We start from the raw sequence: 115,343 nt of genomic DNA, 5'->3' as shown, positions 1-115,343 counted from the left end.
CACCCTGATCTCATGTCAATATCAGAAACAGTACGCAGTCTAAAAATTAGCTATGCCGGACTTGCAAGTGTCGATCGCTGAACACTATCACGAACGCACCAAATACGACCCGCAAACGATTCACACCAACAGTCAAGCGCTGAACTGGGAAGAGCAGCCAATCCCGTTCAAGTCCTACAAGTTTGGAGCCTCGATCGACCTGAAGCCTTATCTCAGTGAAGAATCGAAAGACGATTGGTGGCAGCGACTTTCTAAACTGCTTGTCTGTAGCTACGGTTTGACGGGCGCGATTCCCACCAATGGAGAGCCGCATTATCTGCGATCGTCTCCTTCTGCGGGGGGACTGTATCCGGCTGAAGTCTACCTAATTTCTCGCGGAACCCCGGACTTACCTGCTGGACTTTACAACTATCAAGCAAAAACCCATACCTTACTGCATTTTTGGGAGGCGGAGGTCTGGAACTCGCTTCAGTCGGCGTGTTTTTGGAATCCGGCTTTAGAGCAGACCCAATTTGCGATCGTGTTGTCTGCGGTGTTTTTTCGCTCAGCTTGGCGCTATCAAGATCGGGCGTATCGGCGAATTTTTCTCGACACTGGACACTTAATTGGGAACATTGAGCTTGCTTGCGCCATGACGGATTTTCGTCCGCATTTGATTGGCGGATTTGCGGATGAAGCGATCAATCAATTGTTATACTTCGATGAAGAACAAGAAGGTGCGATCGCAGTGTTACCGATCGCTGACTTATCCAAAGTTCGAGAACACTTGCCGCTGGCTCGAACCGCACTTCCGACTGCACCGCAGCTAGACTATCCCAAGATTCCCGATGGTGGATTGCTGAGCTATTTTCACCAAGCGACTCAAATTCCCTACAATGCCCATGCAAAAGTAAACTGGACTGTTCCCGAATCTGAGGAACATTCGGATAAATACAATTTTCCGTTTTGTTTGAAAGTTTCGACCGTTTGCCATCCAATTCACTGGGATACAAACTTACGCGGACTTGAGCAAACCATGATTCACCGTCGATCAACCCGTGCGTTTAGCGGTGAACCTCTGCTGCTTGAAGAACTCAACGCGATTCTAGATTTTGCTTATCAACCCCAGCATTACATTGATCAACACCTCGATCGTTCTCCCGATTATTTCGATTTGAACTTAGTTGAAACCTTTGTTGCCGTTTCGGGTGTCACTAACCTCGAAGATGGTTGTTATTACTATGCTCCTAGAGCGCAAGAGCTTCGTCAGATTCGATTTAAGAACTTCCGACGTGAACTGCATTTTCTGTGTTTAGGTCAAGATTTGGGGCGGGATGCAAGCGCGATCGTGTTTCACACCGCAGATTTAAAGAAAGCGATCGAGCAGTATGGCGATCGGGTGTACCGTTATTTGCACATGGATGCGGGACATTTAGGACAGCGCATGAACTTAGCTGCGATTCATTTAGGACTCGGTGCAAGTGGAATTGGTGGATTCTTTGATGATCAAGTGAATGAAGTCTTGGGAATTCCGCCAGATGAAGCAGTTTTGTACATTACGGCGTTGGGTCGTTGCTTGCAGCGCGCTTCGCTTTCGGGGCAGCGATAGACATACCAAACAAAAATTTGGTTCTTTATTGGAGAATAATGCTAGATTTAGCAATCTAAGCAATTGCTTTGTGCATTACTGCTCAGACTGCATAATAAATTTTTGCCGCACTGCATCCTGAATCAAATTTTCCACAAATTCGCCCAACACCGGAGAACCGATCGCAACTGGAGCCATGCGCTTCCTGACCTTCTCCACCGTTACGCCTGCCTTTCTCCAAGTGCCGCCCTCAGTGTAGTAATTGTGCAATAGCGGCTGGAGTCGATCGAGCGCCGCCGCAAATTGAGCATCTAAAGTTTCTCTTGCCTCAAACTCTTCCCAGAGCGATCGCAGTTCCTCACCTAAATTCTCTGGCAACATTCCAAACAAGCGATCGGCGGCTTTCTCTTCGCGTTCGGCTTGGTCTTGCAGCGCGATCGTGTCATAGCAAAACGTATCTCCGGCATCGATTTCAACTAAATCGTGAATCAGCACCATTTTGAGAACGCGCAGTAAATCGACTTGCGGATCAGCATATTCGGCAAGCACGATCGCCATCATCGCCAGGTGCCAGGAATGCTCTGCATCATTCTCGCGCCTCGATTTGTCCATTAAGAGCGTCTGCCGTAAAACATGCTTGAGCTTGTCAATTTCAACGATGAATTGGATTTGCGCTTGCAGTCTTGTAGTAGTCAGTTGCATGAAAAATTTCTCAGTGCTAAACTTGCGGTCAAACGCTACGGGTAGCGTAGAATAAACAAATCAAATCCTACTCACGGCGTATCTGGAAATTAATTCTGTCGCTAGAATAGGTGTATCAGTAGAGAGTGATCATGAACGTTCCTCGCCTGCATCCAGACACGATCGAACAAGTCAAACAACGCGCTGATATTGTCGATGTCGTTTCGGAACACGTTGTCCTGAAGAAGCAGGGCAAGGATTTTGTCGGCTTGTGTCCGTTTCATGATGACAAATCTCCGAGCTTTACGGTGAGTCCGAGCAAACAGTTTTATTACTGCTTTAGCTGTGGAGCGGGGGGCAATACGATCAAGTTTCTCATGGAGTTGGGCAAACGCAATTTTAGCGAAGTTGTCTTAGAACTGGCGAATAAGTACCAAGTTCCAGTACAAACGCTGCAAGCTGAGGATCGTCAGGAGTTCCAGCGTCAACAGTCGGTGAGAGAACAGCTATACGAGATTTTGGCGATCGCAGCTAAATTCTACGAACACGCCTTACAACAGTCCCACGGCGCAGAAGCGCTCTCCTATCTGAAGCGCGATCGCAAACTTTCCCCGGAAACAATCCAGCAATTCCAACTCGGTTTTGCTCCTGCTGGATGGGAAACGTTGTCTAAGTATTTAGTCGAGCAAAAGCGCTATCCGGTTGTGATGGTGGAAAAAGCCGGATTGTTGATTCCGCGCAAAAATGGTGAGGGATATTACGATCGCTTCCGTAACCGTTTAATGGTTCCAATTCATGATTCTCAAGGTCGCGTGATTGGATTCGGTGGACGAACTTTAAGCGACGAACAGCCGAAGTATCTGAACTCTCCTGAAACGGATCTATTTGATAAAGGGAAGACGCTTTTTGGATTGGATAAAGCGAAGAGCGCGATCGCGAAACAAGACCAAGCCGTTGTGGTTGAAGGCTATTTCGATGTGATTGCGCTTCATACGGCTGGAATTACGAATGCAGTGGCTTCACTTGGAACAGCCTTAAGTGTGGCTCAAGTGAAACAACTTTTGCGCTTTACTGAATCCAAGCGAATTGTGTTTAACTTTGATGCCGATCGTGCAGGAGTCCAAGCAGCAGAACGAGCGATCGGAGAAATTGCAAATCTCGCCTATCAAGGAGAAGTTCAGCTTCGGATCTTGAACACTCCCGATGGTAAAGATCCGGATGACTATCTCAAGCATCATTCAGCACAAGACTATCAAGCCTTGCTCGATCGCGCCCCACTTTGGCTAGATTGGCAGATTGAACAAGAAATACTGCATCAAGACCTGAAACAATCCGATCAGTTCCAGAAGGCAGTGATGGCGATCGTGTCTCTGCTTGGAAATCTTCCCAATCCCTCGCTGCGAACACACTACATTCATTACTGTGCAGAACTCTTGAGTCAGGGCAACAGTCGGTTAGCTCGGCAAATTGAAGAAAACTTACGGCTGCAAGTGCGGGGGCAACGGTGGCATGGTCGATCTCAAAAATGGCAAACTCCGGGCGATCGCAACCTACTCGAAGAATGTGAATCTCAGCTATTGCGCCTCTACCTTCATGCACCGGAATGTCGCGTTCAAATTAGAGCCGCGATCGATGCCCAAGATCTCGAATTTAGCCTGTCACACCATCGCTTTCTCTGGCGGCAAATTTGCGAGATCGAGCAAGACAATCTCGATTGTGATTTGTTTGAGCAACTGCGCGATCGCACTCACGACTTCCCGCGCGAAATGTCTCAGGTCTATTCGCTGTTTGAACTCGACGAGAAGACCAAGCGCGACATTCTCAGAGCGCCACTTGTGATTCGTTCTGCTACGGCTGGAATTGAGCGCGTCATGTGCGAAAAACGCTATCGGCACTTCCTTGATCTTTGGGAAAAAACAGATCTCAGCACCACACCCGATCTGGGACAGTTCTATCAGCAAAAAGCCTATGTTGAGAAACAGCGAATTACAGAACTCGATCGTCTGCGTCAAGTCAGTTTTGTTGACCTAGTACAAGCACCGATCGCGGTCGATTAAGCTTGATCGAGTCGAATTGCTTGTTCTAACGCAGCCTTCTCTCTGGCTCGATCGACAAACGGCTGTAACTCGGATAGCTCTCGTCGCGTCAGGACTTGTAAGTTTGCGATCGACATTCCTCGCATGAGTAGCTCAACACACCAAGTTTGAAACGCTTGCTCGATCGTGGGTGGTTTCAAAATGCCCTCTGTGAGACTACTCCAGCGCTGCAACAAATCTGCTTCGGTGATCGGCTGACCGCTTGAATTGAGAAACATCGCTGGCGAAACATCTTTGCGGCTTTTAAGCCATTGAGTCAGCGGATTTTTTGTATATGAACCGTAACGCTTTCCTAAAATCCACTGATTGAGCGGACGAACAAACTCTTGAGCAAGCTGTAACTGTTGTTGGTGTCGAGTCGAGGAATAGTCCGATCGTCTTAGTTGCACCAATTCACCCGCACTTAGTCCCGCCCCAAATAAAACATACGCGATCGCATAGTCTTGCAATCCTCGCTTTTTAGCACGTTGAAAAATCGAATGCACCATATCAGCGCTCAAATCCCGAACTCCTGAAGGAATCGACTGGGAAGGCTGAAGCGCCCCTTGTAAAAACAACGTGACAAGGTTCGACACGAATTCTTCTCGGCTCTGCCAAAGTTCGTGAAATTCGCTAGTGAACTCAATCACGGCATACCCTAGCAGCATTCCATTCAGCAAGCTTGCAAGCGTCTCCGCAGGCAGATTTGGCTGCATTTGACGACGCTGAATCATCTGATCAAAATACTCCGCCACATAGCGATTCGCCTGAGTCAGACCCCGCCCCAACGCTTTGCGATTCTCAGCTGGATATTGCCCTGCTTCTCCGACCACCGATCGCACCATTTCGGGAACTCGCTCCAAGGCTTCTAGACAAGTTGTGGCATATTCTTTCAGCGCTTGATCAATGTAATCTGCTTGATCGGCTTGTTGTACCAGCGTTTGACCCAGTTCTGTAAACACCGCCGCTTCCTCGATCGCGGCTAACAGCAATCCATGTTTATTACCAAAATGCCGAAACAGCGTGACTTCGTTGACCTCTGCTAATTCAGCGATCTGTTTGGTCGTCGTCTCGGTGACACCGTGAGCCGTAAATAGCTCCAGTGCCGCTTGAATCAGCCTTTGGCGAGTGGTCATTCGAGGAGTAGGCATAAATAATGCAAGTGCTACTTGCAGAAAAGCTCATCCGTTGTTAGGCTACAGATGCAAGCGGCACTTGCAAATGCGTTTCTCAACTGTAACGGATTTCGTCAAAAGTTGAAAATGCAACTTGAGATCGGACTGAATCAAGACCGATCGTTGTCAACTTAGTAAAGGATTTTCATGACTTCTAATTCTATTCAAGCCGACTCCGAACAAGCTCTCAAACTGGAGTGGACGAACGTTGCGTTTTTCGGAGCCTTTCACGCTCTGGCACTCACTGCCCCCTGGTTTTTCTCCTGGAAAGCCCTCGGCGTGATGATTTTTTTACATTGGCTATTTGGTAGTATTGGCATCTGTTTAGGTTTTCACCGCCTGCTGACACATCGAAGCTTACAGGTTCCCAAACCTTTGGAATATGCGTTGGCGGTGATTGGAACACTGGCGCTACAGGGTGGTGTAATTTTCTGGGTGGCGGGCCATCGGATGCACCACTTGCATACAGAAGATGTAGACAATGATCCCTATTCAGCCAGTCGCGGCTTCTGGTGGAGCCATATGGGATGGGTGCTGTATCCCCGCGATAAGTTTTTTAACTATGAGTCTTATCGACAATTTGCGCCGGATCTGGCTCGTGATCCGTTCTATCGTTGGCTCGATCGCACTGAAGTTTATCTTGCGCTGCAAATTCCGATGGCGATCGTGCTTTATCTATTAGGCGGTTGGTCATTTATTATTTATGGCTTAGTGTTGCGGGCGGTGTTGTTGTGGCATAGCACCTGGTTTATTAACTCGGTCACGCATCTGTTTGGCTATACAAACTATGAAGCAGAGGATAATTCACGCAATCTTTGGTGGGCAGCGTTGATTACCTACGGTGAAGGTTGGCACAACAATCACCATGCTCAGCCGAATGTGGCAAAAGCGGGTCGGAAATGGTGGGAAATTGATGTGACGTGGTGGGCAATTCAGGTGTTGCGATCGCTTGGTTTAGCTCGTCGTGTGGTGATGCCGCCGAATTGAGTTAATTTAATCAGCAGAAGGCCAAAACGCGATCGAGTGCGATCGCGTTTTGATGTTTTTATAGCGGTCGCCAATAGTGTTGCGGTATCGAACGAGACTTAGTGGGCACTCTAACCTTGTTGAGTCGTTGGGTCGAGATCGAGCCAAAAGCATACAGTCAGGATTGACGAGAAAAAGCCATTGCAGCCCTAGACCGAGGTGTGCCAAAGAGCGAAGTGATTCAGATGTTCAACATCAGTCGGGATAGTCTTGAGCGTTGGTTGAAACGGCGCTCAGAGACAGGAAGCTTCCAGGCGACTCAAGGCTATCCGCAGGGCTCCAGCCATCGAATTGTCGATCGGGAAGCATTTCGCGCTTTTGTGAAACGGCAGGGTGACAAGACTCAGGTAGAACTCGCCGAACTGTGGCACGACCGCGTGAGTTCGCGCACCATCTCACGGGCTTTAGCGAAGATTAGATTCACTCGTAAAAAAGACCTGCGGCTATCGCGAACGGGATGAAGTGAAACGAGCGAAATTTCTGCAACAGCTTGCTTTGATTGAACCGTCCCGTCAAGTTTACGTCGATGAAGCAGGTCAAGTCACAAAGCCGTCTATATCAACGTTTTCAGAGTATGGAGCTAAGGGGAGTCGAACTCCTGACCTTCTCAATGCCATTGAGAAAAGTTATTCTCTATACCTTCTGTAAACAGGAAGTTTCGGAGTTTGCAATAACAGCCATACCAGTATCGAACCAATGAAATCTAAGCCCAATAAAATTTTGATTTATAAAAAGATGTGGTAACGGTGGTAACAGAAGGCCAAAAGCCAATAGAAGCAACGTTACCACCTGCTACCACCTCTAAAATCATGGTGGTAGCAGGTGGTAACAGATACAATCTTGATTAGCAGAGCGCAATTAGTGGAAGCCAGTAAGTACAAGGCTTTAGTAGCGTTACCACCTCTCATCCTAAGTGTTACCACCTCGATTTTCTACGTTCCCGATCGCACCGCGGCGGGGAACTCCAAACCCGTCCCTATCCGTAGCGGAAATGGAAGAGAGTGCGAGCGATTAATGAACTCTGATCCCATGCTCTCACCATGGCGATCGAGGCATGGCTGATTCTGGCCGTAATGCTTGATCTAGTCCCTTGGGAATTTCTGATAGAGCATCGCATTGGTCATCCGTATCTTATAGGATGGACTCGACTTTTTAAGCCAAGATCAAAGCGTGAAGAACATTGTTCAAGGAGCAGTTCTCGTTCTTGCGGTTACAGCAGATGCTCTAGTCCGACGAACCAATCCGGTACGCAGGAAATAAAAAGTAACAGACCTTGATTCATCTCCAATCAAGGTCTTCCCATCGATGCCAAATCAAACTAATTCAAAGTATCGACAAGTTGTTTGATTTTTTCTTCCTGTCGCTGCATCATTTGATTTGGAAAGCGCAACTCGATCACAGTGCGATCATCAATTACCTCAATCTGTTCTACCTTCGCTAACAATCGGTTCGGCAAACATTCATCTGCCGTTTGACTCAAGAGCAGGCCAACGAGCGGTTGGTAATAGCTCAGCAGCTTCACATCTTCGATCTCGCCGGATTGAATCTCTAATTGCAAGCTACGGTTACTAATCCGAGTCGCCACTCCTGAATAGAATTGCCCTCTCCAATACAACTGAGCATGAGCGCGAATTTCCTTACGAACTCTCGTCACATTGCTCGGTTCAGGATTGCGCTGTCTAAACGAGCGCGTCAAACTACCCAGAATAAATTTGAACGATTCCAGCGGATCATCCACGTTTTCCCGTTGCTGCGAATACCACTCACGCACATCAGAATAAATCACAACGCTAAGGGCATCCAGTTGAGCGCGGGTGAGATCGATAAACTCGATCGATAAACTCGCCTGAGTTTCATTCACAGGAACGACACGAATAATCTGTCCTTTGACAAACGCTCTCCCTCCGTAATCCCCAATTAATTCAATTTCCGCATCTTCGAGAAAATCTGCCCAATGATCCACCATTAATTGGCAACCCGTTTCACTCACATTCAGGGTGCGTCCTTGAATCACTGCACCATTGGTGTAAAGCACTGCGGATAATTTGCGATCGAGCCGATGTGCCCGTCTTAATTGCGGTTGTTCCAATGCTACTAATAACGCTGACACAATCAGAGCCAGATTAAAGAAGCTCCAAACCATATTGACTAACACAGCCTCAGAGTCTTGAGGGCGCAGAATCAACCAAAACGGAACTGCGGCAACTCCAGCCGTCACCAATAATGCCACAATCAGCAATGCTTTCGCTGATCCCCAGTCAAAGCTCCGCTTAGTGACAGACAATCCTTTATCAGTCACGTTAAAGCTTCCCAACCTCGGATTCAACACCGCCAGCATCGTCACAACTCCAGCATGGTATGACATCGCAAACTCATAAATTTCATTCCAGAAGGAGAAGCGAACATTCTTGTAAGTGATGTAGTTAGCGTAGATTGACACGAAGAAGTGAGGAAGTGCATACGCTAAAGTTTCAATCCCCAATCCTCGAATTGGATTAATACCGAATACGAGAAACATCGCGGGAGCCAGCGCATACATCAATCGAGGAAACCCATAGAAGAAGTGTGAGGTGGCACTGAAATAACAGATTCGTTGCCCGATCGATAATTTCAGTTTCGGGTTGAACAATGGGTTCTCAAGCCGAAGAATTTGTGCCATTCCCCGTGCCCATCGAATCTGTTGACCGACATAAGCTGAAAATTTCTCTGGAGCGAGTCCCGCCACCATAATTCTGTCGTAGTAAACCGATTCATACCCTAGAGAATGTAAACGCAGTGAGGTATGACAGTCTTCTGTCACAGTTTCAACTGCAATCCCACCCACTTCCAACAGGTGTGATTTTCTGACAACCGCAGCAGACCCACAGAAGAAAGCCGCGTTCCAAAAGTCATTTCCTTTCTGTAGCACTTTGTAAAATAGTTCGTTACCCACTGGAATTTTACCGCCCGTCTGCAAGTTCCGCTCGAACGGATCAGGGTTATAAAACCAGTGCGGTGTCTGAACGAGTGAGACTTTGGGATTGTAGAAAAATCCAACAGTATCCTTGAGAAAATGACGGACTGGAATATGGTCACAGTCTAGAATCAGAACCAGATCGCCACCTGTTCGACGCAGGGCTGTATTAATGTTTCCAGCTTTTGCGTGATCATTATTGTCGCGGGTTAGAAGAGTGCAACCAAGTTCTTTACACATCTGCCGCAGTTGTTCCCGCCTTTCTCGAAATTTCTCAGCGCGACCATCATCGAGAATGTATACCTTCTTTTTATCGGCGGGATAGTCGATCGCTAAGGCTCCCAGCGCCGTCTTGCGAACAATTTCAACATCTTCGCTGTAAGTGGGAATGTAGATATCAACTTTGAACCACTGTTTCTCAGGAAGAGTGGATAAATCAACAGGCTTCCGCTCTTTTAGCTTCAAGGTTTGAAAGAATGCTAGAGCTAATGTCAAAATTGCATAGAGTTCTGCCAGAAACAACAGCACGCTACAAGTTGTATCAAGCCATCCAGTCGTAAGATTCAGTGTGTAGTTCGTGCGATAGTACAGATACCGGAAGGTCGTAATCAAGCTTAGCCAAACCATGAACAAGTGCAGATACTCGCTGGCTTGACCTTTTGCGTGCTTGTGTTCGATATCGGTCACTGCCCATCCCAAACCAACCATGATCACTGCTACGACTCCTTGCTGCCAGATTTCGAGTGGAGTCACAATCAGAGGAACAGACAGAACGAGCAGCACGCTCATTAATAGAACAAGCTGAGAGGCGCTATTTTTCTGGAGAAGTCGATCGAAGAACGTGGGAATCAGATCGACAAACCAACCTAATACCCGCTGTCCTTTACTCCGATACCGTTTTGAAGGAGTTGAATTTGTCATGATGATTTACCCCGCAACGCGCTTGAGGAAAAGCTGAGCAATTCCGTACAACAAGAGGGAACTGGTGATAATGCCGATTGGCACGAGATACCACTGTTCTTGAAGTAGCTGTCTAGCTTTGCTCAAAGCATTAGTATCTTCAATTCGTCGCCGCTCTGACTGGTTCAGGAACTGCATCTGATAGGCATTGGAATCATACGGCGATGGGTTCACTTGATTGGTGCTGATCAAGACGGTATCTTCTTTCAGCTGATAGAACCAAAGGTCATTGCTCAAGACATCCTGGATTTGTTTCAAGCCTGAATCTGTTTGGGCAGTTAGCGCAATCATCACACGATCGAGATTCCAAGGCGACAACATACTTTTAATCATGCCGCCTTGATCCGGTAGAGCATGAATTTGATCTTTACCCGATTCTCGTGCAAAAGCATCCATGATACGGAATCCAGATTTTGATTCGAGCATTTCTTTGACAGGGAAGCGATCTCGCACTCCAATCGCCACTAAATGTCGATCGGCTTTTACAGATTCAGGCAAATTCGCTGTCGTGAATACATCAAGTTGTACAGAATTTGCTTGACTGAGTCGTCCCATCCGTTCGCTGAATTTTAGGAGCGTCATCACATCTGCTTCCGTTGGAGAATCAGGAACGACGATCGCCGTTTTCGACAAGTCTTGAGGTGCAGTCAATGGATAACCCGTGGTCAACAGTTTAAGATCCGGAAGCTCAACAGAGTATTCACGTTTCAGATTGAAATCAGTTGTGCTATGAACTGTTCCCCAAAGCTGTTGATCGCTGACTTGACCGCACTTCGCTGTTTCTTTAGGGTACAAATCAAAGGCAACATCAATTACCGAGTCTGACTTGATTAAGTTCGGTGGCAAATCAACATTGAGTAATTCGTTAGTTGCCCCATCATCTGAAGTTAGCCTCTTGCTCCCGATTGTGACTCCATCAATTCTCACGGAGATCGATGATTTACGCGGATTGACTTGAGCACTGTAGCTATATCTCAGATTCATCGAGCTACCCCGCAACATTCGAGTGTCGGGTAATGCTCGGAACTGAAACTGTACAGGAGGCGCAGAAGTTCCACGCACGGTGACATCTTTGAACGGTTTATTGTCCAATCCCTCCAAAGCACTGAGTTGAAAGGAATCCTGAAGTGGAAGATAGCGATCCCAACTTCGAGGATTCGGGGATGCAACCTCAGCGACATCGCGAACCAGAACAACCTGCCCAGAGCCAATCTGACTGCTGCTCGGTTGTACCAGGAATTGAACCGCTTTCGCAACACCTTCTGCTCCATTTCCAGATGCGATGATTACTGGGACACTTCCATCCTTCAGCGTTGTCAGCATCAAAACTCCCACATTTTCAGGCAGTGCCGCTTTACTACCATCTAGGATCTGATTGTTCGCAATGTTCAGAGGGAGTTTCAACGATTTGAGCGTAGGCTGATCTTGAGGAGTTCCGATGATCACTAAGCGATCGTCCCACTCGATTTTTTGGGTGTCTTTGACCAAGTTGGTTTCGAGCGAACGAAAATCTGACAATCGCCCAAAATGTGTGTGAAAACGGCTCGTTGCAGTTAACCAAGCCTCATTGATCTGAGCAGGCAATAGATAGTTCAAACGGGGTGTATCTAAGCCAAGATTGTCAAAGAACGGGAACGGATAGCGGCTAAAATCTAGTGCAAGTGGCTGAGGTTGATAGTCCAGAATCACTTTCGAGTCAGGCAGCACTTCTGACCATAACGCTTTATCGTCGGGATTCGCGCAGGTTGCGGAATTTGTCTGTTGAGCCACTAGCGTAATCTCATTGTAGTCCTGAACGAGATTGGTTGGAATGTTGATGATCGCTTCTCCAATCTGAGTATTTTTTAAGTTCATCGGAACACTGCCAATGCTTGTATCATTCACGCGCACAATCAGATTCGATTTGTCAGAAACGATCGCGGGAGAGTGCTGGAAGCGAATAACAGCTTTAGCAGATTTCACGTTCCAATTTTTCGGACGAGTGAAGCCGACTCGTGCCTCTGCGTAGGTTCCTTGTAAACGGAAACGGTTGCCGATTGCCGGACTCCGACTAAAATCCAGAATATACTGGCTCATCGGTGCTGCATTTGGAGTTTTGAGAATCTCCGCTTTCTTCCCAAACTGAGGTGCAGGTGCTGAAGATTCCCCAGCTATAGGTTCAGAAGGCGCGACATAGGGTTCGCTCACTGCTTCGACAGGTGCGGGGTCAGGAGCTGGGGCAGGTTCTGGCTGATACGCTGGCGCTTGTGGGCGGTAGATGGGTGCTTCAGCAGGCGTACTTGGTAGCTTGAAGTCTCGAATGAGTTGCTCTTCTTGTTTTTGAATACCTTGTGCAGAACCCGCGATCGAGTATTGAGCATGAAGCAGAACGATCGCGAGTCCGGTAACTAACCCGGCACAGCATAAGATTAGCGTGCGTGTCAGCATAGTTTTAGAGCCTCGGCGCGAGGATTGATCTGATAACCGTTTATTCATGGAAGGGATACGTTTTCAGCTTGAGTAGATTTAGTGAGGTAAGTTGCCAGGGTGTTGGGTGGGAACAGACCAAACCAGGCGAGATTCTGAGAGTAGTAAGCGGAATCGTTATCCCAGAATCCATTTCGATAAGAGGGCAATAGCTTTTGAGTAAAAATTTCCTGTGCGATCGCAGGATCGATCACGCGGAAAGCAGCATACAACATGCCGTATTGGGAGGTGGCTTCATAGTCCACAAGCGGACGACCTTGCAAATCGAGCTTGGCTGGAATTTTGCGCTCTCGTTGCCACATCTGTTTGAGATAGCCAAGATGTGCCTTGAGATAGGCTTTTGCTCTCGGTTCTCCAAACCAAGTGGCATCCAGCGCCACGCGCCACCAAACTCGAATGGCATCGAAGCTATATTGGGTAATCAGTGAACTGCTGGGATCAATCGCGGTATAGAATCCGGTTTTTGGATCAACAGCAATCCAATCACTCGGTAAGCCCACAGGCGAAATGTCCGAGGATTGCTCTAACATCTGATAGCTACTATCTACAAGACTGAGCCAATCGCGCTCTGAATCAACTTGGGAAAAGAGGCGAAAGGCATAAGGGGCAAGGTAGGACGGATTAGCTTTGAGCTTTTCGTTGCGTTGAAAGAGCGCGATCGCTCCTGGGAGTAGATATCGCTTTCCATCTATGGGAAATGGGATCGTTGCGTGTGCCCAAAGGTCTTTTAACTTGATACGCGCCAGCTTGAGGTAATCGGGACGCTGCCATCGCCTAGATGCCAAGATTAAGGCAGTGATTGCATCAATATCCGCATCACTAGCAACATTAGCATCGAGAATGCCCCAGTAACCCTTTGGATTATGTCCCCATTTCCATGCCCAAAGAGAATCGATCGATTTGTTATTTTTGTCCCGTCGCTGGAGGTTCGTCTCTGCCCATTGAAGTGCGATCGCAAATGTTTCAGGATCGTTCATCATAACCGCTCGTAGCAGGGCGTAAGCTTGACCTTCCGAGGTCGACCGTCCATTGGCTTCCCAATCGATGACTCGTCCATCCACTTGAATAAACCGCTTGCGATAAGCCGTCCAACTTTCAGTCAGCAATGAACGATAATTAGCTACCTCAACACTTGATACAGAAGTAGAGCGTTGAGGTGATGCTATAGAAGTAGAGTGTTGAGGTGAAGCCGCACAGGAAACTAGACCTCCGAGCCCAATCAATCCAGCCATAGTCAATCGTACAAGCAAGCGCAACATATTGATTACCACCAAATTTAATAGCGCTCCCACGGGGTTTGAAATCCGCGTTGTTGTAGCATTCCTTCTTGAACTCTCTGGATACGTTGTTCCAGTTCAGGATCTGATGTTCCTTGCTCTGCCTGTTGGATCTTGAGAGATTCAAATTGATCCAATGCCGTGAGCGGTTGACCTTGAGCAGCCGTTAGTTCTGCCAGCGATCGCTGGGCAGCCCGATTATCTGGGTCAAGCTCTAAGATTTGAGAGTACAAGCTGGAAGCTGAGGCAAACTGTTGCTGCTGGAATCGCACACCGCCCAGACCAGACAAGGCATCGAGGTTTCCCGGTTGTACTTTTAAGATGGCTTGATAAGCATCTTCGGCTCGATTAGGGTTGCCCAGCGACTGTTCAAGTTGAGCTTTGAGAAAAAGAAGCGAGATGTTTGAGCGATCGTCAGAAGAGGTTTGACGAACTTTTACCATCAGTCGATTTGCTTGCGCTCTTGCCTGTCTCGGATCGCGGCTGGCTAGCAATTGAATCAACCGCACCTGAACAGGCGCATTCGTGGGATCAGCTTCAATCAAAGCCTTATATAACGACTCACGGCTCCGATCGCTGGGCAAGACACCAACCAGTGTATAGAGTTCTGAGGGAGTCTCTGAGGGTCGGGATTGCAAGAATTGAGCGAGTACCGTTTCAGCTTCGCTTTCCGAGATTGTTTTGGCTTGGTAAGCAACTGCTGCCCGACCCAGTTGAAGTTGTGTATCTTCTGGATTCTCTGCAATTAAGCGATCGTACAATTTCAGCGCTTCATCAAATCGATTCTGAGCAAGTCGTAGTCCTGCTAAAGAACGAATTGCGCCAGATTTGAGATCGGCACTGGTTGCATTATCTGAAATTAAAGCTTCATATCGTTTTGCGGCAGATTCAAGATTGCCTTGCTTGCGATCAAGTTCTGCGAGTAACAATTCAGGAGCTTGATCGCGTGAACCAACCGAAGTCGATTGATATCGGGCTAGAGCCTCTTTTGCGCCCTCGAATTCATTTTGCTCAATCAGGATTTGAGCAAGACGGAAGTTTAAGAATGGCTCATTGATCCCGTTGCGAATCAATCGCTCGTAGATCGGTAAAAATTCAGGATCGGGTTCTAGGCGAACTAACGCCTGAGCGATTGCGAATTGTTGGGCAGGCTCATTCGGAATCGATTTCAGAATTGGTCTTAATTGCTGGCGGATTGCACTATCGGTAAGCGTTCCAAGTTGAGCTTCTAGCGCCAATTTTTGAATGATTAACGTCTGATTAGCCGGTTGCTGCTGAGCGAGTTGACGGTAGAGTTGCAGTGCCGTTTTACGCTCTTTGGGAATGCTGCTGAACACATCTGCAATTTCTCGCAGCAGAACTGGAGAAGGATTGGCTGCCTCATTCAGGACTTGACGGTAGAGCGCTCCAGCTTGTGCGACCAGTTCAGGCTGATTCTCTTGTCTGCCCAATTCGTTCAGGGCACGCGCCAAAGGTAAACGAGCATCGGATCGATCGCGTAATGGATCAAGAATTGCTAATGCTTGGGTGGCTTGACGGTTTGCAAGATAGGCTTGGGACAATTCCGATCGCACTTGAATACTAAAAGCGTTGGTTTGTCTCGGAAGCTGTCCCTCTAAGATGGCGATCGCTTGAGCAGGATTACCCGAGCCGCGTAAAGCACGAGCGTAAGCGATCGCAGCATTGCCAGTAATGGGGGTGTTCGTGCGCGATCGGTAGCGTTCAAACAGCTCCAGACCTTTCTGTGTATCACCTGCGTAAGTGTAAATTTGCGCGGCTCCTAACAAAACTTCGGGCGTTGGACTAGCTTGCAGAACCATGTCATAATCTGCCAAAGCTTCAGAAAAGCGTCCTTGATAGCCGTACAACAATGCTCGTTGAGCACGAGCTTCTAAGTCTGTGCTATTGAGTCTCAGCAAAGCCGTTAGTGCTTCAATCCCTTGTTTTTGCCACTCTGGTCTAAAGCTAGCTAGAATTCCAACCGTTTTCAGCGCTAACGGATTGTTTGGATCTTGCTGTAATACCCGCTGATAAGCTTGCCAAGCATCAGAATCACGTCCAGCCCGACGGAAAGAAATTGCCAGTCCCAATTTTGCCTCGATCAAGTTGGGATAGCGTTGAATTGATCGCTTGAATGCTGCAATCGCATCGTCTACCCAACCTTTGCCGAGGAGCGTATAGGCTTCACGCACATCGGCAGGAATGGTTTGAGTTTGAGCGATCACCTGTTGAGTTTCTGCAAGGGTGAGCAGAGGAGTCCCGACCAGGAGCCAACCGAGACACAGGGATAGGGTGAACCGTTGCTTGATGCGAACCATGTTAGCGGGGTGTTTGCGAGTGTTCATGGGATCCAGGGGAATCACTGAGTTTGTCTGCCTCTGGGAGTAACATCGAAGTCTGTTCTCAAGCGAATGCCAGCGATCGTTTCAGAGAAGTTGTTGCGCCCTTGGATCGAGAACCCAAGACGCAGATTGGACAGTAACCGGAAGTCATAGTACAACTCCAAGACATCAGGTTGGTTTGCACCACTTTGTCGCCGCAGTCGGTCATTTGATAAAGTACGACCGTAGGCAAGCCCTAGGCGATCGTCCGGTGCGAATAGATCTAAAAAGCTGATGCCGCCGCTGAATGTATCAGCACCTTCGTCTAAATCGAGATTGTTATAGCGTCCGTAGCGCCCGAAAATTCCCATTTTTAAGCTGGGAATGAACAATTCAGCATTCACGCCATATGCTTGTTCTCGATCGCCTTTGAGGACTCCAATTTGTCCTCCACCTCGGCTAATTTGAAAGATCTCTTGGAAGCTACTATTCGAGCCGGAATCGCGATCGCTGGCATAGGTTCCACGTACAATCAAATTGCCATAACGGACACCCAACTCACCCGCAAAGCCATCTAGCGCAAAATCGCCGAGATTTCTAGAGGAAGAAAAAATTGCGGCTTTCGCTTCAATGTTGTCGGTGAGACTAAAATTCACCAGTGCGCCTGGGCGTGAAGCAATTCCAGTTGCGCTCAGAGCAGGATTGGTTTGGAAAACCGGATTAAAGAACTGAGAGGCTCCGTCTTTGGCGAAACTGTTGCGATCGAAATACGAAGTTAAGTCAATCTGACCCACCACAAATCGCAAGTTCGGAATGTCACGCGGTGAAGTTGCAAAGTAAAGTTCCGTGAGATTGAAGCCATTGTCTGGAGTATCCGTGAAGGCGTTACCTGTTGTTAGATCGAGCGTCGCACCGACCAATGCATTTGGAGTCAGCGGATACACTCCAAACAGTCTTGCACGCGCTGAAGTTTGATCGCCCTGATACAAGTAAACACCTTGCAACGTAAGATTTGGCGGAGTAATCGCGGTACTGCGGAGAAATGGGCGACTGCGAGTGAGGGAATCTGCATTGCGACCGGATTGAGCCATCAGATCTGATTTACTGTGAGAGGGATTGAGCGCGATTTCGGTTGGTGCGGATTCAAGATCGATCAATTCTTTCATCACAGTTGGCCGAATGCCCCTCACGACAGAAACCGGAGTTGCAGATCGCGGCTGAGCCGGGAGCAGTCCAGCTTTAACATCTGTTGCAGAGAGGGTAGATGCAACTAATGGAGACCCAGATTCCTCAGCAGGAGGAGGAGGGGGAAGTACGATCGATGAGCCTTTGCTCGGCGGTGCAAAGCTTGGAGTTTGAGCAGCAGCGGACTTTACGGAGGTTGCCTGCCCGGACAGCTGCTGAATCAGATCAGCTTCCGATTGAATCATCGACTGCGGTTCCACGGTCGGCAAAGTGGGTTGTGAGATCGCAGCGATTTGAGCCGCAGAACTTTGAGTTTGCGCGGAAGGATTAGCTTGGGCAGGTTTTCCTGTGTTGATTTCCGCGAATAGGACTGCGATCGCGGAAATCACAATGCAGGACAGGAGAGAACTGAATTTAGCGAACCGGGCTATATCTGACATACCACTCCGTTATGGCTCGATAGACACTCCGTAAAGTGCCGAGAACAAGATTGACGAAGCCCGAATTCCAGAAATATCACTTTGATTTAAGTGATAAATTTTACATAGATTTTGGGCTTATCAAAAATTGACCCCGGGCACTGCGACCGAAATTAATCATCGTGCTTAGGATTCCCGCAGAAATCCGAATCGAACCTCGAATTTTCAATTACTAATATTTTTAGCCTGATTAGTAAAAAACGATACATGTGTTTATGTCAGCCGTAAAACTGGCTCTCGGCATTCAGATGTGAACCGCTCTCGCTGGTGGGGGAATGAATAAAGTGAGCGTCCAATTTTGCGAGCGCTCACCATATCCCCTACGAGAATTCCCTATGAAAGGCTTCCGCAAACTTCTTAGGCTCTGTGCAAGTAGCACATTGATTTCACTGCTGATGCTCTGTACAAGCTGTACTGCCATTCCCTTCTTTGGAAGTGGTCAAACGACTAAAACAGAACTGTCGATGCAAGTTGAGCCAACTCGTGATCCCGGTATTTACAAGGTCACGGGTCAGGCTAACTTGCCAGATCAGACTCGATTGATCGTTCAAGCAATCCGAAATTTACAACCGAGTTCTCAAGTGGAATCAGGACAGTCGTATTCGATCCTGGCACGGACTGAAGTCAAGGTTGAGAAAGGAAAATGGCAAACCTCGCTAAACCTTCTTCAGCAAGACCGATTAGAAGCTTGGCAAAAAACTGCTCGATCTCTGAATCTCAAATCTCAGCCTGAGAAACAAGTCCGATTCTTAGCGGTGACAGAGCCAACAGAGAACTCGATCGAGCTGCAATCTACTGCCATGAGCAATCAGGGAACAAGCGTGCAGTTCACAGCAGATGGAAAAATCTACTTACAGACCGAGCAATTTTTGACGATCGAGCCACCGAGCAGAACCGTAGATGCTGCTGAAAAGCCTACTCAAACGGTTGTGAAAGTGGCAGTTCAACCGATAAACACGACAGCGAAAATGAAACCGCAAACAGATGCCGAATTGTCCACAAAAGCGTGGATGCGATAGATCGAAAGGACGCAACTCAGAACAATCGCCGAGTTGCGTCTTCAGATTATCTGTGTACTGTCCAGGTAGACTCAAGGACTTGAAAGCGTTGTGCTGAGTGATTGAGCGAGGTTGGCTGAGGTGAATTCGAGGAAGGAGCCTTTACGTGGAGGGTAGATTGAATCGTTTCAATTTCAGACATAATGTGCTGAAGCTGGGTTTGGAGATCCTGCATTTTGGCGACCGTCTCTGCTTCAACAGGAGAATGGCTGATCGGGGCAGCTTGAGTGACGGGACGTGAAAATAGAAAGGCTTGAGCAGGATGAAGCAGCGTAGTCGTCAGGAGTTGAGTTGAAACTGGAGTAGGTTTAGCAACGATCTCAGGCTGAGTCGGTGCGGTCACGTTTGCGTGTGCTGGAGGTGTCGCAGGCGGAGCATTGAGAGGGATATCCTCATCAAGGAAAGGTTTCAGTGCCGAATCAGCGAGATAGGCATCAGACATCAATGCCTCTTGTAGCTGAGCTTCTTTTTGTTTAAGTTGCTGCTCGACTTTAGAAAGCTGATCTTCGGCTTCTTTGACTTGACGAGCAGAAGATTTCCACGCGATCGCGGCACAGGTCGTAAAACTCGCACCCAAGCTGAGTAGTCCAGCGAAGGCGAGATAAGAGTTTGCAATCTCCCTGAAGGGTCCCTCAAACACCCGCTCTTCTTTAATTTGAATAGCTAAAGGCTGAGATCCATAGAGCGCGAGAGGAACAGCGAATGCTGAGAAGATTGTGCCAGCAGCAAGTGCAGCAGGGATAAATAACTTTCCGAGTGAAGACATAGGTGAAGTTCTAAGTATCTTGGTTGCCAAAACCGGGTTCTGATAGATGAATCGTGTGTCTTTCGAAACTCCTAACCTAGACCACGGCTTTATGGATTTGAGTATTATCTATTACTATCAACCTTAATCGCTCTGCAAGAAAAAACGGTTATAAATCTGATGAAGAATCGCCAGCTACTGAAAAGTTTCTGTAAAAATTCGGTTGTGGTTCATTACTAAGCTACGGGTTTTTGCTGAGTCCCAAAGCGTTTATTTCCCTTTCATTACTTTGGTTACGCCAAAATACCGCAATCCTAAGTGAGTTATGAAACGCGAAACATTGGGGACACTATGTATGACCTATCGTGCCGTGCTTGGTCTGAAGCAAAGCTATTACGAGTTGTTTCATGCCGCCGGGATTCGCTAGAAAAAGACGCAACCGAGCAATCCGAAGCGCGACCCTGACCTGGTGGAGAAAAAAACTGAGATCGCGACATGGCTCGAAACGCAGCGGGGCGAAATTGAGTGCGGTTGATGGTGCTGTTTGAGAATGAGTGTCATCTGTTGTGGGCCGACTTATGCGGTTATCGGTGGGGCAAAACTAGTGAGCGCCTTGATGCGCCCATCTCGAACACTCGCACCAAACAGACCTACTATGGCGCAATCGACCTCGCGACGAGGCAGTGTTGCATCCAAACCTATGACAAATGCAACTCCGATTCGACGATTGCGTTGTTGCCATTGCTGATGCAACAGTATCCGGGAAATCAATTGGCATGACTATGGGACGGAGCAACGCATCATCGCTCTGCACAAATTCAGACCTTCCTCGAAGCAGTCAATCACGGCCTGCCACAGGAACAGTGGCGCATCACTTGCTTTCGATTTGTATTGAACGACCTGCGATAAAGCCCGATTGAGGATGTGTGGTTACACGACAAACGCTGGATTCGGGAGTGCTATCCGCTGTGCAAATTGTTTGCTATCGTGAAGTGGTTGTTTGATTTTGTGCTTCATCTTCAAGTGTTTGATTTCGCCAAGCTTGAGCTGTATGGTTCTTTTTCACGCCTCACTTAGGATGGCTATAGACTTAGCAACATAAATTTTCGAAGATTGACAGAAGCCTGCAAGTTAGTCTAAAAACGACGCTAATTTGCGAATTGCGACACTTAATGTGCGAGCGTACATTTCCAGGTAGTGGAGCTAAGGGGAGTCGAACCCCTGACCTTCTCAATGCCATTGAGACGCGCTACCAACTGCGCTATAGCCCCGGTCTTTAACTTATTCTACCTTAGTCTAGACAAACAGCAACAATGCGGTTTTTTCGACTTTGTTAGAAGGCGCAAGGGTATGCATTAGAGACTGTTTTAATAGCGATCTCCAACTGCAAGACCCAAAGCCAAAAGATACGATCGTACCTAAGCAACTCGCAACTTGGCCTGAAGTTGATCCGGTGCAAATGCGCCGAATTCCGTAACGATAGCAGTAATGAACTCAGCCGGAGTCACATCAAACGCAGGATTGTAAAACTCAATGCCAGGCGGACAGATAACCGTTTCACCGATTTGGTAAATCTCAGACGAATCGCGCTCTTCAATGGGAATTTGAGTACCATCCGCAATGCTGAAATCGATCGTTGAAACCGGAGCCGCAACGAAGAACGGAATGTTGTGTGCTTTTGCAATCAGCGCCACGCTGTAAGTCCCAATCTTATTGGCTGCATCTCCATTTGCCGCAATGCGATCGGCTCCCACAACAACCGCATCAATCATGCCGCGCTGCATACAGTGAGCCGCCATATTATCGGTAATTAGCGTCACCGGAATTCCTTCGTGAGCGCATTCCCAAGCTGTAAGTTTGGCTCCTTGCAAGCGAGGGCGCGTCTCATCGGCATACACTCGTGCTAAACGGTTCGCTGTCCATGCCGATCGCACCACACCTAAAGCCGTTCCATACCCTGCGGTTGCCAATGCGCCTGCATTGCAGTGTGTGAGAAGCCGCAGTCTTTCAGGGGTTGCGGGCAAAGCCGCTAGACCGTGATCGCCAATCGATCGACAAGTGGCTAAATCGTCTTCCTGAATCTGCTTGGCTGCGTACAATAGCGCCTCTTTCAAAGACTCAATCGATCCGAGTGTTTGCCGCGCCGTTTTCAGCATCTGATCGATCGCCCAGAATAAATTCACCGCCGTTGGACGAGTCGCACGGAGTTGGGCAGCGATAGTTTCGAGTTGGGCTAAAAATTGTTCTCGATTCGGGGTTTCGATGTCTCGCGCACCCAGATACATTCCATAAGCGGCAGCAACCCCAATCGCAGGCGCACCCCGCACAATCATCGTTTTGATCGCTTGAGCCATTTCGTCACAGCGACAAATTTCTACTGTGGTGTATTCACTGGGCAAACGAGTTTGATCGATCAGCAAGACGCGATCGTGGTTCCAAACTACGGGATAAACCTGGGGATAAACCTGACTCGGAGACATATTTAGCTTTACGGTTGAGTATTGTTGATCTTAGCGGAAACGGGATTTGGAATTGAATTTATGCTGTCAGTTGTAGAAGCAGAAACGCTGATTTTAGAGTCAGTTCAGGCGATCGGAGAAATCGAAAGGGTTGGGTTAGCAGCGTGTCGTAATCGCATTCTCGCGGCTCCGATCGCGAGTAACCTCGACTTTCCCCACTGGGATAATTCTGCGATGGATGGCTATGCAGTGCGATTTGAGGATGTGAAACAGCCCGCTATTCTAGAGATCGTTGAAGAGATCCCGGCAGGCTATCTACCTCAGAAATCGATACAGCCTGGACAAGCGGCAAGAATTCTCACGGGATCGATGATGCCTGCGGGCGCAGATACCGTTGTGATGCAGGAGAACACTCAGCGGCAGGGCGATCGCGTTTCGATTCTCACGCCTCCTCCCACTCAGGGATCGTTCGTCCGATATCGCGGTTCATATTATCAGGCTGGAAATCCTCTACTCTCTCCGGGTGCTGTTCTGAAAGCGCCTGAAATCGCGATTTTGGCAGCAGCGCAATGTGTAGAAGTTCCAGTTTTTCGCCGTTTGCGGGTGGCGATTCTTTCAACGGGGAGCGAATTAGTTACTCCCGATCGACCACTCCAACCCGGACAAATTGTCGATTCTAATCAATATGCGCTCGAAGCTCTCGTTGCAGAAATGGGAGCAGAGGTGATTTCGCTGGGAATTATTTGTGATGAGCCAGCGGAATTGAAGAACGCGATCGCTACGGCGGTTGAGTCTGCGGATGTCGTCATTTCTTCGGGTGGGGTTTCTGTGGGCGATTACGATTACGTCGATCGCATTTTAGAAGAATTAGGTGCAGCGATTCAGATTCGCTCCGTCGCTGTTAAGCCCGGTAAACCTCTGACCTTTGCAACATTTCCGAATTCGACGCTGTATTTTGGACTCCCCGGAAATCCGGCTTCAGTGTTAGTGACGTTTTGGCGGTTTGCTCAGCCTGCAATTCGGAAATTATCAGGACTGGGGCAGGGCTGGAAGCCCGAATTCTTGAGCGCGATCGCCACTCAAGAACTCAAATCCGACGGCAAACGGGAGTTTTACCTATGGGGATCGGTGTCGATCTCAGACGGTGTATTGCATTTCACTCCTGCGGGTGGCAGTCGCTTATCGGGAAACTTGATCAATCTTGCAGGAACGAATGCACTGGGGAAAATGTCGATCGGACAAACTCACATTTCCCCAGGCGAAACTATCCAAATTCTCAAAGTGAGCTAAAAACTACTGTGAATTCGATGGACTCCTTCGCTCCGGTTCGACCGCGCCCGGAATAGAATTTGGGGCGGGTAAAAAACAGAGCGAAGAAGTTCATCGAACTTACTTGAACAACTAGAAGCCTCCCACTGTGCCAGAGCTGAGATTGCGATCGCTATTCCAGTGATCCGGAGAGCTGTTTTAGTCCTCGAGATCGCTATTCCAGTGATCCGGAGAGCTATCTTAGTGATCTGGAGGGCTATTTCAGTGGTCGCGATCGCTGTTTTAGTTCTCGCGATCGCTGATTTTCAATAAAAGCTCCTTGCCACTCGCGGGGGATTTAGCCACGCCGAACGCAGCCAACTTCCACCTACTTCTGCGGTTTGCGTCTCGTCCGCAGAAACTCAGGAATATCCAGACCTCCTGGTTTTTGCTGTGTCGGCTCCGGTGCAGGCGGTTGACCCATCGGTGGAGGCGTAATTGGTCGAGGTTTCGGTTGCGGCACAGAAACGCTCTTCGTCGTCGTCGCTTGCGGCTGCACGTCTTGCGTAAACCCAGTCGCAATCACCGTAATCCGAATTTCACCCTGCAAGGCTTCATCAATCACTGCACCGAAAATAATATTGGCATTCGGATCAACCGCTTCGTAGATCGTATCGGCAGCTTGGCTCACTTCATGCAGTGTGAGATCAGAACCGCCCGTAATGTTAAACACCACGCCCCGCGCTCCATCGATCGAAGCTTCCAACAATGGCGAAGAAATCGCTGCGACTGCCGCTTCTCGCGCTCTCGACTTACCAGAACCGATGCCGATTCCCATCAGCGCCGATCCCGCATCTGCCATCACCGCCCGGACATCCGCAAAGTCCACGTTCACTAACCCCGGAATCGTGATGATATCCGAAATGCCTTGCACCCCTTGACGCAAGATATCATCCGCCGTCCGGAACGCTTCCTGCACCGGAGTTTGCTCGGAAATCACCGACAGCAGCTTATCGTTGGGAATAATAATAAGCGTATCCACTCGGCTTTGCAGCGCTGCCACGCCTTCTTCGGCTTGTCCCGTCCGCCGCCGACCCTCAAACGTAAACGGACGCGTCACCACGCCAACCGTCAGCGCCCCTAATTCTTTCGCAACCTCCGCCACGATCGGCGCGGCTCCGGTGCCTGTACCGCCTCCCATGCCTGCGGTAATAAACACCAAATCCGCGCCTTCGAGCGCTGCCGCAATCTCATCTCGTGATTCTTCCGCCGCCTTTTGCCCGATCGCTGGGTTGCCGCCTGCACCCAGTCCGCGCGTTAACTTCTGACCCACCTGCAACCGCTTCGAGCCAGACGATTGAGTCAGCGCCTGAGCATCGGTATTGATCGACCAGAACTCGACTCCCCGAACATCACTGGCGATCATGCGGTTGACTGCATTACTGCCACCGCCACCCACGCCAATTACTTTAATTTTGGCAATGCTCCCAGGCACAATATCACCACTCCTTGCATCAGGGACTGTCTTTAGCCCAGCGTTCTGTCCCATCGTTTGACTATGATACAAACCAGAATTAAATGGATTTGAGTTATCTGAGGTCGAAAAATTATTCATTTGCCCTTCCGCGTTCGAGCTTAGGTAGCCTGATTCTGGCTGATGATTCAGCGTTGTTGGGTTGGCATTCGACTCATTATGATTAAGCGTCATTGGGATTTCAAGCGGTGGAGATGAACAGCAGAGCAGTCGAAAAGGGCGACTGAACTCGATTAGCACATTAGCTTATCAGGACTCGCGACAGTTCGCTGGAGATTTTCTCACAACTTTTATTCTATGGAGTACCTAATTTTACAGGAGTTTGGGGTGCATTCATTTGCAGAACCGGAGAATTTGGATTTCTTAAGTCGATCGACAGAATTTGACCCGCATTCACCCGACTCGGCAACCGGCGCATCTCGTCTAATACTTTGAGCTGCGCCGGAAAATTCGAGCCGTAGCCCCCAAACTGTACCGCACCTAGTTCGGTTTTGAGAATTAAGTTTGTCGGATCTTCCCAATTCGCTTCCAAAACCCGAACGGGACTCTGGCGAATGGTGCGGTAGAACGTTGCCCAGTGAGAACGATATTGCTCCGGGTTGCCGATAATTTTGAGGTCGGGTGGTCTGAAGTTAGGGTTCAATTTCGTGTAGCCTTCTTGCGGCATCCAGGTTCCGGTTTCGTCGAGCAGTCCGGGCGGAGCCGCTTTTGAAGTAGTCTGCGCGATCGGAACGCGCTCTTGAATCCGCACGGTTAAGCCCGGTGGAAACAATTGGCGATCGACGGTTGCGTTGGCGATCGGCGCTTTGGCTATGAGCGCATCGGCAATCCAGTGCGGCTGCACTTTCAGCAGCGACTGGGGATAATCGATCGGCAACAGCGTGCGAATCGTTTGTTCTGAAAGCAAGCGATTGCCTTTGATGGTGATTTGATCGGGCTTGCGAATCACCCAAGCGGGGAGCGTGGCGACCCAGACCGTGCCCACGGCTAAACTTGCGATCGCAGCGCTGCGCCAACTGGTCTGAAACAACCGGGTTCGACGCTGGCGACGGAGTTGTTGGCGGCGCTGGGAGAGTTCGTTGCGGGACACGGGGGCGATGCTTGTCATTAGAAAGGCGCGATTCGGGTCAATAGAGAAGCGATTGAGATTGAAGCCCTTCTGCCAGGAGCTTTAACTGATCTCAACCGACTGCATGAGTCTTGAAATTAGTTAAACCTCAGTTAGCAGGGTTCAGACGTTAACTCTAATCGATCTGCTTCAGGTTGGAAGCTTTTTTCGGCAATCTTTTTCAGGCTCTATGGCGATCTTAAATCGGGGGGAGTGGGGAGTGGGGCACAACTTAAGCACGATCGCTCTAAGCCCTGTTCAGAGACTATCGAAACCTCCCCTAGCTGGGTGTTTCTTGTAGCAGCGTCGCCACCCGTTCACCAAACTCCGGATCGACATTTGCAAGGCTCAAAAGCTGTAAATATTCTTGGCGCGTTAGCCCATTTCTTTCGATGATCGCGATCGCTTCAGCTTCAATATCTCGCTGAATTCGTGCCGATTCAGACTCTGTTTCTGCAGCTTGTAGTTCCCCTTCTCGCCGCTCAATTAGCGTCACCACTTCTAAGCAGGACTGCACAAATTGATTCAGCTTCTCGGATGGGATCGTGTTGGCATCAATGCTTGAGCTTACGGGGGGCGGAATTGGGCTTTCTGCGATCGCCCAACTTGCGCTAGGGTGAGCTAGAACGCAAATCAACAGAAGTGCGATCATTAAAATAAGCTTAGAAATTCGAGTCATGTCAGATTTAAAAGCAGAACTGAGAGAATCCTTAGACGAAGCAGAGTGGGAATGGTTGATTCCTCACGCCGATCGCGATGCCGTAATTATGGTCGCTGATTCCCTTGATCTTGTAGAGGTTGGATACGCGATCGCCAACGATCAAATTAGTTCAGTGCAGCAGTGGATTCAAGATTGCTTGATCTACAAGCCGTCGATCGAGCAGAAAACCGTTTGGAACGAAGACCAAACCAAGCGCTTTCAGGCGTTGATTCTCCAGCCTTATGTGTTGATTCAAGAATTAGCTGCCGCTTAATTCCCTTTGCTAGCGGGTGCAAGACTCGCGCCCGTCCGTCCCGTTGTCACCCAAAGCAAAGCTCGTCCCCCATCTCGGACTGCCTTAGAGAGCGATTCTTCCGACTGATTCGACGGGATTGCAATCGGTCGAATATTGATCCCACGACTCCCTAAGACGATTTCGCCGATAATCTGAGCGCGGCGCATATGATAGTCCGAGGTAATGAGATAAACGCTGCGAATATTTTGCTGACGCAAGCGATCGGCGATCGAGGTGAAGTTCGTCACCGTATCGACCGCTTCATAATCTAAGTGCAGCCGTTGCAGGCTCACACCTGTTTTAGTAAAGACGCGCTCTGCATACTCACGTGGCGCACCCGATGAAATCCAGACCGGAAGATTCGGATGCTGTTTGGCAAATTTGGCGCTGAAAATCTCGCGCTCTTCTGCTCCACCGAGTACCAAGATGGCATCCGGTTGCTCAAAATATAGCCTTGCCGATCGTACTCCCATCCACAGCACGATCGGCGTGAGTAGAAGCAGCCAGGGAAACGATCGTCTGCGGCTTTTACGGTGATATTGATTTGGCGAAACGGCTCTTAAGCGCACGATGCCACCCCTGCGAAAACAGATAAATTCACGCCCAACTCTTGAGATACTACTGATTGCGGCGTTCTTGTTCAGATTGCGCCTGAGCAATAACCGCTTGAATCCGCGGTAAGGCAAAAAATCTTTGAGTATCTGCCATGAGTTTATCGCCCCAAAGATTCTCTTTGAGGAATTTCGGCTCGCTATAGCGGACATCTTGCTTCAATGCACTTTCTCCGAGCGTGAGCGCTTCGGTTTGGTTCCCCTTCCGAAAGAGCGCAACCGCGATCGCCAACTGCGGTTCTGCGGTTTGCTTTGGATCGACCGCCACCGATCGCCGCCAGAGCCTGATTGCTTCGTCGATCTTGCCTTCTTCGTAGCGGATTAGTCCGATGTTATTAATGGCAGGCCAAAACTTTTGGTCAAGTGAGGTCGCTTTTTCATAGCTGCCGATCGCGTCTCGATTCTTTTTCAACATTAGATAAGCATTACCCATGTCGAAATAAGCCCCCGCGACGTCGGGCTTGATCTTTAGTCCTGCCTGAATTTGTTTGATCGACTCTTCGTACTGTGCCTTCTGGAAGTGTGCGGTTCCCAAGGCAAAGAGGATGGCAGAATTTTTGGGATCAAGTGAATTCGCTTTTCTGAGCGCGGGGATCGCATCGTCAGTTCGATTCGTCTCAAGATACAAGCCGCCTAAAATTGCCCAAGTTTCGGGACGCTTAGGTGCAAGTTGAACTGCTAGTCTCGCTCGCGCTAACGCTAACTGATTCTGGTTGAACTGCGCGAGCTGGGACGCTTCTTGCACTAGCCCCAACCCTTGCTGCTCTAGTTTGTCAAAATCAACTTGGGGTGCGTGGGGGATCAGTGCTTGAGCGGACGCAGGTCGAGTTGTCAGGAGTCCGAGTATCAGGCACATTGAGAAGAGAGAGAGACGTTTGGGCACGACAAAGCCTTTAAAAAACGACGGCAAGATATGCAGTAAGCTTAATCGATCTTGTTAATTTTGGGGATATCGATGGAGAATCGCAAAGCATTCAGGCTGCAGAATTATGATTAGATAGACATTTTGCAAAAGCTAAAGTCAGCCCTATATCTTGAATTTTTCTCAAACTAGCGGTACAGTAAACGCTACCAATAGCGTTTTGCTCAAGTCCACCGTTTGAGGAATCGTCCATGATTTCATCTATTGCTGTTCCCAATTTCACAAATATGTCTGACTTGCCCGACCCTACAGCACAATCGCCCTGGATCGATCCGCTCAACGATGGCAAAAGTCGAATCGCGCTGCTGTCGCATATGGGCAGTGATTTAGACATTGTGAATGATGCCAGGGCTAGCTTTGATAAGGTGTCGATCGATCTCGATGACAAAGACATCAAGCTGATTCGCTATCTAATTCAGCATCACCACACCTCACCGTTTCGAGGTGTGGTGTTTAAATTCAAAGTGAAAGCGCCGCTCTTTGTCGCACGCCAATGGTGGAAGCACGTTATCGCCTCAAGCCACAACGATGAGCAAGTCGGTTGGAACGAAAAGAGTTTTCGCTATGTGGCGATCGAAGATTCCGAAGACTTTTACATTCCTGCTTCATTCCGTCAGCAGTCCAAGAGTAATCGACAAGCAACATTCGGCGAGATTCCCGAAGCGCAAAACCAAAAAGCGCTCGAAATCTACCGCGCTCAATGTGAAGCCAGCTACAAGGCTTATAAAGACTTGCTTGAACTTGGAGTCGGTCGAGAGCAAGCGCGAGGCGTTTTGGTTCCAAGCGTCTACACTTCTTGGGTTTGGACAGTTTCATTGCAAGCGGTACTCCACTTCATCGGACTGCGAAAAGGCGAAGGCGCGCAGCAAGAAATTCACTTCTACGCCGATGCCATTTCTCAATTGATTCAGCCGATCGTGCCGCAAACGATCGGCGCTTGGGAAGAATTGAACCGATCGTTCTAGTTTCTTCTCAAAGCATCGAGAGAACTTTGCGCCAAATTAGGTGGCAGAGTTCTCTTTTCTTTTAGAGATTCCACAGAAATGAATCGCTCACGCAGTAAGATTTTATGGAATCTTCAAACAGCCGATTCACTCATTGGGATGCGACAAGGGACACGTAGAAAGGAAGAGCAATCATGAATATCATCGAACTATTTGAAAAAGGCGGCATAACGATGCTGCCGTTGTTTGTTCTCTCAATCTTGTCGCTTGGAGCCATTATTGAGCGATCGTGGTTTTGGTTCAACGTCCTCAATAAAGAGAAAGAAGTCGCCGGACGAATTCTCGAAACTTCGCGGCGCGATTGGGATGGGGCAGTTGAAATTGCGCGGCAGTCCTATGATCAACCGATCGGACGCTTCCTTTATGCTCCGATGCGCTTGCAAAATCCCGATCCGGAGCTGTTTCGTCTGGCGCTGGAATCTTCTGCCGATGAGGAGATCGCTTCAATGCGGCGCGGCGACAAAATTCTCGAAGCTGTGATCGCGCTGGCTCCACTGCTCGGACTGTTGGGAACTGTGATCGGTCTAATTCTGTCGTTGCGATCGATCCGAATCGGCGACATTGGAACCGCTTCCACCGCCGGGGTAACAACCGGGATCGGGGAAGCGTTGATTAGTACCGCAGCGGGGCTAGTTGTAGCAATCTTCAGCCTTGTGTTTTACCGCGTCTTTCAAGGATTGATTTTCAATCAGGCAAAGATCTTTCGTCGCACAGGCAACGATCTAGAATTGCTGTACCGCCAGAAATGGCAACTGACTCACAATAAGTTTGATCGCAAAGATGGTTAGCCCCTCACTCGGTTCAGCGTTATGAAAATTAATCTCGACTCTCCCGCCGATGAAGCTCAGATCCAAATCGTTCCGCTAATCGATGTGATCTTTTGTATTCTGACCTTCTTTATCCTAGCTGCGCTTCAACTAACTCGTCAGCAGGGTATCGGATTAGACCTGCCGCAGTCTCAAACCAGTAGCGTTCTGATGAGTGAAATGCTTGTCATTGGGCTAGATTCAAATGGACAAACGTATTTATCGAATCAGGGACAGCGGCAACTCATCGATCGCTCTCAACTCCTACAACTTGTTCAGGCATATCATCAGCAGCAGCCCGAAGGCTTATTAGTGCTCGAAGCGGCTCAAACTGCCTTTTATAACGATGTGATTCAAGTGCTGGATGTGATGCGATCGGTTGCCGCTGATAAAGTTGCGCTTTCGACTGCACCTGGCAATCAACCGGGACAGCCACAACCCGGACAAACACAAGCGCCCGGAACCATCCCGCAAATTACTCCGGCTCCAAACCTCATTCCCAGTCCGACTGCTCCAACCAACATTACGCCGATTAATCCGAATCTCACGCCGACCGCTCCGGCTCAGCCTACTGCTCCACAGGCTCCGGCTCCTTCAAATACCGTTCCAACCGCTCCCGGTGAAGCAGTTCCTCAATCTCCGTAGTGAACTCACTTTGTCCAAACATCTGAATATCGCCAAAAGAGATGTCTTCTGATTTGCACGTTTTTCAAGAATCGGGAGTACATCTTTTTTGCTTGAGAGATTGTCAAATCTTCATCAGTCCGAAGATGTTCGCGCATTGCTGCGATCGCTTCTATCGACGGCTGTTTTCCCCACTGCTCAAGAAGGGCAAGGCGATCGAAATCATTCCGAATCTTCAATTGCTTGTCCACGCTCAAGCTGGGACTGATTTTGCGATCTTAGCCAGCAGTCTCAATGCCTCATTAACTGAAGCTGAATCTCGAAAAACCTCTGCCACATCTGGATCGAGAACAACGACATTGCTAGATTTCTTGAACGCTTCGTAATACTTCCCTCTCACTCCACCTGAAAAATCATATTCAGGAAGCATTTCATCGTCTTCGTGTAAATTATTCTCCTGATTCATAAACCCTCCTTTCTTTTTGAGTGGCTAGACGAGCGCTAATCAGCCGAATTTCACCGTCTCTTTCAGTATGCGACACAATCAACAATCGAAATCGCGTCGAGTTGCCGATCGTGACCAGTCGAATTTCTCCGATGGAATGTCTCGGATCATCGATCGTAATCGCTAACGGATCAGCAAAAACAGTCACTGCTTCTTCAAACGTTACTTCATGTTTTTGTTCATTAGAGCTTGCCTTGTGTCGATCCCATTGAAACTTCATTTCAGGTTTTTGACTTCCAAACGCCTACTTGCGAGTAGCTCGGCTCCATTCGACATATAAGTTTCAGGCTAAACAACCTGTGAAATATTTTACGCGTAGGCAATCCACCTACCCACCTGAATAAGTTTCGGAAGTAAAACTACCGACTCCGGATCGGAGTACCGCAAGGATAAGTTGCAACAGATTGACGTTCCGCACCTGAGATTGACTCCGTAGCCAGATGAGCAGGCTGGAGTTTTGCCGCTTGATAATCTGCTTTCAGCTTCGCCAGCATTGCTTCACGCTGATCGTACAATCGCTTCAACGGACGTGGGGCACATTGATTGATCACATACGCCGTCATGATTGGAAGCGCGATCGTGCTGTCGGTATAGCAGACGATCGTATTTGGCAACTCATCGGGATCAACTTTGCCCCAGCTTACCGCTTCATTCGGCGTTGCCCCCGACAATCCACCGGTATCCGGTCGAGCATCGGTAATCTGCACAAAGAAATCATGTCCGCGCTCTTCCAAACCCAACACCTCATGCAATTGAGGCTGAGTTTGCAGCAGGAAATTCTTCGGACTGCCGCCCCCAATAATCAGTGCAGCACTCTTGCCCTCAATGTTGGAATTACCAGACTCACGCGCAGAATATGCGATCGCCGCTGTCTCATTCACATCCAGTAGCGGATCAATTTGCAGCTTCGAGCCTTCCAGCGCCATCGCCGCCAAATTCATCCCGATCGAACTATCTCCCGGCGACGAAGTGTAGACCGGAACACCGCACTCGTAAGCCGTTGCCAGCAAAGAAGGATGTTTTACCCCCAGCTTGCGTTCCACCTCATGCACATATTTACCCAGGAGGTAATGAAACTCAGCCGTTCCCATCCGTTTCTGAAACGGTTCCGCCTGAATAATTTGGCGGATAAACGCATCCGTTCCGAGCAGCACATCATAATCAAAAATGATGTCGTAAATGCGAATGCGCCCCTCGTCACGCAGTTTCACATCATCGACAAACGGATTGCTGGCGTAGAGATCTAGCCCCAAACCGTAATGCAGATCGTGATACAGATTTGCACCCGTGCTGATGATCCAATCAATAAAGCCATTCTGCATCAAGGGCGCTAACACCGAAGTTCCAAAACCCGCCGGAGTCATCGCTCCTGACAAACTCACACCAACCGTCACCCCTGCTTGCATCACTTCGCGGCTCAGCAGATGGCACACCTCGCGCAATCGCGCAGAATTGTAAGCGGTAAAATATCCGTCGATTAAATCCACCACGCTAATATCATTTGGAATGGGGGCGGGTGTAATCTTGCGGCTAAGAAGCTTGGACATTGTGATACTCCAGAAAAGGCCGAACGCATAGAGTGAAGACAGACAAAATGAACCCAGGCTGAAATTTGCAACGCAGCTATGACCACTGAAAACTTCAGAAGTTATCCAGCACAAACTAGACCGCTTTGAGCCGATCGCACTATTTAAGTTTAAGAATTCCCGTTCATAGAGAATCCGACCGATCCAGTCCGTGCGGTAATTAACTTCTCAAGAGAGAAGAACGATCGACGAACCTAAAGTTACAGATCGGTCAGTTCATACTGGGAGCTTCGCAGCGATCAACCCAAGATAGCGTCGGATCGCACTGCCCTATGCGCTTCAATTTCAGCTCCAGATACCACAGCGGTCGCCAAGGATATCCAGTTAAAGAAAAACGTTTCAATTCTGTTCTCTTAACCTGCAACTGCTACAGATAGCCTCATCCTAGCACTGTTAAAAAAAATGGCACGTTTTTATTAATAGCTTCCGCTACAGAGTGAACACAAATACGCTACAATCTATCGCCCTATCATTCTACTGAAATCATGTCTGACGCTTTAAACGCGGAACAGCACCGCCTGAAAATGCAGCGCCGCAAACAAGTCCAGGATCAACGCATTGCCGATCGCACCCGTGAAAAAGGCTTGATTATCGTGAACACCGGAAACGGAAAAGGAAAAACTACTGCAGCTTTAGGAATGGTGTTACGCTCCTTGGGTCACGGCTACAAAGTCGCGATCGTGCAATTCATCAAAGGCGCATGGGAACCTGCGGAGAAAGCTGCATTCGAGCACTGGGGCGATCAGCTTGAGTTTCATGCAATGGGAGAAGGCTTTACCTGGGAAACCCAAGATCGCGATCGCGATATTCTCAAAGCCACAGAAGCCTGGGAAAGAGCACTCTCTTATATTCAGAATCCCAACTTTCGATTAGTCTTGCTCGATGAAGTCAATGTCGCTCTGAAGCTGGGCTATCTCGAAGTAGAAACCGTTTTAGCAGGACTCGACCAAAAACCAGAAGACTCTCATGTCATTCTCACCGGAAGAGGGGCACCCGCTGCTCTCGTTGATCGAGCAGATCTCGTCACCGAAATGACGATCGTGAAGCATCCCTTCCGCGAACAAGGGATCAAAGCTCAGCCGGGAATTGAGTTTTAATTGCATCTTCCAGGTGAAACAATGCAATCCGGAGCTTCACGGAGGGGCGATCTGTCAGTCTCTCAAAGGGAATTATTTTCAGTATTCACTCTGAAGCAATATCGGATAAGTCTGTATAAATTTTTCTAAGTGTTGCTTGCTCTGTTGGTTCGGCTGAATTGAGAATTTCCTAGAAAAGCGCTTTTTGACCTCCTACATCAGGGAATACTACGTCAAAAGTCGGTAGCAATTCAGCCTAAATCAGCACACTATGACTTCACCCACCCTTATTCAAAATCCACTGATTCCATCGACCCAGAGCGGCTCCCTCAATACCAACACTCCTACCACTAGCTTTCAAATCGATCTCAGAAATTTTCGGAGCAGTGCAGGAAATTTTTCATTGACGGATCTGTCTGGTGATGCAGATCTCCGAGTGTTCCGAGAACCGGCGATGACTGACGGTACCAGAGTCTTAGTCGGAGAATCTAGAAATCAAGGCAAGCTTTCTGAGTCGCTTTTACTGGGGACAGGCGCTCTGACTCCCGGAGTTTACACCATAGAGGTGTCGCTTGCCCAAGACGCTCCAACTGCAAATTACAAGCTGAATGTTGCAGTTAACACTGACGCTAGCCTGAGCAATATCTTTTGGCGTAATGCTCCTGGCGCTCAATCTGCTGTCTGGAGAATGGATGGCACAACTGTTGCAGGGGCAACATCGCAGGAAGATGTCGCCTCAGATTGGCAAGTTCAGGGCATTGCAGACTTAGACGGGGACGGAGAAGAAGATCTCCTCTGGCGCAATGGTCAGGGGCAGGTTGCTTTCTGGACGTTTAAAGGAGGAGAGGTTGCGAATGCAGGATTTTCGGCAAATCTCTCAATTGGTCCAGAATGGCAGATTACCGCTGTAAAGGATCTCAGTGGCGATGGGCAAGCAGACCTTGTTTGGCAAAATACTAGTCAAGGACAAGTTGCGGTTTGGCAACTTAAGGGTGGAGTATCGGTCAACGGAAACTTAGTTAATGTTGGTCCGGGTTGGAGAACTGTTGCAGCCGTTGATCTTGACGCAGATACTAGATCAGATATCATCCTCCAGAACCTGTCAACTGGCGACTTCGCATTCTGGCTGATGAACGGTGCTGAGATCAGACGTGGAGCTTTAATTAAAATTGCACCTTCATGGCAACCGCAGCTCTACGGTGATTTCAATAGCGACGGCAAGACAGACATTGTACTGCGCGATCGCTCCACAGGTACTGCGGCAATTTGGTTGATGGATGGAACCAGTATCAGTCATGGTTGGATGACGGCGGCAATTTCACTAGACTGGCAAATTGAGGCGTTAGGCAACTTTGACGGCAGAACAAACAGTGGCAACGGCAACAAAGACTTGCTGTGGCGCAACCGCAGAACAGGTGAAATGGCAATTTGGCTGATGAATCCGGATGGCAAGAGCTTCTCAAGCCAGCAATTTGTCCAATTCAACGGCAGCAACTACAACAACGGCGCAGGCTGGACGATCGCCGGAATTGGCGATTTTAACTATGACAGCAAGGAAGATATCATCTACCGCAACGACCAGCAGGGGGGAATTGAAATCTTGCTGATGAACGGAACGAATATTAGCACCAGGAATGCCCCGGCAAGTACGATCGGCAGCCCCTGGAGAGTTCAAGGCATCATGCAGCGCAAAATTCAAGCCCAGCCGTTTGAAATTAGCGGACGTTCCCAATCGGGGGGCTATGTGGCAGCGACGGCTTTCAACCTGGGCTTGTTAGATGGAAGCGCAACTTACCGGGATAGAGTACAGTTCAATGCGGCTGACTACTTCAGATTCAACGTTTCTACTCAGTCGAATGTGACGCTCAATGCGACAGGCACTGGAGTGACCCTGGAACTCTTCCCGATTCTGCAAAATGGCACCCTTGGAAGCGCGATCGCGGCTACGCCTGATATGCTGCTGAATGGGGGGGCTTACGCTGTGAAAGTGTCCACAACCCGGACAGACTTAGCCCCCGACTACACGCTAAGCGTAACGGGCAAACCCAAGACCACTGATGTTGCGGGAGTCTCCTTCTCGTTGCTGGACGCTGCACTTGCGCTCAATCCCACACCTGAGCCAGGCAGCGGTCAAGTCTTCGAGAAGAACCGCCTCACCGCGAGATTCAAAGTTAGAAACAACAGTTCGCTTGCGATCAATAATCTTGAAGTTGGTTTCCGAATTTCGCGTGATGGTCGGATTGACACGACGACAACAGCAGATGCACAACTTGAGATCGGAGGGACTACAGGCTCAACGCTGCCCGTTTACACCATCGCATCTCTGGCAGCGGGTGCAACAAGTGCTGAGATTGAAGTTCAACTGGTCTTACCCGATACCGCCGCAGACTTCTGGTTTGTGGATGGGCAGTACACGATCGGGATGGTCGTCGATCCCAACAACAAGTTGACTGAAGACAACGAGAGCAACAACTTCAACGTAGCGCTCAACACCGACAAGGGACAGCTTGCTGTAACTCGGACAGAAACGATCGAGCTGGTTGGCTCGGATATGCGGGTAACGAGCGGAACCTTTGCGCCGGATCAGACGCTTGGATTGTCATTCACGCTGCAAAACCTTGGAAATCGAGCGTTCCCTAGCGACACTGCTCTTCCACTCCAGTTCTATCTCTCTTTAGATACAACTCTAGATCAAACCACAGACATCCCCTTAGAGGTTTGGGCAGCAGGCACTACCTCTGGCAATTTTAACCAGTTCTTCGTCAATGCTCCAACAAGTGGCACGATTCTGGGGGCAAAAGGTAGCGGATCGGATACGAGGATGCTAGATCTTAACCTCAAGCTTCCTCCCGCAGCTTCGCTGGTGCGCGGACAAACCTATTACCTCTCAGTCTGGATTGATCCGGCAGAAAATACTGCTAAGGAAGCGGACTTCGCAAACAACAGGATCGACCCATTAAATGCTGACTTGAATCCGGTGGCTCCCGAAGACACGATCGGCAAGAACTACATCAAGTTCACTTACAACTAACTCAATTGTGTCTGATAGACAGGGACGCTTCACCAGCGTCCCTGTTTTTTATTCTTCTTGAGCGATCGCAGGCAATGTGCACTGCATTGAAATGTCGCTCGTCTTCGGGAAAGCATCCAGAAGTTGGGCGAAGAGCTGGGTATTGAAGCTGCGGGGATCACGTCGCGACCTTGATCGATCAACAAGCTGATGGGTACTAATGCGATCGTTGGAAATGCCTGTTTTGGCGACTAGCCAAGCCAAGGACTGATATTGAGCGCGAGTGTAGCCGCTATGTCTAGCTCCATCGTCTCGTCCATCAGGCGGTGTCACTAGCGAGATATGGTAAGCAAAATTGTTGACAGAAGGCGGAAAGGTGGGATTTGTTTTGACCGCTTCTTCCCCTTTATTGCCATTAAACACAGAGTTTCCGGCTCCAAAAGCACGACGATCGGGCGGAACAAGATAAACCACATTACCGTTTTCCCGAATGAGAGCGTGATAGCTCACTTGATCATTATCATTCGGGTGGGGCGTTCTAAAGTAGTTAATCGCAGAGCTGCCCGACCCCACGGTTTCATGCAGAACGACGATCGGCTCATTGCTGACCGGACGACCGTACAGATCTTGAGCAAATCGTCGTCCGAAGTTTGAAGGATGTGCTAGAGCAACTTCTTCTCTCGGTTGATAAGTCGAGCTAGGGGGCGAGTCTTGGCGGAATCGACTCAGAGAAGGAGTGCCTTGAATGGCGGGAAGATTTCGGGGTCTACCGCCTCTTGAGACGGGTTTAATGGCACAAGCGCTCGATAGCAGATCGCTTGCCTCGGCAATATTTTGCTGAAAACTAATCAACCGGGGTTGGGAGGTCTTGATCCGAAGCCCATCGAGCCATTCGGCTTGTCCCGATTGAACAGCAATCAAAAATGTAGCAAACCCGACTAGGACGATCGCAAGAACCTGAAAAAGCCTCTTCATGTGTTGTGGAAGTTATCCTGCTAGAGATCAAAGATCAACTTGTGCTAATCGTGGAACAAGATAGAGTTTTCTCGAGTTTAGTTCCAGAGCGGAGTCAATTCAGAGAAGCGTGATTTATTACACGCAGCATAAAAATGGGATACGTAGGCTCTTACCGCCCCTGCAATTTAGCGACTTTTTCTTCTAAAGTTTTGATTCGTTCACGTAATTCAATCACCAGGGTTGCGAGTCGATCGAACTGGGCATCCGTGAACTTTGTTGATCGTGGAAGCGTTGGAGAGCTTGAAGGAGAGGGAACTGAGACTCCAGCGCGGGGACGGCTTGCAGACAGTTGATTTAACTCCGAGCGAATCCCCACAAGTTCAGTTTCGATCCGCGAAAGCCGCGATTCTACTAATCCGATCTGTGCGTCGGCAGGTGAAAATAGCTGAGTTACAAGCGAGATCAAAACGCTGAGACTGAAGAAAACAAGAACATTTTTCATCATTAGATTTCTGGTGCTTGTTTGATCAAAATGGTTCATTACAAGATTATTTCTGTACCCGGATAGACTAGACATAAGCCAACTTCAGCGAAAAAGCTTGAAGTGTTGAATGATTCCCAGCGATTTCTTCGCTTTTGGCTTAGGGTCGATCGTGCATCCAGGAAACAACTTTTGCGGGACTGCTTATGTCTGTCATAGCACCTGCAAATCTGATTCAACTCGCGATTCGTGCTTTGATTAAGCATAATGGCTCTAAGAAGCCAGCGTTATGGCTCAAGCAAACGATTCAAGTTTCTGAAGCTTTGCATTACCTCCGTTGATATCCCATTTGTTGCCAGTCTTAACATTCTGTTACATAATGAATGGAGCAAGGTTCTAAAAATGCTTATGTTTGGCGGATTTACTGGCTTCAAGCCCCCCACCAATAACACGGACTTCGGCGAACAGATGCTGAACTCTGTGTTGAGTCAATCGATTCGCCATCTGTTTACGCAGAGTGAGTCTGTGGATGTTTCACTCAAATGTTTTCCATCAAGCAAGCTGTTGCAGGGCAGCATTGACAGCTTCAAAATGAGCGGACGTGGGTTGCTGATCCGCCGTGAATTCTGGGTTGAGGAGATGTGGTTTGAAACCGATGCGGTGTCGATCGATTTCGGCTCTGTCCTATCGGGTAAGATTCGCCTCAAGCAAGCGGCTCAAGCTGTTGCAAAGGTCATCCTTACAGAAGCGGGTCTGAATAAGGCATTTCAGTCTGAACTAGTTAAGCCTCGAATGGAAAACATTACGGAAGCGTCATTGATGAATCTCTCCGGGGGTGAACCTGTTGCCTTCTCGGAAGTTGTTCTGAAGCTTCTGCCCGAAAATCAAATCCAGATTTCTGCAAAAGCAGCATTACCGAATGGACTCATTCCAATTTGCTTAACTGCAACGATCGCGATCGAACGTCGTCGTCGCATTCTGTTTCAAAATCCACAATTTATTGTTGATGACATTCCTGAAGCTCAACGTGGAGTGTCAGAGCTTTTGAGCAATACCTTTGCTGAGATTTTAAATAATATGGTGGATCTCGATCGATTTAATCTTGATGGTGTGACGATGCGCCTAAATCGCTTAGAAACTGAAGACGATAAGCTGATTTTTAGCGGTTATGCAGAAGTCACGCATTTTCCGAAACAGGGTTAATTATCTTAGCCTGACTTGTTCCAACTATTCTGCAAAGTTATGGAACAAGAAATTTACGAGTCTTGGAATCAGAAGGCTCAAGATTGGAATATTCAGGTTGGTGAGCCGGGAGATCGCAATCGCATTCTCAATTCTGATCCGGTAGTGTGGCAGTTTTTGGGAGCGGTAGACGGGCGCGCTGTTTTAGATGCAGGTTGTGGAACCGGATATTTATCACATCAACTTTGTCGAAAGGGTGCAATCGTCACCGGAGTTGATCTTGCGCCAGGGATGTTGGTGATCGCGCAACAAAAAGCACGATAAGGATTATCGATCGACTTTCACGAAGATTCCTGCTCAGAACTCAAAACGCTTCCAGATGAACACTTTGATTTGCTTGTGTCCAATTATGTTTTGATGGATTTACCTGATTTAGAAGAGACAATTCTCGCTTTCCAACGAGTGTTAAAGCTGGGTGGGATTGCGGTTTTGGTGTTTTCACATCCTTGTTTTGATCAAGGAGCCGCCGTTGTGAATGATGCCTCTGTTGCGTATCACTGGAAAGAATCATACTTTGGACGGCAAAAGCGCCAAGATCCGCCTTGGAAACACTTTACGGCTTCGTTTATCTGGTTCCACCGACCTCTATCAGACTATTGGAAAGCGTTTAAGTTGGCTGGTTTTGATGTAGTTGATTTTGAGGAACCGAGATTAGGAAGCGATCGGGCGCATCTCGCCAAAAATGAGCAAGAATTCTTCAAATATCAAAATCTTCCTTATTCTGTTGCCTTCAAGTTGTCAAAACCAATCGATCAAGCGTGATGCAAGCCATTAACAGAGTTTTCGCCGCATTCAATTCAAGATAAAGCGCTGTTACGAGCGACGCAAGAGCAAATTAATCAAGTCCTGAGCCGTCCCTCAAATGACGATGTTCACGGTTATTTGAGGGTTTTGGTGATGTTGATTTATGAGTATGAAGAACAAACAGAAGCTTTTCCTGGATTAACAGACGAAGAACGGATTCAGGCGCTTGAGGAAGATTCAGCTAATTAAATCGCCACGATCGTTCCCCGCTTCATTCATAATGGGTGGTTGTTCTAAAGTCGCGATTTCTCATGCCTAACTGGTTCATTGCTGGCGGAGTTGTGATGATTCCGTTGCTGCTGTTTTCAATTTTGGCAGTGGCACTGATTCTAGAACGATCGCTGTTTTGGGTAAAAATTTCTCAGCGTCAGCAGCGAGTCGCTAGAGAAGTGATGAATGTTTACAAGCGCAATCCGATCGCTGCCTTTCAGATGTTAGAGAAAAATTCAGATTTACCGATCGCTCGAATCTTTCTTGCAGCTTTAGAGCTGGAGCAAGCCACGCCTGAAGAATTCCGGCTGGCACTCGAAAGTGCGGGTATGGCAGAGATTCCACTGTTAAAACGGTTTAACACGGTGTTTGATACGATCGTCGGTCTCGCCCCGCTCCTTGGCTTACTGGGAACCGTAACCGGACTAATTACTTCATTTGCTTCATTGCGCTTGGGGGATGTGGGAGGAGCCAATACACTAGGGGTAACGGGTGGAATTAGTGAAGCGTTGATTTCAACCGCAGCAGGCTTGGTCGTTGCCATTTTTACGCTATTTTTTGCGAATCTCTTTCGCGGTTTGTACACCAAACAACTCGCACTGATTCAAGAATACGGTGGACAATTAGAATTGCTTTACCGTCGTCGCCACGCTATCTGAAAAACTGTCGAGGAGTTCCCGATGCGTCTTCCTGAAGAGCCAGACCTACCCCCGCAAATTTATCTTGCGCCTCTGATCGATGTGGTGTTTGCGCTATTGACATTCTTTATTATGTCTACGCTGTTTTTAACGCGATCGCAAGGTCTCCCCGTTTCGCTTCCGAAAGCTGTCACGGCTGAAGCCCAAAAAACAGCTCAGATTGTGGTGACGATTAATCCAAAGGGAGAAATCGCAGTTGATAAAAAGCCGATTGTGATTGATACGCTTCCAGCGACAGTGCGTGAAATCTTGAGCCGCAATCGCCAAGCGGTTGTCGTAATCAATGCCGACGAAAGAGTTTCGCATGGTCAAGTGATTACCGTAATGGATCGATTGCGATCGATTCCTGGGATTCGGCTAGGAATCGCAACTCGTCAGTCGTAACGAAAGTTAAAGAAAGTAAAAAATTTGCTGCAGCGATCCCCTTGACTTCGAGCGCGCTTGATGCAGAAATGGGCGTTTTAACTGTTTCTTAAGTTTTCATATGCCAAACGTTACATCTAGGTAAATCTCATAACATTTTTTTATTAATCAACACAGATTCTCTAAACTAAGGCTTATTGAAATCCTGATATGATTCAGATCAGTTCGCGCCTATGCACGGGAGAGCAGCGAGATTCACAAACTGTCTCCAAACATGGGATCATGTATGGCAAGCTGATCCCCAGTGTCAAGGTGTAATGCCAGCCACATCGGTCAGGAATTTCCTGGTCACTGTTGGTGATGTCTGAATCAAGGTTTTCAATCGTTTTCATTACAGGAAGGGAGATATGTCCTACGCTCAAACCAAAACCCAGTCCAAAGCTGGGTATAAGGCTGGGGTACAAGATTACCGTTTAACGTACTACACCCCAGACTACACGCCTAAAGACACTGATATTTTGGCAGCGTTCCGGGTGACTCCTCAACCTGGCGTTCCTCCGGAAGAAGCTGCTGCTGCGGTTGCTGCTGAGTCTTCCACGGGTACCTGGACGACTGTGTGGACGGACTTGTTGACCGACCTCGATCGCTACAAAGGACGCTGCTACGATATCGAGCCTGTCCGGGGTGAAGATAGCCAATTCATCGCTTATATTGCATATCCTCTCGACCTGTTTGAAGAAGGATCTGTAACCAACCTGCTGACCTCGTTGGTGGGTAACGTCTTCGGGTTCAAAGCGTTGAAAGCGCTGCGTCTCGAAGACCTCCGCATCCCGGTTGCTTACTTGAAGACCTTCCAAGGACCGCCTCACGGCATTCAGGTTGAGCGCGACAAAATCAACAAGTACGGTCGTCCGCTACTTGGATGTACGATTAAGCCGAAACTCGGTCTGTCTGCGAAGAACTACGGTCGTGCAGTGTACGAATGTCTGCGCGGCGGTTTGGACTTCACCAAAGACGACGAAAACATCAACTCGCAGCCGTTCCAACGCTGGCGCGATCGCTTCTTGTTCGTTGCTGATGCAATTCACAAGTCGCAAGCTGAAACGGGCGAAATCAAAGGTCACTACCTCAACGTGACCGCTGCAACTTGCGAAGATATGTTAGAGCGTGCGGCATTCGCGAAAGAACTCGAAATGCCGATCATCATGCACGACTTCTTGACCGCAGGTTTCACAGCAAACACGACTCTGGCGAAATACTGCCGTGCGAATGGTCTGCTGTTGCACATTCACCGTGCAATGCACGCGGTGATCGATCGTCAGAAGAACCACGGTATCCACTTCCGCGTGTTGTCGAAGTGCTTACGGATGTCTGGTGGTGACCACATTCACACCGGAACCGTCGTCGGTAAGCTCGAAGGTGACAAGGCGATTACGCTTGGTTTCATCGACTTGCTGCGTGAAAACTACATCGAGCGCGATCCGTCTCGTGGTGTTTACTTCACCCAAGACTGGGCTTCGATGCCGGGTGTGATGGCGGTTGCTTCGGGTGGTATCCACGTATGGCACATGCCTGCACTGGTTGAAATCTTCGGTGATGACTCGGTGCTTCAGTTCGGTGGTGGAACCTTGGGTCACCCCTGGGGTAACGCGCCGGGTGCAACGGCAAACCGTGTTGCATTGGAAGCTTGTGTGCAAGCTCGGAACGAAGGTCGTGATCTCATGCGTGAAGGCGGCGACATCATTCGTGAAGCTTGCCGCTGGTCGCCAGAATTGGCTGCGGCTTGTGAACTGTGGAAAGAAATCAAGTTCGAGTTTGAAGCTGTTGATACCGTCTGATGACCGTTTGATCGAAGATTTTAGATTTTGGATGGGGCGATCTCTGTCCAGAATCTAAAATCCAAAACTCACAATCCAACGTATGGATCTGAAGCGAATTGCGAAAGATACGACAAAGACACTGATTAGTTATTTGACGTATCAAGCTGTCCGGGTTGTTTATGCTCAGCTAGACGAAACTGATCCAAAAAAGGCTTACTGGCTGCACAAGTTTTCTTCACAGGAAAGCATTACAGATGGTGAAGCGTTTATGGAAGCGATGTTTCGAGAACGGCAAGATTTGGCGTTTCGGATTTTAACGGTGAGAGAACATCTTGCCGAGGAAATCGCTGATGTGCTGCCGGAAATGTTGCGATCGTCGATGCAACAAGCGAATATGGAACAACGCCGCAAACAGCTAGAGCGCATGACGCAACTCGACTTAACGACCGAATCGCAAGATTCTGACTCTGAAAGTAATTGACGACCTAATCATTGAGGATTTCATGAAAACTCTACCCAAAGAGCAGCGTTTTGAGACGTTTTCTTATCTGCCTGCGCTGACCGATGCTCAAATTGCGCGTCAGATTCAGTACACGCTTGATCAAGGGTATTTCCCTTGTATCGAGTTCAACGAGTCGTCTGACCCGACCGTTTACTACTGGACGATGTGGAAGTTGCCTTTGTTTAACGCAACTTCTCCCCAAGAAGTGCTGAACGAAGTGCAACAGTGCCGTTCTGAGTATGGCAATTGCTACATCCGCGTGGTGGCGTTTGACAACATCAAACAGTGCCAGGTGATGAGCTTTATCGTTCACAAACCGGGTTCAAACAATAGCGGCTACCGCTACTAATTTTGATTCGCAGTTGGTTCTGCGATCGTTTTTAAAGGAGATGGATTGTCCATCTCCTTTTTTATTGTTCAGATTGTCCAGGGTAAATGGGGTACTGCCATGCGTAACAGGGAAACCTAACAGCAAAGTTACGTAGGTAAAAGAATCAATGGACTTACAACGCCTTTATTGGACGAAAAACGTAAAAAGCGTAGAGCCTAACAAAGAATGGGCTTATCCCAACCCTCAAACTCCGTTTAAGTTGGAATGGAAGAACTGCGAGAACAACGCCAACAAACCGCAACGTAATGACCTAATTCTCCTGCGACAGCGTGGCTACGTTACGCACCTAGTCAAAGTTCTCGATGACAAGTCTGACCGTAAAGACTTGAAAGTGGAAGGCGACTTTAACTTTTATCGCGAAGTTAAAGTGATATGGACAATTAATAATCCACCTGATGAATTCAGGGCAGAGGTAATTTTTGAATACCCAGCCGTTCTTAGTTATCAAGGCGGCAATGTGATGAGGCTAGAAGAACTACCAACCTTTAGAGAAGCTTGGGACTCTAAAGGCGGGATTTCTGCTTTCCAGAAATCTGTCCAGGCAAAACTTGACGATGTAAAAGCTGGTTAATTGTTGAGCGTATCTGGACGATAATTCAGCTTCTCTGTCTCTATTGCGCTCTACCTTGAATTCAATTTATAGAGGTTAGAGCGCTTTAATCTGCGATTCTCCCAGCAATAATTGAAGGAATGATGCAAGGGAAAACACTATGCCAGCGATCGTCAAACTCACCGTCGAAGCACTCGCAGAAGCGATCGCTTTACGTGACCCTCATCTAATCTGGAAATCAACTCATTTGATCCAAATCTCGCGCTACAGTAAACGGAGATTTGCAAGGAAAGATCAATGCGTCGCTGGATTTCTTGGATTGCGCTCGTTCTCTGTGTGATCGGCTTGACTGGATGCAGTTTGCCGCGTGTGAATGCAGAAGATCGGCTATTTTTGCCTCTGTCGATCGAGTTTCTCGGTAGCTACACTTTGACCGATAAAGCGTTCAAAGAAACGACGATCGGTGGACTGTCAGGGATTGCCTATGATCGTAAACGAGATCTCTATTACGCCATTTCGGACGATCGCAGCGATCGCAATCCCGCCCGTTTTTACACGCTGAAATTGCAGATTGCTCAGAACACACTCAAATCGGTCGAAGTTCAGAACGTCACGACTTTAACTGATGAGACAGGGCAACCGTTTGCGAAAGGAACTATCGACCCGGAAGGCATTGCATTATCGCCGCTCAACTCTGTGTTTGTTTCCAGCGAGGGAGTGACGAAAGACGGGATTGCACCCTTTATTGGGGAGTTCGATTTGCAAACCGGGAAACTGAAGCGGAAGTTGCAGATGCCGGAGTCGTATTTGCCGGATGCAAAAGGAATGACGCAAACTCGCGGAGTTCGGGATAATCTCGGATTTGAAGCGTTGACGCTGAATGCAGGCGCTTCCACGGCTCCCTCTGCTGAACCGTTCCGATTGTTTGCCGCGATCGAGTCCCCGTTAGCCCAAGATCTTGAACTGCCAACGACAAAAGAAAGTCTGTTGAATCGATTGCTGCATTATCAACTGATTCCCACGCGATCGACATTGATTTCAGAACACGCTTATCCGTTAGATCCGAAACCCGCAGGCGCATCTGATTCTGGACTGACTGAACTATTGTCGATCGATCAAGGTGGGCATTTCTTGAGCTTAGAGCGATCGTTCGGAGTGGGTGGATTTCAGGTCAAACTGTTTCAAGTTGCAACTGGAACGGCAAGTGATACGTCTTCGATCGAATCCCTGCGTGGAGCGAAGGTGAGACCCGTAAGAAAGGAGCTATTGCAAGATCTCAATCAGTTAGGTGTTCGGATTGATAACTTGGAAGCAATGACGATCGGCGCAAGATTACCAGATGGATCGCATAGCTTAGTGCTGGTCAGCGATGACAATTTCAGCTTAGGGCAAGTGACACAATTCTTGCTGTTTCGGCTCAAGGGACTAAAAGGATGATTTGTCGGCTGCAACCCCTTACAATAAAATCCAAGTCTCGATGAAATGGCTATGACACACTCTACTGATATTGCAACTTTGGCACGTTGGATGGCTGCGGATTTCAGCAATCAGTTACAAGCTTTTGAAAATCCGCCGATGTATGCTCACATTCGCGTGTGTATGCGTCCGTTGCCGTTGGATGTGCTTGGTGGAGTCGGATTTTTTGTTGAGCAAGCCTACGACTATATGCTGAATGATCCGTATCGGTTGCGAGTATTGAAATTGATCGATCGCAACGGTTACATCGAAATCGAAAATTACCAAGTGCGCGATGAACAAAAGCTGTATGGAGCATCCCGCGATTTGAACCGCCTGAAGGAATTGAAAGCAGATCAGCTAGAAAAGCTTCCAGGCTGCAACATGATTGTGGAATGGACGGGCAGCAGCTTCAAAGGACGAGTCGAGCCTGGAAAAGCCTGTATGGTGACTCGCAAAGGCAAAGAGACTTACTTAGATAGTGAATTTGAGATTGATGGAGAGCGATTTACCAGTCTCGATCGTGGACGCGACCCGGAAACCGATGAGCACGTTTGGGGATCGGTTGCAGGTGCATTTGAATTTGTGCGATGGGCAAGCTTTGCCGATGAGGTACAGATTTAGTAATTTTGAATACACCGTAGGACAATCACACTTCCGCCATTAGATAGATATTGGGGTGAATCGGAAGATTACAGTTAAGAATTCAGGCGAACTCGCTGCGAATTGCGATCTTCTGAGTGCCGAAACCTGGTAGATTTGGCAAAGTATCCGCAGGAAAGATTGAGCAAGCATGAAAGTCCTAGTTATTGGTGGTGATGGATATTGTGGTTGGGCAACTGCGCTCTACTTGTCGAATCGAGGGCATGAGGTTGGTATTTTAGATAGCTTAGTGCGGCGGCATTGGGATAATGAATTGTGTATTGATACGCTGACCCCGATCGCGCCGATTAAGCAGCGTCTGCAACGCTGGAAAGACCTCACAGGCAAAACGATCGATCTTTTTATCGGCGATATCACGAACTACGAGTTTCTCAACAAATCAATGGAGCAGTTCCAACCCGATGCGATCGTGCATTTTGGGGAACAGCGATCAGCTCCGTTTTCGATGATCGATCGCGAACACGCCGTTCTCACTCAGGTCAATAATGTCGTCGGAACGCTCAATCTGCTCTACATCATGAAAGAGAAGTTCCCCGATTGTCATTTGGTCAAACTTGGAACGATGGGCGAATATGGAACGCCAAACATCGATATCGAAGAAGGCTACATTACGATCGAACACAACGGACGCAAAGATACGCTTCCGTACCCGAAACAGCCGGGGAGTATGTATCACCTCAGCAAAGTTCACGACTCGCACAATATTCACTTTGCCTGTCGGATTTGGGGTTTACGCGCAACGGATCTGAATCAAGGCATTGTGTACGGCGTTCTGACCGAAGAAACCGGAATGGACGAACTGCTGATCAACCGCCTTGATTATGATGGTGTGTTTGGAACGGCGTTGAATCGATTCTGCATTCAAGCAGCGATCGGGCATCCGCTCACGGTCTACGGAAAAGGTGGACAAACGCGGGGATTTCTCGATATTCGGGATACGGTGCGCTGTGTGGAATTGGCGCTGGAAACGCCTGCGGCTCCGGGTGAGTTTCGCGTGTTTAACCAATTTACTGAACTGTTCGGGGTGGCAGAAATCGCCAACTTGGTTCAGAAAGCGGGAAGCGCAATGGGCTTGAAAATTGAGGTGCAGAACTTCGATAATCCCCGCATCGAGAAAGAAGAACATTATTTCAATGCGAAAAACACCAATCTCTTGGATTTGGGACTGCAACCGCACTATCTTTCGGATTCATTGCTCGATTCGTTGCTGAATTTTGCTGTGAAGTACAAGCATCGCGTGGATAACAGCGAGATCCTACCAAAAGTAACTTGGAAGCGATAATTCAATTCAAAAAGCGATGGTTTTCGGATCATCGCTTTTTTACGATCGACCCTTCTCATAACGGTTATGCGTATTGCTTTATTTACAGAAACGTTTCTGCCAAAAGTTGATGGAATTGTTACTCGGTTAAAACACACCGTTGACCACCTGCAAAGACAGGGCAACGAAGTGTTGATCTTCTCGCCCGATGGGGGTTTAACCGAGTACAAAGGCGCAAAAATTTATGGTGTTTCAGGATTTCCGTTACCGTTGTATCCAGAGTTGAAGTTAGCATTGCCGCGACCTGCGATCGGTGATCAACTTTCACACTTCAAACCCGATCTGATTCATATTGTGAATCCTGCGGTTTTAGGATTGGCAGGACTGTTTTACAGCAAGGTTCTCAGCATTCCATTGATCGCGTCTTATCACACGCACTTACCGGAATATCTTCATCACTACGGTTTGGGGGCGTTAGAGGGTGTTCTGTGGGAATTGCTCAAAGCTGGACATAATCAAGCTGAAATCAATCTCTGCACTTCAACCGCAATGATGCAGGCATTGACAGATCACGGAATTGAACGAGTCAATCTTTGGCAGCGTGGCGTGGATACGGAGACGTTTCAGCCGCATTTTTCGAACCTGGAAATGCGATCGCGCCTCTCGCAAGGTCATCCTGAAGCGCCATTGTTGCTCTATGTCGGGCGCTTATCTGCGGAGAAAGAGGTCGATCGCATCAAAGCCGTTCTCGAATCGATTCCGAATGCACGATTAGCCTTAGTCGGTGATGGCCCAAATCGCCAAGCGTTAGAGCAACACTTTGCAGGCACCAATACAAATTTTGTCGGGTATCTTGCAGGTCAAGAACTGGCATCTGCATTTGCCTCTGCAGATGCGTTTGTGTTTCCGTCCCGAACTGAAACGCTTGGACTTGTGTTACTTGAAGCAATGGCGGCAGGCTGTCCAGTGGTGGCAGCCCGATCGGGCGGCATTCCCGATATTGTCGAAGATGGCGTGAATGGCTATCTCTTCGATCCGACCGATGAGAAGGGCGCGATCGTCGCCACGCAGCATCTGTTATCGCGCACCGAAGAACGCGAGAAGCTGAGACAGAATGCTCGCGCTGAAGCAGAGCGCTGGAGTTGGTCAGCCGCAACGAAACAATTGCAGAACTACTATGAAGATGTGTTATCAAAAGCTGCGATCGCGGCTGTGCGATAATCGACTTTGCCAAAAAACGTCACAATGGAACAGACCTTATTGGTAAATTGTTGTGCCCTCAGAGTTAGAAACCGCCCCGATTGATAGCCCTTGGAAACAAGGTGATCTGATCGAAGTGACGATCACAGATTTAAGCGATCGGGGTGATGGCGTTGGACGATCCGGATCGCGGGTGGTATTTGTGCCGGATACGGTGACGGGCGATCGGGCGATCGTCCGATTGATGCACGTCAAGCCGAATTACGCTCATGCAAAGATACATGAACTGCTCGAAGAGTCTCCGTATGGAGTGCGTCCGAGTTGCATTGTGGCGGATAAGTGTGGCGGATGTCAGTGGCAGCACGTCGAGTATGAATATCAGCGCACGGCGAAACGCAATCAGGTTGTGCAAGCGTTAGAGCGGATCGGGGGATTCGAGGGAGTTGCAATTGATGAAGTTCTTAACGTCAGCGAGCCTCTGCACTATCGCAATAAAGCAACTTATCCGCTAGGGATATCGCAGCATCGACAAGTACAAGCCGGGTATTACCAGAAAGGAACGCATCAAATTGTGAATCTGAATCAATGCCCGATTCAGGATGAACGATTGAATCCGTTCTTGGCTGAGGTGAAACACGATATTCAGCAGCAAGGTTGGCGGGTTTATGATGAGAAGTATCATCGGGGACAAGTGCGGCATTTAGCTTTGAGAATCGGACAGCGTACAGGTGAAGTGCTGTTAACGTTGGTGACGGCTGATCCAGAATTACCAAATCTAGAAGCTCAAGCGCAGGAATGGCTACAACGGTACCCAGCTCTTGTAGGAGTGTCGATCAATGTGCAGCCCGATCGCACAAACGCCATCTTTGGGGCAGAAACCCATTGCATTGCGGGGCAACCGTTTCTCAGTGAGCAATTTGCTGGATTAACCTTTCACATTCGACCGGATACATTTTTCCAAGTTCATACCGAGCAAGCAGAAGCATTGTTAACGACAATCTTGGATGAGTTGAACTTACAAGGGGATGAAACCTTTATTGATCTGTACTGCGGAATTGGCACGATGACTTTACCGATCGCACAGCGCGTCAAAACTGCGATCGGAATCGAAATTCAGCCCGAAGCGATCGAGCAAGCGCAGCAGAACGCAGCATTAAATGGAATTGGAAATGTCAGCTTTGAGGTCGGCTCGGTTGAAAAAGCTTTGCGCACCCTCTCCCTTCACCCTGATTTAGTCATGCTCGATCCGCCCCGAAAAGGCTGTGATGCTAGCGTTTTAGAAACGTTACGCCTTCAGAAACCAAAGCAAATCGTTTACGTCAGTTGTAACCCTGCAACTCTTGCACGCGATCTAAAGGTGCTGTGTGCAGGTAATATGTATCAACTGAAGCGGGTGCAGCCTGCGGACTTTTTTCCGCAGACCGCTCACGTCGAATGTGCAGCTTTCTTGAAACGGGTGGATGAGTAAATGCAATTCAAGGATCTAGTCGAAAAGTTAGGTAAATCGGTCATCAGCTACAGTGCCACACCAAGTTTAGACATTACAGGTGTAAGCCCGATCGCCGATGCCACTCCCAACACTTTGACTTATGCAGAAAGCACAAAATATACGGCGCAGCTTCAATCGACAAAAGCGACTGCCGTAATTTTGCCTGCTAACGAAACCTTACAGGCGATCGCCACCGAGCGCGATTTAGCCTGGATTGTTGTCTCTCAGCCGCGTTTTGCGTTTGCCCAAGCGATCGCGCTGTTTTACCAACCCTTCAAACCTTCGCCTAAGATTCATCCAACTGCTGTGATCGATCCATCGGCTCAGATTGGCGAAGGTGTTGCGATCGGTGCTCATGTGGTGATTGAATCCGGCGTTAAAGTTGGTAATCATGCCTGCATTCACCCCAATGTTGTCATTTATCCGGGGGCAAGTATTGGCGATCGTACGGTACTTCATGCCAACTGCACGATTCACGAACGGAGTCAAATCGGTGCAGATTGCGTGATTCATGCTGGGGCAGTGATTGGATCAGAAGGGTTTGGGTTTGTGCCGACTCGTGAAGGCTGGCTGAAAATGGAGCAATCCGGCTACACGGTGCTAGAAGATGGAGTCGAGGTTGGGTGTAATTCCGCGATCGATCGTCCTGCCGTCGGTGTAACCCGGATTGGGCGCAACACCAAGCTTGACAACTTTGTTCAAGTTGGGCATGGTGTGAAAGTCGGTGAAGCTTGTGCGTTTGCGGCTCAAGTTGGCATTGCCGGCGGATCGACGATCGGTAATCGGGTGATTCTGGGTGGACAGTCTGGAGTTGCGAACGAAGCCAAGATGGGCGACGGCTCGATCGCGTCGGCAAAAGCAGGCGTTCATGCGAACGTGAAACCTGGTGCAATCATGTCAGGCTATCCTGCGGTGGAGCATAAAATCTATCTCAAATCTTCAGCGATTTACAGCCGTTTATATGAGATGTATCAAGCCATCAAACAGATTCAGAAACGCTTAGATGATCAGTAGTGTGAACAGCTAAGATAATACATTTTGCAATTCTGCAAGTCGCTCTTGCACAATGCGGTAGTAATCAGGAATGAAACGGAATGACGAATAGCGGCAATAATACGATCAACAACCCAATCCAAACCGCATAACTCTTTTCTGGTAAAGGTTCCGATTCATCTAATAACGCATCAATTCGCTCATTCAGTCGAGTTTGAGGCATCGAATCGTTTAGCGCCGCCATCCAGGGTTCGGATTCAGCTTGCGAGGCAGAAACGATCGATAACAACGCTTCTGCAAGCAGCAATCCATCGGTTTGCTGTGCTGCCCAGCGATCGGCGCGGAGTTCCCTCAGCAAAATTAACTCTTGCCAAAGGGCTTCGGTGTTTGGCAACCAGGCAGTTAAACGGCGCAACCCACCTAGCCAGAAAAACCAGAACGTATCGCGATAATGACGATGTGCTTCTTCATGCGTTAGCGCCACTTGTAAATGCGCTTCGTCTAGCGTGTCTAGAAGTCCATCACTGATCACTAACTCAGGATTCCAGAAACCGATTTGAGCAATGAACGGAGTTGAGCTTTTTAGTAATCGCGCGGGTGTTGACAAGATAATTTCTTGCGACAACTGGTCGATTTCTTTCAGCGATCGCCCTGCCTGCCTTGCCAACTGCATCATCAAAACAACGCCAAGACCCAAAAATCCGATCGCAATTCCATAACTCCCCCAGCCTTCCCAAGTTTGTACCATTTGACCGCGAGGCCCCATGCACAAAATCGCGATCGCGCTTGTGATTAACAGAAGCGGCGAAAATAAAAATACGCCTAACGCCATTTGCCAACGGGTATTCCAGTCTGAAGCACTCGTTTTCCAGGCAAGCCGAAACGCGATCGCCACGCTAACGGAAATGAGCAATAAAGTGAAGTGCATAATTATTTCTCCCGTGCTTGACGAACTGCCTTGAGGCGTTGTGCGATCGCGTCAAGCTGATCACAACTCGCTTGATCCAAACTATCTGCAAATGCCGCAACCACATCCGGATTAGTCACTGCTAAAAATTGATTCAGTTGCTCCATTGCCTGAATTGCTCTTGCCTCAGATTGCGAAACGATCGCCGACCAAGTAAACGATCGATTCTGCTTGTTACAGGTTAACCACCCTTTTTTCACCAATCGATTCAGAACCGTCGTGACTGAAGTGTAAGCCAGTTCTCGATCGGGGTCAGCCAGAATGCGATCGTGAACGTCCTTTACCGTGACCATTTCGAGTTCCCAAACGATGCGAAGAATCTCAGCTTCTAAGGGGCCTAGCGAGAGTTGTTTTGGGCGGTATTCTGGAAGCGGAGCCATGTGTTAAGCAGGTGTGGATCGCATTTGATTGTACTGTCTGCGATCGCTCAGATTCAACTATCCTAAAAGTCGCAGTGATTTCTTCAAAGTTATGGCAATTCGCATCGGCAACGGTTACGACATTCATCGCCTTGTCAGTGGACGAGATTTGATCCTTGGCGGCATCAAGATCGAACATGAAACCGGGTTGCTGGGTCACAGTGATGCGGACGTTTTGACTCACGCGATCATGGATGCAATGCTTGGGGCACTGAGTCTAGGCGACATCGGGCATTATTTCCCACCAACTGACCCAAAATGGGCAGGAGCTGACAGCATTGTTTTACTTGAACAAGTGCATCAATTAATTCAAGACAAAGGCTGGAAAATCGGCAACATCGATTCAGTGATTGTGGCAGAACGCCCGAAACTGAAGCCGTACATTGAAGCAATGCGATCGCGTCTCGCCACCGCTCTGAGTCTCCCTCCAGATTGCGTCGGAGTCAAAGCCACCACGAACGAAAAAATGGATGCCGTCGGGCAGGAAGATGCGATCGTCGCTCACGCTGTAGTGCTGCTGGAACAAGCCTGAGTTAAGAAACGAAACGTGAACCTGCGATCGACCCCATCCACCCTTTACAATGGCTGAGGGAATTACTTTGATTCTCATAAACAAAAGTTCTACTACGGTCTAGGTCATTTTCGACCCTAGCTTCTCGACCCACTGGGAATTCAACAGTTGGCGGGTTACTTACTATAACAATGATCATTCCTGACTCAGTCCTGGAGACGCTGCTGAAGGCGCTTCCCCAGGTGCGACCTCAAATCTACTTCAAGTCTTCCCTCACTGCCTTGTCGCACGCGATGGAAGACCAGGTTTTAGCAGGCAATGATCATCCGCTTGTAATCGCGAGTTTTCAGCGGGAGCGTTTTTATCGGCAAGAAGCCCATCGGTATCTGAGAATCTCTGATCGTACCGATCAAGTCTATGTGCTTGCGGCTCCAGAAACCGATTTTGCCAATCGCTCCGAGCATTACGAAACGATCGCCTTTGAGCCGGAAGATGCGCTGAGTCAGGAGTGGCATCTCATTGTTGTCAGCGAACAGTACGCCGCTTGTTTGATTTGCCGAGAGCGCGATCTCAGTGCAGAAAATCAGTCCATTGCGCCACTGCACGTCGATCAAGCCCGACGATTTGAAGGAATTTGGACATTCGATCGCGCTGTGGTTCACAAATCGGCTGAGATTCTGCTGAATCGAATTCTGCAATATCGCCCAGAGCTACAAAGCAAAATTGCTCCAGTGCTGGTGCGAATTGCCGCGAGTTCAACCTCCAATATTAACCAAGTTGATCCGGCTCCGTTTGCCGATCGCTTAGTCACCTACTTGCAAGCAGGACAGTATAAACTCGCAAAAGCTTACCGCTCGATTGCAGAAAAAGAGCGCAAAGAACGCTTGGTGAATTCAATTACGGCAGCAGTGCGACGATCGCTTGATCCGCATGAAATTCTCAATGTTGCAGCAGAAGAACTCGGAAAAGTGTTAGGTGCCGGACGCTGTTTAATTTATCGCTGCAAATCAACCGATGCTTCTGCGATTTTGCAGCACGAATATTTACTCGATTCGGTTCCTTCGCTTGCAGGTCGGACTTGGACACTGCATGGCAATCCGTTGTTTGAAGAAGTTGTGCAGCGCCAAGAAGCAGTCTTTATCGAAGACACTCAAACCGATGCAAGATTGGCGATGATCAAAGATGGCGATCGCACGCTGCAAGCCTTAACTCAGGAATGGGATGTTCGATCGTGGCTGATGGTTCCGGTGCTGCATCAGAATCAGCTTTTGGGCATGGTCGAACTGCACTATTGCGGCACGACTCCGCACGTTCTAGAGCGCGATGAAGTCGCCATGATCGAAGCGATCGCCACTCAAGTCGGAGTGGCTTTGATTCAAGCCGAATCGTTTGCCAATCTAGAAGATCTCAATCAGCAGCTAGAAGCGCTCGATCGCACCCGCAGCAATTTGATTGCCATTACCGGGCACGAACTTCGCACCCCGCTTTCGACCATTCAAGTGTGTCTCGAAAGCCTTGCCAGCGAACCCGATATGTCTCCCGACCTGCGGCAAGTGATGCTCAATTCCGCCCTAGCCGACGGAGAACGAATGCGGAAGCTGATTCAAGACTTTCTCACGTTGTCGCGGCTTGAAAGCGGACGAGTGGAGTGGAGAATGGAACCGTTGCCGCTTTGGGAATGTGTTGATCTCGCTCTCAGCAGTCTGCAAGCCCGCAGAATGGCAACTCCACTGCCGCAAATTGTTACCCAGATTTCCACCGAACTGCCGCTGGTTCAAGTCGATGGTGAATGGCTAGTCGAAGTTCTCACCAAACTACTCGATAATGCCTGCAAGTTTACGGATGCTGGGGGCAGAGTCACCATTCGAGCGAAGCGTAGCAGCGACACCATGCTTGAAGTGATGGTCGCAGATACTGGACGCGGCATCGAAGAAAATCGGCTAGAAACGGTGTTCGATCGCTTCTACCAAGAAGAAGGCGCACTGAGGCGTACCACAGGCGGAACCGGTCTCGGACTTGCCATCTGTCGCCAAATTATCGCCAACTGGGGCGGACGCATCTGGGCAGAATCGAGCGGCAAAGATCGCGGCAGTGAGTTTCACTTTACGATTCCGATCGTGCCCGTGGGAGAGTCTAAGCGATCCGCTCAGAGAAAAAGAACGCGATCGAGAGATTAAATGCCCGAAATGCAAAATGCCGCATGATAATTGGCACGGTTTTGCTGTGCCTCCTACCCAAAAGTTTAGAATTTTCTACGCTTAAACCTGGAAAAATTCGTACCTATTAACAACTGTTACGGAATCGTTAAAGCTGTAAACGTGCGGTGATACGATGCCTAAAACGTTTAGAGCGAGACCCTATGTCAGAAACTCTTACTGGACAAGCACCTTTGTTCGGTGGCAGTACAGGTGGACTGCTAACCAAAGCCCTAATAGAAGAGAAATACGCCATCACCTGGAGCAGTCCCAAAGAGCAAGTCTTTGAAATGCCCATGAGTGGTGCAGCAACGATGCGTCAAGGCGACAATCTACTGTATTTAGCCCGCAAGGAACACTGCCTAGCTTTGGGTGGACAACTTCGCACGAAGTTCAAGATCACCAACTACAAGGTCTATCGCATTTTCCCGAACGGCGAAATTCAGTACCTGCACCCGAATGATGGCGTTTTCCCTGAAAGGGTAAATCCTGGTCGTGTTGCAGTCAATAGCGTTCCGCGCAACATCGGAGCGAACTATGAGCCTGCCAAGTTGAAGTTTAGCGGTCGTAAACCCTACGATCCTTAAGCCTCGATCGTCTCGAATTGTGCTTTTAGGAGCCGAATTTTAGCCTTCTTGGTTAAAGTTTGGCTCCTCTTGTTTCGAGTAAGAAATTCAGTCTGTATAGTCATCAGTAAAAGAAAGCTTGTATCCTAACTGTACGATCGTTCTAAGTTGCTATGATTTCTCCCGATTTTTCTCAATTCAAGGAACTCGCACAGCAAGGTAATTTTGTCCCCGTTTATCAAGAATGGGTCGCTGATTTGGATACGCCCGTTTCTGCATGGTATCGCGTGTGCGATGGGCAGCCTTATAGCTTTTTGCTGGAGTCGGTCGAAGGCGGAGAAACGATCGGGCGCTACAGTTTCTTAGGGTGTGATCCGCTGTGGGTTTTGGAAGCGAGGGGTGATCGCACCACCCAAACTCACCGAGACGGAACTCAGAGAGTGTTTGAAGGCGATCCGTTTGCGACACTATCTGAATGTTTAGCGCCTTATCAGCCGGTAAAACTACCTGAATTGCCGTCAGGAATTGGCGGACTGTTCGGATTTTGGGGATATGAACTGATCAATTGGATTGAACCGCGTGTTCCAATCTATCAGGCAACCGAAGAGGATTTGCCCGATGGATTGTGGATGCAGATTGATCAGGTGTTGATTTTTGATCAGGTGAAGCGGAAGATTTGGGCGATCGCGTATGCAGATTTGCGCGATCCAAACACTGATTTAGAAGCAGCGTATCAGCAAGCCTGCGATCGCGTCACGCAATTAGTCAATAAGCTCAAATCGCCGCTTCCTGAGAAAACTCGATTGCTTTCCTGGAAGCCACCTGCAAATAATGATTCATCAATCACGTGGACAAGCAACACCACAAAAGAACAATTCTGCGCCAACGTCGAAACTGCCAAAGCGCACATCAAAGCGGGTGATATTTTTCAGGTTGTGATTTCACAACGGCTGAATTCGGAATTTGTCGGAGAGCCGTTTGCACTGTATCGATCGCTGCGATTAATCAATCCCTCGCCCTATATGGCGTATTTCCACTTCAACAATTGGCAGATTATTGGATCGAGTCCAGAAGTCTTGGTTAAAGCCGAGCGATCGAGCGATCCGACTCAGCCGAAAATTGCCACAGTGCGACCGATCGCGGGAACTCGTAAACGCGGCAAAACTCACGCAGAAGATCTCGCTCTAGAACAAGATTTACTGGCTGATCCCAAAGAAGTGGCAGAGCATGTGATGTTAGTCGATTTAGGACGCAATGATTTAGGGCGCGTCTGCATGAACGGAACGGTGAAAGTCGATGAATTGATGGTGATCGAGCGTTATTCTCATGTGATGCACATTGTCAGTAACGTCGTCGGAGAGTTATCACCCGATAAAACCGCGTGGGATTTGCTCAAAGCAGGATTTCCAGCCGGAACAGTGAGCGGTGCGCCGAAGATTCGAGCAATGGAGATTATTCACAATTTAGAACCTTGTCGGCGCGGGGTGTATTCGGGCGCGTATGGGTACTACGACTTTGAGGGGCAACTGAATAGCGCGATCGCTATTCGGACGATGGTGGTGCGCGATCGAGGTGATGGTAAACACACAGTTCAGGTACAAGCAGGAGCCGGACTGGTGGCGGATTCTGTACCCGAAAGTGAGTATCAAGAAACGCTAAATAAAGCGCGGGGGCTTTTAGAGGCAATTCGCTGCTTACAAGAGTGAGTCCCTTAGATGCAGTAAATGCAATTTATATTCTATGCTGAGGCGTTTCGGCGAAACGCCCTAATCGAGTCATGGAAAGGCACCATTTGCAACATTCATTGCTTGAGTTGCTATAACGAAGCAAAGAGTTGATGCCATTTCAGCCCTAGAGACGAGGATGAAGAAGATCCTACGTAAGGTTTATGCCACAGGTAGTACAACAGGGAGGAGGATTTACGACTATTTTTAAAGCACAATAAAATTGACTATCTCTATGTGGATTTGTAATTAAGCACCGCTCCAACACTGGTGCGGCGCATTGATGTATTTCTATGCAATTTTGATATTCTCTAAATACTGTGGGGTTTTTTCATATGAATGACATTCGGATTACGCTGATTGAGGATCATGACTTAACCAGGGTGGGAATGAAGACCGCGTTACAGCAACGCCCAGGGTTTGAAGTCGTGGGAGAAGCAGCGAATGGAACCGATGGATTGAAAATGCTGACGAATTTGAAGCCGGATGTTGCGATCGTAGATATTGGCTTGCCCGATATCGATGGCGTAGAACTGACGCGCCGTTTCCGTCAAGCGCAAGCTGAGATGGAAGATCACCCCAATACAAAAGTTCTTATTTTAACGCTACAAGATCACGAAGATACAGTTCTAGCAGCGTTTGCGGCGGGTGCAGACTCGTACTGCATGAAAGATGTCAGTTTAGATCAGTTGGTCGAGGCGTTGCGCGTCACCCAAGAAGGAAACTCCTGGATCGATCCGGCGATCGCTCGTGTGGTGCTGCGTCAAACTCAGTCAACCGCGCCTCAAACTGCGGCTCAATCTGAAGCTCAACAGGTCGCCATTACCGCAACCGAGCCAGAATATAACCAAATTATTGAGGCGTATCCATTAACAGAGCGGGAATTAGAAGTATTGCAGTTGATTGTGGATGGTTGTAGCAATGCTGCGATCGCTGAAAAGCTTTATATCACGGTGGGAACAGTGAAGACGCACGTTCGGAACATTCTGAATAAGCTGTGTGCGGATGATCGAACCCAGGCGGCGGTGAGGGCGTTGCGATCGGGATTAGTCGGCTAGACGATCGCGCAACTGCTGCACAAATGTTTGATGTTCTTGAGAATTCAATCCCTGCTGCAAAACTGCCATGACTTGCAGCATTTCACCGTTGAGCAGGGAGTTGATCGCCAGCCACAATCCCGGAAACGTTTGACTCCGAATGATTCCGGTTTCGTCTGGTAATAGCGGAACATATTCATCGTCTTGCAGCGCAAACCAATCGAGCTTGTTTTCAAACATTTGCCAGACGAGATATTCTCGGACTCCGTTGCGCCGATACGCCTTTTTCTTATCGCCTAAATCGTAAGCGGCACTACTGGCGGCGATTTCTGCGATCAGTTCGGGTGCGCCTTCGAGATAGTCATCGCTTGAAATTCGCACTTGTCCACCGAATTCAGGTTCGATAAATAAGGCGATATCAGGTTGCGGCTCATTGTCTAAATCGAGCCGGACAGTGGTGTTATCCGCCAAAGCAGTCCCGATCGTGGCAATCTGATAGTTGCCCAGCCAGACCATTAACCGGGCATGGGGTTGACCATGACTTCTAAAGCGGAGCGCGGCTGGCATATAGACAATTCCTTCGATCAGTTCGGCTTTTTTGATGTGGGGTGCAGCCGTATAACGCCGCTCAAATTCGGCGCGAGACAAACGATCGCCATTCTCCAAGGGCGGGACAGAGCGGTTTGATTTCGAGGATTGAATCACCATAGTTTGAGATTAATCGATCGCAGTTAAGGCGCGATCGCCGATCGGGAGAATCTTGCGCTTCATTCCGGTCAAGTTATCGAATCGAATCGCCAAAGTCGCTTTATTACCACTACCGAAGATATTAGTAATTTCTCCGATTCCGAATTGACTGTGCATGACGCGATCACCGACGCTCCAATCGGTTTCGGTACTCTGAATCACAGGGGCGGGTTTGGCGGCAGGCTTGGTGGTGTATTTGGCTGGGATCGCGGCTTTGGTGTTGCTATCCATCAATTCGCGAGGCATTTCTCCCAGGAATAGCGAGGGGCTGGCGGGTTCGCGATTTCCGTATAGCCGACGTTCGCGGGCGTGAGAAAGGAATAGGCGTTCTTGAGCGCGGGTGATGCCGACGTAACAGAGGCGGCGTTCTTCTTCGATCGCGGCGGGATCATCGAGTGATCGATAACTCGGAAATAAGCCTTGTTCTAAACCGACTAGAAAGACGATCGGAAATTCTAACCCTTTCGAGGAGTGCAGCGTCATCAAAGAAACTTTGGTTGTTTCTTCTTGTACGTCGTCTAAATCCGAAGCGAGAGACGCGCTGGCGAGGAAACCGATCAGGCTCTTATCGTCTTCGTTTTCTTCCTCAAATTGCAGCACAGCGTTATACAACTCTTGAACGTTCTGCAAGCGGTCTTCGGCTTCGTCTGTGCCTTGAGATTTTAGATCGGCGATGTACCCAGAGTCTTCGAGCACACCTTGTACCAGTTCTGAAGCGCTCACTGCGTCGAGCTGCGATCGCCATTTCTGAATGATCTGAGCAAACTGAATCACGCCTCTCGAAGACCGACCCGCTAGAGTTTTGATCGAGTTTTCATCGCTGAGAATTTCCCACAAAGGAACACCGAGTTCGATCGAAGCTTTTTGTAGAGATTCGATCGTGGTTTTTCCGACTCCGCGACGAGGTGTATTAATCACGCGCAAGAGGCTAACGGTATCAGAAGGATTGGCGATCGCTCTCAAATACGCAAGCACATCCTTGATTTCTTTCCGGTCATAGAATCGCAGACCACCCACGACCTTATAAGGTACACCCCAACGCACCAAAATTTCTTCAAACGCCCGTGATTGAGCATTGGTTCGATAGAGAATCGCAAATTTACCCCAATGCAAATCGGAGTTCATCGCTTCGAGTCGCCGCATTTGTTGAACGACAAATTCTGCTTCGTCGATTTCATCCTGAGCGCGGTAGCAGAAATTCGGTTCACCTTGTCCGCGAGTCGGTTTAAGGATTTTATCAATGCGTTCGGTGTTGTTTTCGATCAGTTCGTTCGCGAGTTGCAGGATATTTTCGGTCGATCGATAGTTCTCTTCGAGCTTCACCATTGTCCGGGTGTCATCATCGGGCAAGCTATCCCCAAAGTCTTGCTGAAAGCCCATCAGAATTGTGAAGTCTGCCATGCGGAACGAGTAGATCGACTGATCGGCATCGCCCACCACAAAGACCGATCGATGTTCCCACTCGTTAAATCGATTCGGGGGTTCTCCATTCGTCACTAATAACTGAATCAGATCGTACTGAGTGCGATTGGTATCTTGATATTCATCTACCAAGATATGTCTGAAGCGTTTATGCCAGTATGCGCGGATCTGTTCATTCTGACGAAAGAGTTGTACTGGAATCCAGATTAAATCATCGAAATCAACAGCATTGTTTTCAGCGAGTTTATCCTGATAAACGCTATAGACGTTTGCAATCACTTTGCTTTTGAAGTTCGATTGCTCTTTTTCATAATCTCGCGGCGATAAACCTTTATTTTTGGCGTTGCTGATTGCATATCGAACCGATCGCGGATCGAATTTCTTTTCATCAATATTCAATTGATTAATGATGATATCTTTCACCAAGCTTTGAGCATCGGACTCATCAAAAATCGAAAACGATCGCGTCCACTTCCGTCCTTTTTCATCCTGGAACTTTTCGATATCAAAGCGAAGAATTCGACAGCAAAGCGCGTGAAATGTGCCAATCCAGAGATCTTTGGTGATGGTTTTGTAGACGTGCGATCGCAATTTCGTCTGAACATGACCGGGCAGCGATTCGAGCGGCTTGCCATGTTCGCTTAATGCCTCCTGCTCGGCAAACAACCGTTCGATCCGGTCTTTCATTTCCCGCGCCGCTTTATTCGTAAATGTCACCGCCAGAATATTTTCTGGATCGACGCGATGTTTCAGCACCAGATTGGCGATGCGATACGTCAATGCTCTTGTCTTGCCTGAACCCGCGCCAGCAATCACCAGCAAAGGGCCACAAAAATGCTGAACGGCTTGCCTTTGGGACGGATTAAGATGGCTGAGAAAATCAACAGTCATAGGTTAGACGATCGCACAAATCTACTCCATAGATAGGGTATCGTATCTCAGCTTGGAACGTGGCAAAAGAAATAGTACGTATCACCGCCCAAGTCCGAATTGTGTATCCATCATAGAAAAAATTGGACAACGCACTGCACACACTGTAGTAGTGAAGATGTAAGTAGTGCTCAAGATGTAATGATGGAGAAGTAAAGTTTCTGGCTATTGCCAAGACTGTGAACGACAGTTTGCGGAACAGCCATTTCAATCACTGCCTCGATCGGGAAGTCGATCGCTGCCGCATAAGCACGTAGCCCTAACTGGACTTTTCTGGCAAAGTGTTCAAGATAATTTCTGTCGCTTCCGGTGTTAGATGTTCTACTTGCATTGGCTTCTAAACAGGGTTTCTAATGCGATCGCTTGAGCCGCTTGCATTTGCCCGTAGCTGAATACATAAGGGACATCCGGCGGCAAACTGGGAAGAAAGCGATCGAGAACATAAGGACTGCCGTAAACTGCGATCGCACAAAGTTGATTTGTATTTAATAGAAACGTAAACCAATCTTCTGCCGCTTGAGTTAATCCAGCGATTCCACGAAAGGGATTACCCCGGATAAATAATTGCAATACAGTTGGAACTTGAGCGCGATTATTTGGAGCAATGTAAGGGGTATGCCGATCGATAATCTGAGTCTCTGTCAATCCAAATTGAGCGGGAAATGCGATCGCAGGAGCGGTTCGACCCAGGAAATCACAATCCAGAATGCTATCGACAATGACTAGATTGCGACCCCCACCGGAAAGCGAATCTAAGCGAGAAGAATTTGGATGATGCGATGCCTTTGGCACAGGCGAACGTGACCGCATCGAGTGACGCAGCAATTCAGCATTGATTGAAAGTGCATCTGGCTGAGCAATTTTCGAGGTTAATTCAATTGTTTCTAAAATGGGTTCGGGCGGATTTTCCCAAGCGTGACCTTCTTCAGATGGAATTGTGACTGCACAAGCTTTTTGTTTAGCTCTCCAGAGTCTTTCAACCGAAGATTGGATGCGATCGTGACTAATCCGCCCGCTTTCTACGGCTTCACAAACGGCTGTAATTGCCTTTTCTGGCTCTAATGGCATCAATAAAATATCTGCGCCTGCTTCGACTGCCAGAACACAAGCTTCCTCGGTTCCATATCGATTGGCGATCGCGCCCATCACTAAAGCATCCGTGACAATCAAGCCTTCAAATTCAAGATTCCGTCTCAACTCATTTGTAAGAACCTTTGGAGAAAGCGTTGCAGGATAGTTCGAATCAAGCGCGGGAATTTGAAGGTGAGCGCTCATTACAACATCGACACCTGCTGAGATTGCGGCTCTAAAAGGCGGAAGTTCAATTTGTTCTAGGCGATCGCGATTATGCGGAATTACAGGTAATTCGAGGTGAGAATCGGTCTCCGTATCACCATGCCCCGGAAAATGTTTTGCAGTGGTTAAAATCGGGTGCTGGTGTGCGCCTCGGATAAAAGCTTTTGCCAGTTCGCCAACAATCTCTGGAGTTTCGCCAAAAGCCCGGACATTGATCACAGGATTGTCAGGATTGTTGTTGACATCCACCGTGGGAGAAAGCAGCCAATTCAAGCCGATCGCTAAACTTTCTGCTGCCGTAATTCGCCCCATTTGCTCAGCATAGTGACACGCAAGAGTGAGATCCCGTTTGGCAATTTCTGCGATCGCCATTGGCGGTGGAAACCAAGTTGCCCCCGAAAACCGCTGCCCAACTCCTTCCTCAACATCCGCACAAATCAAGAGCGGAATCGATGCCCAAGCTTGCAACTGCTGCGTTCTGAGCGCAATTTCTCCCGCACTCGCACCCAGGAGAATCACACCCCCCACGCCCCACTCCCTAATCCAACCCTCTAACGTCGCCGCAGGTGGCTCCCAGACGGGATACTGAATCTCATGGTCAAACAGAAAGCCCGAAGCCCTCACGACCACCATTTGAGCCACTTGCTGACGCAGCGTTAACTCATCAAGATTCGGGAGAAACGTCTTCATCGGGGAACTCTTTGCGCTCTTGGCTGAGGCGATTGATTAACCCTAGAACTTTATCACCCCGCTCTAGCGATCGATCCTCAATAAAGATAACTTCAGGCGTTCTCCGTAAGCGGATTCGCTGTCCTAATTCGCTGCGAACATAGCCTGTCGCGGACTTTAAGCCTGCCATCGTTTCGGCTTTGGCTTCTTCGTCACCGTAGATGCTGACAAAGATTTTGGCGTGCTGCAAATCCCCGGATACATCCACATCGGTGACGCTCACCATTCCGGTTCCTACGCGATCGTCTTTGATGCCATTCAACAGCATTTGACTCACTTCGCGCCGGATAGATTCTGCGACACGAGCCATTCTTCGATCTGTCGCCATACAATTCCTTCCTACCTACAAAATTCCATTCTATTAAAGCGGATCTAAACCGAGCATTGCTTTGAGGGTGAAAGAAACAAAGGCAAGTCCACCGACAAGAACACCAACCAGCGCGATCGCGGTTACAGGGCGTTTGAACAGCGGCACGAGCGGCGCAGCAGCATTCAGGAATATGCCAAGAATGACACCGATTACAAACTTGGGGTATTTAGAAACGGTGTTCCAAAGGTCTTGAATCATAAGGGTTATTTTCTAAACTCCATTCCATCATATCGAGATCAGAGATCAATTACGAAACCTGATCAGAGTGTCATTTTTATAATACGAATACTGATCAGATCAAATGTATTTTAGGTGTTAAATAAAAACATGATTACTCAAGTACAGTCCCCAGGGTTACCACGCCCATTTATTAAGTGGGCAGGCGGAAAAAACCAGCTAATTTCGCAGTACGTTTCCTATTTCCCGAAACGTTACCAGAATTACTATGAGCCGTTTGTCGGAGGTGGAGCAATTTTCTTTCATCTCCAGCCCGCAACATCATTATTGATTGATATTAATCTTGAGCTAGTCAATGTCTATCGGTGTGTGCGCGATCAGGTGGAAGAGTTGATCGATCGCTTAGAGCAACATCATCAGCAACATTGCCCAGAGCATTACTACCAAGTCCGCGCTCAAATCACCGCCTCAGACGATTGGTTTTATGCCGGTAATAATGTCGATCGCGCTGCAAGACTGATTTATCTGAATAAAACTTGCTTTAACGGACTGTACCGTGAGAACTCCAAAGGGCATTTTAATGTGCCGATCGGCAGTTACAAAAAGCCTGGGATTTATGATCCAGAGGTGCTTCGAGCGGACTCGATCGCGCTATCGAACGCGCAAATTGAACCTGGATCATTTGATCAAGTGCTGCAATATGCTTGTAGTTCAGAAGACTTTGTTTACTTTGATCCACCTTACTATCCGATTAGCCCAACCAGTAACTTCACTGCTTACAATCGCTATTCGTTCAGCGAAGATCAGCAGGTGCAATTGCGCGATGTGATGACAGAGTTAAGCGATCGAGGCGTAAAGGTGATGCTCTCAAACTCCGATTGTCCGTTTATTCGTGAGGTGTACAAAGAATTCAACATTCACACCATTTATGCAACCCGCAATATTAACTGCAATGCAGAAAAACGCGGCAAGATCACAGAAGTCTTGGTGACAAATTACTGATCTCCCATTGGAAAGACGGAATTCGATCGCAATCTCTCTAGCATTCACGTAGTTGATCGCACCAGAGAACCGCTATGCGAATTCATCATCTAAACTGTGGCTGTATGTGTCCGGTGGGTGGAGCCTTGTTCGATGGCTTCAGTCGAGGCTTGACTTCCCATCTTGTCTGTCACTGTTTGCTGATTGAAACAAATCAAGGACTTGTTCTAATCGATACGGGCTTTGGGTTGCGCGATATTCAAGCTCCCTCACATCGGCTGAGTCCGTTTTTTATTGCATTTAATAACATTCAATTCGATCGTAAATACAGTGCGATCGACCAAATCGAAAAGCTGGGATTCTCGCCTCAAGATGTCCGTCATATTGTTCTGACTCATCTCGACTTTGATCATGCAGGAGGTCTAGAAGACTTTCCTAACGCAACAGTTCATGTCATGCAGAGTGAGATTGAGGCGGTACGGAATCGGGAAGGCTTTATTGCGCGTCGCCGCTATCGTCCGGAACAATGGGATGAGGTTAAGTCCTGGAAATTCTACACAGCAAATGGTGAACCTTGGTTCGGATTTGAAGCCGTGCGAGAGCTAGAGGGATTACCGCCGGAAATTTTGTTTATTCCGCTCGTTGGACATACACCTGGTCACGCAGGGGTCGCGATCGAAACCTCCGACGGTTGGCTCCTACATGCGGGAGATGCTTACTTCTATCGCGACGAGATGAAACCGAATCCGAAATGCACACCGGGATTAAAAGCATATCAATGGATGATGGAAGTCGATCGCAATGCCAGATTGCTCAATCAAGATCGTCTCCGCAAACTATCCCTGAATCATGGCGACGAGGTTCGCCTATTTTGCAGCCATGATGCGATCGAGTACAAGACCTTTGCAGAACAACGATCGCTAAACCTGAGTGCAAGTTAAGCCCAAGTGAACAAAGCAATGCTACTGCGATTCCTCGCTTGCAAAATTTATTTGCCTTAGATACTGCGATCGACAAGGAGATCCCCAGCAAACGGATTGAGTCGGCATCGACTTCAGCACGGTACTCCGCGCTCCGATCACTGCGTTTGAACCAATCTGCACCCCAGGCGCGATAAAGCAATCTGTCGCAATCCAAACCCCGTGACCGATCTCGATCGGACGGGTCTCTAACTTAAACGCTGAATCGCTGACATTATGACTTCCTGTACATAGATAGCTTTTTTGGGAAATAACACAGTGATTTCCAATTGAGATACGATCGAGACTGTAAAGTACAACATCATCACCAATCCAACTGTAATCGCCGATTTCGACTTTCCAGGGATAAGTGAATCGCGCAGTTGGGCGAATTAAAACGCCTTGACCGATCTTGGCTCCAAACCATCGCAGCACCAAACATCGAAGCGAATTGAGCGGATGGGGAGTTATGGGAAAGACGATCGCTTGCACCAGCCACCAGAACAAAACATACCAACCTGGACGACCTCGATCAAACCAGGACTGATCATAATCGCGTAGATCAACCAGTGAGGGAGCGTGAATGTCGATCGGAGACTCTCGAATCGGCATCATGATTCTGGCTGTACGATCGAAGGTTTAACTGGCTGTGGGGTGTTCAGCGTCCCGCCAAACTGCTGCAACTCAAACAACTTCACGCCAATTTGAAACTCATACTGGCTGAGTAACCGTGCATAGATATACCCCGCTTTTCCATCTAGAAATCCCAGCCGAAACACATAAGCCAACAAAAACCGCAATGTCGGCTTAAACGGTAATCTCACCCAAATTCGCTTCAAAAAGCGCTTGCGCTGCACCGAATCTCCAAGCAAATTTGCCCCGATCGTGCCATCTTCCCCCTGACCTGTGAGCAAGTTGAGATACACTTTCGCTTCCCAGTTCGAGTAGCGATTATGCCGTTCTAGCCAGTGATACAGATCTTTGAAGTCGATGTGCAGCATATCGTTTTTCAGATACCCGACTTTGCCGGATAGCACAACGTGTTCATGAACTTCGTTATCTCCGGTGTTCCGAATGGCTTCGGTACTGAGATTTTCATAACGTCCTTTTTTATGTTGAAACAATCTCAGGTTCCAGTCTGGATACTTGCCACCATGCCGAATCCATTGCCCCAAAAAGAACACTTTGCGATTGAGATAATATCCCTCAAACTCCGGGTTCTGAATTGCTGCTGCGATCTCATCCCACAATTCCGGCGTAATTCGCTCATCACAATCAACAATTAACACCCATTCGTTGCGAAACGGTAAGTTGTCCAGTGACCAATTCTTCTTCTTGGGCCAGCGTCCATTAAAGTGAAACTGAACAACTGTTGCCCCATAGCTTTCTGCAATTGCAACGGAGCGATCGCTACTTTGTGAATCAACAACGAAGACTTCATCTGCTCTGGCGACACTTTCGAGACAAGCAGGCAAATTTGCTTCTTCATTACGAGCAGGAATCAGAACTGAAACGGGAAGTTTTGAAAGGGTCATAATCGGCATCTAGGGAAGAAATGCTATAGCTACAATTTGCTATGACTGCTTCAGTATTCCCATTCTGTTGAAGACCATACCGAAGGATTTAGCTTCTAGTAGACGATCGCACCGATCAAACAACACAAAAGATCGGAGTCAGCTAAACCCCGATCTTTCATCAAAAAATAGATAGAGTGAGATAAAACTCTAGCTGCTCGACTTATCCACACTCAAACGGTAATCAGTCTTGGGGAAGGGCAACTTCACAACCTGCTCAAACAAAGCTTCATACTGAGTTAAAGCTTGCTCGAATGAATAGCGCTCGATCGCGTGCTGTCGCCCTTGTCTTCCCAGCCGCGCCGCAAGCTCCGGATCGTGATACAGCGCTAAAATTTGCTCTGCTAAAGCTTCTGGATTTTCTGGCTCTACAACAACTCCACCGCGGCTTTTCTCGATTGCGCTTGCCGCACTCCCTGTACTGGGAACTGCAGCAACGATCGCCCGTCCACTGGCAAGAAGTACCTGAGTTTTCGAGGGCATATTAAACGAAACTACATTGCGCTTCTGCACAATCAACCCCACATCTGCAGCTGCCAGCATTTCAGGCAGTTTCTCTCGCGGTTGAAACGGCAAGAGCTTCACATTATCGACACCCTGTAGCTCACAATGCTGCTTGAGTTGTTCGATCGCTTTTGGCTCTCCCACAATTGCAAAAGCAATGTCTGAAACATGGCGCAATTGGGCAGCGGCATCAATCACAGTCTCTAAACCCTGTGTCAATGCAATATTTCCGGCATACAAAACTACAAACTTTCCATCCAGTCCATGTTCGCTCCGAAAGGCATTATTGCTCTTAGGCAGGGGACGAATAAAGCTAGTATCAACCCAATTTGGAATGCAGGTAAGCTTACTGGATGGGACTCCTTTGTTTTCTAGATTTTCAACAAATCCATCCGCAATCACACTGATGGTGTGGGCGGTGCGATAAGCAAACTTCTCTAAAGCTTCAAATACCCGAATCATCGTTTTATTTTTCAACAGCCCGACCTGTACCGCCGCTTCTGGCAGAATATCCTGCACATTGAGAACGATCGGGCAGTTGTGAAGCCAGCTCAAAAGCGCTGCCGGAACACAGACCGGAAGTGGCGGAACCGTGAGAAGAATCACATCCGGTCGCCAGCCTCGCAGCGCTTGCAGGAAGCTAGTCAAGACAAAGCTACTATCAAGCAGCAGTCGATCGAGCAGGTTTGGCTTGGGTTTAACCCACATATAGCTGCGCTGAATGACCACTCCGTTGCATTCTTCTGTCATGTAGAGCTTGCCTCGATAGCCCTCATAAATCTGGCGTTGCGGATAGTTCGGCATCCCAGTGATCACTCGGACTTGATGCCCCCGTCTGACCAATCCCTCAGCCAGTTCGGTCATCAGAGGTGCAATTCCAATCGGTTCAGGATGATAGTTATAGGAATAGATCAAAACACGCATAGCTTAGTGAACCCAAACGGCAATGGTCGCGATGAAGAACTCAGCCGTCAAGCGTTCAGAAGCCACAGATGACTTGAACCTGTTCGATATTTAGAATGTGCTAGGGGTCACATGCAGAAAATCCTGCGATCGAGGTCAGGAAACGGAGTCCTGTGAGTTCTGGGCTGAACGTTTGTAGCAAATCAGGGACGCTAGGTCTAGGTTGCCCAGAAAACACTCGTCTTTACATTGCTTTGCTGGAAAATGCTAAATTTCGTTTTTCTGCTCGATGTGATTGAAATAACAAGCTTTTATCCCAGATCTTCCACAGACTGATCATTCTGGGGCTCTGGTGGACAAACAATCGAAAATAAAGCAGCATAATCGAGATCAGATAAATTTTGAGCGATCGCACTTTGCAAAATCTCTCGAACTCCCTCAACAGAAGCAACATTCAGGTTCGCCGATTGTGCCGCTTCAACAAACAGATTGATGTCTTTTTGCAAATGCTTTGTCGGGAAATTGGGGTTTTCAAAGTCTCGATCGAGCATTCGTTGTAATTTCTTATCAAAAGTCGGCGCGTACAAAGCACTCTGCCGCAGAATTTGCATAAACGCTTCGACCTCGACATTCTGCCGCAAGACTAAACCTAAACTCACGGCAAAAGCACTGGTTAATGATCCAATGAGTTGATTTAAGGCAAGCTTCACCGTCGAAGCCGAACCCACTGTCCCTAGTAAAACCGGATTTTCACCAAGCGTTTGCAGCAGCGATCGCCATTGTTCAAACTGCTCGACTTCCGCACCCACCATCACGATCAATTTGCCGGATCGCGCCTCTGGAATACTTCCAAGCACCGGCGCCTCTAGGTAACTTCCACCCGCAACGACAACTCGATCGCGAATGGATTGACTCTCATCGGGCGCGATCGTACTCATTTGAATCACGGTGCGCCCTTGCAGAACCGCTTGATCCGATAGCAAGGTTTGTTCGATCGCTTCAGCATTCGTGAGCATCAAAATTACACAGTCAGAAGCCGCGATTGCCTGCGAGCTAGAAGTGGCGATCGTCGCTCCCACCAAGGATTCTAACTTTGCAGCAGTGCGATTGTAGGCAGTGACAGAATGACCGGCGGTTATTAGCCGCTGTGCCATCGGTAAACCCATTAACCCTGTGCCAATAAATCCGATCTTCGCCATTGCTCCGCTCCAGACAATTCTTTTCACAGTCTAGAGGGAAACGATCTATTGGATTGTTTTCATGATGAACTCAGCGATTTCAAGCAGTTCTGCTTTGTTGAACGACTCTACTAACGATCGGGCAGCGGCTCTCGGCTCTAATGAAATTGTGATTTGGGGCTTTGCCGCGGGCGTAACCGACGCGGGAGGCTTTGCAGGTTGAGTAGGCGGACTGACTAAATTCTTCAGGTTCGGACTGATTGCAATGCGGTTAGCGCCGCCTGTGAGCAGAAAATCACTCGCTTGCTTTAGATCCTTAATCACCACTGGGGCAAGCGTGGCATAGCTATTTTTGGAATTTGCGATCGCCCGTTGCGCCGTCTGCAACAACAGTACCCAGGCTGGAGTCGTGCTGCTCACTTGGATTAGGCGATTGCATAAAGCGATCAACTGCTGCCGACTCTTCTGAGAATCGCCCTGCTTAAACAGTTGCAGCATCGCCTTAAGGACTGCGGTAATCTGGGCTGCAACGCCTTGCGGTAAAGTTGAGGCTTTCGGCGCAGCGCTTCTCCCGGCAATTAGAGTGCTGAGATAGGCTTGGAGTTCTCGAAACGTGGGTTCTGCGGCGGAAACGGCTTGCTGTGCCTCTTCTTCTCGCAGTCCAAACGGGCTTTGAAGCGCTTCGATCAGTTCTTTGAGCGTGTCAAATCCTTTGAGAAACAAATCTTCAAGGCGCTGATCGATTCTAACGGGATGCTCTTTGAGAATTTTGAAGCAATCCTCGAAATGGTGAGCGGTTCTCTGGATACCATCAAAGCCCAGCATTGCAGCCCCGCCTTTCACCGAGTGAGCTGCCCGAAATAGCTCATTCACTCGCTCTGAATCTGCCATCGTTGCAGCAAGATCGACCAAGCCCTGTTCGATCGTGTCTAAATGTTCTTTTGCTTCTTCAATGAAATAGCCAAGAATCTGCTGTTGCTTAACCGTTTGCACCGCCCTGCTCCTGAAGTGACAAATTCACAAGACCGGGAAAGTTTGCCCTGTGTTCTGAGTGTTCCCAAAAGCGGTAAGAATTCACGGCAAAAATAGGCTAAATTGCTTTTAACGCAAATCTTTGCTGCAATTTCGTCAAAAGCTGTTTTAATATCAACTTTCCGCTTGCAGTATTGAAATGTTTTAACCGACGTGACTTTAATCCGGCACAACGCTGAGAATAACCTGAGAGTTGAGGGGACAGTTAGACAAAACTGAGTTTTCGACGGTAAAGTAAAGCAACTTCAGCGGTCTAGAATTGAGAGTCAAGCAAGTGTTTCTATGCAACAGCCGAATCTATTAGAACTCGCAAAGCAAGGTGAACCGGCTGCGATCGCAGCGTTGATGAATGCGGTATTGTCCCCAAAAGGCATCACAGCGCAGGCGGGTTTGGATGAGGACTGTTTGTGGGTGTGTTTGGAGTCGCAGAAGCCACTCAATCAAGAAACACTCGTCACCTTTATTCAAAAGGGGCTATTAGAGTTAGGGAATGATTCAATCCGATCGGTACGGGCACAAGCGAAAAAGATCGGAGAAGATCACTTCGCTTGGACACGGGAGTTTTCGCTGCGATCGCCTGAATTATCTGCTCCGGTCGTAACGGCTCCGGTTGCAATCTCAACTCTGCCGGATGCTGAACTAGAGGCTTCTGTTGCGACGCTGGATGCTCCAACTGAATCGCAACCTCTAGTTGAAGAAGCAACTCCTGAAGTCGAATCTCCGGTTGCAGCGGCGATCGCTGAAGTCCAACCTCCGGTTGTAGAGGCTACCCCTGAAGCTCAACCGATAATTGCAGAAGCGATCGGAGAAGAGGAAGAACTCGAAGAGCCGCTCTCGTTGCGGGGCTGGCTAAAAACGCGGTGGCGAGTGTACGCGATTCCGGTTGCGCTCGTCGTGGTTGCGGGATTTGTCGCAGGCGGGACGACAGCATTTTGGTCAACCGCAAAAAGTCAGTCTCAAGGATCACAGGGAACCGCCAGCAAGCCGCCTAACGATGCTGCGCTGGAGCGGCAAAAGGAAGCGGAAAGCTATCTCAAAGCGATGATCGCTGCACAGGAGAAATTTTATCAGCGGAATAACCGATTCGCTCGCAGCTTAGAGGAGCTAGAGCGATCGGCAAATGTGATTTCTCAGAGCTACAGCTACGCGTATCGCCTGCGCGTCGGCACTGATTCTGTGATTACGGCTGTACCCCGTGAGGCTGGTTTACATAGCTATATTGGAGTTGTCAGGGTAGCTGCATCGGGAGCTGAGAGTTTAATCTGTCAATCACTCAAGCCGTCGGTGCAAGCTCCTGAAAAGCCAGCCGCGACCAAAGGCAAAAAAACCGCCTGTGCTGCACGATCGCAGAAACTCTAATTCATCAGCGCTTGGGCTTGCGGAAACGTGGTGAAAATAAACACTGCAACGGTTAATACTGCCAAAACGCCTTGAGCTAAGTTACCCACCACAGAACCTACGACAATGCCGAGTCCCGCTTTGATTGCGATCATGGCATCTTTGCAGTAGAGAAATTCACCGACGATCGCCCCGACAAGCGGGCCAAAAAACAGACCCACAATTAATCCCGGAAGTCCACCGATCGGCAAAGCGGGCAGAAATCCAAGAATTCCGAGAATAAATCCGACGACTGAGCCGATTTGCCCCCAGTTGCTAGCTCCCGCTTTCTTGGCTCCCCAGTACGTCGCCAGAAAATCAATTCCAAAGCTCAGTAAAAAGACGACACTCCCAATAATGAGAGCGACTGTCACATCTGAAAATCCTCGAACTGCGCCCCAAATCACGATCGCGACGAGAATTAAGCTGGTTCCCGGAATACCCGGCACGACTGCGCCAACGATTCCAACCAGCATGGCGATCACCAAGACACAATACAGAGCAAACATGTACAGAGCAGGCATTCCAGCGTCCTTTAAGTTAAGTGAAGGGTTGTCATTAACGTAGCGTATCGTGAGGGCTGAATTATCGCCAATAGGGTTTTCCTTTCCAAAATAGACCGATGATCATCCCCATTGCCGAATTAAAGTTCACACCAGGCGTAAGCAGTTGCGGGAAAACCGCATCGGGTAACAACGATCGCAGCCACAACCCGAACAGCAAACAAGGAACCAATGCCCACAAAATCGCATTGGTAATCACAATTCGGCGGAACCACCGTTCTGTAATCGCGACTGCCAGCGCTCCGACTCCCACAGCCGCCCCTAAAAAGACGATCACGGCAAACGGGGACTCTAGCAGTTGAACAATCATTGAGCGCAGCGCTGGAATTGCAGCCACTTGGAACAATAACCAATCCAATAGAATCGTAAAGCCGATCGTAATCAGCGCCACTTGCATCAATTCAGTCCAGGGTAAGTATTTCAGGGGACGCAAAGGATTGAACATCGGGGTTTAATTTAGAGAGTTAAACTACAACAGCCAGTAGGCACTTTTGACTCAAGTTAGCGTCATTCGATTAGAGTTGCTCGAACCCACTATGCCATATCCCTTTGTGATTCCAAACTCGGTTCTATCTGTGATAAGTCATGTCGTTCGGGCAAGCGTTATTGTCGGGGTGATTACTCAGAGCGCCTTGGCAAAACCAGAGCTTGCACCTTCGACGACTCCGTTTAAGCCAGAAATGATTCAACAGGGAATGTGTACCCCAGAGATCGCGGGCATCACCGATACAACGATTCAACAGTCTGGTTTGACCAAGCCAAGTTTGTGGTGGATTCGCGATCAGATTGCGGCACAGAATAAGTACGGGCGGCGATTGATTGATAGTTGGTTGGCGTGTGAGGGAACGGGTGAAACCAATCGAGTCGATGTGATGGTGAATGCTCAGATTTGGAGTTTGTTAGATTTGCTTGATCGCTATGAGTTCATCAAACGGTTTGGCACCGCATCGAGTGACTACGGCTACAATTTGCGAGTGTTTGATCCGCAAGGGGAGATCTTAGGTGCTTATACGTGTAACTTTAATTCAGAGGTCGCAGCCCAAATAAAGCAGAACTCGACCGTGGATGAAGCGATCGAGTGTTCGACGTTTGATAGGTTAGCGCGAACGAATTTCTGGTCGCCGTCTAGACAGCCCTTCGGACTTTAGCCCAAAGGGTGCGATATTGCTCGATCGTGGCATCGCTAAGGGGTGCGAGGAATTCGCTGCGATCGAGCGATTCCGGGGGTGGCACTAACAGGGAGTTTTGCCGTAGTGCTGCGGGAAACTCAGCAGGATTTAAGGTCGATAAGATCGGAGATGCGGCTTGACTCAGAAGGGAGAGTTGCGGCGCGATCGTCGGTTGCCAACAAAAGCTAATCCACTGCGCGAGTAAAGATTGCACAGCTTTATCTGAGTTGGGAACGGTCGCCGGACGCACCCAAAGATCGCTAAAGAGTGCAGTACCCGAACTGGGGAAAACAGCGGCGATCGTCGGATTACGTTTCATCGCTTGCAAGATATCAGTAGACCAAGCAACCGCCATCCAGACATCATCGATTAACAGCGATTGCAGCACGGAATCAGAGCTATAGAACCGAGTTTGGCGATTGAGCGCCGCGAGTTCTGCTTCGAGCGTTGGGACTTTGGTGAGGTCGGGTGTGTTGTAGGATTGACCGAGCTTTTTCAACGTAAGACCGATCGTTTCACGGGATTGATCCAGTAGCGCAATGCGTCCGCGTAAGTCTTCACGCCAAAGATCTGCCCAGTCTTGCGGCGGTTTGAGATTGCGATCGCGAAAGATATCGGTGCGATAGACGATCGCGGTTGCACCCCAGCGATAGGGTGCGCCCCAGACTTGAGCCGAATTGCGCGTTAGATTGCCTTGATTGTCGCGCGTGACAATTTGCTTGAAGCGATCGGGGAGTTGCTGCCAAAGTTGCCAGGTGTTCGGGTCGAGCGGTTGGATTAGTTGTTGGCGAATGGCAGCAGAAAGCCAATAATCGCCTATTGTGATCAGATCCGGAATTGCGTCTTGCTTCGGCAGAAACGGCAGACCGAGAGAGCGCTCCGGTGCTTTACCCGTTTGTTGTTTCCAGGCTTGCAGAGCGGTAAATAGCGTTTGTAGCTGATTTTCCGGTTTGAAATCGGTCGGCGTATCTTTGAACTCGGTTAGCTGTCTACGAAATTGGCTCGGCAGTTGAACCGGGATCGAGTTTTTTAGCAAGCGAATTCGGAACGCTGCCTGATTGGGACTACTACATCCGCTAAGCGTTGTGCTGAGTGCTGCGATTCCGAGTAAGAAACTGCGTCGATCCATGTTGATATCCTGTTACCTCTTTCGTTCTACCCCAAAACGGATCAAAGTGGTGACGATCGAGACAAGAGCATCTCAGCGAAACGCCTTTACATTATGCGCGCAATGGCTGATGTTTTCTGAGATTCAAAATTTAGGATGAAACTAACTAGATCCCAAAGCGATCGTGCCATTCCAAAGTGAATGAATCTTCTAGTTTTGTTGCAAAAAAATTGACGCATTTCTGCTTTAGATTCGAGTTGATCTTTTTCCTTATTTTAGATTTTGTTTACCTTTCGAGACTTAAATTGAGCTAATGCTCATTCGTTTATTTCAGAAAATTTTGATTCACCATAGAACGTTAAATGATTCAGGAATAAGCCACGAAATACACTTTCGTGAACTACCATAAGACCTTAGAAAAGTAGGGGTAAAGGTTAACTAATGGATACCATCCAGACCCAGATCAACGCTCTCAACAGCAAGGTAGATTCGCTGCACCAGACCATTGAACATTTAGGAGCAAATCTGGTGCAAGCCTTGACCGAAATTCAGACTGGCTCTCAGTCTGGAATTAGTCGATCGACCTTCGGAACTACGAACGGACGCTATGCCTATTCGCGATCGTTCGATACTTCGATGGAACACAAAGACGTTTTATCGGATAGCCATACAGTTGATTCGTCTGCTCACAGTGGCGAAAAAACGCTGTCTCCAGAAATCCAAATTCAACGCCTCACCGCCCAATTGACGGCTGCTTACAATCGAATTGCAGCGCTAGAAGAACAACTTTTGGCGCAGCGCGTTCACTAATTAAATAAATCGGGATGAGCGATCAAGTAACTGTTCGATCGCGCCTAATAATTCAATCTGCCCCCAGTTCTGAAAGACCGAAGCCGCGATCGCGCATCCTCCCGCTCCTACGCCTTCTTTGACGAATCCTTGTTCATAGGCTCGAAGCTGATTCCAGCGCGAGTCAGCAAAGCTCAATCGAGTTGCCATTAGGGTTGCATCACTCAACATTGTCGCAAGTCCAACTGTGTCTCCGGTCGAATCTTCTGCCACCCAGCGCGTTGTACCAATGATGATTTGATCAGAGTTCCAGACCAAAGTTTGCACACGCGCAATCGCTCGAATCAGTGCGTATACCGCCAGCATTTGTGTTCCACCTGCCAGTAAAACGCCGCTTGAGCGACTTGCCGCGATCGCCATTCCCGCTACGGTAATTTGCATCGGATCGCCAACAGCAGCAACGATCGAGAACGGATCTTCAGGATGATTGGCTAATCCTTGCTGCACAAGCTCCCATTTCTGAGCGTGATTGCAGATTGCATGGCTACTATTCACTTTTCCAGCAGCATCGATTCCAAGCCCAGTCAGAACCGAGAGCGCGGTTGTTGTTCCGCCAACCACACATTCTCCCAAAATCAGATAATCTGCGTCTTGAGCGAGCTTTTCACCCCATTTCAAGCCTTGATTAAACAGGTGATGCACGATCGCCCAATCTAACGCTGCGCCTGTACTCACACATCGAGCCGGACTGCCGTGTAAATCAATTGCGCTAATTGCAGGCGATCGAGGTAATCCCGCATTAAAAACTGTTACCGGAATTTGCAGCGCTTCAGTCACGGCGCGAGAAATGTAAACCGGAGACGCACCGACATGAAGTGGCGGTAGCGGAAATCTTGGATTGGGTTGAACCCCGTTGACGAGAAATTCTGCATCGGCGATCGCGGTAAATTGTCGATCGTTGGGTGTGGCTCCTGCCGCAGAAATTTCTGGAATTAATCCGGTTTCTGTAAATCCTAAAACACAAGCAAAATGAGGCTTTTTTCCTCGGTATTGATCGAGCCAGAGACGCGCTTGTTTTTCCCTGGTGTAGATGGCGATCGCGCTACTCATTGTCAAAGATTACTTGCACCCATTGCGGCGGACGGGGAATCGGATTGTTTAAGCGATCGAACAGAAACCAAGCCACTAAATGCACCACAAACAGATACATTGTATTTGCCGCAATAATAGATAAAAATATAAACAATTGCACCAATGCAAGCGAGGGCTGAATTAATAATCCTAACAGCGAGAAAATCCAATCCAGAAAGTTTGTCACCTGAACGGTGCCATACTGCCACAAATCATCACCGAGTAAGAGCGAAACTAACCACACTCGGAAGAACGCCCCCAACACACCAAGGAGCGTACCGATCGGAATGGAGACAAACCATTTCACGCGTCGATACCACAATGCTCCTAGCAATACGCCCATCAACCCGTAAGGAATGACATATTGAATGCTACGAACTGGAGCCATCAACACCGAAAGCAGCAATCCCGCGATCGCACATCCCATCCACGCCGCTCGACTTCCCCAACGCAGATAAATTAATGCGATCGGAATCGGAAAAAAGATTTGCAGAAACGGTCCCATTGGGAAATAAGTATTCACCAGCCAAACTAAGCTGGCAGCACTCGCTAAAAATGCCGTTTCCACCATGACGATCGGGCTATCTGGATCAACGCGACGACGAACGGGCGGCTGATCCGCAAAATTCGGCTCCGGATCGACATCGGGAATCCACTCTTCGTCGAGGTCGATCGAATTTGCAGATTGATTGGAGCGATCGTCATTCGGCAATTCAGTCATTGAAGTTGGTTCTGATTAGCACATCTACTCTAGTGCAAATTCTCCTCAAACGTTGCACCAAAAAGCTGTACGAGTGCGCGTAACAGTCCTCTGATTTGTTCTGGTCGGAAAAATGCAACTAGGTTTGTCGCTAAACACAAACTGCCCAAACCCAGCAAAATAAAAGTCGGCGGCATCACAACCCCGATCAAAAACCAGGTGAGCACGTGCAGTACCATGATGCCGGAAAACAGCGATGCCACTCCTGCTGCGACAAAAACTTGAGCGCGCGATCGTCCTAACCCTGTCAGAGCTAAGGTCAGAGAAGTCGTCAGCAGATTCGTAGGAACAAGAAACGCGCAAATTCCCACACAATTTGTTCGCGAAAATTCAAACAGTGAATCCAGCATTGTTAACGCTCACCACGATCGACAGCTTCCTCATATGGTCGCACTGTGTTTTTGATCGGGCTGCAATTGTCAATCAAACTTCACGAAGCTCTGTAATCAGAAGCTCTGTAATCAAAGGTAATCTTGCAGAAAATTTAGGTCGAGGTCTTCTTCCCAGGGTGGCTCTGGGTGCAGGAGCGACAATTGATGATTAATTTCCTGCTCGATTTCAAGCATATCTAGACGATCGAACCATCGCGCCATACTCTCTAGATCACGATGGCGGAGCGGGGACAGGGGTGCTGCGTGATCAAACGGCTCAGCGAGATCGAGGCGACGGACAATCTTGAGATGTCGCCACGGATTAATGAGCGGTGGATCTAGGGTGAGACGATCGAGAGATCGGACTTTTGGCATTTCTTCAGGAGTCGGATTGCTAGGAGAATCATGCAGCATACGATCATCCAGCGGCGAATAAGCGATCCTTGAGGCACACTCTAGAATCAATTTCAGTTTCCCCACACCATGAATAAAAATCGGGTGACTCATATCAGAATCACCCGAATCAAGCTCTTAAGTCCAGTACAACACCTTACCCTGCGGGAACCGCTGCGCTAGCTCCCGCTCAAAGAAGCAGCGCAACTCGCGCATCGTCTTGGCATCGTACACATACTTCATGCCCCCAAACTTATTGCGCTTGACGACCCGCGCAGACTCCTCCATGTCTAGCTTGGTATTCGGATACCAATTTAGCAAGACCTGCTTCGAGCCAGGAGTAAAGCGGTGTGAAATCAACTCAAAAGTCAAGTCACAATCAAAGTCGATCAACTCAGACATCCGATCGAGCAACTGCGTGTAATGCTCCTGCCAATTGTCGATCGGCATAATCGGTGCAATCACAATGCCCAACGGATAGCCGCCCTCTAAACCGAGTCGGCGCAATGCCTGAAGCCGCTCCTCGACCGAGGAAGTACCGCCCTCTAAACGCTGACTCACTGGAGCCGCATTCACGCTAACGCGACAGCGAGTATGTCCATTGTGCGGCAAATCTAACAAGCCCTCGACATTGCTAAACTTCGACACCCAGCGTAGATAACCATCCTCGCGTGTGCCAAAGTAGCGAATACACTCGGCAAGGCTACCTGTGAGATGCTCGATGCCAAGCGGATCAGTGTAACAACTCACCTCGTAACTGGTCTCGCTGCCGGGACGCTCATATCGCCCTAAGTTATCCAAGATCTGCGGCAGATTAGCGTAAACGCGAATCACAGGCGGCCCCGATAAGCTGCCTGCAAGATAACAATACTGACAGTGACCCGGACAGCCCTCTGCAATGTGAAACTGCCAATCCGCAGACGGGGGAATCGGGCTGAGCTTAAACTGACTCTGAGGAGCAGTGACGATCGCTAAAGTCCGCTTTGCAATGCTGTATGTCTCGCGCTCATCCTCGCCTCGTAACCCACTGAGGCGATTGCGCGGTAATTCTTCGACGGGTAAGCCTAACTGCTGAACCCGCTCGACGATCTGCTGTCCCCAAGGCTCATCTAATGCAGCGGGAGTGACAATCACACGATCGGGCATCCATAACTTCGAGCCACGAGCTTCACGAACTGGTGCAGTAACTACCATGCGCCTCAATCATTGCCTTACTTCTCCATTATGGCAACGATCGAGGCGGCGCAATCAGTCTAGAGGAGCGGGTTTCACGCCATTTTGATGAGGCGATTCCACACTTGTTTGAGGGCACGATTGACGGCAATTTTTTCAGCGATCGAGGTGTCTTTCTTGTCGAATAGGGGTGCAATTTCTTTGGCTTCTGTTAGCTCAACACCAAAACAGATTAATTGCTGTGTATAAGATTGTTCCTGAAGTGGATTGCGTCCTTGCGCTAACAATTCAAGATATTCGATATCGGACATTTCTAAATCCACGACGATCGACTGAGAATTCCGCACAGTGCTGTTTCTCCTAAGGTTTCAGGACAGCATAACAGGTTGGAAAATAATTGAGCGAAAAAATCATCCTCCTTACGGAAGATTTACCAGTTCTTGAGTAGCGTTTGCACTTCTGCGAGATCGAGATAGTCGTGAGTAAACGCTTTTTCGAGCAGTTCGATCGGAATGTAAGGGTCGTATTTATTGAAGATTAATGTTTCATCCGGCTTGATCAGATCCGTTACGCTAGTTGCTCGATCGCTTAAGGACTGAATCTCTGTATATAAATTCTCAAGCTGGCATTTTCCCAGCCGCACGATTAGGAAATACGGCGATCGGGCTTTGATGCTTTTCAATCCCAAGGCATCTTTGGCATAAAAGCGCAGAAATCGTTCTAGCGTGCGAAACGCGATCGTTCCCATCCACGGAAAAATACAGCAAACTTCCTCATCGATTAACTGAATTGGCTTGTGTAAGAGTCCGGTTGATTTTGCCAATTCTCGCGCATCTTGTAGGCGTTGTTTTGCTCCGGGTTGCAAATAAGAATAAAGCGTTGTTTCTTGCAATACCTGTTTCATTCGCTGTAGCACTTTGGAATGAATCTCACCCGTATTACCGCGCCATGAACTTGATGTGACTGATTTTTTGCTTGGCTCAACAGCGATCGTTTTTTTCTTTGCATTCACTTCGATCACTTCCCAAGTTTTTCCAGCGAGCGAAAAACGATCGCCTTCCATGGGTGGAACGATAATACTGCCGATCGCTTTCCCGGCGTATTTGACTAAATATTCCTCAGTGTCCGGGAAGATTGCGTAAAACTTGAAATTGTTGATTAACTTTTCTGCGGCAATTCCCACAATCAAACCGCCTTCTGGAGTGCGCTCCAAGTGATCAATGTCTAACAAGTGCCGGAGAAACAATCGGAAGTCATCTTGAGAAATCGATCGAAACGGCGGTAACTTCAGAACATTTTGAGCGATCTCACTCGGTGACAATTCTCCCAGCGATGCTAGTGTACTCATCGTTTGGTGATACAGCAAACTAAAGGGATAGCGCAGGATTCGAGCAGGTTCGATCCATTGTTCTTCTAAATAGAGTTGAATAATGGCGATCGATTGCAACAACTGCCACGGAATTTGTTCAGGTAGGATCTCTTCGCCTGTTGGCTTATCTTCCGCACAGATGAACCGCATTTCTGCAGTATCCCCTCTGCGTCCCGATCGTCCCAACCGTTGCAGAAAACTCGCGACCGATGCAGGCGCTTCTAATTGCAACACCCGATCGAGATGTCCCAAATCAATCCCCATTTCAAATGTCACAGTCGCCGCCGTCACCGCCATTTTTTCGGGATCGCGCATGGCTTCTTCTGCGGTTTCTCGCAGCGCTGCCGAAATGCTACCGTGATGGACGTGATAAATATCCGGTGCGCCTTTTGCTTGGGCAATCTCTCGCAGTGCCGCGATCGCTTCTTCGGTTGCCGTTCGCCCGTTGGCAAAAATCAGACTCTTGCGCCCTTCAGTTTGCCGAAACAAATATAGATGATAAGGATTAAAAACCTTGTCGCGGGTGTCTCCTTTAGCGCGAACCACCAAGCCCGGATCATAGAAATGCTCGATCGACAGTTGGAGTTTTCTTGCGGCTCCAGAAATTTTAGGGGTAATGACAGTTTGAGAAGTGTCCGCCTGTAGCCAAGATTCTGCTAGAGAATAATCCCCTAGCGTTGCAGACAGTCCAATCCTCCGAGGTTGGTTGCTAGTAAGCTTTGCAAGCCGCGAGAGCTGACACAAAATCTGACAACCCCGATCGCTGCCAATAAAGGCATGAACTTCATCGATAATCACAAAGCGCAAGTCGCCAAAGATACGATCAATTTCTGCGCTTTTGTTAATAAGTAAACTTTCCAGAGATTCCGGTGTAATTTGCAGAATGCCGCGTGGATGAGTGAGCAACTTTTTCTTGCGACTTTGCGCCACATCCCCATGCCACGCCCAAACGGGAAGATCCGCATACTGTAACAGTTCTGTTAATCGATCGAATTGATCATTAATCAACGCTTTAATCGGGCTGATATAAATTGCGCCAACGCTACGGGAAGGCTTTTCATGCAATAACGTCAACACAGGGAGAAACGCCGCCTCAGTTTTCCCAGATGCCGTACCTGCGGCGATTAGCAAATGATTATCCGTCTCAAATACAATGCGACAAGCTTCGGCTTGAATTGGACGTAAACTCGCCCAGCCCTGTTGGTAAATATACTCCTGAATAAAAGGCGCTAATCGGTGATACGCACTCTGCATTCTTTTCCCTCAGCCCTCGATCGAATCCCTTGCATCGCCTTACTTTAAAGCAAAGCGGATTTTTGCTGTTTAAACGCTAATTTTTCCAGTAATCTACTCTGACTTGTGCCACTTAATAATCTGTCTCTTGCTTAGTTGAGCCGAGCGCGATCGCTTCGGTACGGTTTGGCTGTCGAGCGCTGACCTATTACTTTCCAAATACACAGACGTTCGACAAATGATCACGGTGCGTTCTCAACGTGCGAAACCCATTGACCTTTAGCAAATTTGGAGATGAACGTGAGCAAACTGAAACAGATTGCCGCTATTGGCGTAGCCGCAGTGCTTGCAGGATACACCGTTCCTACGATCGCTCAGTCGGACAAAAAGCCTGTGAAAACCGCGCCGACTGAACCCACGATGAGTACCCCCGCAACTCCGGGACTTTCTCCGATCTCCAAACCCGAAACCACTCCTCTGAGTTATCCAACCAATTCAACCCCTAGCGCTCCAGAAGCCAGTCCATCCGGTTTAACTCAAACGCCTTCGCTTGCCCCGGCTTCGAGTCCAACCACTCCTGATAGTTCGACGACTTCTGATTCGGCAAAACCCACCCCAACAGACTCCACTCCACCCGGAACGGCTCCGATCGCGCCTTCATCCGATTCACCCACACAGGCGGCTCCGGACACGATCACTCCAAACCCTGGCCTCAGTCCCGCCGCTCCTTTGAACACCACTCCGGGAACGCCGACGGCTCCGCCTGATGCAACCACTCCCTCAAACCCGACTCCGGCAGCGCCGAGCGACGCAACCACACCGACAACGCCGTCGGCTCCCACAACTGCACCAGCTCCAACCAATCCGGCTGAACAGTCTTCTGCCCCCAATACTCAGGTGACTGCAAAAACGATGGTGCTTGAAGGTGAATCCATCACAGGAATCAAGGAAACAAGCTTGCCCTCGATCGGGAATGCTCCTGCCAGATTCACGCTACCCATTCAAGTGACGGTGGCGCAAGAGGCATCCGTGACCAGCGATACGCCGATCACCGATAAGCTGTCGAAAGATTTAACAGCTTGGGGTGCAGCAGTAGGTGCTTGTTTGCAAGATAAACCCGCGTTTGTGCGCGTGGTTGAAGACCAGAAAGTTCCATTTATGATCAACGGAACAGAAGGTAAAATCCGCCTGAATGCTACTGGTAAGCCTGTCTGTGCAGGATAAATTAGCTGTTTGAATCGTCTTAAAGAATCGTCTTAAAGATGTTGTGGGTCAGGAGTTTTCCTGACCTATATTTTTATTAGGGTTGCGCGATCGTCGATCGTGAAGGCTCTGCCCCTTGAGATTCAGGGGCTGGACTCGGTGATGCGGTTGGACTTGGCGGCGCGATATTCAATTGATTGAAGTATTGGTACGTCAGCTTTGACATCTGCCGAATCAAATCACCCGCTCGATCGTCATTGTGCGGACGCTTAACCAGGGCTGCCATAAAGTAGCGCTTGCCATTCGGTAAATCGATCATGCCGACATCCCCCAACACGGTGCCGATGTCTCCAGTTTTATGGGCGATCATTGCATCTTGTCCCAAGCCTTGCGGAATTAAGGAATTATTTCTCACTTTCCGCATAATGTTGAGCATTCGATCTTGCGATCGAGGCGATACCATTTTCCCGCGATGCAGGGCATCCAGCAGCGCCACCATATCATGCGGCGTAGTCAGGTTGGTTCCCTGCAAATCAGGGAGCAGATTTTGAATTTTGGTATGGGTCAGACCCCATGTTTGAAAGCGCTGATTCACTGCATCCTTACCGCCTAAACGATCGAGGATCATATTGGTGGCGGTATTGTCGCTGATCTCGATCATTTTGGCGGCAACTTCGATCGCGGGGATCTGAGAGCCAGCGGGTAAATCTTGCAGATCCCCGGATTCTGTGGCGACCAGTTCTTTTCGCATCGTCAGCGGTTCATCAAGCCGGACTTTACCTTCGTCTACCGCTTGGAAAAACGCAACGAGAAGCGGGAATTTGATCGTACTCGCGGCCGCGATCGGCGTAGAGCCGTTAATGTCAATTTGAGCGCGGGTATCCGCATCAACCAGCATGATCCCTGGAGTGAGTTGAGTTTGGGGTGCGATCGCGCTTTGAAGTTGGGGTTTGAGCGCGGTGATTTCCTGACCGAGTTCGAGTTGAACCACAGGCGGAGGAGGCGAGGGTGCAACTTGTTCGGGTTTTTCAGGTTGAGATGAGGCGCTGAATCGGTTGGCTGGGTCAAGGATGGATAAACTTGTGCCTACAATCACGCCGATTCCTATACCCAGAATTAACAGTCGAGCGCCATAAAGAACGGCTAATGCCGATCGGCTTTTGGGAACTTGGACGATCGGTTTTCGGAGCGGCTGTGGGCGACGCGGTTCTGGAGGTGGCACTACTTCCAGCCGACGGCGCTCGGCTCTAGCGGGTGGGCGTTCTGGGGGGGTGCGAAACGATCGCACCGTTGTTGAAAATTCGCGGGATTGAGCAATCGGGCGTTCTGGGGCGGTTTTACGCAGCGGCTTCGTTTCCTGTCGGGTTCGCTCCCGACGACGATCGCCACTCCGACGCGAGGACAGCGAAGTCGGAGGTTGCGGAGGGCGTAATGCCTCTGGGGGGCGGCGACGTGAACGAGAGGCTGATCGTTCGCTGCGGTTAGGATTTGATGCGGCTGGCTCGTCAGTTTCATCCCACATTTACGCTTTTCTCCGTTGGTCAAACAAGGTTAGATTTCAGCGACATTTTACCGAGATTCGGGCAAACGATCGGTTTGAAGTTGAGGACGCTTGATTTACTCTATGTTTTAGGGATTTTACATTGACTTCGGAAAAGTGATCCGTCCGGATCGATCAATCTTTAGCCTTCTGATCGCGGCTTGCCCATTCGACCTGTCGCAGAACGCCCCGCAGCAGAGCAAGCTCAGCGTCTGATAAATTGGCGCGATCGAACACATAGCGAAATTTTTCCATCCGACTGGCTGCTGTGTGCGGTTGCAGATATCCAATCTCAAGCAGCACGGATTCGAGATGTTGATAAGCGCGATCGAGCGCGTCGAGCGAGCAGGGAATCGTTTGGGGTTGGGGGGGTAGCGGTACTTGGAACAGTTCGTAACAGCAGATTGCGACGGCTTGAGCGAGATTGAGCGATCGGTACTGATCGCTCGTCGGGATATAAACAAATCGCTGCGCGTATTTCAATTCATCGTTACTCAGTCCCCGATCTTCTGAGCCAAATAACAAAGCCGTATTCAGCCCAGGTTCTAATAACCAAGGTAGTGCCTCGCGGGGATGCTCTAGCGGTGCATTAATGCGCGATCGAACGGCGGTGGCGATCGCGCGATGACAGCCGACTAAGGCTGCTGGAATCGAATCCACAATCTGTGCCGCTTCTAAAACGTCGATCGCCCGCATTGCCATTTTTCGCGCATCATCGGATTGCAGATCGCACTGGGGATTCACCAGCACTAACTGACTCAACCCCATATTTTTCATCACCCGAGCGATCGACCCGACATTCAGCGCTCCCGCAGGCTCGACGAGAACAATTCGGACTTGAGCAGGCATCTCTGACATAGACTTCTAAAATAAACTATCTTACGTCTCGAATCTGTTATGCCGCGCCATCGTGCCAAATCTGATTTACCGACCAAAGTGTGTCCTGTTTGTGGCTTACCGTTCACCTGGCGCAAGAAATGGGCGGACTGCTGGGACGATGTGAAATATTGCTCCGATCGCTGCCGCAAGCGCAAGTCGCAAACTAAACCTGAATCCCTGTGATTGCGATGTGATTGAGACATGATAAGCTTTTGTGCTATCTGTCTTGTGCGAGGTCTCTTTCATGTCTGTTGATCGCGTTCAGCCCAAACTGATCATTCACGGGGGAGCCGGGAGTTCGCTCAAGGGAAAAGGCGGCGCAGAAGCGGTTCGGCGATCGCTCTACAAGGTTGTGGAAGAAGTCTACGCACTCCTCCTGGCAGGGGCAACGGCAACCGAAGCGGTTGTCACCGGATGCCAACTGCTCGAAGACGATCCGCGATTTAATGCAGGAACCGGATCAGTGCTGCAATCCGATGGACAAATCCGTATGAGCGCGGCGTTGATGGATGGAGCGCGGCAGCGATTCAGCGGCGTGATTAATACGTCGCGAGTCAAAAACCCGATCGAGCTTGCCTTATTTCTACAAACTTCAGACGATCGCGTGCTGTCTGATATTGGCTCTGCGGAACTCTTGCGAGAACTGCAACTGCCGCTTTACGATCCGATGACCGAGCTGCGCTTACAGGAATGGATTCAAGAGCGCGAGGGCAACTTTAATCGAGCAATGGCAGGCGTGGTCGCGGAAAAAGAACTGATTTCCGAATCAGCGGGACGAGGCACGATCGGGGTTGTCGCGCTGGATCATCAAGGGCGGATTGCCGTTGGGACATCAACCGGAGGTAAAGGCTTTGAGCGGATCGGACGGGTGAGTGATTCTGCGATGCCTGCGGGAAATTACGCAAACGCAGATGCCGCGATTAGCTGTACTGGGATCGGAGAAGACATTATCGATGAATGTTTAGCCGCTCGGATTGTGATTCGGGTTACAGATGGGCAGTCGCTGGCAAATTCGCTAGAGAAGTCCTTTGGTGAAGCCTATCGAAATCGCCGCGACTTAGGCGCGATCGGTCTTTCCGCAGAGGGTTCGATCGGTTGGGGAAAAACTAGCGAAGTGCTGTTAGCGGCGTATCATACCGGCGATCGTATCGGTGACACTTTAGATCTACCGACTAATCTGCAAACCGGAACGGTGTAATTTCGCTGAACACTGAGTCAAAAATCACTAAACTTGTGCAGATCTACGGATGCGTTGAGGAAAATGCGTAAGTATGCTCTTACGTAGTTTGGCAGTCTACCCAGTAGGGTCGCTTTTTTGGTCTTGCAGTTCCCCCTAGAGGCAAGACAGACACATCACAGTTGCAAGCTCTCAAGCCCCTGAGAGTCTTGCTCAGACTTTTCAAAATCTATTGAACGAATTGCAGCAAAAATTAATGCACGATCGCGCCCATTGATCGGTAGCATCAAGATTGCTCTAAATTTTACGGTTTGTGATGAATCCTGCGCTGAGTCAACTTGGAACCGAAATGTCTCGCCTGTCTGGTGTACGGGCGATTATGAAAGACATTATTGAGACGCTTCGCGCAGGAGCCGGACAGAGCTTTATCAATCTCAGTGCAGGAAATCCGGTGATTTTGCCGGAAGTTGAGCAGCTTTGGCGCGACTGTACCGCAGAATTACTGGCTAGTCCTGAATATGGCGAGGTCGTCTGCCGCTATGGAGCAAGCCAGGGATATCAGCCTTTAATCGATGCGATCGTTCAAGACTTTAATCAGCGCTACGGGTTGAACTTGAGCGATCGTAACGTCCTGATTACGCCCGGAAGTCAAAGCCTCTATTTCTACGCAGCGAATGCGTTCGGCGGATATACCGCAAGCGGAGAACTCCGAAAAATCGTACTGCCGTTGAGTCCTGATTACACCGGATATGGCGGCGTTACGCTCACTCCAGAAGCGCTAATCGCGTATAAACCGGAATTAGAAATTGATCAGGAAAATCATCGATTTAAGTATCGCCCGAACTTCAATCAGCTACAAATTGATGAACAGACTGGATGTGTAATCTTCTCACGCCCCTGCAATCCAACTGGAAACGTTTTAAGCAACGACGAAGTGAATAAGATCACTTCACTTGCAGCAATTCATGATGTCCCAGTTCTGATTGATTCTGCCTACGCACCACCCTTTCCGGCGCTGAACTTTACAGAAATGGCACCCTTGTTCGGCGGCAATGTGGTTCACTGCATGAGCTTATCGAAAGCAGGACTTCCCGGAGAGCGCATTGGCATCGCGATCGGAGAACCCGCCATAATTCAAGCGCTCGAATGTTTCCAAACCAACCTCTGCATTCACTCGCCGCGATATGGACAAGCAATCGCAGCCCGCGCCATTCAATCCGGTCAACTCGCAGACATTGCCGTGAATGTGATTCGTCCGTTTTATCAACGCAAAATTGCCATCGTCGAAGCAACGCTCGATCGCACCCTGCCGCGATCGCTGCCGTGGTTTCTGCATCGAGGTGAGGGAGCAATCTTTGCATGGCTTTGGCTGGATGAATTGCCCATAAGCGATTGGGAATTTTACCAAGAACTCAAAAAAGTCGGCGTGATCGTCGTTCCCGGCAGTACGTTCTTCCCAGGTTTACGAGAAGAGTGGCAGCACAAGCAGCAATGTCTCAGAATTAGCCTTACCGGAACAGATGCCGAATTACAAACGGCAATGGAGCGACTTGCACAAGTCGCACAGCAAGTTTATGGATCATAGAACGCATGGGTTACTTAGAAATCGGTAAAATTGTCGCGGCTCAAGGACTCAAAGGTGAATTGCGCGTTTATCCCAATACGGACTTTCCGGAGCGCTTCGAGGAACCCGGACAGCGCTGGCTTTTGCGCCCTAACCAGACCGAACCCGAACCGATCGAACTTGTCTCTGGGCGTTACCTGGATGGCAAAGGACTCTACGTGATTCAACTGAAAGGAATTCACGATCGCAACGCGGCTGAAGCGCTGCGAGATTGCAAACTGCTCGTTCCAGACACCGATCGACTCGAACTCGAAGAGGGTGAATTTCACGTTGCGGATCTGATCGGCTTATCCGTTTATGAGCAAGCGACTCAAGAATTGATTGGAACAGTGAGCGATGTAATTCCAGCAGGACATGACTTACTGCAAGTCACTAAGACAATAGAAGACGGAAAAAATCGGCAAATTTTGATTCCCTTTGTCGAAGCGATCGTCCCGATTGTTGACCTCGATCGACATCGCATCGAAATCACACCTCCGCCCGGATTACTTGATTTATAAGCAGTCTCTAAAACCACAGAGCAGGCGAACTCCTACGATCGGTGGACTAAAACCCCTAACCGCCTACCGTATGATGGATATAATCTCGCCTTTGCCTGACATTTATTTATTCCGGCTCTTCATGACTTCGCAACCTTTTCGATCCCTCAGCGAACACCAGCGACTACCGCAACCCAAAACGGACACCCAATACTATAAGCAGTATTTAGAAACGGTCTGTAATAATGCAACTCTGGCGCTGTTTGTCATGGATGAGCGTCAACAGTGTGTTTATATGAATCCGGCGGCTGAGAAGTTAACGGGGTATGCGCTCTCAGAACTTCAAGGACGGGCGCTACACGATGTGATTCACCACACCCGCCCAGATGGTCGTCCTTATCCGCTCTGCGAATGCCCGATCGATCAAGTGTTTCCCCAAAACAATCAAGAGCAAGGCGAAGAAGTGTTCGTGCATCGAGACGGACACTTTTATCCGGTCGCCTACACCGCTAGCCCAATTCGAGAAGCAGGGCAAACGATCGGCACAGTGATCGAAGTACGCGATATCACTCAGGAAAAACTCAGCGAAAAAGCTCAGCAAGAAGCCAACGAGCGGGAACGGCTTTTACGCCAAGAAGCCGAAGCCGCAAAAGCGCAAACCGAAGCGGTTTTACGAAGTATTACCGATGCGTTTGCCGTTTTCGCTCATGATTGGCGCTATACCTATGTCAATTCAGCAGCAACCGAGTTGTTGCAGCGATCCGAAGCGCAACTCATCGGGAATCGGCTTTGGGACGTGTTCCCGGATTTGCTTGGAAGCTCGATCGAGATTGAGTATCACCGAGCCATCCAAGAACAGCGCACGATCGAGTTTGAATTTTTTTATCCATCCCGAAATCGCTGGTATCTGAATCGGGTTTATCCCTCCGCCACGGGAGCTTCGATCTTTGTCACCGATATCACCGATCGCAAGCAAACCGAACAAGCTCTCCGTGACAGTGAGACGCGATTCCGCAGCATCTTTGAGTGCAATATGATTCCGATCGCGATTTGGGAAGAAGAGCGCCTCAGCGATGCGAATGATGCCTTCCTCAATCTAGTGGGATATACGCGCTCAGAACTGGAATCCGGGCAACTCAGTTGGAGAAACTTAACGCCTCCAGAGTGGGCAGAGCAGGACAGTCGCGCCTTTACAGAAAGCGTCACTCAAGGATATTGCACCCCTTTCGAGAAGGAATATCTTCACAAAGACGGGCGGCGCATCCCAATTTTGCTCGGTGGCGGCGCGTTTAGTATTGGCTTACCTAGTGGGATTTGCTTTGCGATCGATCTGAGCCAACTCAAACAAACCGAAGCCAATCTAAGAGAAGCTGACGTGCTTTTGTCTTCCGCGTTAGCGGCGGGATCGATTTACACGTGGCGCTGGCGAATTCAAGAAGATCTCACTTTCACAAATGCAGCACTTGCCAATTTATTTGGAGTTGACCCGGAAGCCGCTGCGCGAGGACTGCCGATCAAGTTTTTCCTGGATGGAATGCACCCGGACGATCGTGAACCCGTAAGCGCAGCGATTCAAACCGCGATCGCAACGGGTGAGGATTATCTTGCAGAATACCGAGTGCGATCGGCAAGCGGAGAGGAACGCTGGGTCGCAGCGCGGGGACGAGTGGAATACGATGCAGACGGCACTCCCATCTCTTTTCTAGGCGCACTCTCCGATATTACCGAGCGCAAACAGACCGAAGCGGCACTGCGAGAAGCCGAAGAACGCTTACGACTGGCGATCGAATGTGCAAATTTGGGCACTTGGGATTTTAATCTTGTCACCCAACAACTCACTTGGGATAACGGCTGTAAGGCAACGTTTGGATTGCCGAACGACGCAGAAGTCAGCTATGGACGCTTTGAAACTTTGCTGCATCCCGACGATCGCGATCGGAGTAATCAAGCAGTCGAGGCCGCAATCGCACCGCACAGCGCCGGAGATCTCAAGCTTGAATATCGCGTCATTCGATTCTCAGATGGCATTCAGCGCTGGATTTCAGCGATTGGAAAAGCACTCTTTGATCCGTCTGGACGTGCGATTCGATTGATCGGGACAGTCATTGATATTACGGAAGCGAAACAGCGTGAAGCGGAACGGCAGAAGTTACTCGATCGCGAGAAACTTCTACGCGAACAAGCCGAACAAGCCAATCGCATCAAGGATGAATTCCTCGCGGTGCTGTCGCATGAGTTGAGAACGCCGCTGAATCCAATTTTAGGCTGGGTGAGGATGCTAAAAGCAGGAAAATGCCCACCTGCAAAAGTGCCGCAGGCCTTAGACACGATCGAGCGCAATGCCCATCTGCAAACTCAACTGATCGAGGATCTCCTGGATGTCTCTCGCGTTCTCCAGGGCAAAATTATGTCAAATAATGACTGGGTCAATCTTGCAGAGACGATCGCAGCGGCATCAGAAACCGTTCAGCTAGCGGCAGAATCAAAAGCGATCGACCTCGTCTTCAATCTTGGTGCAACGGTTGGCAGGGTACGAGGCGACGCAAATCGATTGCAGCAGGTGATTTGGAACTTACTCTCGAATGCAGTGAAATTCACACCGAGCGGGGGGCGAATTGAGGTAATACTCTCCCAGATTGGCAGCGAGGCGGAAATTCAAGTGCGCGACACTGGAAAAGGAATTCAAGCGGAGGTCTTGCCGCACATTTTCGAGCGATTTTGGCAGGCGGATTCTTCCACGACGCGGCAGTTTGGCGGATTAGGATTAGGACTCGCGATCGCTCGTCACTTGGTTGAGCTACACGGGGGAACCATCTCTGCTGAGAGCTTAGGCGAAGATCAAGGCGCGATCTTTACCGTGAGGTTGCCGATCGCCCACACTTTAGAGCAACCTAGCTCAGCCTTAGAGCCGGTAGAATCACAGGGAGATCTGGCTGGACTCAAAATTCTTGCCGTAGACGACGAAGCGGATAACCTTGATTTTCTGGTGTTCTTATTGGAAACAGCAGGCGCGATCGTTCGGGGAGTTCAATCTGCGTCATCAGCCCTTGAAATCCTGTCTGAATTTGCCCCGGATATCTTGGTCAGCGATATCGCAATGCCCGACCTCGATGGCTATGAACTGATACAGCAGGTTCGACAAAAGAGCGAAATTCCTGCGATCGCACTCACGGCTTATGCCGGAGAAACGAATCAGCGGCAAATTCTGAAAGCGGGATTTCAGCGGCACTTGGCCAAGCCTGTGGATGTGGATGAGTTAGTGAACGCGATCGTCTCGCTGCTGAAGCGGTAATTGGGGGCGCGATCGCCCCGATCCACTCTATTCCCGCTCCACTCTATTTCAGTGCGGTATTCGCAAATCCGAGCGTGAGCAAGAAGCCGAGAATATGCCCAAAGCTCATGCAAGCTAAGAATCCGCCAACGCTGATGCTGTTGAACAGAGATTTAGAAAAAGGTAGCGGCATTCTTGCGCCTGTGTGTGGATATTTAATGGTGCGCGATCCGATGAGTAACACTAACAGGCAAGCTCCAACAATAAAGGGGGTTCCTTGCCAGTTCCAGAGGTTGCCAGAGGGCGGTTGTTGAAAGGCAGCAGCAACGAGATTCAACATAAAGCGTAACTCCATAATGGTACTGGGACTATCATTTGACGATCGCTGCACTCTTCGCGTCTTTCTCAGTGGGGGATTTCGGCTCTACCCAAAGATAGGGGTGCAGTGATAGGGGTGTAGTTTTTGATGCGATGATTCAAGAAGCAGAATCTTTAATTCGCCATGCAAGCTTGGGAACTATCGCGCACGACGTTGAGTTGGGGACAGAAAACCTACATTATGGGTGTTTTGAATGTGACACCCGATAGCTTTAGCGACGGCGGACAGTTTAATTCGCTCCAGAGCGCGATCGCTCAAGCTGAGCAAATGGTCAAAGACGGTGCAGACATTCTCGATATTGGTGGACAATCTACTCGTCCAAACGCTGACGAAGTTTCATTGCAAGAAGAACTTGATCGCGTACTGCCCATTATCGAGGCAATTCGTCAGCGATTTGAGATTCCAATTTCAGTCGATACCACGCGATCACAGGTGGCAAAAGCCGCGATCGCAGTGGGAGCAGATATGATCAACGATATTTCCGGTGCAGTCTTCGATGCAGAAATGCTTACAACCGTTGGCAAATTAGGAGTTCCAATCATTTTGATGCACATGCGAGGAACACCGAAAACCATGCAGTCGTTAACCGAGTATGACAATCTCGTTCAAGAGATTTGTGATTTCTTACAGGAACGCATCCAAAGCGCGATCGCACAGGGAATTACCCAGATCATGATTGATCCAGGAATTGGATTTGCGAAAAAATATGATCAAAATTTGGAAATTCTGCGGCGATTACAAGACTTTAAATCTTTGAATTGTCCGATTTTAGTCGGAGCCTCGCGCAAAAGCTTTATCGGACAGATTCTCGATCAGCCTGATCCGAAACAGCGAGCTTGGGGAACGGCTGCCGCCTGTGTCAGCGCGATCGCCAATGGAGCCGATGTTGTTCGCGTTCACGATGTTGCAGAAATGCGCGATGCTTGTCGCGTTGCTGATGCGATTTGGCGAAATTCCTAAGCCTCACCGTCGAGATTGCCACGATTGCGAGGTTCTTCAACTTGTCCCATTAGCTCGGTCACCGCTTCACTCAATGCGCGTGGATCCATAAACACAATTTTAGAGTTATCGCTCTTACCGATTTCCATACTTGCTGAGACATAATCCTTTGCTACCAGATAGCGGAGTACATCTTCTGCATTCATTTGTCCCTGGAGCGCCTGAGCGAGCTGCTGAATCGATTCGACCGTTCCTTGAGTACGAGTCAGTTCGGCTGCCTTTTCTGCCTTTGCTGCCCGCTCTTTCTCTAACGACTCCCGCAGTGCTTGCGAAATCTGAAACTCTTGCACCTCAACGCGAATTACCTTCACGCCCCAGTTTGCAGTGGACTGATCTAACTCGCGCAATAGTGCTTTATTAATCGCGGCTGAAGAAGAAAAGAGTTGTTCTAGTGTCAGCAGCCCAATCTCGTTCCGCAAAGTTGAGATCACAATCTGCTTCAGCGACTCTTGCAGATCTTCGACCGCATAATAAGCCTTCTGCAAATCGAGAATCTGCCACGATACGATCGCGTCGACTTCGATCGGCACATTGTCTTTGGTAAATGCCCGCTGGGGATCGATGTCTAAAAGTTGCTCCCGCACCGTTTCCACTAATACCGTATCTAGAAACGGAATGACCACATTCGGCCCTGGATTGAGGGTACGTTCATATCTTCCAAGTCGCTGCACGATCGCTTGATCACCTTGCTCAATGACGCGGATTGAGCCAATCACACCGCCTAACAGAATCAGACAGAATGCACCAATAATTTCAAGCATAGATCGCGCTCCCGCCAAACCAGAGTTTTAATGATTTCAAAAATAGAGATTGCAAATTTAGTCTAATCGCTCTCCTTGAAAATGTTGCAGATTCAAGCGCGAAATTCAAGATCGATCAACGTTTCTCCTGATATTGTTTTGCCGTTCTTGGCGAGTTCGTGCTATCCGCGAACTGATTTTCCAATTCCTTTGAGAATTCCCCGTCCAATCAGTCCGATCCCCCGTCCGATCACTTCAGTCAACAGATAGACAATTCCACTGCCAAGAAATGCGATCGTACTTCTTAATCGTGGAGAAATTGCATCGCGAGTTTCTAGCGCCAGCGTGACTGCTAATTGTACTCCGGAAAGCGTTTCGAGTTCTTCAGTTCTGGGGGAATAGATGGTAATGCGATCGATGCCATATTCACTCAAGACAAAGAGGCGATAACGGCTTTCAAACATCGCTTTTGGCTCATTAAAAAATCGCTCGACCCGAAATCGCCAGGATAAATCATTGCGGAATCGCTCAATTTCGCGCGTTGATAATCGACGACGATCGTAGAAGTTTTGCTTGATTGATTCTAGGTTAGAAAATTGATTCAGCAGGGGTTGAATTACGGCATTTGCAAGCTGAATCATTAGGTTTTCCAGCAAATCGATCGAGCGATCGCGGGCTTCAAGGGTGCCCACTTCGTAGAGCGTTTGATCAACAATCAGCGGTGATTCAAACAGCAAATGTTCAAAAATTGCCTGTGTCAGTGGGATTTGATCTAGAATCTGCGATCGCACCATGTCTCTTTGGGCAAGCAGCACGGTTACGATTTCAAGATCGCGCCTTTTCACCCGCACCATCGAATAGCGTCCGAAAAATTGGATGACGATCGCTTGCCATAAATCACATAAAACCTCAGATTGCTTCGCTGCAAGTTGATCTGATTGAATCTGAGAAAATCTTAATTCATCCAGTAACTCTTCTAACTGTCGCAGAATCGTAAAGAACAATTCCCGTTTTTTTTCTAATCTCAAGATGTCAATTTCTAAAGGAATATTCGTTAGATTATCGAGATTAGATTGAAGTTTTACAGCGATGCGATCGAGCAGCTCTCCTTGCCATGCTTTCGGTTGCGGCACTTCTGGAATAATTTCTGAGATTTGAGGATCTGGAGTCACAGCTTCAAGAGGAACGATCGCGCCTCTTTTGGGTTGGATCTGTTCAGGCGGTAAGGCTTTTTGCACCAACCATCGCGCTGCTCTCAGTTCTCGTCGTCGTCCGGTCAGAAAAATCCGATCCAGGGTTGAAAGAGTCACCGATCGTAGTTGTGCGTCAATGTCATTCAATGCCGCCTCGATTTGAGCGAGTCCCGACGAGCGCCAATTTTGCCGAATCACCCTAGCAACACTAATTGATTGCGATCGCGTCCCCTGGAGCGTCAACTGCTGCAACACCTCCGAGCGCCAATAGTTCTGCCGCGCTGTAATCTGCCGAATTGCCGTGACAAACTCAGCGATCGAACTCCCTTTAGGACAGTAGCCTTCGATCCCCGCCTGAAATGCCACGGCTAATTCTGGCTCAGACAGGGGCTCGATCAGCAAAATTGGCACGGTTGGATACTGCGCTTTTATCTGCTGGGCAAATTCGCTGTCAATTCCGAGCAAAATGCCATCTAAGCGATCGCGCCCCAATTCCGCCAAATTGCGAGTCGCGATCGCGATCGATTCTGCTTCCGCAACGACGCGAAACTCTGGAAACCGGCTCAAACAATTGAGCAAGCCCGATCGAAACACCGGATCTCGCTCCACAATCATCAATCGCGCCACCCCAGCTAAACTATTCATTCATTCGTTAGCAAGTTTGTTTTGATTAAACAGTTTAGCGACCCGTTGCACAAGCTACGGAGATTGCTTAGGGCGTTGGCTCCGGAGAAGCAGGCGGCGTTGGCTCTGACTCGGTAGAATCCGGAGCAGGAGACGGCTCAACCGGAGCGCTATAACTCGGAGCCATATCTCGCTGCCGCCATATCTCTGCCCGCTCTGCTGCCCATTGCCCGATCGCACTCCTTGCTTCCCCATATAAAGGTCGTCCGGGCGTAATTCCCGATGCCGCATCGATCGCCCGCGTCAGGTAGCCCTGATTTGCCAAACTCGTTGCCTGAGCCAGCAGCGATCGATCTTCCGCAAGCTGAATCTGATATACCCACTCTCCGATCAAGCCTTGCGCCTCGTTGTATAGCGCTCGTCCCGGTCGAATACCTCCTGCCACCGTGATTGCCTGTCCGAGTTGTCCAGTTTGTGCGATCGCTTTGGCGTTGTTAATAATCGGACGATCTTCGATAATTTCGATCTGATTTGTCCAATCCGCGATATAGGTTTGCGCCTCGATTCGCAGCGAACGCTTAGGTTTGACCAGCGTGGCCATGGCGACCGCCGATCGCAAATTGCCAATCTTGCCCGATTTCGCGACCTGTTGAGCGCGAGCGAGTACGGGTCGGTCTTGCATCGACTGTAGCTCTTTCCGCCACTGTGCGATCAAGGTTTGCGCGTGCAGTCGTCCCGGACGCTTTGCCTGGATTGATGCCGCTTGAGCGATCGCGGCTTCTAACAGTGGGATCTGCTGAAGATTCGCGATCGTGCTTGCTACATTCAACTGCATCAAATCCTGGGTCTGCTGCTCCAAGCGCGGGATCAACACTTTTGCTCGTGAAGCAAATGGACTTTGGGGATCAATTTGCTTCACGAGATGAGTCGCCATCATCAGGGGGGCGATCCGCTCTAGCCCAGGAGTGTTGTATTGATTGCTCGTCTCAATTTCTCGCGCCCGCACTAACCGCACCAAATCCTGGTTGGCGCTCGTTAGCTTGATGCTTTCGGGAATCGAGTTAATCAACCGACTCGCTTCAGGAATGTTCTGCTGATCGAATTGCGCGATCGCCAGTTGAAAGATCGTATTACGCCAGCGCACGACCTCTTGATTTGCCTGCAACGTCCAGACAAAAGTTTTACGATCGATCGGATTTGTCAGCGCGATCGCTTGTCCTAGCTGACTCGGGGAATTCGATTTAGCAAAATTCCGCGCATCAGTAAGCGCTTTCCAGGCTTTACGCTCATTGTTTGACTGTTCGCGAATCTCCCCTAAACGGTCTTGCCAACCGGGATCGTTCACTAGCGCCAGTTGCGCCATTTCTTCTGAGGCTTTGTTCCAATCTTGCTTCTTCAGCGCATCGACGATCTTGACGTAGATCGCTTCTCCGCGCCGATATTCCTCTGTCCAGCGCTCGATCGCCGCCTGAGCCTCTTTGTAAATCGGACTCGTCTTCGGAATTTGATTGGCTAAGGACACTGCCCCCTTAATATCTCGCTGTCCAACTCGATCCCGCGCCAGAATCAGCAGTGCATTCGACCAGTCTTGCAGCAGCGATCGCGATTGGGCATACAGGGGATGCTCGGTTGTCCAATCCTTGACCAGATTAATCGATGCCAGAATTTGCTCGGCTTTACCGGATTGCGCTGCTTGCTGAGCGCAAGACAATTGCTCTGACTCAAGCGATTGTGCCGTCACTTGCTTACAGTCCACCGCAGGGGGAACCTTCGACAGCCACCAGAACGCGATCGCTCCAGTCCCCCCAAAAACACCTAAAATTCCCAGCCAAATCAACTGCCATTTCCAAGCACTCGCGATCGCTGCCGTTCGCCGCGCGATCGCCCGTGTGGCTGAAGACGCAGTTCTCGTCGCCCGCTGACCAATCTTGGCGACCTTACGCTGATTGGGGGGCGATTTGCGGCGTTTTGGCTGCGTGGGCGGATGGCTCTCAAGGAGGGCGGTAGAATTCTCAGGCGGACGATCGGTCGAAGTAGGCGGATGCGATTTTGTAGACTTCGGCTTCTGGAATGCTTGAAGCCCTTGAAGCCATTGAGGAGTGGTTTTTCTAGCCATTGTCGCTGCGAACCTTTATCAGGCGGCGGGTCAGAGTCTCGGATATTCTACAGGCGATTTTGCCAATGGAACCCTTGATGCGGATTGCTTTTACAAGTTCCGCACGAAAAACTAGCGTTTCCGGGAGTTACGACAAAAACGCCACTTACAATTCTTTACAATTTGCAAGCAGCGTAATGGCTAAATTGACAAAATGAAATTCACAGACTCGCTAATGAATTTCTGGCTTTCAGTTCTAAAGAAAGGACGATCGCTGTAAAAAATAACTCTAACTCGTTGATTTCTACTGCGCTCGATAGCCATAAAAATCAATGTGATATTCTGTGATCCGCACACCCGTCTTTGCTTCTACCTGTCGAATGATTTCTTCAGGAAGCTCGATGTGAACATCCAAAATCTGCTGCGTGTCCAGACAATTCACATGGCTATGAGCATCGCTAACATTGCCATACAGTCGCCCATCCGATCGCTCAATACACTCGATGATCCCCTGCTCGGACAGCGCTTCTAGATTCTGATAGACCGAGGTATGCCCAATCTCTTTGCCCTGGCGATTCAGGCGATCGTAGATCTCTCGCGCCGATAAATGTTCCTGATCTTGCCAAAGCAATTCGAGAATAAATCGACGCTGGCGGCTGAGACGCATCCCAAGGCGTTGACAGCGTTCGATCGCATCGTCGAGGCAGCGAATCGGTTTAAGGTCTGATGTCAGTTCGGTGTTCATCGTTAAGTGGCAATGCTAAGGAATTTGTTGTTAACGAACCATCTCGATCGTGAAACTGTTAGAAAGTACAACTGTAAATGAAAGTTTTATTCGTTTTCTGAAGGCTTCGATACCCTATCAAATGATAGAGGTTAGCTCATCTGATCTATCTCTAGTTCTATCACAAGCTAAAGTAAACTCGCTACAACTTTGCTTTGGAGAGTTCGAGTTGTTAAACTAAATGTTCTAATTTTGTTCGAGGACACCGTGACGCATTCTTCCGCAAAGCCATCGAAAAAATCAGCAGGCATTCCCTCGGCAAGCTGGGAGATCGACCTACTTCCGGGTCTTGCTGCCGATGATGCAACTCGACTGAACGATCGTCACATTCACACAACGCTAGACTTGTTTAGACTGGGTAAAACGCAAGATCAGAGAAACCTTTTAGCAACTGAACTGCAAGTGCCAATTCGCCAACTGAATAAATGGGTTGCCCTTGCCGACCTCGCCCGTATCCCTAGTGTGGGCTGTGAGTACGCTGGACTGCTCCTTCACGCAGGCATTGCCTCGCCCCCACAACTGGCGCAAACTTCGATCGGTCAACTCCACCGCCAACTGCTGCGGCTTTACGTTTCCACGATGCAACGGCGCGATCTCTGTCCTACGACAGATTACATCGGCTTGTGGATTCATCAAGCGCGAAGCCTACGGTAATTCAAGAATTTCATCTACGCGATCGTATCCCTGCTTCACAGTCTGGGGAACTCTGAAAATGCAGATGCCCGGATTGCACTTTAATCCGGGTACCAAAACATTCCTTTGATTCCCTCTGGATCTTGCATGAATCCCAAATTTCGATAGAAATTGACCACATGCGGATCAGCGAACAAAGTGATATTACTGATATCCTCGCTCCGAAGCTTCTTAATCATGAACTTCATCAACGCTTTCCCTAGCCCCTTGCCCTGGAAATCCGGATGCACTACGACATCCCAGATCGTTGCGTTAAACGCATGGTCAGAAGTCGCCCGCGCGAATCCGACCAGTCGCCGCGACGCACCCCGCTGCTCCCACATTGTTGCCACTAGAAAGCTATGCTGAATCGCTTTCTTCACCTTTCTCAAGGGGCGACGCGACCAGCCCACCGCATCGCACAGCTCCTCTAGCTCGTAAAGATCAATCTCTCGCTCTGTTGAGAAAAAGACCCGCGAGTTGGCGCGATCGCCTGTCGTTGTTCCTTCTGTTGATCCGGGGACAACATAACTCTCCGTCGAGGCTGGTTTCTCGATCGAAGCATCCGTGCTACTAAATAAGCTTTTCCAAAAACCCATGCCAAGGTCATCACAGTGAAGCAGTAATAGCTAGTATATCTCTCGGATTTGAGTTGCATTCTCCTGATTTTGGGGAAATGTTAGCAATTGTCAGTCTCCATATCGATATTTTTTAGTTTCGACTTATTTATCTGCGTGTCGTTGAGCAGCGGTCTCCTCCACTATGGCTTTGGGTCTAAAATCCTCTACGTTAGAACTGTTAAAGCGCTTTAATCGGGCGTTCCCGCAGTTTTATGAGCAGTTCGTCAGCAGCGAAATTCAACTGCAAAATCTCCGATTGGCTTATCAACTGTATAAGTCAAAGCAAGCCGTGATCGAGCTAAAAACCGAGGGAACAAAAAGTGCGCTGCATTTTGCCTACCGCAACCAGTCCTTTTTGCTCAGCGATATTTTCGGGGTTTTGGCAGCTTATGGCTTGACAATTCATAGTCTCAGCCTGTATGGGCAAATCTACCCACCAATGCTGGTGTTTATTAAGCTGATTGTGTCGCGCAGCGGCAAAGCCCTGACAGACAAGACGGCTGAAAATGTCTGTCGGGCGATTCGAGAAGCCTTGGCGGGACGGTTTGAAGTCGAAGAAATGCTGGCTGTTGAGTTTAACCTGGATGCAGGACTAGAACAGGTTGAGACTGAGTTCTATGTCGATCCAGTCTTCCACCTGCCCGCGCTGCTAATTGAAGCAGATAATCAGCCTGGATTGTTCTACAAAGTGATGTACGCAATCTGGCAGGAAGATTTGCTGGTCGTGAATGCGAATTTGCTCGTTTGGCGTGGACGAACGCGGCTAATTTTGTACTTATTAGGCCCGAATGAAAGTTTAATTCCTGAGTATCTCGGTCAAAAGATTGCTGAAGGTGTGAAGCAGCGATTACTGGGGCGGCGGTTTTAGTTTGATTCTCCAAGATTCGCGATCGCTCACGCAACGATCGACCCGCAGCCTTTGGGAACTTTTCTTGGAGGCATTCGTCTACTCGCTACTCCAGCTTGGATATTTTTAGTCTGCGGTCTAAAAATAATCCTCCTAATCGCTTCGCCCCCTAAGATTAATGAGAATTCTAGCGATTTCTCTAAAAAACTTCTGCCAATTTAAACCCGACAAGCTAAAATTTTGGGTTTTGACGGTCACAAGTGGACTAAAATTTTTCGTTGAAATTCAGCAAGTTTGTAGATTGGCAAAAGTTGATCGAACTGATAAGAGGTCAAACTAAGCAGAGATTAGATTGCGTTATCAATTTGGGCGACTGTCGATCGTAAATCTGCCAAGATTGCGAATAATCTAAATATTTCTTCAAATATCGCCAAATTCTTGAATTCCGTATGATACAGCGATTGTAAATTTACTTCCTAACCCACAAATTAGAATTTCAAGTTTAGAATCGAGAGGTACAATTTGCAGAAGCTAAGCAACTTAATGAAATGGCTGTTTTAAGAAAAGCGCATAGGCTGCTGGGTGCTATTTACACAGTGCAGTCAAGATGAAGACTGAATATTGCCCTATGTTCTTAAGCACCGATTTCTTAAAATTGTTTAACTCAAAGCGATGCCGATTCGCTCAGTCTGCGATCGAATTGTGAAGCTCATTCAGGCTGACAGCTTAAATATCAATTCAAATGTTAGTTGTCATTTGAGTTGTGGAGTTGTTCAGTGTGCTTGTGCCAAGTTGCAATTCGAGCCAGTTTAATATTTCACGCTGAAGGATTAACCCTTTAGAGGGACGGCAACCTCCGATATGTGATTGTTAATCTAGGAAGCAAAGCTGAGTTTTCGATCTTCGTGTCGCTTTCTCAAGCAAGTGATTTGTCGCATACCTGGAATCAGACAGATGAAATTTGAGGATATTTACCAATTTTTCAAAGATCCGCCACCTTTCTATCTCAATAAAGAACTGGCGGTCTGTTACGTTCTCGCCGTCCTCTTACGGGGAGATTCTTACGGAACTGAATTAATTCAACTGCTTGAAACAGAATATCCGCTGTATCGACTATCGGACACAGTTCTCTACAGTGCCTTAAAGTTTCTTGAAGATGAAGAAATGGTCACAGGCTACTGGAAAAAAGTCGAAGGTCGGGGTCGTCCCCGCCGTATGTATCAGATTAAATCTGAAGCCATGCCGCAGGCACAGGATCTTGCTCGACTCTGGCGCGAATATGCCGTTAAACGCGAAACCGCGCACGAGAATTCAGGAATTCCCCAGGTTAGTGGGGCTGAGAAATAAGCAGCGGAGTTCTATCGATGTCCCGTTGTTGTCTAAACTGATGGTGTAATTGGGATTGCTCTTTAGTTGCGCCATGACTCAGCCTGTAATTGCCTCAACGCTTCTTCTCACCGTTCTATTAATGATTGGGCTGTTTTTCTTCATTCGCGCCTCAGTCAAAGATCGAACTCAGGAGGTGCGCTTGCTGTCTGACCAATCCGAAGATTCTCTGCTGTCTCAGTTGCGCTCCTACTTCGGGCAGCGCTCTTATCGAGTGGCGGCGATCGACGCAGCGAATAATCAGGTTACATTTGAAGGCGTAGTTCGCCCTAGCGTGTTCCTAGCAGTCTTTCTGTCCTTGCTTGCCTCGATCGGTGTACTGTGCTTTGTGCTCATCCTCTCGATGGTGCTGCCCGACTGGTCAAATTTTTGGTTTGGATTATTGCTCCTGTCGCCCTTGGCAGGAGTCTTTTACTGGAAAGGGGCAGGGCGAGTTGAGCAGGTATCGCTTAGAGTAGAGCCGAGTCTAGATGCCGCATCGCAGAGCGTGATTACTGTAAAGGCACACCGGGATGAGTTAGCGGAGTTGCAGCGATTTTTAGAACTGAAATCAGAATAGCTCTGCTTCGGATCTAGCACCGTCAGACCGATCAAATGTAAAAGCTCCCTTCGTTGCGTTGAAGGGAGCTTTTGTCAGATGAATGCTTTATATTAACTTGCTCAACTGAACCTGTAACAAAATTTAGCTACAGTTGCACTTCGCATTCAGAGCAAGCAAAGACCGATAAGCCGAGCCATTTAAAGGTTCTGCCAATGGCAAAAACGTCTATCGGCTCCGGGACGGAACAACGACAGCATCCACTTCATCTTCAGAGGTTCGCAAGCTGGGGAATAAGAAATGATTTTCTTCCACATATTGTGCGCCAAATAATCCCTTCTCTGCCCAGAAGTATCGATCTGTGGTATGCTCGTTTCTCTTGACCAGCAACAGCGCGGGCGGCACGATGCCTTCAGAGTGAATGAATTTGCGAGCAGCAGTAACGGGTTTATCTTCGCCACACTCAATGCTAAATTGAGGAACGCTTTCTAAAATCCGTCTTCCTTCCTGCCGCCGCCGACTCTTGCGTTTACGTCTCCTTGCCAAACCCTTTACCTCCTTAGGTTCCAAACTGCCGAAACTTGTAATGATCGTTACAAAACCCGTCGCAACTATATCAGCTCCTGCCCTAGACTTCAACTTCTCTTAACGCATCTATACAAAGTCTTAATTTTCTTTTTCCGAATTCCTGCTAGGTCATCAAAAGGAGTGGAGTTACACTCACAAAAGTTAAGACAAACGGATGCAAAAGGTTGGGGATCGGAGCTATCTACTAAATTAATAAGAAAAATTACTTATCGTCAATCCTTATTTTTCCAAAATCTGCCGAAGAAGAGATGCTAATGCCCACAAGTAGCGAATTCATTGAGTTGTGTCGATCGCAAATTGCGTTATTGACTCAGGCACTGGGGGCATCGCTCAGCGTAATCTATCTGACGGAAGAATTAGTTGAGAGTTCTCAAGCGCGTTTGATGCCGATTGCAGCTTACCCAGAAGCGGCTGGGACGCTGGAGCGATCAAATCGGCTGGCGCTTCCGGCAGCCGTTGAGTCGTATCCAGAGGTGACGACATCGAGCGGACTAACTCAGCCAAAGCAATTAGTTTTGCCGCTGATTCATGAAGAATTAGTGTTCGGGTTGCTCGTGACCGAGCGTGAGGATCGTCCTTGGACAACCTGGGAGCGATCGCAGGTAGAGCGCATTGCTAATACATTATCGCTGGCTTGTGTAATGGATCAGCGGGCGCAGTGGCTCGATCAGGCTCAGCGCCAACATCGATCAAGGCAATCTCAGCAGCATGATGTGTTGGATAATTTGCTGCACCAGTTAAAGAGTCCACTGACGGCACTCCGCACGTTTGGAAAGCTGTTGGTCAAGCGGATGCAGGCGACCGATGCAAATCGTGAGATTGCAGGCAGTATTCTGCGGGAAAGCGATCGTTTACAGGAGCTTTTACAGCAGTTTGACGAGGCGATCGACCTCGATTCCGTGGATGTGTTGGCGGAGGATGCCTCGCTGGTGAGTCGTCCGATTCCTTTGCTGCCCGCAGGGGTGCTGACCACTTCTAGTCTGGAGTTGATGCCCTGCTTGGTGAATGAGATTTTGCTGCAACTGCTTGAAACGGCAGGCGCGATCGCGCAAGAAAAAGGGCTGGCACTTAGAACCGAAGTTCCAAACCCCCTCCCCCTTGTTTCTGCCAATCCTGGGGCGCTGCGTGAGGTATTAAGTAATCTAATCGATAACGCTTTGAAATATACACCGTTAGGCGGAGAGGTGCATATCCGGGCAAATCATAGGGACGATTATGTGAATGTTTGGGTCAGCGATACGGGATATGGAATTCCACCGCAAGATTTAGAGCGGTTATTTGAGCGGCATTATCGGGGAGTGCAGGCGGATGGTGATATTCCAGGGACAGGATTGGGGCTAGCGATCGCTCGCCGACTGATTGAACAAATGCACGGGTCGATTCAGGTGTTTAGCCCATTAAAAAGCGAGGGCTGGATCGCTCAAGACGACCACCCCCCGCAGCGAGGAACAAGTTTTGTTGTGAAGTTGCTGAAGAACGAAGTTGAGGAAACCCTCACAGGTAAGGGTTAGGAGCGCGGTAAGGTCAAGGCGCTGGTGAGGCGGAGATTTAGATCCGAGTTAGGACGGATGGAAATTAAATCAACGCGATCGCCCCCAAAGATCAGCCCTGCCAAAGCACCGACTCCAGTTCCAATCAAGACTTCTTCGGCGCGAATATTACGATCGCCAGTGACGGCAGAAATTCCCGCAGCAGCAGCGCTACCCAGCACCGCATCCTTAAGAATTGTGCCTGTACTTGCACCACGACGCACCGTTTCTGTCGTTGTAATCGGATCAGAAGTTGCCGCGATCGCGACTCGCTGACCATTCGCCAGAATGAGTTCCGAGGCGGTGAACTGGGCTGCACCTTGAGAAACCGTGAGCTGACCAGCAATTTGGCTACCCGATGGAATCAAAACTGTTCCGTCAGAGGTCACAATGTTTTGAGCCACGGTGAGCGTAACCGGGGTGGGTTGCGGTTCGTTTTTCGCAAGCAGGATCTTGTCGGCGCGATCGTAGCGAACCGGGATTGCAGTTCCAGCAGGAATATTGATCGCTTGAGGCTGCGTTGGCGCTTGACCGACAATGTAAGGCGATTGAATTGCGGCGACCTGTCCAGAACTGACTAATGCCTGATAAACGAAGGCAGCAACATCCGCACGGGTTGCGACTTGGTTCGGGTTGAGGAAGCGGACATCCGGGTAGTTGACGACAATGCGGCGTTCGGTGGCGGCGGCGATGCTGTTGCGAGCATAGCCAGGAATGTTGGACGCATCGGTGTAAACCTGAAGCACAGAGTCAGCAGGTTGAGTGCTGGCGTATCTCAGACCGTTTGACAGAGACACCAAAGCTTGAGCACGAGGGATATTGTCATTCGGTCGAAATGTTCCGCCTGGAAATCCTGCAAGAAATCCTGTTGCATAGGCGTTCCGAATCGCTTGAAGTCCCCAATAATTGCTGGGAACATCAGAGAAATTGATCGGTGTATTTACTCGTGGCGCATTCGGAAATGCTTTGAGCAAAATTGCAGCGAATTGAGCGCGAGTCACTGGATCATTCGGGCGAAATGTGCCATCAGGAAATCCAGCAATAATGTTACGAGAAGCCAATTCTTGAATAAATGGAGAAGCCCAGTTATCCGAAGCAACATCAGAGAAGGCTGCTTGAGCCGAAGCAGGTGCTACCATAATCATTGGAGCTGCTGCACCTGCGATCGTACCGAGTGCCAAAGTCAAAGCTAAGCCAGATTTTACAGTGCTATACATAGGTAGCCGTTCCCAAGCGTGAGAGAGTTTTTTCTTGTTAGTTACGTAGATGTTTGAATGAGCTAAAAAGTTCCTGCATCCGGCTAAAGAACTATCTTTAACTTTGTTTGAAGTGCAGCATTTTCGCTCAATTCTCTACGCTTTATATTCAACAATGACCGTTAGGTTTCCGCAGAAGTTTCTGAACTTAGGACAGTTTTCAAAGTGGTTGAAGAAGCTAGAAATTTGAGGGATTCAACGCCTGATTTTTTAGGTACGATCGAGAGCAATTTTTGAGGAATCAATGGTGTCTGAACTGCCGCGCTATGCGTCCAAATCTGTCCGAGAAGCGGGCAAACAGTTTTATGTCGATGCGAATGGCGATCGTATTCCCAGTGTGACCACGATTCTGAATGCGACAAAGCCGCGTGAAGACCGAGAGCGCTTATTTAACTGGCAGCAGCGCGTTGGAGTTGAGCAGGCAGCAGAAATTACCAAAACCGCGAGTCGGCGCGGCACCGGAACGCATCGCTACATTCAGAAATTCCTGCAAGGGCAGGAAGTCGATTGTCCAGAGACGATTCGCCCGTATTGGGAGAGTGTTGAACCTGTGTTAAGAGCGATCGAGCAAGTGCGATTGATTGAAGGGGTGGTGATTCACGATCAATTGGGATATGCCGGAGTGGTCGATTGCGTTGCCAGTTATGAAGGCGTGCCCTGCATTTGTGAATGGAAAACAAGCGATCGACCCAAGAAAACGGTCGATCGCTTGTATGATTATCCACTTCAGTTAGTAGCGTATTGTGGAGCCGTGAACCAGCTATATCGCGAGTATAACCTCAACCTCTGTCATGCCTTGCTGGTCGTTGCGATTCCGGAAACGCCTGCGGAGATCTTTTGGTTTGAGCCAAGTGCGATCGATGAGTATTGGCAGCAATGGGAATCACGAGTGCAACAATACTGGCGACGACTAGGATATTTTCGGTATTAGATTTGATTACACAAGTGCGTCCTAAGTGGGATATCTCCGCAGCCTAAATGCGCTGCAATGCTTAAACGAAGTGACCGATCAGGCTCAGGGATTGCGATCGCTGAGTCGGACGAACTCGCTGAAAAATACCAGGCATTAGAAGTCAACCCAGCGGAGCATTAATTCATGTACAAAGCAAAAGCTTACTCGGCTGCGAGTGCAACCTCACCGCTCACAGCCGATACGATCGAGCGGCGCGATCTGACCGAAAATGATGTCCAAATCGAAATCCTCTTTTGCGGCATCTGCCATTCTGACCTACATACAGTCCGGGATGAGTGGAGTAGCTTCATGTCTACGGTTTATCCAGTCGTTCCCGGACATGAAATCGTTGGGCGAGTGACTGAAGTCGGCTCAGCAGTGACCAAATTTAAGCCCGATGACATTGTGGGAGTGGGCTGCATGGTTGACTCAGATGGAACCTGCCCCCAGTGCAAAGCAGGATTCGAGCAGTTCTGTCCCAATGTCACGCTCACCTATAACTCTCCAGACAAGCATCTTGGCAGGGTCACTTATGGCGGCTATTCCGAAAGTGTTGTGGTCGATCAGCGCTTTGTGCTGCGCGTTCCCCCAAATCTCGATCTTGCAGGAGTCGCGCCACTCCTCTGTGCAGGTATCACGACTTACTCGCCCCTGCGCTACCACGGCGTGACCAAAGGTAAGAAGGTTGGTGTGGTCGGTCTTGGCGGATTGGGACACATGGGCGTGAAATTTGCTCATGCGCTCGGTGCTCACGTGGTGGTGTTCACGACTTCACCGGACAAGAAGGAAGATGCACTTCGTCTGGGTGCAGATGAAGTGGTCGTTTCTCGCAATGCCGACGAGATGCAGAAACACGCGGGTAGCTTTGACTTCATTCTCGATACGGTCGCTGCCGTTCACGATATTAACGCCTATCTTAATTTGCTCAGTCGCGATGGCAATATTACCTTGGTTGGCGCACCGCCGAAGCCGCTAGAGGTTGCGGCATTCAGTCTGATTATGGGACGGCGCAATCTCTCTGGCTCGAATATCGGTGGGATTGCCGAAACTCAGGAAATGCTCGATTTCTGCGGGGAACACAATATTACCGCCGATGTGGAAGTGATTCCGATTCAGAAGGTGAATGAAGCTTACGATCGACTCCTCAAGTCCGATGTGAAGTACCGCTTCTCGATCGATATGTCATCGATGAAATCTGAATCACCCAGATAGAGGCTCGAATCAGTCCCAATGACAACCGCATCGAATTCTCGTTTCAGGCGATGCGGTTGTCATTGGCTCTTGGTAGTGCTGTTCTAGCTCAACATTTCCGACAGATAATCGGCGGTGGCTTCGACGAGCGCGATCGTATCTTCGTATAGCATCCGAGTCGGACCTAAAACGCCAATACTTCCGACGGGAACCGTTCCGCGATTGTAGGTCGATGAGATTAATGAGCAAGCCCGAATCGGCTCTAGTGGATTTTCTGAACCAATCCGAATCGAAACGCGCCGACCGTCTGAATCGGGCTGATCAAAAATGAGCGGCACAAGCTGATCTTGTTCTTCTTCAAGGAGTTGCAGAATCATTTGCACTTGATTCAGTTCGGAAAATTCTGGCTGTCTTAGCACTTCCGAAACGCCGCTAATCATCAACTGCGACGGTAAAGCCGATTGCGCTAGGCGGTGTAATAGATCCGAAAGCACAGAAGTCAAGAGCGAACTATAGCGATCGAACTCCCGCCCCAGTTCGCCCCAGTCTAACCGCTGGATTTCTGAGAGCGATCGACCGCGCAACTGTTCGGATAAGAAGTTTGAAAGAATTTTCAACTCTCGATCGACGCTTTCGGCATCAAGATCCGAGGGCGGTATCTCCATTAAGACCGATTGGGTTTCGTAAGTATCCGTTACCAGAATCAGCATGACATGAGCCGAATCAACCTGGATTAGTTGAAGATGCCGGATTTGCGTTGTGTTCGTCATTGGCAGGGTGACGATCGCAATATAGCCGCTTAGAGTTGAAAGAATTTGTGCGGCTCCTTTGAGGACGGCTTCAAAGCTCCATTTGTCCCAGTTGAGGCGATCGCTCAGGATTTGCTCTAGTTGAACAGCGATTCCTGGCGAGGGTTGAATCAACTGATCGACATAGATCCGATAGCCCGAATCTGAGGGCACTCGACCTGCTGAAGTGTGCGGCTGAAACAGAAGTCCGACTTTTTCCAGGTGTCCCATTGCATTGCGAATCGTGGCAGAACTGACGCTGAGATTGTACTCTCTGACCAATGCGCCTGATCCCACAGGTTCTGCCGTGGCAATGTAATGCCTCACGGTTGCCCAGAGAACTCGTTGTTGACGGTTATTAAGCGGAGGATTTAAGGACATTTTCAAGAACGATCGCGTTTTATCGGATTGAGACTAAGATAGCATTTCCCTTATTTTTACTTTAGATTTGGGTCACGCATCGTAGCAAAACCAACGGAATCGTCCTAATACCGGGGAATGGAGCGATCGACCGCCGCGGAATAGGCATCGATTCCACCGGAAATGTTTTTTACATTAGTAAATCCTTGCTGAGTTAGCCAGTGGCACATCTGCGCCGATCGTACTCCGTGATGACAAAGCACTAAGGTTTCCGTTTCTGGATCGAGCTTGCTGTGAATTTGCTCTGACCATTCGGAGAATTGGCTGAGCGGCAGGTTTTGAAACGGCTGGAGCGAGGCGGTTTCTACTTCCCAGGGTTCGCGCACATCGACGAATTGAATGTTGGGATTGTCGAGGCATTGGGCGAGGTCTTGAACAGTGATTTGAGAAAAGGGCATAGGACGGAAATTGGCTTGGGTATATGTCCCGTATTTTCTCAAAAGATGCAGGGAAAAGGTGAGTAGAACTATGGATGTCGCAAGTTGGGCGATCGACAAAATAGTTTTATTCCCCTAGCTAGGTGTTAAACGATGAATTCTATTGTGAGGAGTACGATCGTCGCTCAAATCGGAGCGACGATCGCGATCGCAGCCTCGAGTGTTGATGTTGCCCCGGCTCATGCGTTAGCGATTAATGGAGCGTCATCTGGAATTTCAAATCCGGCTCAAACGATCGATTTCAACGATCTGACTGTTGCTAATGGGACTGCAATTACTAATCAATATTCCAGTTCAGGTGTCACGTTTTCCAACCTTTTCGCCTTCGGTGGCGGATTTCCTAATATCAGCGGCAGAAGTTTAGCAAATTTTAGTAGTGGCAGTCCCTTAAATCCCTTTTCTATCCGATTCAGCACCCCTCAAACTGGTGCATCTTTCGCGATGGTGACGAACTCAGGAACCTCAACCATCACTGCTCTGCTAAACGGGCAGCTGGTAGAAACGTTTACTGCTAATACGAATACCACTTCAAGCAACAACTTCTATGGCTTTACAGCTAGTGGATTCGATGAAATCCAGATCGTTGCTAGTAATGTGAACGGTGCAGCAGCCATTGACAATCTCCAGTTTGACATTGCAACGCCCGTGCCCTTCGGCTTCACGCCGCTTCCGGGGTTAGCGGTTTCTGCTCTGCTATGTGGGGTCAATCGTCTGCGGAAGCGATTCGCGAAGGAGCAGATTGAAGGCTAGAAGCAATGGAGCGCGATCGTGCTAAGAAAGCGAGTTGAAAGCTCAGTATTTTTAGCGCGATCGTTCTCAAGAAAAGCGCAACGTTGAGCGGTAAACACGGGTTTGATGAGCAAAAATAGCTCAACGATGTACTAAAACAGTTCATCGGATCACTGAAACAGTGCTCGCGATCGCTATTTCAGTTCACGCGATCGCTAAAATAGCTCAACGATGCACTAAAACAGCGCTCCGGATCACTAAAACAGTTCACGCGATCGCTAAAATAGCTCAACGATGCATTAAAACAGTGCTCGCGATCGCTGAAACAGTGCAACGATGGGCAAAAATTGCTCAACGGAGAGCGGTCGCAACTCAGACGATCTCGCTCGGAGCGAGTAAAACTATACTGACTACCTTCTGAACACTAAAAAACAGCAAGGTAAAATCGAAAGAGCTAACTTTTGTTGAGCAAGCAGATATGAGATTTAACGTAACGCTCGATCGAGACGAAGATGGAGTTTGGGTCGTTGAGTGCCCCAGTATTCCAGGATGTGTGAGTCAAGGTCAGACGAAACAAGAAGCCCTTGAAAATATTAAAGATGCAATTGCAGCTTGTTTACAAGTTCGGGCAGAGCGTGGAATGCCGCTGACGATAGAAACTCATCAGGTTGAGGTTGTCGCCTAATGGGTTCTGCTTTACCTGTGATGAGTGGGCGCGAAGTGGTGCGCGTCTTTGAGTCGTTAGGTTGGGAGGCTGTGCGTCAGACGGGAAGCCACATCATCATGACAAAGGACGAAGAGCTTGTCACGCTTTCGATTCCTGATCACCGCGAAGTGGCGAAAGGAACCTTGCGAAGTTTGATTCGCAATGCTGGATTAACCGTAGAGGAATTTGTTGCTGCTAAATAGTCTGTAGAGAGCCGATTAGCAACACAGTGGAGCGGACGGGATAAGGCTCGTGCCGTTTCAGGGTTATTTACCGCCGCCCACTTTAGCTCGATCGCTTGTTAGACCATCTGATTCAGCACAATAACGATCACTAATCCCCGCCGCCATCTCCGGTTGCTGCCTTCTGCGCGGCAAATCGCTCCTTGAATTCGCGCTGTTGAACGTTGTGATCAATGATCGGTCTGGGATATCCGGCTCGATCGCGCCTCAAGTCGTAGGAAACCTTGATAGGGTTAAGTTCAGCTTGATCTAGAATCGAGGTCTACCAGTCGTCTGAAATCTACAGATTGAGAGCATTGGAAACAGGAGGACGTATCGCAATGACGATCGCTGCCAAACAAGAGCTTTCCTTTGATCAGTTTCTTGAGCAATATCCCGAAGATGGGCGCTATGAACTCGTTGATGGGGAAATCGTGAGAATTTTAGCCACAAGACAACACGAGGACATCGCCGATTTTATTGCTGATGCAATGAAAGATGAAGTAAAACTCCGTCAGTTAAACTACAAAGTTTCAGATCGGATTGTTTTAGCCACACAAACGCAAGCAGGCAAAGAGCATGGGCGCAATCCAGATGTAAGCGTTGTTGATTTAGCGTTGTGGCGATCGAATCGGCTTGCCTATGCCGCTTTACAAGAACCGATTCAATTAGCCGTAGAAGTGGTTTCAACCAATTGGGAAGACGATTACATCGATAAACTCGATGAATATCAACGAATGGGAATTTCTGAGTATTGGATCGTTGATTATCTAGCGATCGGCAGCAGAACTTACTTAGGCAACCCCAAAACGCCGACGGTTTTTGTTTATTTATTAGATGAGTCAGGCGTTTACCAATCCACGGCGTTTAAAGAGGACGATCGTATTCTCTCTCGTACCTTTCCCGAATTAACCTTGACTCTCAATCAAATTCTGAATGCTTGATTCTGCTGAACACTCGCAAGATCTCTTGCATGAATCCAGACAGCCCTCATCCCCAACCCTTCTCCCTGGGGGAGAAGGGAGCTAGAATTCTTGTTCCCTCTCCCTGGGGAGAGGGTTAGGGTGAGGGCATCGACAATTCATGTAAGAGGTCTACTAATCCCCGCCGCCATCTCCGGTCGCTGCCTTCTGCGCGGCAAACCGCTCCTTAAATTTGCGCTGTTGAACATTGTGGTCAATGATCGGTCTGGGATATCCGGCTCGATCGCGCTCCTCCGGCGAAATCTTGCCCGAAAGCAAATTCTCAGTGTCAACGCTCCGCAACTCTGGCAACCATTCGCGA

General features: G+C 48.9%; 108 protein-coding genes, 1 tRNA gene and 1 pseudogene (1 of these 110 cut by a window edge). 55 read left to right on the top strand and 55 right to left on the bottom strand.

Annotated features, from left to right (window positions below):
• The first annotated feature begins 52 nt into the window (after positions 1–52).
• On the top strand, positions 53–1,588 hold the full coding sequence (locus tag H6F51_23710; GenBank protein MBD1825480.1) for a SagB/ThcOx family dehydrogenase: 1,536 nt from the start codon (positions 53–55) through the stop codon (positions 1,586–1,588).
• A 75-nt stretch (positions 1,589–1,663) separates the two neighbouring features.
• Here H6F51_23710 and H6F51_23705 read toward each other — a convergent pair whose 3' ends face one another.
• Positions 1,664–2,269, bottom strand: a complete 606-nt coding sequence (locus tag H6F51_23705; GenBank protein ID MBD1825479.1) for an HD domain-containing protein — start codon at positions 2,267–2,269, stop codon at positions 1,664–1,666.
• 131 nt (positions 2,270–2,400) lie between these two features.
• On the opposite strand from H6F51_23705, the gene H6F51_23700 reads away from it, so the two are divergent.
• Positions 2,401–4,305: a DNA primase gene (locus H6F51_23700; protein MBD1825478.1), complete on the top strand. Its 1,905-nt coding sequence runs from the start codon at positions 2,401–2,403 to the stop codon at positions 4,303–4,305.
• On the opposite strand, the gene H6F51_23695 is transcribed toward H6F51_23700, so the two are convergent.
• Positions 4,302–5,474: a TetR family transcriptional regulator gene (locus H6F51_23695; GenBank protein MBD1825477.1), complete on the bottom strand. Its 1,173-nt coding sequence runs from the start codon at positions 5,472–5,474 to the stop codon at positions 4,302–4,304. The two genes, H6F51_23700 and H6F51_23695, sit on opposite strands and share 4 nt — an antisense overlap.
• Positions 5,475–5,645: 171 nt before the next feature.
• Between H6F51_23695 and H6F51_23690 the strand changes: the two genes are divergently transcribed.
• Positions 5,646–6,485, top strand: a complete 840-nt coding sequence (locus H6F51_23690; GenBank protein MBD1825476.1) for a fatty acid desaturase — start codon at positions 5,646–5,648, stop codon at positions 6,483–6,485.
• Between the two features lie 200 nt (positions 6,486–6,685).
• On the top strand, positions 6,686–6,985 hold the full coding sequence (locus H6F51_23685; protein MBD1825475.1) for a hypothetical protein: 300 nt from the start codon (positions 6,686–6,688) through the stop codon (positions 6,983–6,985).
• An 857-nt stretch (positions 6,986–7,842) separates the two neighbouring features.
• Here the strand turns inward: H6F51_23685 and bcsA are convergent.
• Genes bcsA through H6F51_23660 form a run of 5 tightly spaced genes read right to left on the bottom strand, consistent with a single transcriptional unit; the run spans position 7,843 to position 18,126 of the window.
• Positions 7,843–10,398: a UDP-forming cellulose synthase catalytic subunit gene (gene bcsA / locus H6F51_23680; protein ID MBD1825474.1), complete on the bottom strand. Its 2,556-nt coding sequence runs from the start codon at positions 10,396–10,398 to the stop codon at positions 7,843–7,845.
• A 6-nt stretch (positions 10,399–10,404) separates the two neighbouring features.
• Positions 10,405–12,912: a cellulose biosynthesis cyclic di-GMP-binding regulatory protein BcsB gene (locus tag H6F51_23675; GenBank protein MBD1825473.1), complete on the bottom strand. Its 2,508-nt coding sequence runs from the start codon at positions 12,910–12,912 to the stop codon at positions 10,405–10,407.
• A complete protein-coding gene (locus tag H6F51_23670) occupies positions 12,909–14,162 on the bottom strand; it encodes a glycosyl hydrolase (protein MBD1825472.1) in 1,254 nt (417 codons plus the stop codon). Before H6F51_23670 ends, H6F51_23675 begins: the two co-directional genes overlap by 4 nt.
• Positions 14,163–14,179: 17 nt before the next feature.
• Entirely contained in the window at positions 14,180–16,498 is a 2,319-nt protein-coding gene (locus tag H6F51_23665) for a tetratricopeptide repeat protein (GenBank protein ID MBD1825471.1), read from the bottom strand.
• Between the two features lie 41 nt (positions 16,499–16,539).
• Positions 16,540–18,126: a porin gene (locus H6F51_23660; GenBank protein MBD1825470.1), complete on the bottom strand. Its 1,587-nt coding sequence runs from the start codon at positions 18,124–18,126 to the stop codon at positions 16,540–16,542.
• A 374-nt stretch (positions 18,127–18,500) separates the two neighbouring features.
• Between H6F51_23660 and H6F51_23655 the strand changes: the two genes are divergently transcribed.
• Positions 18,501–19,184, top strand: a complete 684-nt coding sequence (locus tag H6F51_23655; GenBank protein MBD1825469.1) for a hypothetical protein — start codon at positions 18,501–18,503, stop codon at positions 19,182–19,184.
• A 46-nt stretch (positions 19,185–19,230) separates the two neighbouring features.
• Here the strand turns inward: H6F51_23655 and H6F51_23650 are convergent, their stop codons facing one another.
• A complete protein-coding gene (locus H6F51_23650) occupies positions 19,231–19,989 on the bottom strand; it encodes a hypothetical protein (GenBank protein ID MBD1825468.1) in 759 nt (252 codons plus the stop codon).
• A 504-nt stretch (positions 19,990–20,493) separates the two neighbouring features.
• On the opposite strand from H6F51_23650, the gene H6F51_23645 reads away from it, so the two are divergent.
• Positions 20,494–20,748: a transposase gene (locus H6F51_23645; protein ID MBD1825467.1), complete on the top strand. Its 255-nt coding sequence runs from the start codon at positions 20,494–20,496 to the stop codon at positions 20,746–20,748.
• A 418-nt stretch (positions 20,749–21,166) separates the two neighbouring features.
• Here H6F51_23645 and H6F51_23640 read toward each other — a convergent pair.
• Together H6F51_23640 and mtnA are read right to left on the bottom strand one after the other, a co-directional pair.
• Positions 21,167–21,239: transfer RNA gene (locus H6F51_23640), tRNA-Ala, on the bottom strand.
• A gap of 147 nt (positions 21,240–21,386) precedes the next feature.
• Complete coding sequence (gene mtnA, locus H6F51_23635; protein MBD1825466.1) at positions 21,387–22,448, bottom strand: S-methyl-5-thioribose-1-phosphate isomerase; 1,062 nt, start codon at positions 22,446–22,448, stop codon at positions 21,387–21,389.
• Between the two features lie 60 nt (positions 22,449–22,508).
• Between mtnA and H6F51_23630 the strand changes: the two genes are divergently transcribed.
• Positions 22,509–23,717 (top strand): molybdopterin molybdotransferase MoeA, encoded by a 1,209-nt coding sequence (locus H6F51_23630; protein MBD1825465.1) that lies wholly within the window; start codon positions 22,509–22,511, stop codon positions 23,715–23,717.
• Between the two features lie 346 nt (positions 23,718–24,063).
• Here the strand turns inward: H6F51_23630 and ftsZ are convergent, their stop codons facing one another.
• From ftsZ to H6F51_23615, 3 genes are all read right to left on the bottom strand, one after another.
• A complete protein-coding gene (gene ftsZ / locus H6F51_23625; GenBank protein MBD1825464.1) occupies positions 24,064–25,383 on the bottom strand; it encodes a cell division protein FtsZ in 1,320 nt (439 codons plus the stop codon).
• A 121-nt stretch (positions 25,384–25,504) separates the two neighbouring features.
• Entirely contained in the window at positions 25,505–26,317 is an 813-nt protein-coding gene (locus tag H6F51_23620; protein MBD1825463.1) for an FtsQ-type POTRA domain-containing protein, read from the bottom strand.
• 280 nt (positions 26,318–26,597) lie between these two features.
• Complete coding sequence (locus H6F51_23615) at positions 26,598–26,996, bottom strand: DUF4168 domain-containing protein (protein MBD1825462.1); 399 nt, start codon at positions 26,994–26,996, stop codon at positions 26,598–26,600.
• Between H6F51_23615 and H6F51_23610 the strand changes: the two genes are divergently transcribed.
• A complete protein-coding gene (locus tag H6F51_23610) occupies positions 26,995–27,291 on the top strand; it encodes a DUF2288 family protein (protein ID MBD1825461.1) in 297 nt (98 codons plus the stop codon). The genes H6F51_23615 and H6F51_23610 overlap by 2 nt on opposite strands.
• Here the strand turns inward: H6F51_23610 and H6F51_23605 are convergent.
• Complete coding sequence (locus tag H6F51_23605) at positions 27,288–27,785, bottom strand: YdcF family protein (GenBank protein ID MBD1825460.1); 498 nt, start codon at positions 27,783–27,785, stop codon at positions 27,288–27,290. The genes H6F51_23610 and H6F51_23605 overlap by 4 nt on opposite strands.
• Before the next feature lie 145 nt (positions 27,786–27,930).
• Complete coding sequence (locus H6F51_23600) at positions 27,931–28,806, bottom strand: tetratricopeptide repeat protein (GenBank protein MBD1825459.1); 876 nt, start codon at positions 28,804–28,806, stop codon at positions 27,931–27,933.
• 266 nt (positions 28,807–29,072) lie between these two features.
• Here H6F51_23600 and thyX point away from each other — a divergent pair, with 266 nt between their 5' ends.
• From thyX to H6F51_23585, 3 genes are all read left to right on the top strand, one after another.
• Positions 29,073–29,810: an FAD-dependent thymidylate synthase gene (gene thyX / locus H6F51_23595; GenBank protein ID MBD1825458.1), complete on the top strand. Its 738-nt coding sequence runs from the start codon at positions 29,073–29,075 to the stop codon at positions 29,808–29,810.
• 173 nt (positions 29,811–29,983) lie between these two features.
• Positions 29,984–30,637 carry a MotA/TolQ/ExbB proton channel family protein gene (locus tag H6F51_23590; protein MBD1825457.1) on the top strand — a complete coding sequence of 218 codons (654 nt, stop codon included), beginning with the start codon at positions 29,984–29,986 and terminating at the stop codon, positions 30,635–30,637.
• Positions 30,638–30,658: 21 nt separating this feature from the next.
• Positions 30,659–31,300, top strand: coding sequence for a biopolymer transporter ExbD (locus H6F51_23585; GenBank protein ID MBD1825456.1), 642 nt, complete (start codon positions 30,659–30,661; stop codon positions 31,298–31,300).
• Positions 31,301–31,532: 232 nt separating this feature from the next.
• On the opposite strand, the gene H6F51_23580 is transcribed toward H6F51_23585, so the two are convergent.
• The 3 genes from H6F51_23580 to H6F51_23570 form a co-directional block, all read right to left on the bottom strand.
• Positions 31,533–31,745 (bottom strand): hypothetical protein, encoded by a 213-nt coding sequence (locus tag H6F51_23580; protein MBD1825455.1) that lies wholly within the window; start codon positions 31,743–31,745, stop codon positions 31,533–31,535.
• Positions 31,729–32,004: a BrnT family toxin gene (locus tag H6F51_23575; protein ID MBD1825454.1), complete on the bottom strand. Its 276-nt coding sequence runs from the start codon at positions 32,002–32,004 to the stop codon at positions 31,729–31,731. Before H6F51_23575 ends, H6F51_23580 begins: the two co-directional genes overlap by 17 nt.
• A 139-nt stretch (positions 32,005–32,143) precedes the next feature.
• Complete coding sequence (locus H6F51_23570; protein ID MBD1825453.1) at positions 32,144–33,331, bottom strand: deoxyhypusine synthase; 1,188 nt, start codon at positions 33,329–33,331, stop codon at positions 32,144–32,146.
• Between the two features lie 524 nt (positions 33,332–33,855).
• Here H6F51_23570 and cobO point away from each other — a divergent pair.
• Positions 33,856–34,467 (top strand): cob(I)yrinic acid a,c-diamide adenosyltransferase, encoded by a 612-nt coding sequence (gene cobO / locus H6F51_23565; GenBank protein MBD1825452.1) that lies wholly within the window; start codon positions 33,856–33,858, stop codon positions 34,465–34,467.
• A gap of 250 nt (positions 34,468–34,717) precedes the next feature.
• Positions 34,718–37,477, top strand: coding sequence for a hypothetical protein (locus H6F51_23560; GenBank protein ID MBD1825451.1), 2,760 nt, complete (start codon positions 34,718–34,720; stop codon positions 37,475–37,477).
• A gap of 48 nt (positions 37,478–37,525) precedes the next feature.
• Here H6F51_23560 and H6F51_23555 read toward each other — a convergent pair whose 3' ends face one another.
• Positions 37,526–38,431 carry an N-acetylmuramoyl-L-alanine amidase gene (locus H6F51_23555; GenBank protein MBD1825450.1) on the bottom strand — a complete coding sequence of 302 codons (906 nt, stop codon included), beginning with the start codon at positions 38,429–38,431 and terminating at the stop codon, positions 37,526–37,528.
• Between the two features lie 151 nt (positions 38,432–38,582).
• Positions 38,583–38,915, bottom strand: coding sequence for a hypothetical protein (locus tag H6F51_23550; protein ID MBD1825449.1), 333 nt, complete (start codon positions 38,913–38,915; stop codon positions 38,583–38,585).
• 387 nt (positions 38,916–39,302) lie between these two features.
• On the opposite strand from H6F51_23550, the gene H6F51_23545 reads away from it, so the two are divergent.
• The 14 genes and pseudogenes from H6F51_23545 (at position 39,303) to lpxD (ending at position 52,556) form a co-directional block, all read left to right on the top strand.
• Positions 39,303–40,097, top strand: a complete 795-nt coding sequence (locus H6F51_23545; GenBank protein ID MBD1825448.1) for a DUF2993 domain-containing protein — start codon at positions 39,303–39,305, stop codon at positions 40,095–40,097.
• 39 nt (positions 40,098–40,136) lie between these two features.
• Positions 40,137–40,898: pseudogene (locus H6F51_23540) on the top strand (methyltransferase domain-containing protein).
• A gap of 293 nt (positions 40,899–41,191) precedes the next feature.
• Positions 41,192–41,809: a MotA/TolQ/ExbB proton channel family protein gene (locus H6F51_23535; protein MBD1825447.1), complete on the top strand. Its 618-nt coding sequence runs from the start codon at positions 41,192–41,194 to the stop codon at positions 41,807–41,809.
• A gap of 21 nt (positions 41,810–41,830) precedes the next feature.
• Positions 41,831–42,232 carry a biopolymer transporter ExbD gene (locus H6F51_23530; protein MBD1825446.1) on the top strand — a complete coding sequence of 134 codons (402 nt, stop codon included), beginning with the start codon at positions 41,831–41,833 and terminating at the stop codon, positions 42,230–42,232.
• A gap of 386 nt (positions 42,233–42,618) precedes the next feature.
• Positions 42,619–44,049 (top strand): form I ribulose bisphosphate carboxylase large subunit, encoded by a 1,431-nt coding sequence (locus H6F51_23525; GenBank protein ID MBD1825445.1) that lies wholly within the window; start codon positions 42,619–42,621, stop codon positions 44,047–44,049.
• An 82-nt stretch (positions 44,050–44,131) separates the two neighbouring features.
• Complete coding sequence (locus H6F51_23520; GenBank protein ID MBD1825444.1) at positions 44,132–44,512, top strand: chaperonin family protein RbcX; 381 nt, start codon at positions 44,132–44,134, stop codon at positions 44,510–44,512.
• Between the two features lie 22 nt (positions 44,513–44,534).
• Positions 44,535–44,882, top strand: a complete 348-nt coding sequence (locus H6F51_23515) for a ribulose bisphosphate carboxylase small subunit (GenBank protein ID MBD1825443.1) — start codon at positions 44,535–44,537, stop codon at positions 44,880–44,882.
• Positions 44,883–45,030: 148 nt separating this feature from the next.
• Positions 45,031–45,495 carry a hypothetical protein gene (locus H6F51_23510; protein ID MBD1825442.1) on the top strand — a complete coding sequence of 155 codons (465 nt, stop codon included), beginning with the start codon at positions 45,031–45,033 and terminating at the stop codon, positions 45,493–45,495.
• 276 nt (positions 45,496–45,771) lie between these two features.
• Entirely contained in the window at positions 45,772–46,911 is a 1,140-nt protein-coding gene (locus tag H6F51_23505; protein ID MBD1825441.1) for an esterase-like activity of phytase family protein, read from the top strand.
• 51 nt (positions 46,912–46,962) lie between these two features.
• Positions 46,963–47,553 carry a chromophore lyase CpcT/CpeT gene (locus tag H6F51_23500; GenBank protein MBD1825440.1) on the top strand — a complete coding sequence of 197 codons (591 nt, stop codon included), beginning with the start codon at positions 46,963–46,965 and terminating at the stop codon, positions 47,551–47,553.
• Positions 47,554–47,722: 169 nt separating this feature from the next.
• Positions 47,723–48,874 (top strand): NAD-dependent epimerase/dehydratase family protein, encoded by a 1,152-nt coding sequence (locus tag H6F51_23495; GenBank protein MBD1825439.1) that lies wholly within the window; start codon positions 47,723–47,725, stop codon positions 48,872–48,874.
• A gap of 66 nt (positions 48,875–48,940) precedes the next feature.
• Positions 48,941–50,074 carry a glycosyltransferase family 1 protein gene (locus H6F51_23490; GenBank protein MBD1825438.1) on the top strand — a complete coding sequence of 378 codons (1,134 nt, stop codon included), beginning with the start codon at positions 48,941–48,943 and terminating at the stop codon, positions 50,072–50,074.
• Positions 50,075–50,153: 79 nt separating this feature from the next.
• Entirely contained in the window at positions 50,154–51,521 is a 1,368-nt protein-coding gene (gene rlmD / locus H6F51_23485) for a 23S rRNA (uracil(1939)-C(5))-methyltransferase RlmD (protein MBD1825437.1), read from the top strand.
• The gene (gene lpxD, locus H6F51_23480) at positions 51,522–52,556 is read left to right on the top strand and encodes a UDP-3-O-(3-hydroxymyristoyl)glucosamine N-acyltransferase (GenBank protein ID MBD1825436.1); all 1,035 of its coding nucleotides are present in this window, start codon (positions 51,522–51,524) and stop codon (positions 52,554–52,556) included.
• Positions 52,557–52,620: 64 nt separating this feature from the next.
• Here the strand turns inward: lpxD and H6F51_23475 are convergent, their stop codons facing one another.
• Both H6F51_23475 and H6F51_23470 read right to left on the bottom strand, forming a co-directional pair.
• On the bottom strand, positions 52,621–53,463 hold the full coding sequence (locus H6F51_23475) for a M56 family metallopeptidase (protein ID MBD1825435.1): 843 nt from the start codon (positions 53,461–53,463) through the stop codon (positions 52,621–52,623).
• A 2-nt stretch (positions 53,464–53,465) separates the two neighbouring features.
• A complete protein-coding gene (locus tag H6F51_23470; protein MBD1825434.1) occupies positions 53,466–53,882 on the bottom strand; it encodes a BlaI/MecI/CopY family transcriptional regulator in 417 nt (138 codons plus the stop codon).
• A 91-nt stretch (positions 53,883–53,973) separates the two neighbouring features.
• Here H6F51_23470 and H6F51_23465 point away from each other — a divergent pair, with 91 nt between their 5' ends.
• The 5 genes from H6F51_23465 (at position 53,974) to H6F51_23445 (ending at position 59,975) form a co-directional block, all read left to right on the top strand.
• Complete coding sequence (locus H6F51_23465; protein ID MBD1825433.1) at positions 53,974–54,453, top strand: 2-C-methyl-D-erythritol 2,4-cyclodiphosphate synthase; 480 nt, start codon at positions 53,974–53,976, stop codon at positions 54,451–54,453.
• 170 nt (positions 54,454–54,623) lie between these two features.
• Positions 54,624–56,609: a GAF domain-containing protein gene (locus H6F51_23460; protein ID MBD1825432.1), complete on the top strand. Its 1,986-nt coding sequence runs from the start codon at positions 54,624–54,626 to the stop codon at positions 56,607–56,609.
• A 182-nt stretch (positions 56,610–56,791) separates the two neighbouring features.
• Positions 56,792–57,214, top strand: a complete 423-nt coding sequence (locus H6F51_23455; protein ID MBD1825431.1) for a photosystem I reaction center subunit II — start codon at positions 56,792–56,794, stop codon at positions 57,212–57,214.
• A gap of 152 nt (positions 57,215–57,366) precedes the next feature.
• The gene (gene trpE / locus H6F51_23450; GenBank protein ID MBD1825430.1) at positions 57,367–58,899 is read left to right on the top strand and encodes an anthranilate synthase component I; all 1,533 of its coding nucleotides are present in this window, start codon (positions 57,367–57,369) and stop codon (positions 58,897–58,899) included.
• A 353-nt stretch (positions 58,900–59,252) separates the two neighbouring features.
• Positions 59,253–59,975 (top strand): response regulator transcription factor, encoded by a 723-nt coding sequence (locus H6F51_23445; protein MBD1825429.1) that lies wholly within the window; start codon positions 59,253–59,255, stop codon positions 59,973–59,975.
• Here H6F51_23445 and H6F51_23440 read toward each other — a convergent pair.
• The 5 genes from H6F51_23440 to H6F51_23420 form a co-directional block, all read right to left on the bottom strand.
• A complete protein-coding gene (locus H6F51_23440) occupies positions 59,964–60,662 on the bottom strand; it encodes a Uma2 family endonuclease (GenBank protein MBD1825428.1) in 699 nt (232 codons plus the stop codon). The two genes, H6F51_23445 and H6F51_23440, sit on opposite strands and share 12 nt — an antisense overlap.
• 9 nt (positions 60,663–60,671) lie before the next feature.
• On the bottom strand, positions 60,672–63,014 hold the full coding sequence (gene pcrA / locus H6F51_23435; protein ID MBD1825427.1) for a DNA helicase PcrA: 2,343 nt from the start codon (positions 63,012–63,014) through the stop codon (positions 60,672–60,674).
• Positions 63,015–63,374: 360 nt separating this feature from the next.
• Positions 63,375–65,039 carry a beta-glucosidase gene (locus H6F51_23430; protein ID MBD1825426.1) on the bottom strand — a complete coding sequence of 555 codons (1,665 nt, stop codon included), beginning with the start codon at positions 65,037–65,039 and terminating at the stop codon, positions 63,375–63,377.
• Positions 65,014–65,406: a 30S ribosome-binding factor RbfA gene (gene rbfA, locus H6F51_23425; GenBank protein ID MBD1825425.1), complete on the bottom strand. Its 393-nt coding sequence runs from the start codon at positions 65,404–65,406 to the stop codon at positions 65,014–65,016. The genes H6F51_23430 and rbfA overlap by 26 nt, the downstream gene beginning before the upstream one ends.
• A gap of 33 nt (positions 65,407–65,439) precedes the next feature.
• Positions 65,440–65,646, bottom strand: a complete 207-nt coding sequence (locus H6F51_23420; GenBank protein ID MBD1825424.1) for a DUF751 family protein — start codon at positions 65,644–65,646, stop codon at positions 65,440–65,442.
• Positions 65,647–65,775: 129 nt separating this feature from the next.
• Here H6F51_23420 and H6F51_23415 point away from each other — a divergent pair, with 129 nt between their 5' ends.
• A complete protein-coding gene (locus H6F51_23415) occupies positions 65,776–66,627 on the top strand; it encodes a DNA adenine methylase (protein MBD1825423.1) in 852 nt (283 codons plus the stop codon).
• A 74-nt stretch (positions 66,628–66,701) separates the two neighbouring features.
• Positions 66,702–67,547, top strand: coding sequence for an MBL fold metallo-hydrolase (locus tag H6F51_23410; protein ID MBD1825422.1), 846 nt, complete (start codon positions 66,702–66,704; stop codon positions 67,545–67,547).
• A gap of 21 nt (positions 67,548–67,568) precedes the next feature.
• Here the strand turns inward: H6F51_23410 and wcaF are convergent, their stop codons facing one another.
• The 5 genes from wcaF to H6F51_23385 all read right to left on the bottom strand — a co-directional run bounded on the left by wcaF (position 67,569) and on the right by H6F51_23385 (position 72,717).
• Positions 67,569–68,180 carry a colanic acid biosynthesis acetyltransferase WcaF gene (wcaF, locus tag H6F51_23405; protein MBD1825421.1) on the bottom strand — a complete coding sequence of 204 codons (612 nt, stop codon included), beginning with the start codon at positions 68,178–68,180 and terminating at the stop codon, positions 67,569–67,571.
• A complete protein-coding gene (locus H6F51_23400) occupies positions 68,177–69,100 on the bottom strand; it encodes a glycosyltransferase family 2 protein (protein ID MBD1825420.1) in 924 nt (307 codons plus the stop codon). Before H6F51_23400 ends, wcaF begins: the two co-directional genes overlap by 4 nt.
• Positions 69,101–69,289: 189 nt before the next feature.
• A complete protein-coding gene (locus H6F51_23395) occupies positions 69,290–70,567 on the bottom strand; it encodes a glycosyltransferase family 4 protein (protein MBD1825419.1) in 1,278 nt (425 codons plus the stop codon).
• 290 nt (positions 70,568–70,857) lie between these two features.
• A complete protein-coding gene (locus H6F51_23390; protein ID MBD1825418.1) occupies positions 70,858–71,745 on the bottom strand; it encodes an NAD(P)-dependent oxidoreductase in 888 nt (295 codons plus the stop codon).
• A 45-nt stretch (positions 71,746–71,790) separates the two neighbouring features.
• Complete coding sequence (locus tag H6F51_23385) at positions 71,791–72,717, bottom strand: Hpt domain-containing protein (protein ID MBD1825417.1); 927 nt, start codon at positions 72,715–72,717, stop codon at positions 71,791–71,793.
• 321 nt (positions 72,718–73,038) lie between these two features.
• Here H6F51_23385 and H6F51_23380 point away from each other — a divergent pair, with 321 nt between their 5' ends.
• Positions 73,039–74,115 carry a hypothetical protein gene (locus H6F51_23380; protein MBD1825416.1) on the top strand — a complete coding sequence of 359 codons (1,077 nt, stop codon included), beginning with the start codon at positions 73,039–73,041 and terminating at the stop codon, positions 74,113–74,115.
• Here H6F51_23380 and H6F51_23375 read toward each other — a convergent pair.
• Positions 74,112–74,642, bottom strand: coding sequence for a DUF456 family protein (locus tag H6F51_23375; protein MBD1825415.1), 531 nt, complete (start codon positions 74,640–74,642; stop codon positions 74,112–74,114). The genes H6F51_23380 and H6F51_23375 overlap by 4 nt on opposite strands.
• Before the next feature lie 76 nt (positions 74,643–74,718).
• On the bottom strand, positions 74,719–75,141 hold the full coding sequence (locus H6F51_23370; GenBank protein ID MBD1825414.1) for a peptide chain release factor 1: 423 nt from the start codon (positions 75,139–75,141) through the stop codon (positions 74,719–74,721).
• A 46-nt stretch (positions 75,142–75,187) separates the two neighbouring features.
• On the opposite strand from H6F51_23370, the gene H6F51_23365 reads away from it, so the two are divergent.
• Entirely contained in the window at positions 75,188–75,844 is a 657-nt protein-coding gene (locus tag H6F51_23365) for a hypothetical protein (GenBank protein MBD1825413.1), read from the top strand.
• On the opposite strand, the gene H6F51_23360 is transcribed toward H6F51_23365, so the two are convergent.
• The gene (locus tag H6F51_23360) at positions 75,822–76,994 is read right to left on the bottom strand and encodes an extracellular solute-binding protein (protein MBD1825412.1); all 1,173 of its coding nucleotides are present in this window, start codon (positions 76,992–76,994) and stop codon (positions 75,822–75,824) included. The genes H6F51_23365 and H6F51_23360 overlap by 23 nt on opposite strands.
• A 420-nt stretch (positions 76,995–77,414) precedes the next feature.
• Here H6F51_23360 and H6F51_23355 point away from each other — a divergent pair, with 420 nt between their 5' ends.
• The gene (locus H6F51_23355) at positions 77,415–77,783 is read left to right on the top strand and encodes a hypothetical protein (protein MBD1825411.1); all 369 of its coding nucleotides are present in this window, start codon (positions 77,415–77,417) and stop codon (positions 77,781–77,783) included.
• Here H6F51_23355 and H6F51_23350 read toward each other — a convergent pair whose 3' ends face one another.
• The 7 genes from H6F51_23350 to H6F51_23320 all read right to left on the bottom strand — a co-directional run bounded on the left by H6F51_23350 (position 77,784) and on the right by H6F51_23320 (position 84,213).
• A complete protein-coding gene (locus H6F51_23350; GenBank protein ID MBD1825410.1) occupies positions 77,784–78,872 on the bottom strand; it encodes a TIGR00303 family protein in 1,089 nt (362 codons plus the stop codon).
• A complete protein-coding gene (locus tag H6F51_23345) occupies positions 78,865–79,614 on the bottom strand; it encodes a DUF2232 domain-containing protein (GenBank protein ID MBD1825409.1) in 750 nt (249 codons plus the stop codon). The genes H6F51_23350 and H6F51_23345 overlap by 8 nt, the downstream gene beginning before the upstream one ends.
• A 29-nt stretch (positions 79,615–79,643) precedes the next feature.
• Positions 79,644–80,003: a hypothetical protein gene (locus tag H6F51_23340; GenBank protein MBD1825408.1), complete on the bottom strand. Its 360-nt coding sequence runs from the start codon at positions 80,001–80,003 to the stop codon at positions 79,644–79,646.
• Positions 80,004–80,114: 111 nt separating this feature from the next.
• Positions 80,115–80,531, bottom strand: a complete 417-nt coding sequence (locus tag H6F51_23335; protein ID MBD1825407.1) for a hypothetical protein — start codon at positions 80,529–80,531, stop codon at positions 80,115–80,117.
• A 24-nt stretch (positions 80,532–80,555) separates the two neighbouring features.
• Positions 80,556–81,611 carry a radical SAM protein gene (locus tag H6F51_23330; GenBank protein MBD1825406.1) on the bottom strand — a complete coding sequence of 352 codons (1,056 nt, stop codon included), beginning with the start codon at positions 81,609–81,611 and terminating at the stop codon, positions 80,556–80,558.
• Between the two features lie 74 nt (positions 81,612–81,685).
• Complete coding sequence (locus H6F51_23325; GenBank protein MBD1825405.1) at positions 81,686–81,937, bottom strand: hypothetical protein; 252 nt, start codon at positions 81,935–81,937, stop codon at positions 81,686–81,688.
• Between the two features lie 83 nt (positions 81,938–82,020).
• Positions 82,021–84,213 carry a DEAD/DEAH box helicase gene (locus H6F51_23320; GenBank protein ID MBD1825404.1) on the bottom strand — a complete coding sequence of 731 codons (2,193 nt, stop codon included), beginning with the start codon at positions 84,211–84,213 and terminating at the stop codon, positions 82,021–82,023.
• 279 nt (positions 84,214–84,492) lie between these two features.
• Between H6F51_23320 and H6F51_23315 the strand changes: the two genes are divergently transcribed.
• Complete coding sequence (locus H6F51_23315) at positions 84,493–85,416, top strand: hypothetical protein (GenBank protein MBD1825403.1); 924 nt, start codon at positions 84,493–84,495, stop codon at positions 85,414–85,416.
• Positions 85,417–85,492: 76 nt separating this feature from the next.
• On the opposite strand, the gene H6F51_23310 is transcribed toward H6F51_23315, so the two are convergent.
• A complete protein-coding gene (locus H6F51_23310) occupies positions 85,493–86,917 on the bottom strand; it encodes a serine hydrolase (GenBank protein ID MBD1825402.1) in 1,425 nt (474 codons plus the stop codon).
• 153 nt (positions 86,918–87,070) lie between these two features.
• A complete protein-coding gene (locus tag H6F51_23305) occupies positions 87,071–87,784 on the bottom strand; it encodes an RNA methyltransferase (GenBank protein MBD1825401.1) in 714 nt (237 codons plus the stop codon).
• Between the two features lie 48 nt (positions 87,785–87,832).
• Here H6F51_23305 and H6F51_23300 point away from each other — a divergent pair, with 48 nt between their 5' ends.
• The 5 genes from H6F51_23300 (at position 87,833) to H6F51_23280 (ending at position 94,386) form a co-directional block, all read left to right on the top strand.
• A complete protein-coding gene (locus H6F51_23300) occupies positions 87,833–87,997 on the top strand; it encodes a DUF2256 domain-containing protein (protein MBD1825400.1) in 165 nt (54 codons plus the stop codon).
• A 61-nt stretch (positions 87,998–88,058) separates the two neighbouring features.
• Positions 88,059–89,012: an isoaspartyl peptidase/L-asparaginase gene (locus H6F51_23295; GenBank protein MBD1825399.1), complete on the top strand. Its 954-nt coding sequence runs from the start codon at positions 88,059–88,061 to the stop codon at positions 89,010–89,012.
• A 295-nt stretch (positions 89,013–89,307) separates the two neighbouring features.
• A complete protein-coding gene (locus H6F51_23290) occupies positions 89,308–90,576 on the top strand; it encodes a valine--pyruvate transaminase (GenBank protein ID MBD1825398.1) in 1,269 nt (422 codons plus the stop codon).
• Between the two features lie 5 nt (positions 90,577–90,581).
• A complete protein-coding gene (rimM, locus tag H6F51_23285) occupies positions 90,582–91,115 on the top strand; it encodes a ribosome maturation factor RimM (GenBank protein ID MBD1825397.1) in 534 nt (177 codons plus the stop codon).
• A gap of 121 nt (positions 91,116–91,236) precedes the next feature.
• On the top strand, positions 91,237–94,386 hold the full coding sequence (locus H6F51_23280) for a PAS domain S-box protein (protein ID MBD1825396.1): 3,150 nt from the start codon (positions 91,237–91,239) through the stop codon (positions 94,384–94,386).
• Positions 94,387–94,429: 43 nt separating this feature from the next.
• Here H6F51_23280 and H6F51_23275 read toward each other — a convergent pair whose 3' ends face one another.
• Positions 94,430–94,705 carry a photosystem I reaction center subunit X gene (locus tag H6F51_23275; GenBank protein ID MBD1825395.1) on the bottom strand — a complete coding sequence of 92 codons (276 nt, stop codon included), beginning with the start codon at positions 94,703–94,705 and terminating at the stop codon, positions 94,430–94,432.
• Positions 94,706–94,867: 162 nt separating this feature from the next.
• On the opposite strand from H6F51_23275, the gene folP reads away from it, so the two are divergent.
• Entirely contained in the window at positions 94,868–95,704 is an 837-nt protein-coding gene (gene folP / locus H6F51_23270) for a dihydropteroate synthase (GenBank protein MBD1825394.1), read from the top strand.
• On the opposite strand, the gene H6F51_23265 is transcribed toward folP, so the two are convergent.
• The 4 genes from H6F51_23265 to H6F51_23250 form a co-directional block, all read right to left on the bottom strand.
• Complete coding sequence (locus H6F51_23265) at positions 95,701–96,504, bottom strand: paraslipin (GenBank protein MBD1825393.1); 804 nt, start codon at positions 96,502–96,504, stop codon at positions 95,701–95,703. The genes folP and H6F51_23265 overlap by 4 nt on opposite strands.
• Before the next feature lie 161 nt (positions 96,505–96,665).
• A complete protein-coding gene (locus H6F51_23260; protein MBD1825392.1) occupies positions 96,666–98,321 on the bottom strand; it encodes a DUF3685 domain-containing protein in 1,656 nt (551 codons plus the stop codon).
• A gap of 67 nt (positions 98,322–98,388) precedes the next feature.
• Positions 98,389–100,416 (bottom strand): hypothetical protein, encoded by a 2,028-nt coding sequence (locus H6F51_23255; protein ID MBD1825391.1) that lies wholly within the window; start codon positions 100,414–100,416, stop codon positions 98,389–98,391.
• Between the two features lie 283 nt (positions 100,417–100,699).
• Positions 100,700–101,140, bottom strand: a complete 441-nt coding sequence (locus tag H6F51_23250; GenBank protein MBD1825390.1) for a transcriptional repressor — start codon at positions 101,138–101,140, stop codon at positions 100,700–100,702.
• Positions 101,141–101,386: 246 nt separating this feature from the next.
• On the opposite strand from H6F51_23250, the gene H6F51_23245 reads away from it, so the two are divergent.
• Positions 101,387–101,833, top strand: coding sequence for a DUF4332 domain-containing protein (locus H6F51_23245; GenBank protein ID MBD1825389.1), 447 nt, complete (start codon positions 101,387–101,389; stop codon positions 101,831–101,833).
• Between the two features lie 80 nt (positions 101,834–101,913).
• Here the strand turns inward: H6F51_23245 and H6F51_23240 are convergent, their stop codons facing one another.
• Positions 101,914–102,450, bottom strand: coding sequence for a GNAT family N-acetyltransferase (locus H6F51_23240; GenBank protein ID MBD1825388.1), 537 nt, complete (start codon positions 102,448–102,450; stop codon positions 101,914–101,916).
• Between the two features lie 163 nt (positions 102,451–102,613).
• Between H6F51_23240 and H6F51_23235 the strand changes: the two genes are divergently transcribed.
• The 3 genes from H6F51_23235 to H6F51_23225 all read left to right on the top strand — a co-directional run bounded on the left by H6F51_23235 (position 102,614) and on the right by H6F51_23225 (position 105,263).
• Positions 102,614–103,339: a hypothetical protein gene (locus H6F51_23235; GenBank protein ID MBD1825387.1), complete on the top strand. Its 726-nt coding sequence runs from the start codon at positions 102,614–102,616 to the stop codon at positions 103,337–103,339.
• Positions 103,340–104,272: 933 nt separating this feature from the next.
• Complete coding sequence (locus tag H6F51_23230) at positions 104,273–104,665, top strand: helix-turn-helix transcriptional regulator (GenBank protein ID MBD1825386.1); 393 nt, start codon at positions 104,273–104,275, stop codon at positions 104,663–104,665.
• Between the two features lie 73 nt (positions 104,666–104,738).
• On the top strand, positions 104,739–105,263 hold the full coding sequence (locus H6F51_23225) for a cofactor assembly of complex C subunit B (protein ID MBD1825385.1): 525 nt from the start codon (positions 104,739–104,741) through the stop codon (positions 105,261–105,263).
• Positions 105,264–105,470: 207 nt separating this feature from the next.
• On the opposite strand, the gene H6F51_23220 is transcribed toward H6F51_23225, so the two are convergent.
• Positions 105,471–105,788, bottom strand: a complete 318-nt coding sequence (locus H6F51_23220) for a DUF3155 domain-containing protein (GenBank protein MBD1825384.1) — start codon at positions 105,786–105,788, stop codon at positions 105,471–105,473.
• 296 nt (positions 105,789–106,084) lie between these two features.
• Between H6F51_23220 and H6F51_23215 the strand changes: the two genes are divergently transcribed.
• Positions 106,085–107,341, top strand: a complete 1,257-nt coding sequence (locus H6F51_23215; GenBank protein MBD1825383.1) for a GAF domain-containing sensor histidine kinase — start codon at positions 106,085–106,087, stop codon at positions 107,339–107,341.
• On the opposite strand, the gene H6F51_23210 is transcribed toward H6F51_23215, so the two are convergent.
• The gene (locus H6F51_23210) at positions 107,338–108,576 is read right to left on the bottom strand and encodes an S-layer homology domain-containing protein (GenBank protein MBD1825382.1); all 1,239 of its coding nucleotides are present in this window, start codon (positions 108,574–108,576) and stop codon (positions 107,338–107,340) included. The genes H6F51_23215 and H6F51_23210 overlap by 4 nt on opposite strands.
• A 283-nt stretch (positions 108,577–108,859) precedes the next feature.
• Here H6F51_23210 and H6F51_23205 point away from each other — a divergent pair, with 283 nt between their 5' ends.
• Together H6F51_23205 and H6F51_23200 are read left to right on the top strand one after the other, a co-directional pair.
• Positions 108,860–109,546 carry an exonuclease gene (locus H6F51_23205; protein MBD1825381.1) on the top strand — a complete coding sequence of 229 codons (687 nt, stop codon included), beginning with the start codon at positions 108,860–108,862 and terminating at the stop codon, positions 109,544–109,546.
• Between the two features lie 165 nt (positions 109,547–109,711).
• Complete coding sequence (locus H6F51_23200; protein ID MBD1825380.1) at positions 109,712–110,779, top strand: NAD(P)-dependent alcohol dehydrogenase; 1,068 nt, start codon at positions 109,712–109,714, stop codon at positions 110,777–110,779.
• Positions 110,780–110,862: 83 nt separating this feature from the next.
• On the opposite strand, the gene hrcA is transcribed toward H6F51_23200, so the two are convergent.
• Both hrcA and H6F51_23190 read right to left on the bottom strand, forming a co-directional pair.
• Positions 110,863–111,927: a heat-inducible transcriptional repressor HrcA gene (gene hrcA / locus H6F51_23195; protein ID MBD1825379.1), complete on the bottom strand. Its 1,065-nt coding sequence runs from the start codon at positions 111,925–111,927 to the stop codon at positions 110,863–110,865.
• A gap of 104 nt (positions 111,928–112,031) precedes the next feature.
• Positions 112,032–112,364, bottom strand: coding sequence for a rhodanese-related sulfurtransferase (locus tag H6F51_23190; protein ID MBD1825378.1), 333 nt, complete (start codon positions 112,362–112,364; stop codon positions 112,032–112,034).
• Positions 112,365–112,496: 132 nt separating this feature from the next.
• On the opposite strand from H6F51_23190, the gene H6F51_23185 reads away from it, so the two are divergent.
• The 4 genes from H6F51_23185 (at position 112,497) to H6F51_23170 (ending at position 115,003) form a co-directional block, all read left to right on the top strand.
• The gene (locus H6F51_23185; protein MBD1825377.1) at positions 112,497–113,153 is read left to right on the top strand and encodes a hypothetical protein; all 657 of its coding nucleotides are present in this window, start codon (positions 112,497–112,499) and stop codon (positions 113,151–113,153) included.
• 457 nt (positions 113,154–113,610) lie between these two features.
• Positions 113,611–113,817, top strand: coding sequence for a type II toxin-antitoxin system HicB family antitoxin (locus H6F51_23180; protein ID MBD1825376.1), 207 nt, complete (start codon positions 113,611–113,613; stop codon positions 113,815–113,817).
• The gene (locus H6F51_23175; GenBank protein MBD1825375.1) at positions 113,817–114,041 is read left to right on the top strand and encodes a type II toxin-antitoxin system HicA family toxin; all 225 of its coding nucleotides are present in this window, start codon (positions 113,817–113,819) and stop codon (positions 114,039–114,041) included. Before H6F51_23180 ends, H6F51_23175 begins: the two co-directional genes overlap by 1 nt.
• A gap of 359 nt (positions 114,042–114,400) precedes the next feature.
• Complete coding sequence (locus tag H6F51_23170) at positions 114,401–115,003, top strand: Uma2 family endonuclease (GenBank protein MBD1825374.1); 603 nt, start codon at positions 114,401–114,403, stop codon at positions 115,001–115,003.
• 153 nt (positions 115,004–115,156) lie between these two features.
• Here H6F51_23170 and H6F51_23165 read toward each other — a convergent pair whose 3' ends face one another.
• Positions 115,157–115,343, bottom strand: partial view of a deoxyribodipyrimidine photo-lyase gene (locus tag H6F51_23165; protein MBD1825373.1) — the 3' end only. Its footprint extends 1,250 nt past the window's final position; 187 of the gene's 1,437 nt are visible here — the last part of the coding sequence; its start codon lies beyond the right edge, outside the window — the gene reads right to left on this strand; the stop codon is at positions 115,157–115,159.

This window comes from Cyanobacteria bacterium FACHB-DQ100 (genome assembly GCA_014695195.1).
Lineage (GTDB): Bacteria > Cyanobacteriota > Cyanobacteriia > Leptolyngbyales > Leptolyngbyaceae > Leptolyngbya.
This window is presented reverse-complemented; position numbering and strand designations above follow the sequence as displayed.

Excerpts from the sequence above, each read along its gene's own strand:
- H6F51_23180 (MBD1825376.1), top strand. The coding sequence starts at position 113,611 with ATGAGATTTAACGTAACGCTCGATCGAGACGAAGATGGAGTTTGGGTC.
- H6F51_23510 (MBD1825442.1), top strand. The coding sequence starts at position 45,031 with ATGGACTTACAACGCCTTTATTGGACGAAAAACGTAAAAAGCGTAGAG.
- cobO (MBD1825452.1), top strand. The coding sequence starts at position 33,856 with ATGTCTGACGCTTTAAACGCGGAACAGCACCGCCTGAAAATGCAGCGC.
- H6F51_23695 (MBD1825477.1), bottom strand. The coding sequence starts at position 5,474 with ATGCCTACTCCTCGAATGACCACTCGCCAAAGGCTGATTCAAGCGGCA.
- H6F51_23670 (MBD1825472.1), bottom strand. The coding sequence starts at position 14,162 with ATGTTGCGCTTGCTTGTACGATTGACTATGGCTGGATTGATTGGGCTC.
- H6F51_23665 (MBD1825471.1), bottom strand. The coding sequence starts at position 16,498 with ATGGTTCGCATCAAGCAACGGTTCACCCTATCCCTGTGTCTCGGTTGG.
- H6F51_23230 (MBD1825386.1), top strand. The coding sequence starts at position 104,273 with ATGAAATTTGAGGATATTTACCAATTTTTCAAAGATCCGCCACCTTTC.
- H6F51_23660 (MBD1825470.1), bottom strand. The coding sequence starts at position 18,126 with ATGTCAGATATAGCCCGGTTCGCTAAATTCAGTTCTCTCCTGTCCTGC.
- H6F51_23465 (MBD1825433.1), top strand. The coding sequence starts at position 53,974 with ATGGCAATTCGCATCGGCAACGGTTACGACATTCATCGCCTTGTCAGT.
- H6F51_23420 (MBD1825424.1), bottom strand. The coding sequence starts at position 65,646 with ATGATTCAAGACCTTTGGAACACCGTTTCTAAATACCCCAAGTTTGTA.
- H6F51_23250 (MBD1825390.1), bottom strand. The coding sequence starts at position 101,140 with ATGAACACCGAACTGACATCAGACCTTAAACCGATTCGCTGCCTCGAC.
- H6F51_23350 (MBD1825410.1), bottom strand. The coding sequence starts at position 78,872 with ATGAGTAGCGCGATCGCCATCTACACCAGGGAAAAACAAGCGCGTCTC.
- H6F51_23215 (MBD1825383.1), top strand. The coding sequence starts at position 106,085 with ATGCCCACAAGTAGCGAATTCATTGAGTTGTGTCGATCGCAAATTGCG.
- H6F51_23305 (MBD1825401.1), bottom strand. The coding sequence starts at position 87,784 with ATGCCTGCTCAAGTCCGAATTGTTCTCGTCGAGCCTGCGGGAGCGCTG.
- H6F51_23575 (MBD1825454.1), bottom strand. The coding sequence starts at position 32,004 with ATGAAGTTTCAATGGGATCGACACAAGGCAAGCTCTAATGAACAAAAA.
- H6F51_23395 (MBD1825419.1), bottom strand. The coding sequence starts at position 70,567 with ATGCGTGTTTTGATCTATTCCTATAACTATCATCCTGAACCGATTGGA.
- H6F51_23505 (MBD1825441.1), top strand. The coding sequence starts at position 45,772 with ATGCGTCGCTGGATTTCTTGGATTGCGCTCGTTCTCTGTGTGATCGGC.
- H6F51_23690 (MBD1825476.1), top strand. The coding sequence starts at position 5,646 with ATGACTTCTAATTCTATTCAAGCCGACTCCGAACAAGCTCTCAAACTG.
- H6F51_23410 (MBD1825422.1), top strand. The coding sequence starts at position 66,702 with ATGCGAATTCATCATCTAAACTGTGGCTGTATGTGTCCGGTGGGTGGA.
- H6F51_23310 (MBD1825402.1), bottom strand. The coding sequence starts at position 86,917 with ATGTGGGATGAAACTGACGAGCCAGCCGCATCAAATCCTAACCGCAGC.
- H6F51_23240 (MBD1825388.1), bottom strand. The coding sequence starts at position 102,450 with ATGGGTTTTTGGAAAAGCTTATTTAGTAGCACGGATGCTTCGATCGAG.
- H6F51_23605 (MBD1825460.1), bottom strand. The coding sequence starts at position 27,785 with ATGGGAGTACGATCGGCAAGGCTATATTTTGAGCAACCGGATGCCATC.
- H6F51_23390 (MBD1825418.1), bottom strand. The coding sequence starts at position 71,745 with ATGGCGAAGATCGGATTTATTGGCACAGGGTTAATGGGTTTACCGATG.
- H6F51_23710 (MBD1825480.1), top strand. The coding sequence starts at position 53 with ATGCCGGACTTGCAAGTGTCGATCGCTGAACACTATCACGAACGCACC.
- H6F51_23555 (MBD1825450.1), bottom strand. The coding sequence starts at position 38,431 with ATGAAGAGGCTTTTTCAGGTTCTTGCGATCGTCCTAGTCGGGTTTGCT.
- bcsA (MBD1825474.1), bottom strand. The coding sequence starts at position 10,398 with ATGACAAATTCAACTCCTTCAAAACGGTATCGGAGTAAAGGACAGCGG.
- H6F51_23490 (MBD1825438.1), top strand. The coding sequence starts at position 48,941 with ATGCGTATTGCTTTATTTACAGAAACGTTTCTGCCAAAAGTTGATGGA.
- H6F51_23295 (MBD1825399.1), top strand. The coding sequence starts at position 88,059 with ATGTCTGTTGATCGCGTTCAGCCCAAACTGATCATTCACGGGGGAGCC.
- H6F51_23175 (MBD1825375.1), top strand. The coding sequence starts at position 113,817 with ATGGGTTCTGCTTTACCTGTGATGAGTGGGCGCGAAGTGGTGCGCGTC.
- wcaF (MBD1825421.1), bottom strand. The coding sequence starts at position 68,180 with ATGATGCCGATTCGAGAGTCTCCGATCGACATTCACGCTCCCTCACTG.
- H6F51_23370 (MBD1825414.1), bottom strand. The coding sequence starts at position 75,141 with ATGTTCAATCCTTTGCGTCCCCTGAAATACTTACCCTGGACTGAATTG.
- ftsZ (MBD1825464.1), bottom strand. The coding sequence starts at position 25,383 with ATGACGCTTAATCATAATGAGTCGAATGCCAACCCAACAACGCTGAAT.
- H6F51_23415 (MBD1825423.1), top strand. The coding sequence starts at position 65,776 with ATGATTACTCAAGTACAGTCCCCAGGGTTACCACGCCCATTTATTAAG.
- H6F51_23545 (MBD1825448.1), top strand. The coding sequence starts at position 39,303 with ATGTTTGGCGGATTTACTGGCTTCAAGCCCCCCACCAATAACACGGAC.
- thyX (MBD1825458.1), top strand. The coding sequence starts at position 29,073 with ATGTCTGACTTGCCCGACCCTACAGCACAATCGCCCTGGATCGATCCG.
- rbfA (MBD1825425.1), bottom strand. The coding sequence starts at position 65,406 with ATGGCGACAGATCGAAGAATGGCTCGTGTCGCAGAATCTATCCGGCGC.
- H6F51_23445 (MBD1825429.1), top strand. The coding sequence starts at position 59,253 with ATGAATGACATTCGGATTACGCTGATTGAGGATCATGACTTAACCAGG.
- H6F51_23590 (MBD1825457.1), top strand. The coding sequence starts at position 29,984 with ATGAATATCATCGAACTATTTGAAAAAGGCGGCATAACGATGCTGCCG.
- hrcA (MBD1825379.1), bottom strand. The coding sequence starts at position 111,927 with ATGTCCTTAAATCCTCCGCTTAATAACCGTCAACAACGAGTTCTCTGG.
- H6F51_23345 (MBD1825409.1), bottom strand. The coding sequence starts at position 79,614 with ATGACTGAATTGCCGAATGACGATCGCTCCAATCAATCTGCAAATTCG.
- folP (MBD1825394.1), top strand. The coding sequence starts at position 94,868 with ATGCAAGCTTGGGAACTATCGCGCACGACGTTGAGTTGGGGACAGAAA.
- H6F51_23650 (MBD1825468.1), bottom strand. The coding sequence starts at position 19,989 with ATGTCTTCACTCGGAAAGTTATTTATCCCTGCTGCACTTGCTGCTGGC.
- trpE (MBD1825430.1), top strand. The coding sequence starts at position 57,367 with ATGATTTCTCCCGATTTTTCTCAATTCAAGGAACTCGCACAGCAAGGT.
- H6F51_23475 (MBD1825435.1), bottom strand. The coding sequence starts at position 53,463 with ATGCACTTCACTTTATTGCTCATTTCCGTTAGCGTGGCGATCGCGTTT.
- H6F51_23620 (MBD1825463.1), bottom strand. The coding sequence starts at position 26,317 with ATGACAAGCATCGCCCCCGTGTCCCGCAACGAACTCTCCCAGCGCCGC.
- H6F51_23375 (MBD1825415.1), bottom strand. The coding sequence starts at position 74,642 with ATGTTTGCTCTGTATTGTGTCTTGGTGATCGCCATGCTGGTTGGAATC.
- H6F51_23200 (MBD1825380.1), top strand. The coding sequence starts at position 109,712 with ATGTACAAAGCAAAAGCTTACTCGGCTGCGAGTGCAACCTCACCGCTC.
- H6F51_23570 (MBD1825453.1), bottom strand. The coding sequence starts at position 33,331 with ATGTCCAAGCTTCTTAGCCGCAAGATTACACCCGCCCCCATTCCAAAT.
- H6F51_23560 (MBD1825451.1), top strand. The coding sequence starts at position 34,718 with ATGACTTCACCCACCCTTATTCAAAATCCACTGATTCCATCGACCCAG.
- lpxD (MBD1825436.1), top strand. The coding sequence starts at position 51,522 with ATGCAATTCAAGGATCTAGTCGAAAAGTTAGGTAAATCGGTCATCAGC.
- H6F51_23675 (MBD1825473.1), bottom strand. The coding sequence starts at position 12,912 with ATGAATAAACGGTTATCAGATCAATCCTCGCGCCGAGGCTCTAAAACT.
- H6F51_23360 (MBD1825412.1), bottom strand. The coding sequence starts at position 76,994 with ATGGATCGACGCAGTTTCTTACTCGGAATCGCAGCACTCAGCACAACG.
- H6F51_23280 (MBD1825396.1), top strand. The coding sequence starts at position 91,237 with ATGACTTCGCAACCTTTTCGATCCCTCAGCGAACACCAGCGACTACCG.
- H6F51_23260 (MBD1825392.1), bottom strand. The coding sequence starts at position 98,321 with ATGAATAGTTTAGCTGGGGTGGCGCGATTGATGATTGTGGAGCGAGAT.
- H6F51_23470 (MBD1825434.1), bottom strand. The coding sequence starts at position 53,882 with ATGGCTCCGCTTCCAGAATACCGCCCAAAACAACTCTCGCTAGGCCCC.
- H6F51_23700 (MBD1825478.1), top strand. The coding sequence starts at position 2,401 with ATGAACGTTCCTCGCCTGCATCCAGACACGATCGAACAAGTCAAACAA.
- H6F51_23255 (MBD1825391.1), bottom strand. The coding sequence starts at position 100,416 with ATGGCTAGAAAAACCACTCCTCAATGGCTTCAAGGGCTTCAAGCATTC.
- H6F51_23225 (MBD1825385.1), top strand. The coding sequence starts at position 104,739 with ATGACTCAGCCTGTAATTGCCTCAACGCTTCTTCTCACCGTTCTATTA.
- H6F51_23185 (MBD1825377.1), top strand. The coding sequence starts at position 112,497 with ATGAATTCTATTGTGAGGAGTACGATCGTCGCTCAAATCGGAGCGACG.
- H6F51_23525 (MBD1825445.1), top strand. The coding sequence starts at position 42,619 with ATGTCCTACGCTCAAACCAAAACCCAGTCCAAAGCTGGGTATAAGGCT.
- H6F51_23535 (MBD1825447.1), top strand. The coding sequence starts at position 41,192 with ATGCCTAACTGGTTCATTGCTGGCGGAGTTGTGATGATTCCGTTGCTG.
- H6F51_23210 (MBD1825382.1), bottom strand. The coding sequence starts at position 108,576 with ATGTATAGCACTGTAAAATCTGGCTTAGCTTTGACTTTGGCACTCGGT.
- H6F51_23275 (MBD1825395.1), bottom strand. The coding sequence starts at position 94,705 with ATGTTGAATCTCGTTGCTGCTGCCTTTCAACAACCGCCCTCTGGCAAC.
- H6F51_23500 (MBD1825440.1), top strand. The coding sequence starts at position 46,963 with ATGACACACTCTACTGATATTGCAACTTTGGCACGTTGGATGGCTGCG.
- H6F51_23290 (MBD1825398.1), top strand. The coding sequence starts at position 89,308 with ATGAATCCTGCGCTGAGTCAACTTGGAACCGAAATGTCTCGCCTGTCT.
- rimM (MBD1825397.1), top strand. The coding sequence starts at position 90,582 with ATGGGTTACTTAGAAATCGGTAAAATTGTCGCGGCTCAAGGACTCAAA.
- H6F51_23300 (MBD1825400.1), top strand. The coding sequence starts at position 87,833 with ATGCCGCGCCATCGTGCCAAATCTGATTTACCGACCAAAGTGTGTCCT.
- H6F51_23610 (MBD1825461.1), top strand. The coding sequence starts at position 26,995 with ATGTCAGATTTAAAAGCAGAACTGAGAGAATCCTTAGACGAAGCAGAG.
- H6F51_23340 (MBD1825408.1), bottom strand. The coding sequence starts at position 80,003 with ATGCTGGATTCACTGTTTGAATTTTCGCGAACAAATTGTGTGGGAATT.
- H6F51_23400 (MBD1825420.1), bottom strand. The coding sequence starts at position 69,100 with ATGACCCTTTCAAAACTTCCCGTTTCAGTTCTGATTCCTGCTCGTAAT.
- H6F51_23520 (MBD1825444.1), top strand. The coding sequence starts at position 44,132 with ATGGATCTGAAGCGAATTGCGAAAGATACGACAAAGACACTGATTAGT.
- pcrA (MBD1825427.1), bottom strand. The coding sequence starts at position 63,014 with ATGACTGTTGATTTTCTCAGCCATCTTAATCCGTCCCAAAGGCAAGCC.
- H6F51_23460 (MBD1825432.1), top strand. The coding sequence starts at position 54,624 with ATGATCATTCCTGACTCAGTCCTGGAGACGCTGCTGAAGGCGCTTCCC.
- H6F51_23380 (MBD1825416.1), top strand. The coding sequence starts at position 73,039 with ATGCAACAGCCGAATCTATTAGAACTCGCAAAGCAAGGTGAACCGGCT.
- H6F51_23630 (MBD1825465.1), top strand. The coding sequence starts at position 22,509 with ATGCTGTCAGTTGTAGAAGCAGAAACGCTGATTTTAGAGTCAGTTCAG.
- H6F51_23530 (MBD1825446.1), top strand. The coding sequence starts at position 41,831 with ATGCGTCTTCCTGAAGAGCCAGACCTACCCCCGCAAATTTATCTTGCG.
- H6F51_23320 (MBD1825404.1), bottom strand. The coding sequence starts at position 84,213 with ATGCAGAGTGCGTATCACCGATTAGCGCCTTTTATTCAGGAGTATATT.
- H6F51_23440 (MBD1825428.1), bottom strand. The coding sequence starts at position 60,662 with ATGGTGATTCAATCCTCGAAATCAAACCGCTCTGTCCCGCCCTTGGAG.
- H6F51_23355 (MBD1825411.1), top strand. The coding sequence starts at position 77,415 with ATGGATACCATCCAGACCCAGATCAACGCTCTCAACAGCAAGGTAGAT.
- H6F51_23265 (MBD1825393.1), bottom strand. The coding sequence starts at position 96,504 with ATGCTTGAAATTATTGGTGCATTCTGTCTGATTCTGTTAGGCGGTGTG.
- H6F51_23655 (MBD1825469.1), top strand. The coding sequence starts at position 18,501 with ATGAAAGGCTTCCGCAAACTTCTTAGGCTCTGTGCAAGTAGCACATTG.
- H6F51_23515 (MBD1825443.1), top strand. The coding sequence starts at position 44,535 with ATGAAAACTCTACCCAAAGAGCAGCGTTTTGAGACGTTTTCTTATCTG.
- H6F51_23585 (MBD1825456.1), top strand. The coding sequence starts at position 30,659 with ATGAAAATTAATCTCGACTCTCCCGCCGATGAAGCTCAGATCCAAATC.
- H6F51_23550 (MBD1825449.1), bottom strand. The coding sequence starts at position 38,915 with ATGAAAAATGTTCTTGTTTTCTTCAGTCTCAGCGTTTTGATCTCGCTT.
- H6F51_23235 (MBD1825387.1), top strand. The coding sequence starts at position 102,614 with ATGGCTTTGGGTCTAAAATCCTCTACGTTAGAACTGTTAAAGCGCTTT.
- H6F51_23205 (MBD1825381.1), top strand. The coding sequence starts at position 108,860 with ATGGTGTCTGAACTGCCGCGCTATGCGTCCAAATCTGTCCGAGAAGCG.
- H6F51_23330 (MBD1825406.1), bottom strand. The coding sequence starts at position 81,611 with ATGGTAGTTACTGCACCAGTTCGTGAAGCTCGTGGCTCGAAGTTATGG.
- H6F51_23455 (MBD1825431.1), top strand. The coding sequence starts at position 56,792 with ATGTCAGAAACTCTTACTGGACAAGCACCTTTGTTCGGTGGCAGTACA.
- H6F51_23705 (MBD1825479.1), bottom strand. The coding sequence starts at position 2,269 with ATGCAACTGACTACTACAAGACTGCAAGCGCAAATCCAATTCATCGTT.
- H6F51_23190 (MBD1825378.1), bottom strand. The coding sequence starts at position 112,364 with ATGCCCTTTTCTCAAATCACTGTTCAAGACCTCGCCCAATGCCTCGAC.
- H6F51_23580 (MBD1825455.1), bottom strand. The coding sequence starts at position 31,745 with ATGAATCAGGAGAATAATTTACACGAAGACGATGAAATGCTTCCTGAA.
- H6F51_23335 (MBD1825407.1), bottom strand. The coding sequence starts at position 80,531 with ATGAGTCACCCGATTTTTATTCATGGTGTGGGGAAACTGAAATTGATT.
- mtnA (MBD1825466.1), bottom strand. The coding sequence starts at position 22,448 with ATGTCTCCGAGTCAGGTTTATCCCCAGGTTTATCCCGTAGTTTGGAAC.
- H6F51_23615 (MBD1825462.1), bottom strand. The coding sequence starts at position 26,996 with ATGACTCGAATTTCTAAGCTTATTTTAATGATCGCACTTCTGTTGATT.
- H6F51_23430 (MBD1825426.1), bottom strand. The coding sequence starts at position 65,039 with ATGAAGACGTTTCTCCCGAATCTTGATGAGTTAACGCTGCGTCAGCAA.
- H6F51_23495 (MBD1825439.1), top strand. The coding sequence starts at position 47,723 with ATGAAAGTCCTAGTTATTGGTGGTGATGGATATTGTGGTTGGGCAACT.
- H6F51_23170 (MBD1825374.1), top strand. The coding sequence starts at position 114,401 with ATGACGATCGCTGCCAAACAAGAGCTTTCCTTTGATCAGTTTCTTGAG.